This is a genomic window from Flexivirga meconopsidis, from assembly GCF_026162425.1.
In the GTDB taxonomy this organism is placed as follows: Bacteria; Actinomycetota; Actinomycetes; order Actinomycetales; family Dermatophilaceae; genus Flexivirga; species Flexivirga meconopsidis.
The window spans coordinates 1-111516 of record NZ_JAOBQJ010000004.1 but is presented as its reverse complement, the minus strand read 5'-3'; the positions used below and the strand labels follow the sequence as shown (position 1 = coordinate 111516).

The window sequence follows — 111516 nt, the reverse complement described above, 5'->3', positions numbered from 1 at the left end:
TCCCGCCGATGGAAGGCCTGCCCCTCGTTGATGATCTTCTGCATCGCCTTCTCGAGGGCCTTGAGGTCCTCGGGGGTAAACGGCGTCTCGACGTCGAAGTCGTAGTAGAAACCATCGGTGATCGGCGGGCCGATCCCGAGCTTGGCGTCCGGGTTGACCTGCTGCACGGCTTGGGCGAGCACGTGCGCGGTCGAGTGGCGCAACACATTGAGGCCGTCCGGGGAGTCGACCGGCACCGGCTCGACGCTGGCGCCGGCGGGCACCTCGCGGAAGAGATCCTGCAGCTCACCGTCGACCTTCATCGCCACGATCCGACGATCGTCGCCGAACAGCTCGGTGCCGGTCGTCGGCGCGTCGACCCGCGCAGGTGTGGCGGTGGTCGAGTCGTGCTCGGCGGGCAAGGGCGTTCTCCTTCGACGGGTGCGGGCAGTATTGCGGGCAGTATTGCGGCCAGGTCAGGCTAGTCGGTCTCCCCCGATTAAGGTTGCCCGGCATGGGGGCACGCATGCAGGCGCGATCACGCGACGCGGGGCAGCTGCGGATGGTGCTGCTGATCGCCGCGCTGTGGTTGGCCAGCCGATGCGCGATGCTGCTCATTCACCGGCGCGAAACCGACATCGACGGGGACATCGGCTATTTCAGCGACGTGCTGCAGCAGCACGACATCGGCTCGATGCTCACCGAATACCCCACCCCGGTGGTCGGGCTGATGTGGCCGATGCACCTGATCGCGGGCGACGACGGCGACCGCTTCCGGCAGCTGTTCGTGGGCACGATGCTGGTCCTCGACCTGCTCTTCACCGCCTACCTGGTGCGCATCGGTGCCCGGTCGCGCGACTACCTCGGCGCCTTCGCCTGGATCGGCTTCGGCCTGTGCCTCGGGCCGTTGGTGATCTTCCGCTTCGACCTGCTGCCCGGCATCTTCGCCGCACTCGCGATCGGGTTGTCGGCCCGCGCACCGGTGCGGGCCGGGATCTGCGCCGCACTCGGGTTCGCCTTCAAACTGTGGCCGATCGTGCTGGTGCCCTTGCTCGCCACCCGCGGCCGCCAACTGCGCCGGTCGTGCGCCGCCGCGGCGCTCACCGTCGTCGTGCTCGTGGACCTCTCACTGGTGATCGCCGGCGCCCAACGCACCCTGTCGCCGCTGACCTGGCAACGCGACCGCGGCCTGCAGGTCGAATCCCTGGTCGCCACCCCGCTGATGCTCGACCGACTCCTGCGCCCGGACCGGTGGCGCATCGACTACGCCCACAACGCGTGGGAGATCAACGGTCCATGGACATCCGCTGCCCAGACGGCGGCCGGCGGCATGATCGGCCTGTCGGTGTGCGTGGTCGCCTTTCTCTGGTGGCGCTGCTTCCGGGTCCGGCACGACCGCCCCGAGCTGACCGCCTGGCTCTGCCTGGCGGTGATCTGCCTGATCATCGTGTCGGACAAGACGTTCAGCCCGCAGTACCTGCTGTGGATCGCGCCGCCGGCAGCGCTGGTGCTGGCCACCTGGCCGCGGGTGCTCGCGCCGCGGGTGTTGATGGGCGCGGTGCTGGTGATCGGGCTGACCACCCAGCAGCTCTACCCGGTGCACTACAACGCGATGATCGCGACACCGCCCTCGGCACTGTCGGTCTGGCTGCTGATCGCCCGCAACGTGATGCTGCTCGCGGTGACCGTCGGTCTGTGCACCTATGTATGGCGGCAGAGCCTGCTGCCGACGCGGTCAGCGCAGGACGAGGGCGACGAGCACAACGATGAAGACCACGACGCCGAGCGCTCCGAAGAGCAGCCAGCGCGCCGGCGTGGGTGAGGGCGCCGCCGCGGGCGTGGGTGTCGGTCCGGCCGGTTGCGGCATCCGCACCGCACGCGGCGGAGCGGTCGAGGACTTCGGCGGCTCCGCCGGCCGAGGCGTCGGTCGCGCGGCCGGAGTAGTGCGGGGCGGGACCATCGCTGCCTTCGCGGCGGCCAGCAACTCACCCGCGGTCGCCGGACGGTCGGCCGGACGCTTCGCCATACCTGAGGCGAGGACGCGGTCCAGTGCGGGCGGCAGGTCGGCGCGGTACCGCCGCAGCGACGGCGGCGGGGTGCGCAGGTGGGCCGCGATGACCGCGGCGGTGTCGGAAGCGGGGAACGGTTTGCTGCCGGTCAGCGCCTGGTAGAGCACGCACGCCAGCGAGTAGACGTCACTGCGGGCGTCGGCACGCGGCAGCTCGCCGAATCGCTCGGGCGCCATGTACGCCGCGCTGCCCACGACTTCGCCCTCCGCGGTCATGTCGCCGTCGCCCGGGGTGGCGGCGATGCCGAAGTCGACCAGGTAGGTGAATCCGCGCGGGTCCACCAGGATGTTCGACGGCTTGACGTCCCGGTGCACCAGGCCCGCGCGATGCGCGGAGTCGAGCGCGTCGGCGATCTGGCTCAGGATGTCGAGCGCTCGGGAGACCTCGAGCTGACCCATCGCGAGCAGTTGGGCAAGGTTGCGACCCTTTACCAACCGCATGTCCAGATAGAGCCGGCCGTCGATCTCGCCGTACCCGTGGATCGGGATGACGTGCGGGTCGGTCAGCCGGGCAACGATCTCCGCCTCGCGCTGGAACCGGGCGCGGTACTCCGCATGGCTGGCGACGTCGAGGTTCATCACCTTCAGCGCGACGTCCCGGCCGAGGCGGGTGTCGGTCGCCCGTGCCACCTGTCCCATGCCGCCACGGCCGATGACCTCACGCAGCTCGTAGTGCCCGAATCGGGCACCGGCCTGCGGCTCGGCGTCCTGCGGACTCACCGGGTCGCACCGCCGAGCGCACACAACTGGAGCTTGAACACGACGCAAAGATTAACCGGAGCGCATCGGCGCCCGCGCGTGCCGTGCACGATGCATCGGTCCCGGTCGGTTACCTTTAAGGGTGAACCGTGTTCGTCGGATCGGGGCCGCGAACGTCATACCGGTGGTGTTGGATGCCGCCGCCGACCATCTCACGAGCCTTCGACCCCGCAGACTGCGCCGCCTCGTTGAGCCAGGAGAGCCACCCATGAACGCCACCGCCACGATCCGTCGATGGGTCGGTCAGCGGCTGTTGTCGACCGCCGCCGGACGCTCGTCAGGCATCTCCGGCCTCGGCGTGCTTCCCAAGAAGCTCACCATGCCGTTGCGCCGTGACGGCCTTGACCCGCTGCCGGCGCTGGCCGACATGCGCGCCAAGGAGCCGGTCCACCGGATGCGCCGGGTGCTCGGCATCAACGTCTGGGTGGTGAGCGGGTATGACGAGGCCAAGTCGGTGCTTGCCGACACCACCAGCTACAGCACCGACATCCGCCCGATGCTCGGCATGGGCACCGATGTCACGATCGGTGGCCTCGGTTTCACCGACCCGCCGGAGCACACCCGGCTGCGCAAGATCCTCACCCCTGAGTTCACCCTGCGGCGACTGCAGCACCTGCGGCCGGTCATCGACCGCATCGTGCAGGAGCGCCTGGACGCGATGGAGGAAGCGGGCGAAGTCGTCGACCTGGTGCAGGAGTTCGCCTTCCCGATCCCGTTCCTGGTGATCTGTGAACTGCTCGGGCTGCCGGTGGAGGATCGCGAGCGGTTCCGCGCACTCGGGCACGCCCGCTTCGACATCGCCGAGGGCGGCGCCGGGGTGTTCGGCGCGATGTCCGAGTCGCGCAAGTTCCTGGAGGAAGCCGTACGACGCCAGCGCGCCGAACCCGGCGACGGCCTGATCGGCCAGATCATCCGCGACCTCGGCGACGAGGTCAGCGACGAGGAGCTCGGCGGCCTCGCCGACGGCGTCTTCACCGGCGGCTACGAGACATCGGCGAGCATGCTGTCGCTGGGCACGCTGGCCCTGCTGCGCGATCCGGCGAACTACGCGCTCGCCGGCCAGGCCGACCGGGTCGACGACGTGGTGGCCGAGCTGCTGCGTTACCTGTCGGTGGTGCAGATCTCGTTCCCCCGTTTCGCCAAGGCAGACCTGGAGCTCTACGGCAAGAAGATCGCCAAGGGAGACGTGGTGATCGTCTCCTTGTCCGGAGCCAACCGGGACCCTGCCCTCGGCGCACACACCGACTCCGTCGACCCGTCCCTTGACCGGCCGTCGCACCTCGGCTTCGGGCACGGCTTCCACCGCTGCGTCGGCGCCGAACTCGCCCGCATGGAGCTGCGGGCGGCGTTCCTCGGCCTGGTCGACCGCTTCCCGCAGCTGCAGCTCGCGGTGCCCGCCGAGAGCCTGCAGTTTCGTGATCTGTCGATCGTCTACGGCGTGGAGTCGCTGCCGGTGCGGCTGCACCCGCGCGACGCCGCGGCAGTCGCAGTATGAGGATCGTCCACGTCGCCGACTCCTTCCCCCCGGATGTCGGGGGCATCGAGCGCCAGGTCGAGATGCTCGCCAAGGCCCAGCGCGCCGACGGGCACGACGTCTCGGTGATCACCGCGGTCAACAAACCGCCCAACGGTGACGTCGACGGGCTCGACGTGCACCGCGGGCTCCGGGTGCGCTGGCTCACCATCGGGCTGCCGTTCCTCAACGCACGGATGGTCGCCAAGGTGCTCGACCGCGAGCCGGTCGACGTGGTGCACGCGCACTTCACCGTCGCCTCCCCCATCGCTGTGTATGTCGCGCGGGCCGCGCACCGGCGCGGCATACCCGTGGCAGTCACCGTGCACTCGGTGTGGTGGAAGGTCGCCGTCGCGCACCGCTTCGTCACCTGGGTGTTCTTCGGACCCGCTCATCTGCGACCGGTCTACTCCGGTGTGAGCAGCATGATCGCCGGGCACATCAAACGCACCTACCCGCGCGAGCGAACCGTCTCGGTGGTGCCCAACCTGGTCGACACCGAGTGGTGGAAGCCGCTCGAGGCACCGCAGCACCAGACTGGTGTGCCGGACTTCCGGATCGTGCTCGTCGGGCGGCTGAAGAAGCGCAAGCAGATCGACGAGTTCATCGAGATCATGTCGCGAGTCAAGGCGAAAGTCGCTGCGGGCACACCGGTTTCGGTGTCGATCGTCGGCGCCGGCCCCAGGCGGGACGAGTTGCAGAAGCAGATCGACGAGCTCGACCTGGGCGACTGGATCACGCTGCTCGGGCACCGCACGCCCGAACAGATCCGCAACCTTCTCCACGAATCAGATCTGTTCATCGCGCCCTCCCGTAAGGAGGCGTTCGGGATCGCCGCCCTGGAGGCACGCAGCGCCGGTGTCCCGGTGCTCGGCTATCGGCACACCGGGCTGGCCGACTTCATCCGCAGCGACGTCGAAGGTTTGCTGGTCACCGACCAGCACGACATGGTCGACACCCTCGCCAAGGTGCTGGTCGACCGGGAGCGGTTGGACCACCTCAAGACCTCGACCCGGGGCCTCGCTCCGTCGGTGACCTTCGCCGATGCGATGGAGGCGACCTACGCGTTCTACCGCCGCGCCCGACAGCAGCTCGGGCGCGGCTGACGATCTAGCGCGAGCCCAGCTTCTTGTACTGCTTGGCGACCAGATCCTGGTAGCGCGCACCGAGCACCTTCGCCACCGTGTGCAGCAGGTGCGCGTCGCCGCCGACCAGCACGCGGGCCTTGCCCGCACGCATCCCGTCGAAGATGACCTCGGCCGCCTTCTCAGGGGTGGTCCGGGCGAGCTTCTTGTCGAACATCCGCGCGGTGCGCTCGCCGTCCTCACCCTCCGCATACCGCGCGTTGCGCGCAATCGCGGTCTTGATGCCGCCGGGGTGCACGACCGTGACACCCACCGGCGCCTTGGCGATCAGCAGCTCCTCGCGCAGCGACTCGCTGAAGCCGCGCACGGCGTATTTCGCTGCGTTGTATGCCGATTGCCCCGGCATACTCAGCAAACCGAAGAGGCTGGAGATGTTGATCAGGTGGCCGTCCCCGGACGCGACCAGATGTGGCAGGAACTCCTTGCTGCCGTGCACCACGCCCCAGAAGTTGATGCCCATGATCCAGTCGAGGTCTTCGTAGGGCAGCTTGTCGAAGGTGCCGGTCAGCGAGACACCGGCGTTGTTGACCACCACGTTGACGGTGCCGAAGTGCTCGGCGACCTGCTTGGCGTAGCCGGCCATTGCCGCCCGGTCGGCGACGTCGACCTTGTCGGTCAGCACCTCCTTCGCGCCGGCGGCCTCGGCGAGGCGGGCGGTTTCGGCCAGCCCTTCGCCGTCGACGTCGCTGATCGCGAGGCGCGCACCCTCGCGGGCTGCTTGCAGCGCGAGTGCCCGACCGATGCCGGACCCGGCACCGGTGATGACGACGACCTTGTCCTTCAACGACTTCATGCCGAAACCAACTCTCGTTCAGACGTTTTCGCAGTAGAGCGGGTGAGGAAACGCACGCCGTCGGTCAGCGAACCGTGGCGCAGCTTCATCAGGTCATAGGGGTAGTTCTGCCGCAGCTTCCACGGCCATCCTTCACCCTGCAGCGGCAACAGGTGCACGCTGCGGGTGACGTAACCGGACTGCAGGTCGATCAGCGGCTCGGACTTCCAGCCCGCGGCGTCGGCCGGCACCTGCGGGACGAACGCGGCGTAGCCGTGCTTGTCGAGGTGGCGAAGCAGCCGGCTCACATACTCCGCGACCAGGTCGGCCTTCAGTGTCCACGAGGCGTTCGTGTAGCCGATCGTCATCACGAAGTTCGGGACGCCGCTGAGTGCCATTCCCTTGTAGACGTAGTGCATCGGCGCCTCGACCTCCTTGCCGTCAACGCTGAGGCCGGCGCCGCCGAGCAGCTGCAGGTTGAGCCCGGTCGCGGTGACGATCACGTCTGCGGGCAGGTGCTTCCCGGACTTCAGCACGATGCCGGTCTCGTCGAAGCGGTCGATGTGGTCGGTGACGACATCGGCCTTGCCGCGCTTGATCGCCTTGAAGAGGTCGCCACCGGGCACCGCGCACAACCGCTGGTCCCACGGGTCATAACTGGGCCGGAAGTGCGTGCGGTAGTCGAACTCGCTGTTCTTGAAGAAGCGAGCGACTCCCTGGTCGAGCAGCGCTCGCATCCGCTGCGGCTGGCGCCGGCTGAACTCGTAGATGCCGACGCCGCGGGCAACGTTCTTCCAGCGCAGGATCGGGTAGGCGATGCGCGTGGGAACATTGCGCCGCTGCAGCCGGTCGCCAATCGAGTCGACCGATGGGACCGCCGCGACATACGTCGGCGACCGCTGCAGCATGGTGACCAGCTCGGCGTCCTTGGTCAGTTGCGGCACCAGCGTGACCGCGGTGGCTCCGCTGCCGATGACCACGACCTTCTTGCCGCTGACGTCGAGGTCCTCCGGCCAATGCTGCGGGTGCACGATGCGGCCACCGAAGTCATCGCGGCCCGCGAACTGCGGGGTGTAGCCCTCGTCGTAGTTGTAGTAACCGGTGCACATGTAGAGCAGGCCGCAGGTGACGGTCTGTTCGCCGTCCGGCGTCCGCAGCCGCAGCGTCCATTGCTGATCACCCGAGGACCAGTCGGCCGAGAGCAGTTGCTGCTCGTAGCGGATCAGCTGGTCGACGCCGTACTCACGCGCAGTGTCGACGATGTACTGCCGAATGGAGGGGCCGTCGGCGAGTGACTTGGTGTCGGTCCACGGCCGGAAGCGGTAACCGAGGGTGTACATGTCGGAGTCGGATCGCACCCCGGGATAACGGAACAGGTCCCACGTGCCACCCATCCGCTCGCGGCGCTCCAGGATCAGCAGGGACTTGTCGGGGTGGTCGCGCCGCAGCGTGCTCGCGGCGCCGATGCCGGACAAGCCGGCACCGACGATCACAACGTCGAAGTGCTCCGGGTTCGTCATACCATCACGCTATCGACACTGTGTTGAGTCAGTCAACAGTGTGTCGATAACTGCTATGTTCAACGTATGGCGAAACGGTCCTCCGGCACCCCGGCCACGGCGGCGCGCGGTCGGCGCTCTCCACGGATGAGCGGCGACGAGCGCGAGGCGGCGATCCTCGCAACCACCGAAAAACTCCTGGAGTCAGTGCCGTTCACCGATATCTCGATCGATGACCTGGCAAGCGGCGCCGGCATCTCGCGCCCGACGTTCTACTTCTACTTCGGGTCCAAGGACGACGTGCTGCTCGCGCTGCTGGATCGGCTGGTGCAGCGCAGCGAAGAAGCCATTGCCGGGCTGGAGCCGTCGGAGGATGCGGTCCGGCAAGGCTGGCAGGATGTGCTCGGGGTCTACCTCGACACCTTCACCGCGCAACGCGGTGTCGCGCTGGCGTGCGCGGACGCCAGGTTCCGCAACGACCGGGTGCGTGAGGGCTGGGATCGTGCGGCCACTCTCTGGGTCGACAACACCACCGCCGGCATCGAGGCGGAGCGGGCGCGCGGAGCTGCCCCAGCGGGGCGGCCGGCCCGCGAGATCGCGATCGCGCTCAACGCGATGAACGAGCGGGCGATCTACGGCACACTCACCGGCGCCGAGCCGTCGCTCCCCCGCGACGCGGTGCTCGACGTGCTCGTCGACATCTGGATGGCAGCGATCTACACCACGCCGCCGAAGCTGTGAGCCTTCCGCTGGTCGGCGAGTGCGCTGAGATCGACGTGCTGGTCGGCGATCTCACCGAGCTCGGCGTCGTTGCTGGTCATCAGCACGATGTCGCCGCCGCGCGCCCGTGCACGCAATAGGTCGATCATCCGGGTGCGGTTGACCTTGTCGAGCGCGCTGGTCGGTTCGTCGGCGAGCACGAGGCGGCCGGGCACTGCGAGGGCGCGGGCTATCGCCACCCGCTGCTGCTGCCCGCCGGACAGTTCGTCGATCAGATGGTCGGTCAGATCGCCGAGCCCGACGGCCTCGAGCTGGGCGGTCGCGGCCGCCTCAGCGTCGCCACCTGAGAGGCCATGGGCGAGCGCGGGCACGATGACGTTCTCCCGGGCGGTCATCGACGCCGCGAGTCCGAATCCCTGTGTGATCACCGGGGTTTCGCGACCTCGCGTGGTTGAGTCGACCGGTTCGTCATCGAGCACGACGCGTCCGGTGTCCGGTTTGACCCGGCCGGCGGCCAGCTGGATCAGCAGCGTCTTGCCACTACCGGACTCGCCGGTCACCACGGCCAGCTGCCCTTGGTCGAGCGCGAGCCCGAAGCCGTCCAGCACGCGTTCCCCGTCGGCCGAGGTGAAGCCGACATTCTCAAACCGCAGCATCAGCCTTAGTCCCCTTCCTGCCACAGAACCACGGTCCACCCGGCCGCCGGGTCGGCCTCGTCGACCGGGTCGACCCGCACGAGAGTGCCGGGCGGCAGTTGCTCCAGCACGTGCGGAGGCAACGGCAACGAGCCGTCCGGACCGATGACGGCGAGCTCGACCCCGCCGCGCCCCTCCGAGCCGACGCGACCGTCGCGAATCGTGAGGGTGCGCCCCATCCGCGACGCGAGCGCCTCGTCGTGCGTCACGACGACGACCGTCGTCCCGAGGTTGTCGTTGACCCGGTGCAGTGCGTCGACCACGAGCTCGGTGTCATGGGAGGGCAGGGCACTGGTCGGCTCGTCGGCGAGCACCAGCCCTGGTGCCGGTGCGATTGCCGCGGCGAGCGCCACCAATTGGCGGGTCGCTGCACTGACCCGGTCCACCGGTCGCTGCATGTCGTCTGCGTCGACACCGACCAGCTCGAGCACCTCCGTCGGGTCCGGCAGATCGGTCCGACCGGACCTTCGTGCGGCGAGTTGGGCATACTCGACGTTCTGGCGAACATTCAAGAACGGCAACAGGTTTCGTGATGCACCCTGCATTACGAGTCCCACTTGCTGGCCGCGCAACGCGTCGACCTCGCCGTCGCTCAGGCGAGTCAGGTCGTCCGCACCGACGAAGACGTGCCCGGCGCTCGGACGGACCAGCCCCGCCAGGATCGACAACAGGGTGGACTTGCCGGCACCGGATGGCCCGAGCAGCGCGAGCATGCCGCCGGACGGCACGGTGAGGTCGACACCGGACAGCGCTGCGACATCGTGACCGTCGGCCCGGTAGATGTGCACCAGACCGGTGACCCGGACCGGGAGCCCGCGCTCGGCTGCCACGCCTGCGGCAAGGGATGCCTCGTCATACATGGTCATGCGCCGGCTGCTCCCTCACGGCGGGACACCAACAGACCGGCAATCAGTCCGGCCAGCCCGAGTGCCACGAGCAACGCGACCACGACACCGACCGACACCGCCCAGTCGACACTGGTCTGGGTCACCGGGAAGTCGGGCGGCTCAGCGAACCACGGGATCAGCGGCCCGGCGATGTGCGTGCCGATGATCCCTGCAATCGCACCGAGTGCGACGCCGCTCACGGTGAGCACCACCTGCTCCAGGATCGTCGCACCACGCAGGGTCTTCTGCGGCACGCCCGCCTCACGCAGGGCGCGCAGGTCGGCCCGCCGCTCGCGCGACGAAGCGGCGAGAACCGCGACCAGAGCGAGCACCCCGATCAGCGTCGAAATGAGCGCCACGAAGAGCCCGAGCTGCAAACCCCACCCCGACGCGGACTGGTCGTAGATGCGCCGCTGTTGGGCCGCGGTCCGCACGTCGATCTGGTCGTAACCGACCGCCTTGAGTGCCTGGGTCATTCGGCCAAGCTGCGCCGGGTCATCGGTGGTCGCCAGCACCGAAGTGGTCACGTTGTCGGTCCGGTCGCCACCCTGCATGAGTCGAGTGAGGTCGGTGACGAAGCCATGTTGCTGTGCCTCAGGCAGGAACGGCACGGTGGCGACCGTGCGATAGGTGCCGTCGGTAAATCCGAGACTCGGAGCGGTGAATTCGTTGCTGTTGCTCGGTGTCGACCACCCGGCGACGATCGCCGGCGCGGCCGCGCCGGCCTGAGATTTCAGCTTGTCCCAGGGCACCGGGTCTTGCCCGCCAGTGGCGGCAATGCGCGCCATGTCGTCCGGAATGACGCCCATCGTGAGCGGCCCGTCCGGCGACGGGGAGCGCACCTCGACGACCGGGGTGAAGGTGCGGTGCGAAGGGTCGACCTCGCTCACCGCCTTCAGCACGGAGGCGGTTGGCGGCAGGATCGACGTGCTGTTTGCATCGATCCGCGAGACCGCACCGGTCTCGACCGCCGCCCGGTCACCGTGGTTGGCCGAGGACCGAGCCACGACGTCGGCGGTGAAGACAGTCATGGCGCAGGCCACCACCAACGCGACCAGCACGAGTCGGGTCGCGGGCCGACGCCCGAGTTGAGCCGCGGTAAGCGCGCTGCGGGTGCCGCCGCGACGCAGACTGCGATTGATCCACCGACTCGCCAGCACCGGCAGCACTGCGGCGATGACGACCGCGAAGACGATCGCCACGAACAACGGGGACAGTAGCGCGACCACCCCGCTGAGGCTTTTTGTCGCGACCAGGACCGCGAGCACCAGTGCCAGCAGTGCAGCGACCAGCTCGAACGGGCGCAACCGCAGCCCGGAGACCCGCGCGGGAACCGCGCGCATCAGCTCGGTGACCGGAGACCGCAGCGCCGGACGGAGCGACAGCAATACCTCGACCGCGACGAGGAGCAGTCCGGCGCCGGCCGCCGCGAACGCCCAGCCCGACCAGCCGCCGGGCGTGCCCGACGGCAGCCACAGCGCGCGCACCAGCCAGTCCGCGGCATACGCCAGCACCACGCCGGCTACCGCACCGACAATCACCGGCAGCGCGAGCTCTGCGATGACGCCCCGGCGCGCGCCGTCCACCTGCTGGCCGCGAATCCGGGCCAGCGCCAGCTCAGGACGACGCCGGTCGACATACGACCGCAGCACCAACCACAGCATGATCGCCAACAGGATCAGCAACTGCACCATCATCAGCGGGACGATCACGCCGACCTGGTCCAGGTCGTGATGCACCTGCGAGTTGACCTGGGTGATCGGCTCGAACACGGTGGCGTTCAGCTTCCCACTGCCCGCCAACGCGTTGAGCTGGGCGATGCCGGTGACCGCCTGTCGCAGCGACGTCGGGGTCATCTTGCTCGGGTCGAGCATGACCGCGAGCCGACTCTCGGAGGTGGCCGGCGAGTTCACGTCTCGCGGGAAGGTCGCACCCGCGGTGAACGCATACACCGTCGGCACCGGCACACCGTCTCGCCCGGAGATCCGCTGCACCGAGTGCACGTTCTGCCCCGCCCAGTAACCGCCGGTGTCCGGCTGCTGGAAGAGGCCGACCAGCGTGACGTCGGCGCCGTTCGGACCTGGTGCCGCGACCCGGGCACCGACCCGAGTGTTGAGGTATCGGGCCGCCTCCGGCGACAGGATCACCTCGCCAGCTTTGCTGGGGCAACGGCCCTGGGTGAGTCGCAGATGCTGGCACGATCCGACCATCGCCGAGAGGATCACGTTGGTGCCGTTCCTGGCGCTGGTTTCGACGCGTTCCTCCTGCACCGGGGCCGGACCAAGGCGTTGCAAAGCGGCGGGAAGCGCGTCCTGCAGTTGCTGCGGTGTCGGGCGCCCAGCTGCGGGCAGGAGCCCGCTGCTCAACTGGATCTGCCGGCCGGCGGGTGGCAAGGCCGAGACCCGTGCAGTCACCATCGCCCGCTCGAGCGACCGCACGAGCAATGGGGTCACCGCGCAACTGGTGACCAACAGCATCACCACGAAGCCGACCACGATGTTCTGCGTCCGCCGCGAACGCCGCGCCAGACTCCCGAACCGCAACTACCCCACCCCTTCGCTTCAGGTTGGCGGCACCACCACCCCCCCGGGACACCGCTTTGCGACGCTATCGATCCTCTGGTAGAGGTCGGCGCATTGCTCCGGCACCGTGACCGAATCGTTGCCGGGGTATGACGAAGGCCGCACCGAAACGGTGCGGCCTTCGTAGTCCGGTGGATGTGAAGGGACTCGAACCCCTGGCCTCTCGCGTGTGAAGCGAACGCTCTAACCAACTGAGCTACACATCCGTGCTGCGGGAGCCAACCTTAGCCGACCGCAGGGATGGGCACCTAATCGAGTCCGGGCAGGTAGGCGAGCAGGTCCTTCACCTGCTGCGGGAAGAAGCCGGGGACACCGCTGACCAGGAAAACCAACCAGAAACAGGCCGCGACGAGCAGCGCGATGCCGAGCCCGACCAGCCCGCGGACCAACCAGTTCTGCCGTCCCATCCACTGGGTCCACAGCTGCACCTTCTCCTTGGCGAAGCGCAACAGCGAACGGGCCCAGTCGAATTCGGTCGCCCACACGCCAATGCCGACGAAGATGATGACCCAGCCCGGGCCGGGCAACGGAAGCAGGACGATGCCGACCACCACGATGATCAGACCGAGCACGCCGACGCCGACGCGGTAGATCAGGTGCGTGGTGGGGTTGGCCCGGATGCGGGCCCGCCACGCGAAACGGTCCTCGACCGTGTCTTTTTCGCGCTCCTCGGTATGGTCTGGCACTGCCTCGAAAGCCTCTCCGGTCTCTACGCGTCAGTCGCGTCCCTCGGCGGACGCCTTCGCGAAGGCCGCCGCTGCCTTGACCGTCAACGGACCGGGTGCGTCGAGAGTTCGATCGCCCACGGCGTGCACCGCCTGGATGTCGCGGGTGGACGAGGTGATGAAGACCTCGTCGGCGGTATCGAGCACCGAGAGCGGCAGCGTCTCCTCCCGGATCGGCAGCCCGGCATCGGCGGACCACTCGAGCACAAGCGCCCGGGTGATGCCGGCCAGAGCACCGGACTCCAGTGGGGGCGTGAGGATTTCGCCGTCTACGACGACGAAGATGTTTGAGCCGGTGCCCTCGCACAGCTCGTCGCGGTTGTTGCCGAAAATCGCCTCGGTGCCGCCCTCCGACTTCGCCTTCGCCAGCGCGACGACGTTCTCGGCGTACGACGTGGTCTTCAGCCCGGCAACTGCGCTGCGCTCGTTGCGGGTCCACGGAACGACGACGATCTTGGTCGTCGCGGCGGCGCGAGGGACGGGCATCGCCGAGACGACATATGTCATCGGGACGTCGTTGCGATCCGAGCCGAGCGGCCCGATGCCGCCGGTGACGGTGTAGCGCAGCCGGCCGAAATCGAGCGGTTCGGCAAGCACGGCGTCGATCCCCTCGGCAAGCCGGTCACGATCGGCGGACGGGAGGCCCAGCCCGTGCAACGAGCGGTCGAGCCGGTCATGGTGCCGACCCAGCGCGAACACTTGACCGTCCACGACCTTGCAGGTCTCGAACACGCCGTCGCCGACCGTGACCCCATGATCGAGCGCGCTCACACTCGGCTTGGCGTCGACGCGCTCTCCGTCGACCCACACTCGGACGTCCATCTCACCCTCCACACTCACACTCCGCAGGAAACCTCATCCTCGCATTTCGACCGCCCGTGCATCGATGGCCTGCTCGGCGAGCCGCAACAGTCGCCCGGCCTTCAGTTGGGTCTCGGCCCACTCCCCCTGCGGGTCGGAGGCCCAGGTAATGCCCGCGCCCGTGCCGAGGTGCAACCGCCGCCGCCCCGCCCCGCCATCAGCCCAGAACGTGCGTATGCCGACCGCGAGCCGCGCCGTGCGCGAGGCGTTGTCGACATACCCGATGGCACCGCAATAGGGCCCGCGTGGGATTGGTTCGAGATCCCGAATGGCCTGCAGCGCAGTCGATTTCGGCGCACCGGACACCGATCCGGGCGGGAAGCCGATCTCGAGGATCCGCGGCCAGGTCGTGCCGGGCCGAAGTCGACCGGCAACGTTCGACACCAGGTGCACGCTGCCCGGGTAGTGCTCCGGGTGACACAGTTGCAGCACCGTCACGGTGCCGGGCAGACACACTGTCGACAGGTCGTTGCGCACCAGATCGGTGATCATCACGTTCTCGGTGAAGTCCTTCGGCAACATCGCGTCCAGGGACGTCGCCGTGCCCTTGATCGGCCCGGAGCGTATGACGTCGCCGGCACGCTCCAGGTAGAGCTCCGGCGACGCGCACGCGATGTCCAGGCCGGCGCTCGGCAGGCTGATCCGTGCGGAGAAGCGGGTGCGATGGTGCCGACTGAGCAGGTCGGCCAACCGGTCGAGCGAGGCGTCGTCACCGATCGGACGGGACAGCACGCGGCAGAGATTGACCTGGTACACCTCACCGGCGGCGATGCGGTCTCTGATTGCTACCACGCCGGCCTGGTAGGCGACCTCGTCGAGCGAGCTTTCCCAGCCCGGCTCCTCGACGCTGACGGTCTTTGCGACCGTTGACGGCGCGATCTCACCGTCAGCGGTCGGAAGGAGCGTCAGGGTCGTGGGCGCAATGCGCTCCATCCGCACGAACGTCGGCGTACCGGCGAACGGGATGACGACAACCCAGAATCCCGGTTCGTCGAGGCACTCCGCGTCGTGCCGGACCTCGAGCACGCCCTGCGCCGACAACTCTGCGAATCGGGCGGTTTCGAGCACCGCACCACTTTACGGCGGATCAGCCGGTGAGCCGCGCGAGCACTTGGCGCATCGCGTCGACCACGCGCTTTGGTGGGTAGGTCTTCGGATCCCCCAGCACCCGTCGCGCACCGTCGAGCATCAACGAGACCAAGGACTGGGCGATGAGTTCATGGTCGATGTCCTTGCCCGGGATCCCTTTGCGCAGAACGGCACTCAGCGTCACCGCCATCTCGGCGTTCCATGCTTCGAGTCGCTCCTCGGCAGGGCCTGGGTTGCCGCCCGGGGGCAGCAGGAAGGCCTTCCAGCGGATCGGCTCGGCCGCCATCTCCTCGAAGAGTCGTTGCGTGGCATCCAGCCACACCTGCGGATCGGTCGAGTCGAGCGGGACGATCTGCGCGATCCGGCCGCGGGCGTACTCCTCCTCACGATCCAGCAACTCCCAAAGGATGTCGTCGGCATCGTCGAAGATCCGGTAGATCACGCTGCGCGAGATATCCGCCACCTTGGACACTGCGTCGATCGTCACGCCGCCAATGCCCCGCTCGGCGATGATCTGCAAGGTCACGTCGAGTAATTGGGTGCGGCGCTCGTCGATCGGCATGCGCGCCGCGTAGGGACGGCGCACCCGCCCCTTCTTGCCGGACGCGCCGCGATCCGACTGCTCGACTGTCGCCATGGCCAGACCCTAACCGGCCAACCGGGTCTTGATTAAGACACTTGTGTCTTTTAGGGTTTGTTTTAGACAACAGTGTCTTAAACGATGAGGCGGACCATGATCGATGACCGCAGTGACCGGGTATGCGTGATCGGTGCCGGCTACGCCGGCAACGGGCTGGCGGCCGCGCTGAAGCGCGCCGGTGTGGCCTACGACCAGGTGGAGGCAACCGGCCGCATCGGCGGCAACTGGTCGCATGGCGTCTACGACTCGACGCATCTGATCAGTTCCAAGCGCTCCACCCAATATCCCGAGTGGCCGATGCCGCGCGACTATCCGACGTTCCCGAGTGCGGCGCAGATGCTGGCGTATCTCGAGTCATACGTGGACCACTTCGGACTGCGAGAGCACCTCGAGCTGAACGCCGAGGTCATCGATGTGCGACCGGTCGACGCGCGCGGACTGGACGGCTGGCATGTCGAATTCGCCGACGGCTCGGTCCGGCACTACCGCGCGGTGGCAGTCGCCAACGGGCACTACTTCGAACGTAATCTGCCGCAGTATCCGGGCGAGTTCACCGGGAAGCAGCTGCACTCCAAGGACTACAAGCGGCCGGCCGACTACGGAGACGGTGGACGGGTGCTCGTGGTCGGTGGCGGCAACTCGGCCAGTGATCTCGCCGTCGAGGCATCGGCGACCTTCGGCAGCTGCGACATCTCGCTGCGTCGCGGCTACTGGTTCATCCCCAAGACGTTCTTCGGGATCCCGGCGTCGGAGTTCGACCAGGTCTGGGTTCCGTTGTCGGTCAATCGGATTGCGGCCAAGTGGTTGCTGCGCACGTCGTATGGCGACTACCGCCGCTACGGGTTGCAGCAGCCGGACCACAAACTCTTCACCAAGGACGTCACCGTCAACTCCTCGCTAATGTATGCGCTGCAACACGGCAAGGTGAAACCACGCCCGGAAGTGGACCGATTCGATGGCAACACAGTGCATTTCGTCGACGGATCCAGCAGCGACTACGACACCGTTGTGTGGGCTACCGGGTTCCGCACCCGGTTTCCGCTGCTCAACGAGGACATCTTCGTGTGGGAGGACGGTCAGCCACTGCTGATCGAGCATGTCCTGGTCCCCCGCTACGCCAACCTCTACGTGTGGGGTTTGGTCGCCCCCAGATCGGGCGCTGGCAAGATCATCTCTCACGGCGCCGCGTGCATCACCGAAGCGATTCAGGCGCAGCCTCGCTACACCGAGCCGTTGTCCGACCTCGCCGCGCGCTACCTCGGCGCTCGATCCAGCATCCTCGCCGGCTCAGCCGAGATTCTCGGTCGGATTCGCTTGCTACGCACGGGACTTCGAGCCCTTCCGCTGATCGCTGGAGAGTCAAGACGGCCACGCCGGAAGGTTGCCGCATCCGGCATACCGGGCCCGTCGCCGGCGGCACGGGCCGTTGTCACCGGCGCGTCATCGGGCATCGGCGAGGCATTGGCGACATCACTGGCCAAGCGAGGACACTCGCTCGTGCTCATCGCCCGGCGCGAGGATCGACTCCGCACCCTGGCAGACCACCTGGCCACTCGACACGGCGTCACCGTTGAAGTGATGGCCGCCGACCTGGCCGACGCCGAGGACCGCGGCAAGGTGATCGACAACCTCCGGTCGGTCGACATCAGCGTGCTGTGTCTGAACGCCGGATTCGCCACGTACGGCTCGCTTTCCGACCTGGACGCGGATCGCGAGCGCGAGCAGGTGCAGGTCAATGTGGTTGCGGTTCACGATCTGGTGGTGGCCCTCCTGCCGCAGCTGGTGGAGCGGGGCGCGGGCGCCGTGCTGATCACCGGATCGACAGCCGGCAACCAGCCGAGCCCGTGCAACACGACCTACGCGGCGACCAAGGCGTTCGCCAACACGCTCGCCGAGTCCTTGCACGGCGAGCTCGCCGGCACCGGCGTCACCTCGACCCTGCTGGCCCCCGGACCGGTGCGCACCGAGTTCGCTGAGGTGTCCGGGCTGGGGCGCATCGAGAAGCTGCTGCCGTCATTCGCCTGGGTGGACGCAGAGCAGGCGGCCGAGGCGGCAGTCGAGGGTATGGCGCAGCGCCGACGGCGAGTCGTACCCGGTGTCATGGCGAAGGTGCAGGACGTGAGCGGCTCGCACGCACCGCGGTCGGTGCTCAACCCGATGCTGCGCCGTGTCTACGGGAGCATGCGATGAGCGCGGTCACCACCACTCGGGAGCGAGTGCGCGCTCTGCTCAGGATCGCTCCGCTGCGCGGGAAGCTCTACCGCGACGCGCACTATCTCGCCGCGACCGTCAAGGTCGACCCGGTGAAGATGCAGCCCTGGCTGCCACCTGGCATCAGACTCGCGGAGCCGGCGCGCGCGGACCTGTTCTGCGCCTGGTTCCCGGAGTGCACCTATGGGTCGGTTTATCACGAGGCGGGCCTGTTCGTGCACATCAAAACATTGCGCGGCACCGGGATTCACTGCCCGTGGATGATCCTCGACGACGACGTCCCCCTCATCCTCGGCCGCGAACTCCTGGGCTATCCCAAGAAGCTGGGTGAGATTGACTGGTCGATCGAGGGGGACCGCATCGAGTCCCATGCGCGACGCCGCGGCGCGCCGTTGCTGGACCTGGTCGGAACCCTCGGCGAGGAAATCGCCGACGCTCCTCCGTTCCTCGGTCGGCCGCACCGCAACGTCTCCGGACTGATAGGCGCGGCGCTGCCCCGTGTGCTCGCCTTCACCCCTGGTGAACACCCGATTTCCACCCGGCGAGTCGACCTCGATCTGAAAGTTCAAGGTTCCGACCGTGATCCGCTGCACCTGATGGGCCTCGGCGATTTGGTCGACGCACGGTTGCACCGCGTCGACCTGACTGCCGGCAGCCCGCCGATCCCTGTCCGACCGCTCAGTCCGCTGTTTCCCGCCCTTCACCTGACCCCGAGAGTGCTCTGAAATGACCGATCTCGCCATTACCCAGCCACTGACCCTCCCCTGCGGTGCGCAACTGCCCAACCGCATCGCCAAGGCGGCGATGAGCGAGCAGCTCGCCGCTCGCGACGGCGGCCCCACCGACAAGCTGCGCCGGTTGTACGGCGTGTGGGGCCACAGCGGCGCCGGCCTCCTGCTCAGCGGCAACATGATGATCGATCGCCGCGCCCTGACCGAGCCGGGCAACGTAATCCTCGACGACGACCGCCACCTCGACGACGTGCGTGCCTGGACGGGTGCTGCCACCGCGTGCGGCGCGCACTTCTGGGCACAGATCAACCACCCCGGCAAAGTCGCGGTCGCACCATTCGACAAGCGTCCCGTCGCACCGAGTGCGCTGCGCAGCACGGTCCCCGGATACAACCTGCGACAGCCACGGGCGTTGAGCGGCACCGAGATTCAGGAGGTCATCGAGCGTTTCCGCCGGACCGCTAGGCTCGCGATCGACGGCGGCTTCACCGGTGTGCAGGTGCACGCCGCACACGGCTACCTGCTGTCGCAGTTCTTGTCGCCGCAGGCCAACAAGCGCGACGACGAGTGGGGCGGCGACGCGCAGCGGCGCCGCCGGCTGCTGCTCGAGGTCGTGGATGCCGTGCGTGCCGAAGTCGGGCGCGCCATACCGGTAGGGGTCAAGCTCAACTCGACCGACTTCGTACGCGGTGGATTCAGCAGCGACGAGGCGGCCGATGTCGCTGTGGCTCTCGGAGAGGTCGGGGTCGACCTGCTGGAAATCAGCGGCGGCGGTTACGAGCAGCCGGCAATGACCGGTGTCGCCAGGGCGGTGAAGCGGCGGGAGGGCTACTTCCACGAGTTCGCCGCGCAGGTCCGCGCCGCGAGTGACGTGCCGTTGATGCTGACCGGCGGAATGCGCTCTCCCGACTACATGAACGAAGTGATCGAGGACGGCACGGTCGACGTCATCGGAGTGGGGCGTCCGCTCGCTTTCGCACCCGACTTCCCCCGGCGTGTCCTGGCCGGCGAGTCGGTGCGGCTGCCCGCGAGTCCTCGGCGACTGGGTTTCAGCCCGCTCGACGGCTACAACGAACTCGCCTGGCACAACGTGCAACTGCATCGGATCGCTGCCGGCAAAACGCCGCAGGCACGCCCCGGCATCCACACACTTGCCCGCGCCGTGGGACGAATCACCGTCGCCGGTGCCAGACAAGTTACGGTGCCGTCATGAGAGCTGCGTCACAGCGCCCGTCCATCGCGATCATCGGCGCCGGCTTCGGCGGGATCGGTATGGCGATCCGGCTGAAGCAGTCCGGTTATGACGACGTCCAGGTCTTCGAGAAGGGTGACGACGTCGGCGGCGTATGGCGGGAGAACAGCTACCCGGGCGCAGCCTGCGACGTGCCGTCACATCTGTATTCCTTTTCGTTCGAACCCAATCCACGCTGGACGCGGCGGTTCGCCGAACAGGATGAGATCCACGCCTACTTGCGGCATTGTGTCGACAAGTATGCCGTCCGCGACCAGATCCGCTTGCGGACCGAGGTCCTTTCGGCGACTTACGACGAGGGCGCGGCGCAGTGGGATTTGGAACTGTCCGACGGCAGCACGCACCGCGCAGACGTGCTGATCCCGGCGTGCGGTCAGTTGAGCGCGCCGTCGGTGCCGGCGATCGCCGGGCTGGACGACTTCACCGGCGAGCTGTTCCACTCGGCTCACTGGCCCGAGGAGGTGGCGCTCGACGGTAAGCACGTCGCGGTGATCGGCACCGGTGCGTCGTCGATCCAGATCGTGCCGTCTATCGCTGAGCGCGTGGGCCGGCTGCGGCTGTTCCAACGCGAAGCGGCCCACGTCATACGCAAACCGGACTACGCCTACTCCGAGACGGCAAAGCGCGTCTTCGAGCGAATTCCCGCTCTGCTCAAGGCATCTCGCTGGTTGACCTATCTGCAACTGGAGTCGCGTGCGCTGCCGTTCACCCGGGTGCCGCAGCTGCTGAAGGTCGTCGATGTGCGCTTCCGGATGCATCTCTACGGGAGCGTGAAGGACAAGGAGTTGCGACGCGCGCTGATCCCGAAGACGACGATCGGCTGCAAACGGATCCTGATCTCCAACGATTTCTACCCGGCGCTCACCCGGCCCAACGTCGACCTGATCACCGCCCCGATCGAACGGCTGACACCGCGCGGCATCATCACCGCGGACGGCGAGCATCACCCGGCGGACGTGGTGGTGCTCGCTACCGGTTTCCGGGCCACCGACTTCCTGACCCCGATGCAGGTGACCGGGGTCGGAGGCCGGCGGCTGGACGAGGCGTGGGCCGACGGCGCGGAGGCGCACCTCGGGATCACGGTGGCCGGATTTCCGAACCTCTGCTTGCTCTACGGCCCGAACACCAACCTCGGACACAGCTCGATCGTGTTCATGCTCGAGGCCCAATTCCGTTACGTGCTGGACCTACTCGCCGGAATGCAGCGCGACGGGGCTCGATCGTTCGATGTCCGGGCAGAGGCGCTGCGGGCATCGTCGGAGCAGATGCAGCGGTTGTCCCGTCATACGGTGTGGGACCGGGGGTGCACGAGTTGGTATCGCACCGCGAGCGGCCGCCATACCAACAACTGGCCGGGTATGACGGTGGACTACTGGCGGCGTACCCGCAAGGTCGCCTGGACCGACTTCGACCTGGAGCCGGCGACCCGCAAGTCAGACGTCCTCGCTTGACTGCACCGAGTCGCGCTGCGTGCCGCGTGAAGTCTTGCTCGGGTCGACCGGACCGTCGCTCGCGTGCTTCTCGACGTAGTCCTCCGGGTCCTTGTCCTTCGGGGTGATCCCGCCCGACGCGTGCAGCGCCTCGAACCGCAGGAACTGCACGGCGATGTCGTGGCGCAGTTGCAGGCTCGCCTGCTGCCGGAAGTCGGCGAGGTCCTGGCGCTCCTCCTCGCCCATGTGGCGGCTGTTGTAGACGTTGCAGTCAGTGACCGCCTGCCACCACTCGTCCGACCCGACCGTGGCCTCGTCGGCGGCGCGGATCGCCTTGCGGATGTTGTTGTGGTCGCCGATCGCGTCGTCGGTCTCCTCCTCGGCGTCGGGCGCGTCGGCGGCCCCCGTGCCCAGCTTGAGCAGCTCGGGGAAGAAGTAGCGCTCCTCCGCCTCTGCGTGGTTCTCCAGCAGGATCGCGAGCCTGCGCCATACGGCCTCGAGACCTTCGACGTCGTCACGCGGCCACTCCTCCAGGGCCGCGAAGCTGCGCCGCTGCTCGTCGTGCTGCGCCAGGATGATGTCGGTGATATCCATTGGTACGCCTCGCTTTTCGTCGTTTGGGACGGTAGAGCAGTTTTGTATCAGACCGGTGTCGTCAGGTGATCGCCGACACGAGGGTGGCTACCGTGACGGTGTTGAAGATGAACGCGATGATCGCGTTGAACGACACGGTCTTGCGCATATCGGCCGACTGCACATTGACGTCGGTGGTGCCGAACGTGGTCATCACCGATATCGCGAAATACATGTAGTCCGACCAGGTCTTGTGCGTCTCGTCGGGGAAGTCCAGGGCCTTTGAGTCCTCGACGATGTTGTCGGCATGGAAGGTCACCGCGAAGGAGACCAGCACGCAGAACCAGGCGACCGCGACGAGCAGCACCGCCAACAGCACGCGGGTCTGACCCTGTAGCGCCGGCGGCGCGTGCTCGGGCAGCCAGAGCACCGCCACGACCAATGCGATGCTCGCGATGAACAGTGATGCACCGGGCCCGGGGGCAGTGCCGAGCAGATAACGCTGCAGCAGCGTGCCGCGGCTGTCCCGGTGGGCCCAGCCATGGATCTGCTCGTCGGTCGCCGTGCCGAACGCCCACACGGTGGCACCGAGGTAGCCCAGCAGGTACACCAACAACGCGAACACCGCGACGTCAGCGTCCGCCATGAGCTCGTGCTGCTGGTTGACGACATACAGCACGGCGCCGACCACCACGGCGCCGATCAGCGCGGATGCTGATCTACGCCGTTCGGACAGCCACTGCTCGGCCTTGGGCACGGCGGCTCTACTTCCTCTTGGGTGCGGGTACGACGCCGACGATATGGCAGTGGGCGAGACATCGCCGTGGCCCAGGTGCGTGGTCCTGTGCGCTACGGGAATGAAGAGCCCCGGCCGCATACGCGAACCGGGGTTGCTTCGAGCTGGTGGACGATACTGGGATCGAACCACTCAACTTCGGATTTCTGCTGCACGTGCAATTACCGGGTAAAATGCTTCTGACCTGCGGCGATGCAGAACTCTGACGTGGACAGGTGGTGACGAATGTTGCCTCTGTTGTCCACCGAAGTAGTGCACAAGTAGTGCAAAATCCACTCAGGAGGGACCATGCCACGGACTGCCAGGAAGGCTCGCAAGCGCGCGTTCGGCCGTATCAACCAGGAGCGTTCCGGCCGCTACACCGCGTGGTACAACGACCCTGATGGCCGTACAAAGATTTCTGCCTCCGGCACGGTCACGCCAGTCCGGCACCGTGCCAATCACACCTTCGAGACAACCCTCGACGCCGAGGCCTGGCTAGCAGCAGAACGCAGACTGATCAGCACCAGCACCTGGACCAGCCCGGCGCAGCGAAGACAGGAGGAGATGGCAGCAGATTTGAACCACTCCCCTACCTTCGGGGAGTACGCGTCCGCATGGATTGACTCGCGAAAGAACAAGTCGGGCAAGTCGTTGGCACCTCGGACCCGAGACCACTACCACCAGTTGCTGGCCGACTACCTGGAGCCTACGTTCGGTTACCTCCTGCTGGACGAGATCACCCCGGCACAAGTGAACATTTGGTATGACGCCTTCACCCCTCTGCGTAAGAAGCTCAATGGAGTTACCGGAGAGACCACGAAAGCGCACGCGTACTCTCTGGCGCGTGCTGTGCTGAACACCGCTACATCGGCTCATGGCCCATTGGTCGGGAGAGTCAATCCATTCGCCGTGCGTGGAGGCGGCACCTCACCAGTGCGGAAGCGAACCCAAGTGGCCACCAGCGCGCAATTCAAAGTGATGCTGATGACTATTCGCCCCGAGTGGGAGCTGATTCTGCTGCTTGGTTGCTGGGCCGGCCTTCGCTACAGCGAGATAACGGAGTTACGGCGCGGCGACATCAACCTCGTCGCGGAGGTGATTCAGGTCAGTCGCTCGGTGACGCGCAGCAAGGTCGAGGGCGTCGGCGTCAAATCTCCCAAGTCCGACGCGGGTATCCGCGACCAGATCATCCCGCCGAACGTTCTGCCGGCGCTCAAAAAGCACATGAGAGCATCCGTCACCGGGCAGAACGGACTCCTATTTCCAGGGAAGAACGGAGGACACCTTGCCCCGGTAACGTTCTACGGCAACGTTCCCCCAAAGCCCGCCGAGACACCCGAGCAAGCCGCCAAGCAGCGAGCGCGGAACGGCTGGTATGCAGCTAGGTCGGCCGCGGGGTGCCCAACCCTGCGCTTCCATGATCTGCGGGCAACAGGCGCCACATTGCTGGCACAGCAAGGCGGGACCGTGGCAGATGTCCAGTTGTTCCTTGGCGACTCCACAGCGCAGGCAGCATTGCGGTACGTGCGGTCCGCAGAGGGACGTCAGAAGCTCTTGGCCGACAAATTGGCCGCACTGGACGGCTCCGTGTGGTGATCTCGCAGTGGCCGGATCGGTGGAAGCCATGGGCCGGTCAGGATCTATAGCGCAACTCGCACCCACGCGCAGGCCAATCTCTCAAGGCACCAAGGCCGTCCACGTGGACCATGAGATGGGAGCCAGCTCAACATGTTCGCGACCCCGTTTCATCCCATCAGATGCCAGTTCTTGCCGTTTTCCTTCAGATGGCGGCTCGTCATCGGCAGTGATGTTCCTTGGAAGCGCCGCGCTCCTCACGGGGATGTAGCGCAGGACACCAGGGTCTTCAGTGGCGAGGGGGTCGTACGACTTCCCCGGGTTCCATCGATCGATGTGCGGAGGGAGTTGCTTCGCGGTGGTTTTGTGCCAGATTAGTCGAGGTGTCAGTTGCCTCGCGGGGCGGACATGATGAGCGCTACGCCGATGAGGCAGACGAGAGCACCTGTAACGTTCCACCGATCGGGTCGGTAGCCGTCGGCGATTATTCCCCAGGCCAGTGATCCCGCGACGAAGATGCCGCCGTATGCGGCGAGGATGCGTCCGAAGTTGGAATCGGGTTGGAGGGTGGCAACAAAGCCGTAGGCACCGAGGGCTGCGATGCCAGCGCCGATCCAGATCCAGCCGCGGTGCTCACGTACTCCTTGCCAGACCAGCCACGCTCCGCCGATCTCGGCGATGGCGGCCAGCACGAACAGGGCCAGGGAACGAACGACGGTCATAGGGGCATCTTCTCAACCGAGGTCAGGATGCGCCTGTCCGCCCAGTCGAGCATTCGACCTCCACGGACTGCATGCGGGAGACCGACGCGCATGGCGTGCTGGCACCAGCGCGTTGCCTGTAGGTGATGAGCAGAGACGCGACCGTGATGCCGACGACCAGTGCGAACACGATGCCGGCGAAGGTGACCGAGGCCACCGTCGCGGCGGCTCCGGCGCCGAGCAGGTGACGGTTTCGCAGGGTCGGGCTATCGCGCGCCATCGGCTGGTGCGGGCGCGGTGATGTCCACGAAAGGGATCGGACAGTAGTCAGTGCGTGCGCACGTTGTTAGGTCGTCGCATCCGGCGCTGACCGCGCCGGTGAGGTTGGCCCGGATCGCCTGAAGGTCGTTGATGCGGGCAGCGATCTCGGTGAGTTTGGCCGTCGCCCTGGCCTGTAGACCGGGGTCTGGTCGGTGACCGTGCCGGTGACGGCTTACGTCGATCAGGTCGGCGATCTCCTCCAAGCGGAACCCGAGCCGTTGCGCTGCCTTGATGATGCGCAGGGTCGTGACGGCCTCGTCGGTGTATACGCGGTGTCCGCCGGGGCTACGGTCGGGCCCGGCGAGCAGACCACGGCGCTCGTAATACCGCAGCGTCTCCCTGTTGACGCCCGCCTGGCGTGCAACCTGCCCGGCGCGAAGGTGGGCGCCTGCCCCGGCCAGGCCTAAGCCCGTCCTGGGGTGGCTCGGGCGCGGGCACGATCGACCAACCCGGAAAGCACATCGGCCCGTTCCGCAGGCACCTCAACGTCGAGCACGACACGTGTCATGTGCGCGCCAGGGGCGTTGTCGACGTGGCGGTGAAGTTGAAGAACGCGCAGCAGGACGCCTCGCGGGCGATCAGGTCCCGCATCTGCGCGGGTAGGTCCCGGTCGCCTTCCAGGAAGAGCCGGGCCAGCGTTGGGCGGAGCTGCTCGACGTCGCGCAGCGATCTCGCGAACAGGTCGTCAAACTCCGCGACCCGCAGTGGTCGCTGCGCGGTCGGCAACGTGCACGCATCGGCAGGTGCCCACACCGGGTCCACCGGTAACTGTCCTGCTGCGTTCATTCTCCGACGATAAACCTGTACTCAGGTACTGGATACAAGCGACGAGAAAGGCTGCCGTGCCGGGGTCGTGTAGACGTCCGCACAAGGGTTGCGTGGCGGCCGTTCAGGAATGGGCTGCTCGTTGGAGCGCTCGGCATAGTTCGGTGAGGTCAGGCGCTGTTCGTAGCCCGGTGGGGGTGCTGTAGAGCCGACAAGCCAGCGCGATGCGCGCGTCGGCCTCGGCGAAAGGATCAGCACCGTTGAGCAGGATGGTCGGCGAACCGGTGAAACCGCGCTCGTTCGCTTCCTCGTCGTTGGTGATGATTGTGCGGGCGATGTTCGCTGACACGCCCGTGCTCCTCACCGCGGCCTGGATCAGTTCCGTGGCGGCGGCCTCGTTCGGGCAATCCGGCACGACGAGCAGCTCGATCTGCACGGTCACGTTAGCGATCCTTCCTGATCGGTCCTCGTGGCAATGTATCCGGGCAGCCCGAGCGTCCATGTGCACGTCCGGCCCGCCGGTGGGCGGTCAAGCGCCACCCATGATCGTCGTTCTCAAGAGGCGGCTGAGGACGAATTCGGCTGCCCGGTCCGGCATGCCGTTGTGGAAGTACGCCACGTGTCCCTCGACATCTGACCCCGGCGCGTTTTGCGCCGAGATGTCTCCTCGGGCGCAGTAGTCACGGATTGTGTCCGCGTGTCCTGCAAGCATGCCGGGTTGGCGGGGGATGACTCCACTGACGCCGGGGGTGGGATTGCCTGCGTTGTGGGGTTCGCCTGCCGTGAAGGTCGGGTTGCCGAACAACGCAATTGCGGCGATCTGGTCGACGGCTGTGGGGTCGAGGTCGGGTGCGTCGGTCCCGGCGTACCGCGCCGCATGCGGCACGAGTGCGTCGGTGATCACTTGGGCGCCTTGGGACCAGCCGAGCAGCACGATGCGTCGCTGCGATCGGGAGGTCGCTTCGTCGTTGAGCAGCGACACCAGGTTGCGCACGCCGATCGTCGGGCTCTGTCCGAGGTCGATGCGTGCCGGGTAGGTCGCGGTGAAGCTTTCGAACGTCGCCGGGTAAGGCAGGCTGTGGATTTGCACCTCCCCGGCGTACCGGTGGCTGATCGCGCGGGCAATGGGTGTCAGCAGGCGTGACCCGCTGGCGGGCTCGGTACTGCCCCGGACGGTGATGACGAGGATCGGTGGCTTGCGGTCGATGGCGTTCATAACTCCCCGGCGATCGAGTCGCGTCAGGACTTGCTGTCGTCGGTGCGGAGTCGAGTGAGGAGGCCACGGACTCGGTTGGTGATGTCGTCGCGGATCAGGTCCATCCGTTCGTCTCCCTCGATCCCGTCATGGGAGGGCTCGATCGTGTCCCAACGTTCCATTGGTGCCTTCGGTGGCTGGTCGAGTGTGGCCTCGGCGCCGATTAGGACGACCCGGTCTACGGTGCCGAGCAAGGCCGGATCAACAGGTTTTGGGTGTTCGCCGTTCATGGTGGCGCCGATGCGTTCGACGCTTGCCCGAGATGCCTCGTTCACTGCGGTTCCTGGTCGGGTGCCCGCAGAGAACACCGCGACCTCAGGTGCCAGGTGGCGGGTGATGGCGGCGGCCATCTGTGACTTCCCGGCGTTCTTGACGCACACCAACAGCACTGCGGGGCGGGGCTTTTCAGGCATGGATTGTCTCCGGCGGTGTGTGGGTGAATCTGTTGCGTAGGGCGAGGGAGACGTAGACCAGCCCGACCAGGACGGGGACCTCGATGAGGGGGCCGACGACACCGGCGAGGGCTTGTCCGGAGGTGACTCCGAAGGTGGCGATCGCGACAGCGATGGCCAATTCGAAGTTGTTGCCTGCGGCGGTGAACGCCAACGTGGTGGTGCGTTCGTAGCCGAGGCCTACAGCCCGCCCGAGGGCGTACCCGCCGCCCCACATGAGGGCGAAGTACACCAGCAACGGCACCGCGATCCGGATCACATCGAGCGGGTGGCCGGTGATCTGGTGGCCCTGCAACGCGAAGAGGATGACGATGGTGAACAACAGGCCGTACAGGGCCCAGGGTCCGATCCGGGGCAGGAACTTCTCCTCGTACCAAGCGCGACCCTTGGCCTTCTCCCCGAGGCGGCGGGACAGGTACCCGGCCAGCAACGGGATGCCGAGGAACACCAGGACGGACCCGGCGATCTTCCACGCGGACACGTTGAGATGTTCTTGGTGCAGGCCGAGCCAGCCGGGCAGCACCGACAGGTAGAACCAGCCCAGGACGGCGAACATGATGACTTGGAAGACGGAGTTGATCGCGACCAGCACGGCGGCGGCTTCGCGGTCGCCGCAGGCCAGGTCGTTCCAGATGATCACCATGGCGATGCACCGGGCGAGGCCGACGATGATCAGCCCGGTGCGGTAGGTAGGCAGGTCGGGCAGGAACACCCAGGCGAGGGTGAACATCAGCAGCGGCCCGATCACCCAGTTCAGCACCAGCGAGGTGACCAGCAGCCGCCGGTCGCCGGTGACGGAGTCCAATTTGTCGTATCGGACCTTGGCCAGGACCGGGTACATCATGATCAGCAGCCCGAGCGCGATCGGCAATGAAACGCCTTGAATGTCAACGGCGCTCAGCGCGTTGTCCAGGCCGGGGATGGCGCGCCCGAGCAGTATCCCGGCGACCATGGCGGCGCCGATCCAGACCGGCAGGAACCGGTCCAGGGTGGACAGATTTCCCACCACCGCATCATGGGCCGGAGCCTGTTGGGTTGTGGTCATCAGGACAGACCACCCAGACCACCCGCGGTGGACAGGCCGCCGAGGCTGACCGGTTGCGGACCGACCGGGCCGCAGCAACCGCCGCCGGAGCCTTCCTCGGAGTCGAACAGACCCGCCCCGCCACACACCCCTGTGTCGGGCAGCGTGAGTTCCACCTCGTTGGCGGCGTCCAGGTCACCGGCCAACGCAGCGGCGATGGAACGGACCTGCTCGTACCCGGTCATCGCCAGGAACGACGGCGCACGCCCGTAGGACTTCATCCCGGCCAGGAACAAACCCTCTTCGGGCTGGGCCAGGACGTCATACCCGTGGGGTTGCACCGACCCGCAGGAGTGCCAGTTCGGGTCGATTTCCGGGGCGAGCTTGGCCGGTGCCTGCAACCGCTGATCCAAGTCCAGGCGCACCTCGGACAGGAACGACAGGTCGGGACGGAACCCGGTCACGCACACCACCTGATCCAAGCCCTCCATGCGGCGACCATCAGAGGAGACCAAGACAACCCGGCCATCAGCATCGTTGTCACTGTCACTGTCACTGTCACTGTCACTGTCGCTGCCGTTGTTGTTGTAGTGGGTGGTGTCGGCGTCTTCGACGGCGATGGCGCGGAACCCGGTGACGACCTCTATCCGGCCATCGGTGACGGCTTCACGGACCCGGGCGCCCAGGGCACCACGGGCGGGGAGTTCGTCGGCGTCGCCGCCGCCGTAGGAGTTACCGACCGTCCCGCGGCGCAGCACCCACACGACCCGTGACCCGGGGGTGTGGACCTCGTCGCTGGTGAGCGCGATCAGCGACGTCAGCGCTGACGCGCCGGAGCCGACGACCGCGACAGCCTTACCCGCGCACGGGTTGCCATCCGCTGTGGCGTCCGGCATGCCGTACAGAATCCGGTCGGCGTGCGCGGTCTCACCGGAGACCGGGTATCCCTCCGAACCCAGCGGATTCGGCACACTCAACGTGCCGGTCGCGTCGATCACGGCCCGAACGAACACCCGCTCGATCGACCCATCAGAGGACTGCACGTGCAGCACGAACGGTTGCTCGTCGCGGCCGGACTCCACCAGCAGGTCCCGATCCAGTCGCGACACACCGACCACGGTGGCACCGACGCGGACCCGGTCGCCCAACACTGCCGCCAACGGGGCCAGGTAGTCCGTGATCCACGCGGTGCCGGTCGGGTACCGCTTCCCGTTCGGTGCCGCCCACCCAGTCGGTGCCAGCAGCCTTTCCGCAGCAGGAGAGGTCAGTTCGGACCACGGGGAGAACAACCGCACATGCCCCCAGGACCGCACCCCGGCCGCCGGTTCGTCGCCTTGCTCGAACACCACGACCTCCTGGTCGCGGCCGACCAACTCCGCAGCGGCGGCCAGACCGATCGGTCCGGCACCGATCACAGCGACCGGAAGCTCTTGGGGGACAACGGAAACCATCAGCGACCACACCTTCTGACTAGACGACTGATTAGATGAATGTCGATATGGTCAGCGTTGCGCATTGCATCGATGGTTGTCAATATGGTGTGGTGACCGCAACCAAGACGACCCGCACACCATCCGCCGCGACGCCGGCGTGCGACACCGCATGCGTGCCAGGGGACGGCCTCGACGCCGTAACCGCCGAGCGCGCCGCGGCCGTCTTCAAAGCCCTCTCAGACCCGGTCCGGCTCCGGCTGTACACCCGGATCGCGTCCTGCGCGGGCGAGACATGCGTGTGCGACATCCAGGACGTCGGCGTCTCCCAACCCACCGTGTCCCACCACCTGCGCAAACTGCGCGAGGCCGGACTCATCGACTGCGAACGCCGCGGCACCTGGGTCTACTACTGGCCCATCGCCGAAGGACTCGACCCACTGAACGCCGTGGGCGCACGTCCCCGGTAGTCGGGTTCGGGTGCGTCCCCAAATCAGGGGCGATCAACTGACCCGCACGACATTGCGCCCACAGGTCCCGCCGGGTGAGTCCTGCCAGGCCCGCCACCGGGGCACCCAGCATGTCGAACTGGCGACTTCGATCCTAAAGCTTTAGTATGTGCGTATGCACGCAGATACGCATCCACCAGTGTGGGCTGACGACGTGGTGAACCTCGCGGTCGAGGTTCTGCGGGTCTTGGCCGATCCGACCCGTTTGCAGCTGGCCGGGCTCCTGCTCGATGACGAGGAATCCGTCTCCGACCTGGCCGCCACGCTCGGCAAGCCCGGTCCGGCGGTTTCTCAGCACCTGGCGAAGATGCGGATGGCCCGATTGGTCACCACTCGCAAGCAGGGCACCTCGGTGCTGTACCGGGTGGAGAACGGGCACGTCCGGCAGCTGGTGATCGACACCATCGGTCACGTCGAGCACCTGCTGGACGACATCCCGGCCCACCACCGCATCGGCGGCGGCGCGTCATGACCCACCCCCACGACCACGAACGCCACCATGACCATGCCCACGATGATGGGCACGACCACAGCCACTCGGGTGGCCGGTGGGCTCGCTTCCGGCATACTGTCTCCGACCTGACCGGCGGGCACTCACACGACACCGCCGACCAGGTCGACGAGGCCCTGGAAGCCGACGCCCGCGGCCGACGGGCATTGTGGATCAGCCTGGTCGCGTTGGCGGCCACCGCCATCCTGCAAGCCGTCGTGGTGGTCTTCACCGGATCCATCGCCTTGCTCGGCGACACCCTGCACAACGTGGCCGACGCCGCGACCGCGATCCCGCTGCTGATCGCGTTCTGGTTGGCCAAACGCCCCGCGAACGACCGCTACACCTACGGGTACGGGCGCGCCGAAGACCTCGCCGGGCTGTTCGTCGTCGCGATGATCACCCTGTCTAGTGTGCTGGCCGGCTGGGAAGCCATCAGCCGGCTGCTGAATCCGCACGACGTGTCCCACCTGTGGGCCGTCGCGGCCGCCGGTGTCATCGGCTTCGCAGGCAATGAATTGGTCGCCCGGTACCGCATCCGCGTCGGCCGCCAGATCGGATCCGCGGCCCTGGTCGCCGACGGGCTGCACGCTCGCACCGACGGGTTCACCTCCCTGGCAGTCGTCGTCGGCGCGGTCGGCGTCGCGGCCGGGCTGCCCTGGGCCGACCCGGTCATCGGACTGCTCATCGCGATCGCGATCCTCGGCGTCCTGCGGTCGGCCGTCAAGCAGGTCGGCGCCCGCCTGATGGACGCCGTCGACCCCGACCTGGTCGCCCAAGCCCGCACCGTCATCCTCGACACCCCGGGCGTTCTCGGCGTCCGGGCAATCCGGTTGCGGTGGATCGGTCACACCCTGCACGCCGAAGCTGACGTCACCATCGCCGACGACATCTTCGTCGAAACCGCACACGACACCGCGCACCGCACCGAACGACGGCTCACCACCCAGATCCCCCGGCTCACCACCGCGCTGATCCACGCCAGCCCGCTGCGAGCACACGCAACGGTGAACTGAACCAAACCGCAACAGGCGCTATCATCGGGCAATGGCGATGATTACGAAGGCATCCGCGGCCACCCCCGCAGCTGGTGACGAGGTCGAGGCATTGACAGCCGCGGCGTGCATGTTCAAAAGCTTGGGTGACCCGACTCGATTGGCGATCGTGCAGCACTTGGCACTTGGAGAGCACCGAGTGGTGGATATGACCGCGCACCTGGGGTTGGCGCAGTCGACGGTCTCGGCGCACCTTGCCTGCCTGAAGGACTGTGATCTCGTCGCGTCCCGGCCCGTGGGCCGAGCCTCGATGTTCTCCTTGAAACATCCTGAGTTACTGGACCTGCTCCGACAGGCCGAGGTGCTGCTGGGAGTGACCCGGGACGCGGTGACGCTGTGCCCGACCTTCGGCGCGGCCGCAGCGGAGCCGCGGTGACGGTGTCAGCCGCGGTGGCTCCCGAGTCAGACCGGGCGCGGCTCGGTCGGCGGGCTCAACAGCTGGCGGCGGCCACCGTCGGATACAACCTGGTCGAAGCGGTGGTGGCTGTGTCCGCAGGCCGGGTCGCCGGATCGTCGGCCCTGGTCGGGTTCGGACTGGACTCGGTGGTCGAGGTGTCCTCAGGGCTGATCATCTTGTGGCAGTTCCGCCACCACCTCCCCGAGTCCCGGGAAGCGCAAGCGCTGCGACTGATGGCCTTCGCGTTCTTCGCCCTGGCGGCCTACGTCACCGTCGACGCAGTCCGCACACTCGCCGGATCCGGTGCCCCGCACACCTCCACGGTCGGTGTGGTCCTGGCTGCCCTCTCCCTGATCGTGATGCCGTTCCTGTCCTGGGCGCAGCGAAGGACCGGGCGGGCACTGGGCTCAGGGTCGGTAGTCGCGGATTCCAAGCAAACCTTGCTGTGCACCTACCTGTCGACGGTGCTGCTGGCGGGGCTGCTGCTGAACGCCGGGCTGGGCTGGTGGTGGGCCGACCCTGTCGTGGGGTTGATCATCGCCGCCGCCGCCGTCCGCGAGGGCGTGCAGGCCTGGCGCGGCGAGTCCTGCGGTTGTGTGGCGCCAACCGAGCAGACTGACAACGCCGACGCTACCGCGTGCGAGTGCGCGCCCGGGTGCGCCGATTCGTGCTGCCAGCCCAAGATTGCTGTCACGGACGTGTCTGTCGGGAGACGGACCGCGTGAGTACACCACCTGCGGACAAAGGAAGGTGCGCCGGCGTCCCGTCCGACGACACGGCTGGGCACGCCGCATCAGCGGTCACCGGACCGCCCGGACACGGCCACGACGGGGGGCACGGTGACGGTCACGCACACGGGGTCGCCGCGAACGCTGACCGTCGGTACCTGCGTGGCGCGCTCATCCTGCTGGCCCTGTTCATGGTCGGCGAGGTCATCGTCGCATTCGCGTCCGGGTCGCTGGCGCTGTTGTCCGATGCCGGGCACATGCTGTCCGACGTCGGTGCCATCGCCGCCGCGCTGTGGGCGATGCGACTGGCCGCCCGCCCCGCACGCGGGGCGTGGACGTTCGGGTGGAAACGCGCCGAGATCCTGTCCGCGGCCGGCAACGGGATCACCTTGCTGGTGGTCTCCGGTGTGGTCGGCATCGAGGCGATCCGCCGCCTGATCAACCCGCCCACTGTGCAGGGTGGACCGGTCCTGGTCGTCGCCCTGGTCGGTGTCGCGGTCAACATCGGCGCCGCGTGGTTACTGGCCCGGGCGAACCGGACCAGCCTGAACGTCGAGGGCGCCTACCAGCACATCCTGACCGACCTGTACGGGTTCATCGGCACCGTGATCGCCGGGATCGTCATCCTGGTCACCGGATGGACCCGCGCCGACGCCGTCGCGTCGCTGATCGTAGTCGCGCTGATGTTGCACGCCGCCTGGGGGCTGCTGCGCGACTCGGGGAGGGTGCTGCTGGAAGCCGCCCCGGAAGGGATCGACCTGGACGACATCCGCACCCACCTGCTCGGAGTCGAACACGTCGTCGACGTGCACGACCTGCACGTGTGGACCGTCACCACCGACCTGCCCGCCCTGTCCGCGCACCTGCTTGCCGAGGACTCCTGCTTCACCGACGGACACACCCCGCAACTACTGGACCAGGTCCAAGCCTGCCTCGGTGGCCACTTCGACCTTGAGCACTCCACCTTCCAGCTCGAACCGGCCACCCATGCCACGCACGAGCACGGCCTCCACTGATCAAACAACAGCACGAACGGAAAGCATGATCATTGACGACCCCGGCAGCTCGATAGGCACACCGCTGCACCCGGTGCCCGCGCGAACGGGCGCGGAGACGCAGTCAGGCACGACCTCGGTTCGTTGGCGGGCGCTGCTTCTGGGATGCGTCACGGCAGCTGTTCTGTCAGCTCTGTTGGCAGGCGTCATAGGTTATCGCCTCGGCCACGCCGTGCCCGACGACAACAGCGCCGAGGCAGGCTTTGCCCGCGACATGCAGGTCCATCACTCCCAGGCCGCCCAGATGGCCTTCATCATCCGGGACAAGAGCAAGAATCCAACGATCAGGACGATCGCCTACGACATCATCAGCACCCAGCAACAACAGGCCGGCCAAATGTTCGGATGGCTCGAGCTATGGCGGTTACCTCAGGCGGCAACACAGCCACCGATGTCCTGGATGCCGACGACTCACGTCCGTCAGACAACGACACATCTGGGTGCAAGGATGCGGGGGATGGCGTCGGAGTCGCAGTCAGCCAGTTGCGGTCTTTCGTCGGCGCGCCCGCGGACCGACGCTTCCTGACACTCATGATCGCCCACCACCGTGGCGGAGTCACGATGACCGAGGCCATTCAGCCCCTTACCCATAACGCCGCCGTAGACTCTCTCGCTGCCGCGATCGAGACGTCGCAACGGGCCGAGATTGCTCAGATGTCCCGTCTGCGCGCGACGCTGTGACGAGGCCAGTGCTCGACTGAGGGACACTGCCAGGCCAGCGCGACGGGCCGCAAGTCAATGCGCGAGCCGTCCTCGTGCCCAACCGGTCCGAGGGGTCACTTCACCGGCGACCCGGTGCCGCCGGTGCAGGGAGCGCCAGGCTCGGGGGTCTGAGGGCCCTGCTTGTATTTGGACACGAACGCCTGCAGCCGCTTATCGGTCGCGTTCGGCAGCCGCAGCTGAACACCCCACGCAGACGCGACCACTGGTGCGGGTAGGCCTGGGTACGGCGAAAGTGTCAGGTACGTCTGCCCACCGACCAGTTCCCGCAACGCCTTGACCTGGGCGGCGGGCAGCGACGGTTGATAAGTGATCCAAACGGCTCCGTGCTCAAGATCGTGGACGGCGTTCTCGTTTCGCACCGGCGCAGAGTAGATGCCGCAGTTCAACCAAGTGGGGTCGTGGTCGCCTCCGACCGGGGGCGTCTGCGGGTACCGCACTGTGGTGGTGACATGGCCGGGTCGGGACACCGGGTAGGTCTTGACTGCCCCCAGTGATACCTGCGCGGGCCTGTTGGCGAGCACGGCCCACGAAGCCCCGCCGCCCACGACGACGAGCGCGGCGACGACCGCTCCTACCCACATCATTGTGCGTCGGCGGGACTGGCTGCTCTGTTGCCGCCGCAGCTGGTCCAGGCGAACCTGTCGGGCACTCAGGTCCGGTTTTGATTTCCGTGGTGTCATCGCGTCGGGTCTCTCGTGTGGTCGGTTGGTGCGGTGGGCGGCAGTTGGGTGCGGAGCCGATCACAACTGCGGGTTCGTGGCGCTTGGTTCGCAGTCAGCCACCAGTGTGGGACGCCGACTTGGCCGTTCCCGACCACGACTTCCCCTGATCCTTGCTGGCGTAGATCACCGCGCGCTGGTCCCGCAGGACTCCAGCAAGCACCGTGCCGCCGGGGCCGAAGGTGACGGCGGAGGTTCCCGCTGGAACGCTGAGCGGTTGCCAGGTGGCGCCGCCGTTGCGGCTGGCAGCGGCACCTGTCATGCCGACGACGACGAGTTGGCGGGTGTCAGCGGGGTTCCAGGCGGCCGCCAGCGCGCCGACAGGGCCGCCAGCGGGATACCAGGTGCGGCCGCCGTCGACGGTGCGCATCAGCCCGGTTGCCATGTCGGGGGCGAGGGCGCGGGAGGGGTTCTTCGGGTCGACCAGGATGGTGCCCATGAAGTCCTGCCCTTGGCGTGCCGTGCGCAGATCCCAGGTGCGGCCGCCGTCTTCGGAGGCGAGCAGGCCGGCTTGTGGGGACCCCAGGTAGAGCATTGTTCCGGCGCCGCCGAGGGCGTGCACGTCGGAGACTGGCGCCGTGACCTTGGTGAACGTGGTTCCTTGATCCACCGAGCGGAACAGACCCGGGTGGCCCCCGACGAGCAGGCTGCTCCCTGAGGCGGCCCAGCCCATCGCATCAGCGCCGGTCAGCGACGTAATCGGTCGCAGGTGCTGGCCACTGTCGGTGGAGGTGACCACGGCGTCATGACCTCCCACGTACAGCGTGCCGGCGTTGAAGAAGACCGTGTGCAGGTCTCCGCCGATCTGTGCGCCCGCCTGGCTGTCAGTCGCCGACCGAGACCTCGGCGCTGCGAAAGTCAGGGCTGCCACGCCGGTGACAATCACGAGTACTACACCGATCGCCAGCCACATCCAGCTGCGGGTCCGGCCGCCGGTCGTGGCCGCGTAGGTCGTCGGGATAGTTCGCTTGAGATGAGGCACGCGCACACTCTACTAGTTTGCTTAGGAAGTTCTCGGCGGGTCGGCACTCTTCCCTAAGCCGCTTAGGATGTGCGCACGCAAGTCTACGACTGGAGAAGGAGTCCTGCAGATGCCGCGCTTTGGCGACCTGGAGGCCGCGATCATGGACCAGGTGTGGGCGCTTGGCGACCCGGTCCGAGTCCGGGATGTGCTGGAGGAACTCCAGCGCAGCCCGGTGCCGGCATACACGACGGTGCAGACGGTGATGGACATCCTTTTTCGCAAGGGATGGTTGACCCGACGCAAGCGCGGGCGGGTCAACCTGTACGCCGCCGCAGCCAGCAGGGAGGACTATGTCGCACAGCTGATGGGTGAGGCCCTCGCTGAGGCCAAGGACCGCTCGGCCGTACTGGTGCGGCTGGTGGAAGAAATGGACCCCGCCGAGTCCGCTGAACTTCGCACGCTGCTCGAGGCCGCCCGCTCCGACCGCTCAGATCCCGATTCCGAGGGCGCACAGTGACCACGGCAGTAGTTCTGTTGAGTTACGCCGCCATGGTCGCGCTGGTAGGCCCTTGGATGCTCTTGGCCGGCGGCTGGAGCGACCGGGCGCCGCGACTGGCAATTGTTGCGTGGCAATGCCTGACAGTGTCCGTCGTGGCAGCGGTCGCCCTCGCTGGCGTCGCCCTGCTGATCCCCACCGCCAGTGTCAGCGGAGGCCTCGCAGAATTACTGCGCGCATGCGCGATGGCGTTGAGCGCCCAGTACTCGTCGCCCGGCGGAGCGGCAGCTGCCGCCACGGGGGCGATCCTGATGACGACCTTCCTGGGACGGCTAGCTTGGTGCCTCACCGTCGTGCTGGCGGATGCGCGCCGCCGCAGGTCCCGTCATCGAACCGCCCTGGACCTGGTCGGCACGACGGTTCCCGGCCTGGGTGCCGTTGTGCTGAGCGCCGACCGGCCAGCGGTGTACTGCCTGCCCGGGCGCCATCGGCGGATCGTCGTCACCTCGGGCGCGTTGCAGCTCCTGACCGAGGAACAACTCACGCTGGTGCTTCGCCATGAGCAAGCCCACGCCCGGCAGCGGCACGATTTGGTTCTCGCTTGGTCACAGACAACCGCAAAGGCGTTCCCCCGGGTGCCACTGTTTGCGACCGCCCGTGCCGAGAGCGCGCGGCTGGTTGAACTGCTGGCCGACGACGTGGCCATCGGTCAGGACGGGAACCGTCTCGCCCTCGCTGACGCCCTGCTGACACTGAGCAGCGCATCCGCGCCAGTGGCGGCACTGGCTGCGGGCGGCTCGACCGCCGGGGCGAGGGTCCGTCGCCTCATCAACCCGCGCAGACCGCTAGGCCGCGTCGGCGCGGCTCTGGTCGCATCGGCGGCCATCGGAATGCTGCTGTTACCGGTAGCGGTGGCGGTAGGTCCGGCAGCGTCGGCGACCCGGATGGACTACTGCCCAACTGCCGCTCCCGCAGCTGCCGCCTCGGTGCCCAGCTCGGCCGACTGAGGGCGTCGCGCCGTTGACTGGGGGCGTTGCGTCGAAACTGCTACTAATCTCCTTAGTTGATTCGTGTATGGTGTTTGCGTAAACGACTCGTGGAGAGGCTCAGGCGATGAATTGGTTGTACGCCCTACCAGTCCTGGCATGTCCCGTTGGGATGGGGCTGATGATGTGGCTGATGATGCGCCCGGGGCGGTCCCAGAGCCCCAGTGCCGACCCAGTGTCAGGCAAGGAGATCGAACAGCTGCGCGCCGAGGTCAGCCGGTTACAGCAATCCCAATTCGGCGGTTACCCACCGCATGGAGACGGTGTCCTGCTGGACAAGCGATAGACGCCCTCCAACAACCTGGTCCGCAGCCCGAGCCGAGCAAACACGTGGATCCACAGCGCGCCCCGGCTTCCGCGCGCCCGGTGCCCTCGGTGATATCAGCACACACACACCCAGACTGGAGCGATCCCGGAATGCCCGACACCCCACCTGCCCCGCTGTCCATGCCTGCCCGCTGGCGACGGCACCGACGGCTCGTGCGGATCGGCCAGGCGCTGATGCTCATCGGCCTGGTCATCGCGGCGGTGCATGCGGTGATGCACATGGGCGGCAACCCCTCCGGTTGGACCGACCTGACCGTCGGCTACCCCACCGCCGCCGTCGTTGCGTTCGCAGGGGCCATCCTGGCCGGCCGGGCGGAGCCGAAGGCATGAACCGATGAGCGCGCCATCCCTCAACCCGGCGCTGGGCATCGGCTACCGGCCCGTGCCGGGAGTTTTGGGGATCTCCCCGCACGGACTTCTCGCGGCGGTGGGCATCTTCGTCGGGTACTGGGTCCTGCGGCGGCTGACGCGCCGGAACGACCTGCCGTGGGCTGTTCTCGAGCGGGCGATCCTGTGGGCGATACCCGCGGGAATCGTGGGAGCCCGGGCCGACTTCGTGCTGTCTCACCCCGGCCAGTTCGACTCCGTCGGCAGCGTGCTACAGATCTGGAACGGCGGCTTGGCCCTGTTTGGCGGGCTGATCGTCGCGATCACGGTGGCCCTCTTGGTGCTGCACCACAACCACCTGCCGCTACGTCTCGTGCTGGATCTTGCCGCCCCGGCAATCGCGCTGGCCATCGGCATCGGTCGCGTTGGCGACCTGCTGCTCACCGATCACCTGGGCAAACCAACCACCTCGGCGTTCGCGCTGGCATACCGGGTGCCGTTCGGCGCCGACCTGGCACCCGGGTTCGGCCCCAGCCCCGCGCGCCCCCCAGGCGTTGGGGAATCCTGCGCCGACGTCGGACGGTTTTTCGCCGGGTGCAGCTACCACCTGACACCGGCATATGACCTTGTCGGTGCCCTGATCCTCGCCGCCTTCCTCTGGTGGCTGTTGGTGCGGCGCCCGCACCCGGAAGGCGCCGTGTTCGCCCTGTTCGTCATCGGGTACGCCACCCAACGGCTCATGACCGACGCCACCCGCGCCGTCGACGAGCGGCCACTGTGGGGTATGACCGGCACGCAACTGGCCGCGTTCGTGCTCGCGTTGGCCGGCGTGGCCTGCATCGGCTGGCTGTACACCCGGGACCGGTCGTTGCGCTGCGCACCCCGGCGCCTGACGTGAATCGGCCCGCTGTGCGCCGGCGCCACATGCTGCTGGCCGTGCTGGGCCTTGCCGGAACCGGTGCGCTGGCCGGCTGCGGCACCACCAACCCGGACTCGGTCGCCGCGCAAGCGCAGGGCGGCGACCAGAAGGGGTACGTCGCCGGCGACGGAACCGTCGCCCAGATCGCACAGGCTGACCGAGGCAAGCCGCTCCAGCTGTCCGGGGCGACCATCGACGGGGCCACCTGGTCGCTGGCCGGCCGCACCGGAGGCGTCGTGGTCAACGTGTGGGGCTCCTGGTGCCCACCGTGCATCCAGGAGACGCCGGACTTGAAGAAGGCCTACACCCGTCTGCGGGCCGCCCGACCGGGAGTCGCGTTCGTCGGCGTGGATATCAAGGAATCGGCGGCGTCGGCGCAGTCCTTCGTCGTGAAGAACCGTATCCCCTACCCGTCACTTGCCTACGAGGGCGGCAAGTCACTGCTGGCATTGCACGGGATGGCCCCGGCGACCCCGACCACCCTGGTGCTGGACCAGCAAGGGCGGATCGCCGCCCGGGTGCTGGGCCCGGTTGACGCGACGACCTTGGTCGGGCTCGTGCAGGACGTCATCCCCAGCACACCGGCCGCAGGTACCCGGTGATCCAGCAGCTGGCCGCGGGACCATTCCTGCTGGCGCTGGCGGTGGCGGTGCTGGCCGGGCTGGTCTCGTTCGCCTCTCCGTGCGTGCTGCCACTTGTGCCCGGGTTCCTCGGCTACATCACCGGGCTGTCCGACGTCGCGCTGGAACACCGCCGCCGATCCCCGATGCTCCTGGGCGCGGTGTTGTTCGTGGCCGGCTTCTCCGCGGTGTACTTGTTGACCGCTGTGGCGATCTCCGCGCTAAGCCTGCGACTGCAGGCCCACCAGCCGCTGCTGCTGCGGATCGGCGGCGCACTGGTCCTGCTGATGGCCGTCCTGTTCCTGGGGGTCGGTAACCGGTTCGCCCGGGCACCGTCCTGGCGACCGGCCGCCGGGCTGGCCGGGGCACCACTACTGGGGGCGGTCTTCGGACTCGGCTGGAGCCCGTGCCAGGGACCGGCGCTGGCCGCGATCCTCGCGATGGCCGCGCCGCTATCGGCGCAGGCCCACACCGTGACCCGCGGCGCCGCCCTTGCCGCCGCGTACTGCGCCGGCCTCGGGGTCCCCTTCATCGTGATGGCCGGCGCCTACCAGCGCGCCGGACGCGTGAGCGGCTGGCTACGCGTGCACCATCGGCCGATCCAGGTCACCGGCGGCCTGGCCCTGGCCCTGGTCGGGACCCTGATGGTGACCGGCGTCTGGGAAGTCGCGATCACCTGGCTCCAGTCCCGCCTGGTGTCCCAATTCCAGACGGTGCTGTAGATCATGGCCACCGCACCCGCCCGCGCGAAGCCACGCGCCGGTGACGTACGCCAGCCCCGACTCGGACCGCTCGGGTGGGGCAGGTGGGTATGGCGCAACCTCACCAGCATGCGCACCGCGCTGTTCCTCCTGCTGCTGCTGGCCGTCGCAGCGGTCCCCGGATCGGTGTTTCCACAGCGCAACATCGACGCCGGGAAAGTCACCCGGTACCTGGCCGCGCACCGAGGCAGCGGGCCATGGATGGACCGGCTCGGCTTCTTCGACGTGTACGCCTCCCCGTGGTTCTCCGCGATCTACCTGCTGCTGTTCATCTCACTGATCGGCTGCATCCTGCCCCGCACCCGAGTCCACCTGCGCGCGCTGACGTCCCGGCCACCGAAGCCACCGCGCCGACTGGACCGCCTTCCCGCACACACCCACATCGTCACCGCCGTGTCAGCAGAGCAGGCGTTGGGGGCGGCCCGCCAGGCGTTGCGCGGCCGGCCCGGCCGACTCGGGAAGAGCCGCGGCAGGTTCCGCGTTCACGGCCACGACCCGGCAACACTGTCCGCCGAGAGCGGCTACCTGCGCGAGACCGGCAATCTGGCGTTCCACATCGGCCTGTGCCTGGTCATCGTCGGGGTGGCCATCGGTCACCTGTGGAGCTGGCGCGCCGATGTCATCGTTCCCGAAGGCAGCGGCTTCTCCACCGCACTGGGCTCCCTGGACACGTTCAGCGCCGGGCCACTGGTCAACCCGGCGGACCTGCCCTCGTTCAACCTGAACGTCACCAAGATGAACGTCACCTTCGAAGACAAGGTCGGCGGCAGCCAATTCGGCAAGCCGCGCAAGTTTCTGGCCGACACCACCGTGGACACCGGCACCGGCCGACCACACCCGGCGCAGATCGCGGTCAACAGCCCATTGCGGATCGGCGACGCGGAAGTGTTCCTGTTGGGCAATGGGTACGCACCGGTCCTGACCGTCCGCGACGCCAAGGGCGCGGTCGTCTACCAGGACGCCACCCCGTTCCTGCCGCAGGACGGTAACTACCTGTCCACCGGCGTCGTCAAAGTCACCACCGCCGCACCCCAGGAGCTGGGGCTGGACGGGTTGTTCCTGCCCACCGCCGACCAGAACTTCACTCGTGGACCCACCTCCCTGTTCCCCGGGTTGCGCAACCCGGTCCTGGTGGCATCGGTGTGGACCGGGAACCTGTTCCCCGGCAACGCACCACAGTCCGTGTACACGCTGGACACCAGCCAGATGAAACGGCTGACCAAACCTGGTGGGGCTCCACTGCTGATTCGCCTGGCACCCGGGCAGACCGTCCAGCTGCCCGACGGGCGCGGCTCGATCAGCTTCGACCGGACGGTTCGCTGGGCCGGCCTGTCGGTGCGGCACACCCCCGGCAAGACCCTCACGCTGCTGGCCGCACTGGCCGCGGCCGCCGGACTGATCACCTCCCTGCTGGTCAAGCGGCGCCGCGTCTTCATCCGCGTCACACCCGACCCGAGCGCCGGGGACAAGCCAGGCGCCGTGGTGACCATCGGGGCATTGGCCAAAGGCACCGACCCCACCCTCACCGCCGTGGTGCACGAGCTCGCCGACCACATCGCACGCCTGACCAGTCAGGCGCCCCCCGACAGGAGACCCCGATGATCCATCCCGCGCTTGCCCCGTACGCCAACCTGGCCGTCTACACCGCCATGGGCCTGTTCACCGTCACCCTGATCTGCTTCGCGCTCTACCTGGCCGCCCGCACCCGGCCCCTGGGAGCCGCGATCGTGGCTGAGGCCCGCACGCCGGTCAGTGTGTCCGGAAGCCATCACCTGGCTGCCGCCGACAGTCACGTTGAGACCCCCGAGCAGTCGCCGCCGGCAGCCGCAGCATGCGACCCCCGCGACTCCAGGCACGCCCGGCAAATCGCGGCCGTCGCGGTCAACCTCACGTACCTGGGCGCCGCCTGCCTCCTGGCAGCGGTCGTGCTCCGCGGCATCACCGTGATGCGACCGCCCAACGGCAACATGTACGAATTCACCATCGCCGCCAGCGCGGCAGCCGCCACCGTCTACGCCGCCCTGGCCAGACGCCGACACTGGGAATGGCTCGGGGCATTCGTCACCGGATTGATCCTGGCCGCCCTGATGGCCGCCGTGCTGCTGTTCTACACCGGCGCCGCCCAACTCTTGCCGGCGCTGCAAAGCTACTGGCTCGGCATTCACGTCACCATCGCCATCTGCGCCGTCGGATTCTTCACCATCGCGTTCCCGCTCAGCCTGCTACAACTGGCCCAGCGCCGCCGCCAAACCCACCCCACCATGGCCGGACACCGGCTGCTCGCCGTCGTACCGGACGCTGAGACTCTGGAGCGCGCCGCCTACGGCATGAACATCGTTGGCTTCATCCTGTGGACCTTCACCCTCATCACCGGAGCCATCTGGGCGCAGGAAGCCTGGGGCGCCTACTGGCAGTGGGACCCCAAAGAGGTCTGGACCTTCATCGTCTGGATCGTGTTCGCCGCACACCTGCACGGCCGCGCCACCGCCGGCTGGCAATCCAGGCGCGCCACCTACATCGCTCTAGCTGGATACCTGGCCGTCGTGGCCAACTTCACCCTGGTAAATCTGTCGTCCACCTTCGCCGGTATGCACAACTACTCCGGCATGTAACGAAAAGCCCAATGACCTACCGAACACACCTGGCCTCGAAATTGATCAACCTGTCGTACGCCGCACCCTGGCGGGTCAGTGCCGCTGCATCAGTAGACTCGCGCGCCCCTGCTGCCGGAACTCCAGGACGACCATCGCGGCGATCGCGGCGGCGTAGGCGACACGTCGACGTCTCGGGGTCCAGGCGCAACGAACTGCGATCCAGCGGTGTGTCGCCAGACCGACCAGGAACCGCGCCAGAGCCAACGCCGCCGTTACCGTGGCCAGGATCCCTAGCGGGTTATACCGCCACGCCGCCTGCAGATGACCTTGAGCTGTCAATCGCGCTGCCCGGGTCCCGCCGCACAGCGGATCCATAATGCCCGCGTAGTGGAACGGACTGTGAATGTCGACCGGCGGCAGGCCGAAGATGGCCATCGTCATTGCGACGACCAGGCCAGCGACGCCCGTGATGCTGAGTAACAGCATCTGGTCGGACCGGTCGATCCTCATCGAGACGGCGGGCACCCCCTCAGGAGCAACAGATTTGAGCACCACGCCTCCCAACGGTCAAGCATCCGACTCGGTTTCTTCGTAGCCGATGCTACCGATCATCACGATCACGTGGCAGCAGCCGTGATAGCCCGTAGAACTGTCCCGATGTCGTCAAGAATGGCTGGGCCGACGCGGTCACACACGCCGACTCTCGCATCCGGTTGAGCGCCAAGGCGCTGCAGTGCGGCCAGTCAATGCTCGGTACCCTGTCCCATGCGGCTACGCAGCCCACGTCCATCAGCTGAGGTAGAAATCGTTGAAAAGCTACGCAGGGCGACACCGCGCGCACTCCCCGGTGGGTCGTCACCGCGCACGCACCACGCTCGCTCGTCACAAGGTCGCCATACCGGTGGTTGCCGCGGCCACCGCGTCCGCGGTCGCCGCCGGGGTCGCGGCCAGCGCGGCGCCGCTGGGCCTGATTGGTCAGAGCGGGGGTCGCCCGGCAGCAGTCGCGACTCAACGACAGTCGGTCGATTCCGCAGCAACGCGAGAGGGCATGTCGGCAGCTGATCGGCGCGCGTCGACGACGGCCCCGATGACAGCGGCGGCACGAGACCGGGCCGCGTCCCGGGACCAGACTCGGACCACGCCCAGCAGCACGAACGCGCCGCGTCCTTCCGCCGCCAGGCCAACGCCCGCTCCTGAGACCGCAACCAAGCAACCCGCAGAACACCCCACGACAAGCCGCAGCACCGGCCGCCCTCACCCCGAATGGGTGTGCGCGATCGCCGGATGCGGCGGAACATTCACCTCCGGGTTCGGCTCCCGGGTCTCACCCGGTGGTATCGGTTCGACGTATCACCAAGGTGACGACTTCGCCGCACCCATCGGTACGCCGGTGCGAGCACTCCACGACGGCGTGGTGGCTGCCGCCGGATGGAACGGCGGGGAGGGCCTGCGGGTGGCGATCGATGTGGGTAACGGCACTAGTGCCATCTACGCACACTTGTCCCGGCAACTGGTCGCGCCCGGTGCCCGGGTGTCCGCAGGCCAAATCGTTGCCTACTCGGGCAACACTGGGAACTCCACCGGACCGCACCTTCATCTGGAGATCCACATCGGCGGCGGGGCGATTGATCCGTTGCCCTGGCTGCGTACGCGCGGCATCTTCTAGCAAGGAGCTGACCCGGCGCACAGTCCCGCTCGATGAGTCCGCGCGGGGACGAACCACGGTCACCGGTGGACGCATCCGGTGGTGACCACAGACATGGTCAGCGTTGCAGGGCCGTGACTCGGTGCGCGACAGCGGCACGAAAGTGCGGACACGTCCCGATGTCCTCGTGGTCGCAATCCAGCGCGCACTCGATCAGGGCGAGGCAGGTTTGGGCTGCCGCGATGCGGTTTCGCAGTTCAGTACGATGCTCTTGGAGGACGGCGGTCCGCTGCTGTGCCGATCCGGTAGTCATCGCTAGGATCTCCCTGAGCCCCAGCCCGGCCTCCTTGGCCAGCAATATCGTTGCCACGCGATACACATCATCGGGCCGATAGCGGCGGTGGCCAGCGGTGGACTGCTGTGGCGACAGCAGATCCTCGGACTCCCAATGACGTAGAACATGCGTAGCGACACCGGACCGGGCCGCCAGCTCGCCTAGGGTCCAACCGGCAGCCGTTGACTTCATGTCGACATTCAGAACGATCCTGATCGTCATGTCAACGAGACCATCACCAACGGCAGCAGCCGAGCGACACGAGACAACGTCGATGATCCGCATGCTCGACCTTGCGGACGAGATGCCCGAAGCCATCCGCATCCGACACCTCACCTACGAACTCCTAGCCCTCGATCACCGCACCCGAGCCATCGACGTGGGCTGCGGCATCGGCCTGGCGGCGGCCGAGATGTCCCGCACAGCTTCCCAAACCATTGCGCTGGACCCCGACAACTTGATGGTGCAGACCGCTTCATCGCGATGGCCGGAGTTGGACGTACGGCGAGGAGTAGCGGAGCATCTACCGTTATCCGAGGGCTCGGTGACGGCGTACCGCGCCGACAAGGTTTTCCACATGCTGGCCGACCCTGGACGAGCGGTGGCCGAGGCGCATCGCGTCCTTGCTCCTGGAGGCAGAATCGTATTGGTCGGTCAGGACTGGGATGGCGTCATGATCGATGCGGCCGATGCCGGCCTGTCACGAGCGGTCGTCCAGGCGCGAGCGGACTCCATTCCGAGCCCTCGCGCGGCCCGCCAATACCGGAGTCTGTTGCTTGATGGCGGTTTCGATGAGGTGGCTATCCAGGGCTTCCTCGGCGCATTGATCCACCCCTCAATGGTCGACATAGCCATCGGTTTCGCCCAAGCCGCCGCATCGACGGGAGCTGTAACGGCCAGCGAAGCGCAGAACTTCATTCGCGATCAACAGCAGCGAGCTGCGCAGGACCGGTTCTCGATGGGCCTGCCTGTATGGGTCGCTGCGGCGACGCGATGAGGTGACCTCGGGCAACCCCAGTCACCTGCGATCAGGCGGACGCGTGTACGTGAGGGACGAGATCAATGGCGGAGCAGACGAGGCATGGTGAAGGTGAAACGTGCGCCCGTGCCGGGACCGTCGCTGTCGGCGGTGAGCGTTCCATGGTGGGCTCGGGCAATGGCGCGAGAGATGGTGAGTCCGATGCCGCTGCCGGTGCTGTCACGGTCCCGTGCGAGGCTCCCGCGGTAGAAGCGTTCGAAGATGTGCGGCAACTGGTCAGCGGGGATGCCGTCGCCGGTGTCGATCACGGCAATTCGTATTGACACCGTGTCGATGGTGGTCTGGAGGGTCACGTCGCCACCGGGTGGAGTATGGCGCAAGGCGTTGATCAGCACATTGGTCAGTGCCTGGGCGAACCGCTGGAAGTCGACGAGAACCTCGGCGTCAGGGCGGTCACTGATGGCGCTGTGCAACTGCACGCCCTTGCCGGCGTACCGAGGGCGCAGGCTTTCGACTGCCGCCTGGACGACCACCTGAACGGGCGTGCGCTTGAGGACCAGACCGAGTTCTCCTTCTTCGGCACGGGATACGTCGTTGAGATCTTCGGCAAGTCGGTGCAGCCGGGTGATCTGGTCTCGAAAGACCCGTGCCGGCTCCGGGCCCCACCCGGTGACGCCGTCGTCGAGACCGTCGAGGTAGGCCTCCAGCGTCGCGATCGGGGTGCGCAACTCGTGGGCGAGATCGGCCAGGAGTCGGTACCTGGTGGCCTCGGTGTGTTGCAGGCGCTCGGCGACCTGGTTGAACGCCCCTGTCAGGGATGCCAGCTCCGGACCCGCGGTCGCCGGCGTCGCTCGGGCGGTGTAGTCCCCGTCGGAAATGCGTTCGGCCACGGCGGCCAGTTGCACCACCGGGCGAGTCAGCCGACGGGACAGATACCAGGTGACGGCGATAGCGGCGATCAGCGCGATCAGGACGGCCATGCCGAGCGCAATCGTATTGGCGCTGGTGTAAGCGCGCTCGATATGCCTCAACTCGGGGGTGTTCGGCTTCTCCCCCGCCATCAGCAGATGATGATGGAACAACGGTGGCCCCACGATCGCGGCGACACCGGCGGCGGTGATCGCGCCGCAGGTGACGACCAGGCCCTGTGCGAGCAGGAGCCGAGTCGCGATGCCCGGACCACTACCGCGCGTAGCTGGCCGCTTCATGAGGTGACCATCCGATATCCGACACCGCGCACAGTGTCGATGTACCGGGGCTCGGCGGGATCGTCGGCCAGCTTGTTGCGCAGGTGCGCGATGTGGACATCGACCACGTGCTCGTCGCCAACCCAGGCGGGGTCCCACACCTCGTCGATGATCCGGCGACGGGCGAACGCCACCGCAGGTGAGGCGGTCAGTAGCGCCAGGATGTCGAACTCGGTGCGGGTCAGCCCGACGGGCTGGCCGGCCAGGGTGACGCGTCGGCCGACCGCATCGACGGTCAAGGATCCGAAGGTTCGCGGCTGCGCAATTGACGGGGCCTGGTCCCGGGGCCGGCGTAGGAGGGTTTGAACGCGTGCGACCAGTTCTCGGGGGCGGAACGGTTTGGTGAGGTAGTCATCGGCGCCGACGGACAGTCCGACGATCGTGTCGACTTCTTCGGCGCGGGCGGTGAGCATCAGGATGTAGCAGTCGGTGAAGGTTCGCAGCCGCCGGCACACCTCGACGCCGTCCAGACCGGGCAACCCCAGGTCCAGCACGATGACGTCCGGCTGCACGGCATGAGCGGTGTCGATCGCATCGGGGCCGGTGTGCACCAACGGTGCGACGTACCCGGCGCGTTCCAGGTAGGAACCGACCATGGTCGCCAAGTCCTTTTCGTCCTCGACCACCAACACCGTTCGAGCAGCATCGACCATGCCTCCATCATCACCGCAGACACCGCACACGCTGCCGCCGGACGTCAGCTGCTGGCGGCTTCTTGATCGTTTCTTCAGGGTTCAGCCGGTCTGATCACAACATCGCAGGCGCACCCTGGACGACATGATGGGGTTGCGCAACACCGGCATGTCCGGCTGGACGTGGGCGTTACTGCTGGTCTGCGTTCTGACGCTCTGGGCGTTGGTGGCCTCCGCAGCCGCTCTCCTCGTACGAGGCACGCACGGTCCCCGCGGCACGACCCGGCGTCTGCTGGATCGGCGCAGGACAGCGGCGGGCGACAGTGCGACACAGGAGTACGCCAAGCACCCGGAGACTGGATCATCCGCTGAACCACCATCTCCCACGGAAAGACCGGAATGAGAGTCGTTCGCGTGTCCCCTCATGAGCAAAATGCCAGACGCCCCCTCGACCGAAACGGCCGCTGTGCCAGTCGGTTCCACCTGGTTAACACAAGCAAGAAGAGATTCCTTGAAGGAGAAATTCGTTGTTCCCTACCCGCCGTGCTCGTGTCCTGCTGACCCTTGCCGCTGCCGCCAGTCTGACGGTGGTGGCTGGCTGCTCCTCGAACTCGTCGTCCCCCGCTGCCTCTGGGGGTCATCACGCTTCCAGTACCGCGATGGACGGGATGCCGATGGGCTCATCCTCCATGCCGACCAGCGCGTCCTCGATGGCGATGGACCACGGTGACGGCGGTCCCGTCCCGGCGGGGATGAAGCCGGCGTCCGACCCCAAGTACCCGGTCGGTAGCAAAGTGATCCTGACCGCTGACCACATGGAAGGCATGGACGGTGCGCGCGCGTCCGTCGTTGGCGCCTACGCCACCTTCACCTACGCAGTGAACTACACCCCGACCACCGGCGGGGCGATGGTCAAAGACCACAAGTGGGTGGTCCAGCAAGAACTCCAGGACGCCGGCAGCAAACGTCTCGCCAACGGTACGAAGGTGGTCCTCACCACCGACCACATGTCCGGGATGAAGGGCGCGCACGGAACCATCGCCAGCTCCACCGATCAGACCGTTTACGTCGTGGACTACACCGCCGGCGGCATGACCATGAAGAACCACAAGTGGGTCGTCGAGGACGAGATGAAGCCGGCCAAGTGAGCGCAGAACCAGCCGCGTCACGAACCACAACAGGCAGGTCACGGCACCCGGGCTGCCCCACGAATGGGTCTCGCAGCTACTGCCACCAGAACGGCCCTGCGGAGCGCTGGCAACCCCATGCCAATACCCCCCATGGGTATATGTAGGATCGGGTTATGAGCGCCTTATCGAAATCTTCCCGGTTGTCCCGCCGCGGCCTGTTCGGCGTCAGCGTGGCGGCCGGCGCCAGCGTTCTGGCCGGATGCACCTCCTCCGGGTCGCGGGATGCCAGACGCGGCCCGACTGCCTCGACCTCGTCGGGCGTGCGGGTCTCACCCACCGACGGGGCCGTGCAGCGCGCCGAGGACGCCCGGCCTGGAGGCGGCCGCACCGTGCGAGCCTCGCTGACCTCGGCCCCGATGCGTGCGAGCATCGGCGGGCAGCAGGTCAGCACCTGGGGTTACGGTGACCGGTTGCCCGGCCCGGTGCTGCGGTCCCGCGTCGGAGACACCCTCGCGGTCGCCCAGCGCAACCGGTTGGACCAAGCCACGACGACGCACTTTCACGGACTCGCGCTGCGCAATAACGCAGACGGCGTACCCGGGCTGACCCAGCCGGCGATCAAGCCGGGCGGATCATTCACAGCCACCTTCAAGACCGCGCACCCGGGCACGTACTGGTATCACTCGCATGTGGAACTGCAGCGAGATCGGGGCCTGTACGGCGCACTGATCATCGACGACCCCCACGAGCCGCTGTCCTACGACCAGGAGTGGATCCTGGTCGTGGATGACTGGCTGGACGGCATCAAGGGACGCACCCCGGCCAAGCAGGCCGCGCAGCTGGCCAAGGGAATGCCCATGGGCCACGACATGTCAGGCATGTCCGGGATGCCGATGCCCAGCATGTCGGGTATGTCCGGGATGGGCGGTGGTGACGGCACGACCAGTCCCTTCCTCGGCGGCGACGCCGGCGACGTCACCTACCCGGTGCATCTGATCAACGGGCGCGACCCGATGCGCCCGGACACGTTGAAGGCCAAGCCCGGGCAGCGCATCCGGTTGCGGGTGATCAACGCCGGCGGCGACACCGCCTACCGGGTCGGCCTGCCCGGGGTGCCGATGACACTGACGCACACCGACGGTTTCCCGGTCAAGCATCAGCGCGTGGATGCGATCGTGCTGGGGATGGGCGAACGGGTCGACGCGCTGATCACGGTGCCCGACCACCCGGTACCGTTCGTGGCGCTGGCCGAAGGCAAGGCTGGCCGCACCTTCGCGGTGCTCGCGTCCGGGAACGGGGCTCGCCCGACAATGTCGAGCGTGCCGAAGACGTTGACCGGCAAGGTCATCCAGTCCGGCTCGGCGACTGCTGACCCGTCCGTGCAGCTTGCCGACCGCCCGGTCGACCAGGTCCACACGCTCGCGTTGACCGGCGGGATGGCCAAGTACGGCTGGGGCATCAACGGCCGGCAATTCGATGAGGCCAACCCGTTTGCCACCGCCTACGACATCCGAGCGGGGCAACGGGTGCGGATCGACTACGCGAACCACACGATGATGTGGCATCCGATGCACCTGCACGGGCACACCTTCCAGGTCGGGGCGACGGGTCCGCGCAAGGACACGGTCATCGTCAAGCCGATGCAGACGGTGTCGGTGTTCTTCGACGCGGACAACCCCGGTCAGTGGCTGACCCACTGCCACAACGCGTACCACGCGAACCGCGGGATGATGGCGGTGCTCAGTTACGTGAAGTAGCCCGGTCGAGGGGCGGTCATACTGGAACTCGTGCAGCCGATATGCCGCGGCCCCACGATCGCCACCGCGACCGTTGTTGCACTCCTGCTCGCCGCCTGTACAGCCAGCGGCTCGGCCGACACGCCCTCGGCGCACGACCCCTCCCGATCCGAGTCGAACGGTGCATGCACGGACACGACAGTTCGAAAGCTGGTAATCGGGTTCGTGCGGGCATTCAACGCCGGTGACCAACCGACCTTGCAGCGGATCTGGGCGCGGCAGGGAAACGGCTTCGACTGGTACAGCACCGACGGTCCGGGACAACGGATCGGCTCCGTCGCTCAGGACAGGGCCGGACTCGAGCGATATTTCGCTGGCCGCCACGAGGCCGGGGAACGGCTCCGGCTGACTTCGTTCCAGTTCAACGGCAACACCGCCGGCTACGGCAACTTCCAATACACGCTGATTCGCCGAGCCGACGACCTAGCGCCGACCAAATACACGGGCAAGGGCGCCGCGATCTGCACATCGACGAGATCGATGCTGGGCGTCTGGTCGATGGCCAAGACACCGACACCGAGAGCCAAAGCCGAGACCCACGCGGCCGCCGCCCTTTCCTGGCAGCGGCCGCGGTCCAGCCGTCAGGCGGCGGGGTTCGTGTGCGCCTCTCATTGGCCCCGGCCGGCCAGCGGCGCGAACCGCGGCATGATGGCCGTGGTCAGCTACGTGAAGTAGCCCGCCGAGAGCGCAGATGCGCCGGATTGCCGGCGAGCCTGGGTCCTCACCACTTGATAGCGGCCGATCCGATGTCCAGCACGCCGTCGGCCACGATGCCGATCAGCAGGGCCAGGCATCCGGTGGTGACCGCCGCGGCGATCACGCACCGCGCGGGCCAGGCCAGCGCCTCCCGCGGACTACCCGGCACCGACGGGCCGGCGGCCGGTCCGGTGGCTGGGTCGGGGCGGGCGAACGCGGGAGCGATCCAACGCAGGTAGTAGTAGAGGCTCGCGACAGTGTTGACGGCGGCGATGACCACGAGCCATGCCCAGCCGCCGTCCCAGGTGGCGGCGAAGACGGTGAGCTTACCGGTGAACACGCCAGTGGGTGGGGTACCGACCAGGGCCAACAGGCTGACCACGAGGACGCCGGCCAGGGCTGGGCTCTGGCGAGCGAGCCCGCGGTAGTCCGTCAGTGTGGAGGGCCCGGGGCGTGCGGCGATGACGGCGAACGCGCCGAGGTTGGCTGCTGCGTATGCCGCCAGATAAAGGATTAGCGCGGCCAGCGGTGCGGAGCCGGCGACCGGATCGGCGACCACGACGACCATGAGCAGGTAGCCGACCTGGCTGATGGTGGAGTAGGCCAGCAGTCGGGCCGGATCGTCCTGCCGGAAGGCGGCGAGGTTACCCAGGGTCATGCTGGCCGCGGCCAGCAGTGCCAGCAGCAGTCGCCAGTTGATGGCGTCGTCGGGTAGGACGAGCACGAACCGGTACAGGGCGAGCAGCGCCCCGATTTTGGGGACAGTGGTCAGGAAGGCCCCGGCACCGGTGGTGGCACCTTGTACGGCGTCCGGCACCCAGAAGTGCACCGGGACCGCGCCGGCTTTGAAGAGCAGTCCGGCAAACACGGCCACCGCTCCCAGGGCGAGGGCCGCGGGTGGGGCGCCGGGCAGGCGCTGGGCCAGGTCGGCATACGAGGTGGATCCGGCCAGCCCGAACAGCACCGCGATCCCGAGGAACATGACGATGCCCAGCAGTACACCGAACAGGTAGGTCTTCAGCGCCCCTTCGGCGCCAGCGGGGTCACGGGCCCAGCCGGCGAGGGCGTAGAGCGGGATGGACGCCAGCAGATAGGCCACCGCGAGCAACAGCAGGTCGGTGCTGCCGGCCAGCAGGATGGTACCGAGACTGGCCAGCAGCACCAGGACTGCGAACTCGCTCTCCCGGGCGCTGCCGCGCACCCGCCCGGCAGACAGGCCCAACACGAGCAGCGCCGCGGCGGGCACGATGAGCCGGGCGGCGAACGTGGCGGCGTCGATCGCGTAACTGCCGGCATACAGCGTCTGCCCCGAAGCGCCCGCCGTGGCGCCGGCCACCAGCGACCCGGCCAGCGCGACGGCGGCTACCAGCTGCGCGCTCCACTGCCGCTCCTGGCGGACGAACGAGCCGGTCAGCAGCGCGACCACGGCACCGACGAGCAGGATGAGCTCGGGTGCGAACGCGGCCGGGTCCTCGTGGGCGGTCACCGGCCGACCAGCGCGATCAGGTGATCCGCGGCGGGCGTCACAACGCCGAGCAGGGACTGCGGGAAGACGCCGATGAGCACGGACAGGGCCAGCAGCGGCCCGATGGCCCACAGTTCGCGAGCGGACAGGTCCGCGAACGCGACCTGTCCGGTTCGTGGTGTGCCGAGGAAGAGCCGGTGGATAGCCCACAGGAAGAGGCCGGCTGTGAGGACGATGCCCAGCGCGGCGACCGCGGCTGCCGGTGTGGCCGGGCCGAGGCTGCCAGCGAGGATCTGGAACTCGGCGATGAAGCCGCTGAAGCCAGGCAGCCCCAGGCTCGCGAATGCCGCGACGGTCGTCAGTGCGGCGAACCGTGGCGCAGGCCCGGCCAGGGCGCCATACCGGGTCAGGTCGTAGCTGCCACCGCGGTCCAGCAGCACACCGGCCAGCAGGAACAAGGCCGCGGTGATCAGCCCGTGACTGACCATCTGCACCAGGGCACCGGTGACGGCCACCGACCGGGCGTGGGCGTCACCGGCCAGGCCGGCGGCGCCGAGACCGAGCAGGATGTAACCCATGTGGTTGACACTGGTGAACGCGATCAGCCGTTTGAAGTTGTCCTGGGCCAGCGCCACCAGCGCCCCGTAGAGGACCGAGGCCACGCCCACCCCGACGAACACCCAGGCATAGGTGCGCCACTGCTCGGGCAGCAGCGGCATCGCGATCCGCACGAAACCGAAGGTGCCCATTTTCAGCAGGATCCCGGCCAGCACCGCCGACCCAGCCGCCGGCGCGTCGGTGTGCGCCGGCGGTAGCCAGGAGTGGAACGGGACCGTCGGGGTCTTGATCGCCAGGCCGAGTGCGATGGCCGCCAGCACCAACGGCCCGGCCGCACCTGACCCGGTCAACGGCGGGTGCGCGGCGAGCTCGGCGATGTCGAAGGTGTGCGGATCGGAGGCGACATACAGGCCGATGAACCCCAGCAACAGGGCAAGTGAGCCGGTGAAGGTGTAGAGGAAGAACAGCAGCGCCGACCGGCGCCGCGCCGGGCCGTGCCCCCAGCCGGCGATGACGAAGTACATCCCGACGATCGACAGGTCGAAGAACACGAAGAACACGATGAGGTCCAGCGCCGAGAACACCCCCAGACTGGTGGTCTGCAGCGCCAGGAACAACGCCGCGTACGAACGGGGCTGCTGCCGTTCGCGCAGCGAGTAGACCGCCGTCGCGGTGAAAATGACCGCGGTCAGCGCCAGCAGCGGCAGGCTCAACCCGTCGACCCCGACGTGATAGCTGGAGCCGATACCCGGCATCCACGGCACCTGCTCGGCGAACCCGAACTGCCCCGGCCCGTGGCCGTGCAGGTATGCCGCCCACATGCCGACACTGAGCCCGACCGTCACCAGACCGGTCACCAACCAGGCCCACAGGGCGACCCGGTCGGGCACGCGGGCCAGCAGCAGCACCGCGGCGACCGCGGCGGGCAGAAATATCAACAGGGACAACAACGGGTTTACCTCGCCAACCAGACGATGAGGACGGCCACGGCCAAACCGACCGAGGCCTGCGCGTAGTACTGGTGCAGTTGCCCGGTCTGCGGGCGCAGCACCAGGCCCGCACCCCGGCGGGCCGCAGCCACGACGCCGCGCAGTGCGCCACCGACCCCGACGGCGTCGATCGCCGCGGCGTGGTCGGCCAGCCGACGGCCCGCGTGGCCGGTGCCGGTCACCGCTGCCTCGAGTGCGGCGTCACCCCGGGCCAGCAGGGCGGCCAGGCGCAGGGTCGGGCGCAGCACCCCGGCATGGGCAACCTGCTCCAGGCGCAGCCAGCTGCCGGCCCACCGCGGCGCCGGCAGGCGCTGCGGCCAGCGCAGCGCCACGCCGGTCACGACGACGGCCAGGACCACAGAGACGGCCACTTCCCCGGCGGAGGCGGAGGTCGGCGTCGGCGCGCCCGGGTCCACCTTGGCCCATACGGCCGGGACGACCAGCACCCCGAGGCCGGCCGCACCGACTGCTAGGGGTAGCAACGGGATTCGCTCGATCCAGCCGACCTGCCGGGTGCCGGCCTCCTCGGTGTCGTAGCCGGTCGGGTGGTCCGGCAGGCGGCGCCAGATCAGCGCGAGGGCCTTGCCGGCATACGCGCTGGAGGCCACCGCGGCCGCGAGCCCGACCGCGTACAGCGCACCCGACTGCTCGCGGGCGGCCGCGAGGACGGACTCCTTGGTGGCCCACAGAGTCAGCGGCGGCACCCCGGCCAGAGCCAGTGCCGCGACGGTGAAGGGCACGCCGACCCACGGATAGGCCCGCCCGGCGCCGCGCAGCGCCGGCAGGGACTTGGTGCCCAGAGCGGCCAGCCAGGCCCCGGCGGCCAGGAACAGCAGCGCCTTGGTGGACGCGTGGCCGACCAGGTGTGCCAGGCCGGCGCCGACCGCACCCGGCCCGGTGGTGCCCGCCGCGAGCACCACGAAGCCGAGCTGGGCGCTGGTGGACGCCGCGAGCAGCTGTTTCAGGTCGTCCTGGGCGATGGCGACCGCACCCAGCAGTAGGGCGGTCAGCGCCCCGACCCAGGCCGCGGTGGTCGCCGCCCACCCGGCGGCGAGCAGCAGCGGGTGCAGACGCAGCAGCAGGTAGCCGCCCATGGCCACCATGGCGGCCGAGTGCAGCAGCGCCGAGACCGGGCTCGGCCCGTCCATCGCCCGGGACAACCAGAACGAGAACGGCAACTGGGCAGCCTTACCGAACGCCGCTGCCAGCATTCCCGCGGCCGCGATGTGCAGCCACGGGGACGGCAACAACGCCAGGCGATCCAGCGAGAGACCCGGCGTGCCGCCGGAGGCCACGGCCAGGGCGGCTCCGGCGGCGAGGTAGAGCCCGACGTCACCGGCTCTGGTGACCACGAATGCGGTGGTACCTGAGGCGACCGCGGTATCGCGTCGCCAGTCGAATGCGATCAGCGCGTAGCTGGTGGCGCCCATCACCTCCCAGGCCATGAGCAGCCCGAGCAGCGTGGTGGCGGTGGCGGTGACCAGCACGGCGGCGACGAAGACCAGCATGAGCCCGACGAAGCGGGCCCGGTGGTGCCGGATCGCGCCGGCCGAGAAGACCAGCACCAGCAGGCTGACTGCGGCCACGGTGACGACGACGACGGCGGACAGCCCGTCAACCGCCAAGGTGAATGGGTCACCGGCCAGGAAGGGGGCGGACGTGGTCGGCCGAACGGACGCGGCGGCAGCACTCAGAGCGAGTACTCCGGTCGCAACCGAAATCCCGACCGTGGGTGTCGCCCGCTCGACCGCCCGGCGCACCGGCGACGGGCCGAGCGGCGCGGCCAGCAGGCCTACCCCCGCCAGGGCGGGCAGCAGGACCAGCGCCCACAGCAGCGCGCTCACCGTTTCAGCTCCGCAGCCATGTCGGTCATGTCCACGTCGCTGGCCCGGAACAGCAGGGTGGCCACGGCGAAACCCATGGCCATCTCGACCGTCATCGCCGAGATGACGACCAGCAGCAGCACCTGCCCGTCCGGCGCCGCCGGTGCGAGGAAGTACCAGAACGCGGCGGCTGCGACGATGACGGCATTGACCATCAACTCCAGCCCCATCATCACCATGACAACCGACTGCTGGCTGAGCGCGCCGAACACGCCGATGGCGAACAAGGCGGCCGCCAGCAGCAGGAACAGTTGAAGCGTCACCTGTCTGTCTCCCCGCTGTCGTGGGCGGGTTGGTCGTACCGGCCGTGTGGGACAGCAAGCACGAGCGCGGACACGATGGTGGCGAACAGCAGCGCCGAGATGCCGACCATGACCGGCATCTGGGGACCCATGATCGCTTCGCCGATAGCCCGGGTGGGATCGGCCGGGACGGTTCCCCGCCGCGCCGGCCACGGCACTAGCACCGCGGCGGCGCCCAGCAGCAGGAACGTGCCGGCCGCAATGGTCAGCGCCCCGCGCGTGTTGTGCAGCATCGACATGGGCATCAACCCGGCCGGGTTCATCATGAACATGACCATGAAGACGACCATGATCGCCATCTCCATCACCATCATCAAAATGGTGACCACGCCCAAGTAGTCGAGGGTGAGCAGGATCAGCTCCCCACCGACGGCCACGAACGATGCGGCCAGCGCGAAGGTCGCCCTCGCCATGGAATCGACCACGAAGACCGCGACGCCGGAGGCGATCGCAATTACGGCCAGCACGATGAACACCGCGAGTGTCACGATCCACCTCCAGCCGCCGCCAGCACCGACACAACAAGTAGCTGCGCGAGTACCAGCGGCAACACCACCAGCCACGCCAGGCGCATCAACCGGTCCGGGCGCCATACCGGCATTCGGTGGCGCATCGCCAGCAACACGGCGAGCACCGCGGCGCTCTTGAGCAACGTCCACAACCAGGGCGGCAGCAGTGGGCCTGCCCCGCCGCCCAGGAACAGCGCCACGGTCATCGCCGATCCGACGACCAGCAGGGCGTATTGGCCCCACCGCAGCAGCAGCCGGGCCGGCCCGGACTGCTCGACCAGCAGTCCACCGGCGATGTCCTGGCCGACCGGGTGCGCAAAGGGCCCCCACGCGGCAAAGGCGGCCACCGCTGCGGCGAACACCACCGCGGCCAACGGCATCTGCACGATGAACCAGCGGCCCTGCTGGGCCGCCACGATCTGCGGCACCGACAGGCTGCTGGCGGCGACCGCAGGCGCGGTCAGGGCGAACATCAGCGGCAACTCGTACGCCAGCGCCTGGGCAAGAAACCGGTAGCCACCAATCAGCGAATACACGCTGTTCGGGCCCCACCCGGCCAGCCACCATCCCGCCCACAGCAGCACGTCCATGGCGTTGAACCACACCAATCCGACACCCAGGTCGCTCACCACGGCGAAGCCGAGTGGGACGACCTGTGCCATCAGCACCGCGACCAGCAACGGGGTGACGACCCCCACGGCCCACAGCAATCGGTCCGGAGCCGTCGTCGACCGCCGCTGAACCAGCAGCGACCGCGATGCCTCATACACCGGGCGCAGCAGCCGCGCCCTCAGCGGCAGCTCGCCTCGTGGGTCGAGCACCGCGTCCAGCGACCCTGCCAGCACCGCCGCGCACAGCACTAGCGGCACCGCGACCAGCACCGACCAGGCCGGCGCCTGCTGGACGAGGCTTGTCATGCGACGTGCCCGTCGTGCTGGTGGTTGGTGCCCCCGGGCATGCCGTGGGGGCCCTCGTCATGATGGCCGTTTTCGCCGTGACCTGAATGCGGATCCCGGTCGCCGGCGACCCCGGTGGAGTGCAGGTCGTCGGGGTCGGGATCCAGGCTCGCCACGACCAGCCGTGCGTCACCCAGGTCCAGCCCGGGCATCAAGTGCGCGGCGGCCGCGACCAGGGCGTCCGAGCCGCGGCCAGGCCTCCCGCGTGGGCCCTCGGCCGGTGCCACCGGGCCGCTGCTGAGGGCCAGGTCGGCCTCCACCAGCCAGGTCTGCAGCCTTGCCCACACGTCGCCACCGCGCTCGGCCGCTCGCGCGGCCGGACCCGACAGGCCGAGTCGGCTGACGTCACCATGGCCAAGACGACCCAGCCCGGCCAGTGATCGGCGCAGACCCCACGAGCGCTCCACCCGGCGGCGCAGGCGGCGTAACTCCTCTCGCGCCTCGCCCACCGGCTCGCCAGTTTCGGTGAGCAGCACGTCGCGCTGCCCGCGGGCCCGATCGGCCGCGCCGGACCACCCGGCGACCTCCAGCAGACGGCCCACAGAGTCCAGATGCGCCGCCGCCCGGCGGCGCCCGGCCGCCACCCCGGTGCCGTCGGCCCAGAATCGCATCGCGTCTCCGGCCCCGGCCAGCACCCGTACCTCCGCGCCCTGCACCACGTCCCCCTGCAGTTCGACGTCGATGACGAGACCGGACGGCCACGCCGGCAGCACGGGGCCCAGCGCGACATGCAGTACATCCAATTTCAGCCCGTCCCGGTCCGGTGCCCGGTCGGCCATCATCAGCCCCCCGGGCATCTGCATGCCGCCGTGGTCATGCCCCCCGTGCTCGTGACCGCCCTGCTCAGCATCCGTGTGCCCACCGTGACCATGCCCACCATCACCGCCGTGCTCGTGTCCCATCTCGGCTTCCTGTTGGTGGACGTGCTCGCCCATGGGTTCGACCTGCTCAGTCGACTCGGCACCCGCGTCGGGTGTGCTCGCCAGCCGATGTATCCCGGCCGACAGCAACGCTGCCGCACGCGCGGAATCGAGCACGTCGACGCGAACTTTCGGGGCCGGGATCTGACTCCACAGCACCCCAACCGCGTCGGCCAGCTCACCGTCAGGCGAGCCAGCCACGACCAGCACGTCCGCGTCAGCAGGCTCACCGGTGAGCACACCGCCGAGCGCGCGGGCCTGTGCCTCGACCGCCAGCCGCGCGGCAGTTCCGCCGGGCGCTGTCACCAGCAGTACATGTGGCCGGCGCGCAGCCCACCCCGCGAGTAGTCGCTGGGCCGAGGTCCTCAAACCCATCGCAGAGCACCCTCCCGCCACGCGTAGACGACCCCCGCCATCAGCAACCCGAGGAAGACGAACATCTCGACCACCGCGCCCGCGCCCATCTCTGCGACCACCAGCGCCCAGGCGTACATGAAAAGCATCTCCACATCGAAAGCCAGGAAGAGCAACGTCAGGGTGTACCAGCGCACGTGGTAGCGAGACAACGCATGCTCCGTCGGCCGGGCACCAGACAGGTAGGGCGCCACCGGTTCACTGGTCGTGCCCACCGTGAGCAGGCGGTGGGCGACCAGGACCACGACCGCGGCGAGCAGCACGAGCCCCAACGCGGCCAGGATGCTGACGAAGTCGCCCATCACCTGCTCCCTTCGTGTCCACTGATCGTCCCAGTCACAGCAACAGCTCGCGGTTCTCGCGGCCGCCGAACTCTTCGGCGGGTCGAAAGTGAGCTGCGACCCAAGGCTCTCGGTCACCAACCCGATTGCGACGCCGACGTCACATTGCGTCGGTGAGAGCGTAACTCGTTTATACCTTAGGGGGGTAATGTATGATCAGCATTCAGGAATACCCCAAGGGGGTATGATGTTGAGACTGTTATCCCACCTCCGAAGGGGCCGACGATGACCAAGACCGATACGACCGCCGACGCCCCACCACAGGCCGGCACCTCCCAGCACAGCTATATCGCGAACCAGACCAAAGACACCTATCTGAAGCGGCTGCGACGCATCGAAGGGCAGGCCCGCGGCCTGCAGCGGATGGTCGAGGAAGAGCAGTACTGCATCGACATCCTCACCCAGGTCTCTGCCATGACCAAGGCCCTGCAGGGGCTGGCGCTCGGGCTGCTGGATGAGCACATGGCGCACTGCGTCGTCAACGCGGCACGCCAGGGCGGTCCGGAGGCGGACGAGAAACTCAAGGAAGCCTCCGACGCCATCTCCCGACTGGTCCGCAGCTGAACCGAAACACGCCACATCCCACAGGCGACACCCGGACCACCTTCGCGAGCGGTCCAGCTACCCAACCTGAAGACGTACCACCAAGAAATTCAACGAGAGGAACACCCATCACCATGTGCACTTCCTGCAACTGCGGCACCGAGGCAACCGACACCACCGACACCGCCCAACCGGTCGCGATCGGTACGGCGCCTGCGTCCTACACCGTCACGGGTATGACGTGCGGTCACTGCGTGGCATCGGTGACCGAAGAGGTCACCGCGATCGAGGGCGTCCGCGACGTGGTGGTCGACCTGTCCACCGGCAAGCTGACCTTCGAATCCGACAAGCCCGTCCCCCACGACACGGTCGAAGCTGCCGTCCGCGAGGCCGGTTACGCCCTCGCCTGAGCTCCGCCCGGCCAGGCGGAGCTATCCGCACACGGCGGGCCCAGACACCCAACGCAATCGAGGACAAAGGAGGAGCCGATGAGCACAACCACTGACTCGCCGGCAACCACCGCTACTGAAGCGACGGTCCCTGACCAAATCTCCCAAGCTACCGATGTCGAGCTGCTCCTGACCGGGATGACCTGTGCCTCGTGTGCCAACCGCATCGAGCGCAAGCTCAACAAGCTCGACGGCGTGACCGCCACGGTCAACTACGCCACCGAGAAGGCCAAGGTCACGTATGGCGACGGCCTCACCACCGACGACCTGGTCGCCACCGTCGAGTCCGCGGGGTATGGCGCCAGGCTCCCCGCACCACCGAAGTCCGACGCCCAGGACGACGATGCGAACACCGATGGTTCCGAGGCGAATTCGGCGTTGCGCGACCTGCGCGACCGGCTGATCGTCTCCGCCATACTCTCGATCCCGGTGGTCGCGATGGCGATGATCCCGGCGCTGCAGTTCGACAACTGGCAGTGGCTCTCGCTGACGCTGGCCGCGCCCGTGGTGGTCTGGGGCGCGCTGCCCTTCCACCGGGCGACCTGGACCAACCTCAAGCACGGTGCCGCCACGATGGACACGCTGGTGTCGATGGGCACGCTCGCCGCCTTCGCGTGGTCGGTCTACGCGCTCTTCTGGGGCGACGCGGGTATGCCGGGCATGCGCCACCCCTTCGAGCTGACCATCGAGCGCAGCGACGGCACCTCGAACATCTACTTCGAAGCTGCCGCGGGCGTCATCACCTTCATCCTGCTCGGCCGCTACCTGGAGCACCGGTCCAAACGCAACGCCGGCGCGGCACTGCGGGCGTTACTCAACCTGGGCGCTCGTGATGTCGCCGTACTTCGCGATGGTGTCGAGCAGCGAATCCCGGTGTCACAGTTGGCCGTCGGCGATCGATTTGTCGTCCGGCCGGGTGAGAAGATCGCCACCGACGGGATCGTGGAGGAAGGTCGCTCGGCGGTGGACGCCTCCATGCTGACCGGAGAATCGCTCCCGGTCGAGGTTGCGGCCGGCGACGCGGTCGTCGGGGCAACCGTCAACACGTCCGGCCGGCTCGTGGTCGCCGCGACGCGGGTTGGATCCGACACCCAGCTGGCGCAGATGGCCCGGCTGGTCGAGGACGCCCAGACCGGCAAGGCCGCCGTCCAGCGGCTCGCCGACCGCATCTCGGGCATCTTCGTGCCCGTCGTGATCGCCATCGCCGTCGGCACGTTCGCAGCATGGCTGATCACGGGTGCCGGTGCCGCCGGCGCACTGACCGCGGCAGTTGCGGTGCTGATCGTCGCCTGCCCGTGCGCCCTCGGCCTGGCCACCCCGACCGCGCTGATGGTCGGCACCGGCCGAGGCGCCCAGCTCGGCATACTCATCAAAGGCCCGGAGGTGCTGGAGCAGACCCGCACCGTCGACACCATCGTGCTGGACAAGACCGGCACCGTCACAACCGGTGAGATGACCCTCGCTGACACGCACGTAGCCGCCGGTGAGGACCCGGCATTCGTATTGCGTATGGCGGGCGCACTGGAGGACGCCTCCGAGCACCCGATCGCGCGCGCCATCGCCGACGCGGCACGCGAAGCCGGGGCACTCGGCCAGGTCGAGGACTTCGCCAACATCGAAGGCCTCGGCGTGCAGGGCATCGTCGACGGCCACGCGGTGCTGGTCGGTCGCCCGCAGCTGCTGGACCAGTGGTCGCAGTATCTCGATGAGAGGTTGCAAGCCGCGTTCGACGAAGCGACCGGCCGTGGGCAGACCGCGGTGGCGGTCGGTTGGGACGGGCAGGCTCGTGCGGTGCTGGTTGTGGCCGACCGGGTGAAGGACACTTCCGCGGAGGCGATCCGCCGGATGCGCGATCTCGGGCTGCGGCCGATCCTGCTGACCGGCGACAACGAACGCGTCGCGCACACTGTCGCAGGCCAGGTCGGCATCGACGCGGCGGACGTCTACGCAGAGGTGCTGCCGGCCGACAAGGTCGACGTGGTCACGCGACTGCAGGCAGACGGACGCGTTGTCGCGATGGTCGGCGACGGAGTCAACGACGCCGCGGCACTCGCGCAGGCCGACCTCGGCCTGGCGATGGGCACCGGCACCGACGTCGCCATCGAGGCCAGCGACATCACCCTCGTACGCGGTGACCTGCGGGTGGCCGGTGACGCCATACGCCTGTCCCGGCGCACCCTCGGCGTCATCAAGAGCAACCTCTTCTGGGCATTCGGCTACAACGTGATCGCGATCCCGATCGCCGCAGTCGGGCTACTCAACCCCATGCTCGCCGGAGCCGCCATGGCGTTCTCCTCCGTCTCCGTGGTCTCAAACAGCCTCCGGCTCAAAGGGTTCCGGTCGTCGTTATGAGAATCACACGTTCGCCTGCTGGCCTTTCGCACCGCCAGACTGCGGCGCGAGGGGCCAGCGCCGTGGCTTGGTGGGCAGCGGCCTGTCTCGCGCGCTGCGCCATCCGCACCCTCACGGACCGCCGTCAAGACTGACGACCCAACTTCGCCGATGCGCACCATCGTCGCAAAGCGAGGGCGCGCAGTTCGCCGTCCCGCTCGCACCGGTAGCAGTCCGGTTCGATTCCAATCGCACTCCCCGCCATACCAATCAACGCGGCTCGGGGTGTCCTCACCACAAAGACGCGGCCACGGCCACTCGAAGGAGTGACCGTGGCCGCGTGGGTGGACCGGAGTCGCGCCGGTGCGTCAGCGCAACGTGCCGTAGTTCGTGGGCGTCGTCCACATGTTTTCCTTCTTGACCACGGTGCCGGGGTGGTCGGCGGAGATCATCAGGTTGCCACCGGCGTAGATGGCCGAGTGGGTCGCCGGTGAGCCGAAGAAGACCAGGTCACCCGGTTGCGGGCTGGTGGTTCTCTTCATGTACGCCTGCTGCTGGCTGGCCGTCCGGGGGATGTAGAGGCCGGCCTGCTTGTAGACGTATGACGTGAGCCCTGAGCAGTCGAAGCCCTGCGACGGCGTGGAGCCGCCCCAGACGTACGGAATACCCAGGTACTTCTGGGCGATCGAAACGACTGCTGAGAGGCCTTCACCGGTCGACGGCGGGGGTGGCGGAGTCGGCGTCGGGTCGGTGCCGCATGGGAAGCCGCCCAGCGCGTTCCACGTCATCGGACCGATGATGCCGTCCGCGACGAGGCCCTTGCTGCGCTGGAACGACTTCACCCGCGACAGCGTGCCGGCGCCGAAGATGCCGTCGACCGCGATCCCGCCCAACTTGCCCTGGGCGCTGGAGACGTACGAGCCGGTGGCGCCATACCGAAGCACGGAGACCTTGCACGACGGTGGCGGTGTGGGTGGCGTCGGCATCGGCGTTGGCGTGGAGCCCGGGAAGCCACCGAGGGCCGTCCAGGTCAACGGTCCGACGATGCCGTCAGCAACGAGGCGATGCGCGCTTTGGAAGGTTTTGACCTTCGCCAGCGTGCGTGTCCCGAAGATGCCGTCGACCGCCAGTCCGCCCAGCCGTTGCTGCACAGTTTTGACGTAGCTGCCTGTTGATCCGTAGCGCACGGTAACCACGGTGGTCGGCGCGGCGGTGCGCACACCGCTCGTCGATGCGCTGCTGCGCTGCCCTGACGCACCGCTCGTGCCGCTGCCGGGATCGGCATACGACGGAGCGGCCTGCACGAGGCTGGCAGCGGTGGCCGGGACGCTGAGCAGCGTTCCAGTCACCACCAACCCCTTGCGGGAGGTGATCGCCGGGGCGACCTTGGCTGACAGGCCAGGCCGTGGTTTGCGATGTCTCGGAGTAGTGATCGTGGTCATGTGACCCTCTCGGTGCTCATTCAGTCCAGAAACGCGCAAAGGGGATGTCACGCGTGCCGTGGCATCCCCCGATGTCGCCTTACTCCTTCCCCGAAGCAGGCGCTGCACGAGCACTGACTATGCCGGTGCCACTACGTCTGTGAAAGACGCGATTCCTGGGTACGGATGGGCCCAGGTGGCGGTTGTGACTGGTGTGATTCAAGTGAATTGGCGGGGGCTGGCGGAGCGGAAGTGGCCCAGTGTTGCAATTTCAACGAAAGGGGCGGTCGTGACCGGCTTGTAACATCCACGACGCGAAAATTGTTCGAACAACACGCCGAACTCGAACACGTCTCAGTAAATCTCAGCATATGAGATGGCTGTACATGCAAAGTCGCGGTGCCGATTGCCGCGCGCGTTACGGCGGCGAGAAGCCCCGCCGACCTCCGGGGCCGATGGGGCTTCTCGTCCTTGTGTGGCGCCTAGGCGCCGAGCTCAGATGCGGGCGAAGTAGTGGCTGCCCCACAGGTTCTGCACGCTGACCACGGTGCCGGGGGTACGGGCGGCGATCATCTTGCCGTTCCCGAGGTAGATCCCGTTGTGGTACGCCGGCGAGCCCCAGAAGATGAGGTCGCCGGGGCGCGGGTTGGACACGCGCGTCGCGGCGGCCGCCTGCGCCGACGCGGTCCGCGGGATGCTCTTGCCCGCCTGGCGATAGACGTACTGGGTGAAGCCCGAGCAGTCGAAACCGGCCGGGGTGGTACCGCCCCAACGGTACGGCGTGCCGCGCAGGCCCATCGCGATCGACACGATCGAGGAGTTGGACTTCGGTGCCGGCTTCGGTTTGGTCGTCGGCGCACCGCCGTAGCCGCCCAGAGCAGTCCAGGTGTGGCGGCCGACGATGCCGTCGACGACAAGCCGGTGCGAGCGCTGGAACGACTTGACCTTGGCCTTCGTGCGCGGGCCGAAGATGCCGTCGACCGCGAGGCCGCCGACCTTGCGCTGGACGGTCTTCACAGCGGCGCCGCGGGAGCCGTACTGCACAGTCGGACCGACGCGGACGGAAGTGGCGAGGTGACCCGCTGCGGCTTGGACGTGACCGGCGGCCTGCACGTGACCTGCCTGCGCCAGACCGGCGCTCGGAGCGGCAGAGGCGCTCTCCATGCCGGCCAGCGGTACGACGACGGCGCCCGCGGCGACGACGGCCACGCTGCGGCGACCGACCTTGTTCAGAACTTTCGGCTCACGCTTGAGGTGGCGCGGGGAGTACGAACCCATGAGGCAAAGGACCTTCCGGTGGACTGCAATAGATGACGATGCGGGCTCGGGCGCCGTTGCCCTGGGGCCGAGTGCCCCACCCAGTTCACGCAGCCGACTCCCCGAAGCGCCAGCGGCACGGTCACCGACTATGGCGCATGCGACGCCGTTTCCCAAGCTGTTCCCAGGTATCCGTGCATAGGCCGTCGGCAGCCCCCGGCGGCTCTCGCGATCAACGCTTACCGCGAGGCCGTGACCATTCCGTAATAATTCCGCGGCGTTCCGCCGGTTGGCGAAGATCCGCACCAACAACGCGGAAATCGAAAGAGCCCGCACAACCCGGCCGGATATGAGACACCACCTGTCTCATATTTCAAGACGGCGTGCACGCGCAGCGCTCCACGCGCGGACCGCGTCCGCACCTACATGGAGGGGCCTCACCCGTTCCCGACCGCCGGTCCCGGACACGACGTGCCCTGCCGTGTGCCAAGTGCACCTGTATCGGACTGCCCCAACCAGCAGCCTGCCAAACCCCTTGCCGCGTCAGGCACTCGACGAGGCCGGCCTGGCCTCGGTGCCGTTCGACCTCCGCGTGGTCTCCAACCAAGGCGACGCCGACCGGTACGGATTCACCGGCTCCCCCACCATCCAGATCAACGGTATCGACCCGTTCGCCGAGCCCGGCCAACCGCTGGCCGTCGCATGCCAGGGTCTACCCCGGCGGACCCGACGCCCTCGAATTGCGGCGCTCTTCAACAAGCTACAGCTGGCGTGTCTGGCTAACAGCACAAACCGGACGCCCGTTCGTGCACCCCAGCACCACCGGCACAGCGGAAACAGCCTGCGATTGGCCCGACCAGCATCCGCTCGTCGGAGTAAGCCGCCCATCCTGCGTACCTACCGCACGACTGCTCACCATGTGCTGGCGCGACGATCCCGCAACAGGACCAATCGCGAAATACGTTGAGCAATCGGCGACTCACGTCGCACCTGCCGGTCATGGATACCTCGTACAGCACCGCACGGGCGGATGTCGTCGGTGCCTGTCACCGACTTGCGGTCGGTGGCCGCCCAGGTGCTGGGATGCGCACTGGGTCCCTTTCTTCCGATCTGCACTGCGGGCGTCCTGGTGCCGGGGCGGACTCCCGCCGGGACACGTCTGCCAGAGCTCCCGCCACTGCCATGGTGGCCTCGCTGACGTCGATGAGCTGCTCGGCATCGGCGACCAGAGCCTGCCGGATGAGGTCGGGGAGTTTGACGGCCCGATTGGCGTAGACATCGCCGGGCGAGATGAGTGCGATCTCGTCGTCTATGCCCGCTTCACGGCTCCATGCCGCGATGGTCCGGGCGGATCCGGTCAGGTCCGGTTCCCGTTCGGCAATATCTCGGTGCACGCAGGCGAGTTCAGCGCCGGCGATCATCGCCTGCTGGACGGTGGCGGCTGCCTCGGCCAGATCGATGCGGCCGGCCATCACGTCCGGCGTGGCCCATCGTGTGTGATCGAAGGCGATCTCGTGCACTGCTGCGCGGACTTCATTGGCCGCGTGCACGAGTGCCGGATCGGCGCGTTCTCCCCTGCTGCTGAGCGTGCCCCAGCGGTTGGCTGCCTTGGCCCACGACTGCTGGTTGGCAGCGAGCGCTGGTGCGAGCCGGTGTTGGTAGTCCTCGCCGTTGACGCGACCTGCGGTGGCTGCGGCGTCGAGAATCGCTGTGCTGGCCGTCGCGATCATGGCCTGGGTGCCGGCGGCCAGGTGCAGGTTCGGTGCGCTCGGAGTCACGGCCAGGGTTCGGTGCGCCTGGATGTCCCAACTGACCAGGGCCTGGTGCAGCCGTCCGGTGCCGGTCGGTGGCGTGTAGTGCTCTCCGGCCATGACGTGGCTGAATCTGTTGCCCACGAAGCCGCCGGCGAGTTGTTCGAAAGCTGCTAGCCGGGTGGCGGCGTCCTGCCCTCGAGGGATGTCACGGGTTTCCCGGTCGGATGCGTGCCGACTCACGGTTGCCCGGACCTCATTGACGTGCTGGTGCACTGCGACCCCGACGGCGTGCGCGCCGACGTACAGGGTGTGCATCACCCGCATCCGGGCCGCGTCGAGGTCGTCGTACGCGGCAGGGGACCGCGGCGTGACGCGACGCCCTGGGCCGGCGGCCAGCTCGGCGGCCCGCTGAAGGTTTTCGGCCATGCCCAGCAGTCGCTCATCGGGTGGTCCGTCGCCTGGCCAGTCTCGGGCCAGCTGTGCCCTGTGCTGGGCTTGGCTCATCGTCTCCAGGCGTTGCATCGTGGCCCCGTCCAGCGGGCTGACGTACGGCGTGGACGGCAGGGAGGACCACAGGTCACCTGCTGCCTGCACGACTTCGCCCCACGTCCGCAGCATCGCGGCGGCATCGGCGCCGTCGACATCGAGCAGCAACTTCCGGGCCTGGTAGTCGGCATCCAGCAGCAGCTCGCCGATCGATCGTTGATCCACCGTGGTCGACGTGCTCACGAGCCGGCCTCGCGCAATAGATCCGTGAGGCTAACGACGACCTGGGAGAAACCGGCCGTCTCGTCGTTGACGGGCACGGCCCGGGCAAGCCGTTCGGCAATCCGCAGCAGCTCCAGCGGGTCGGCCTGGGTCGGCTGCGGCCAGTACGGGTCCAGATCCGCCGGCACCAGCAACGCGGCCTCCGCCGCCGCGACGTGCATGCCCAGGCCGAGGACGTGCAGCTCTGAGCGCGAGCCTTCGGTGGCCGCCTGGCAGGCGGTCCGGTCGGCCGCATGATGCAGCAGCCTCGCGATAGCAGCGATCGTCTCCTGGGTGTCGTGCGGCAACAGGGGCGGGGTCGTCACGGGATGCGTCTCCTTCGGTTCGTTCGGTCTCCAGTAATCCAGCCAGGTAGTCGCCTTCTCCCGCTCCACGCGGTGGTCGCCTGTGGATAACTTCCGCGCCGTGTCCGGGGTGCACGCGAGACTTGGTTCTGCAAGCCCTAAGGAGCGCAGCTTGCTCTGGCGGCAACCAGCCACCAGATCAAGGCACCTGCACTAGTGCTTGAAGAAAGGAAGTGGTGACGATGAGGAGTCGACGGAAGGTGTGCCGGGCCGTATCCGACGGTGCCGGCATGGTGGTGAGCACCCTCGTCACGTGCGTCGTGGGCGCACTCGCACACCCTGTGGCGGGTGCCGCGTTGTTCGTCGTGGGCCTGGCGACGTTCGGTGCTCTGCTCTCCGGGTGTGGCGAGAGCCTGTCCGTCCAGTGGCTGGCACGGGCGCGCAAACCGCGTGACTACGAGCTGGCCGCGTTGCGTCCGGTGGTCGCCGTGCTCAAGGAACTCAACCTGGTGTCGACTCCGGTGCAACTGCTGGTGCGTGACCGGCCGGCCGGCGTCCGCGTCGGTGCCGCAGGACGGCGGACCGTGGTCATCTCGCAGGGTCTGGTCGAGGCGATCGCCAGTGGCCGGATCCGACCCGATGAAGCCGCGGCACTTCTCGCGCATGCGATCGGCCGGATCCGGCTGGCCCAGTGCCGTTACGACGTGGCACTGGAGTTCTGGATGCTGCCCTGGCGGCTGCTTCAGGTTGTCAGCCGCGGCCTCGACCGGGTGTTCGGCAGGTTCCCGCTGGCTGCCTTCGCCTGGCGTGTGCGATTCGTCACCGGTGCCGTCGCCCTGGTGCAAGGGTTCACCGATGGCCAGGCCGTGTTCGGGCTGATCGGCGCCGCCGTGGTGGCGTTGTCGTACACCGTGCCGTGGGCAGAGCAGCAGGTGGCACTGGCGGGCGAGGACGAGGCCGACCAGTTCGTGGCCGCTGCGGGCCTCGGAGACGCGCTGTGCCGGTTCCTGGAGCGAGGGCGGCGATCGCCGCGGGTTCTGCACCGGGTGCACCGGCTGCGGTCGGTGCCGGCGACGGTGGTGCCCGACCGGGCGGTGCTTGCGTCATGACGATGGAGGACGAACTACTGATCGTGGCCGAATGCGATGTGCGCTCGGCGATCGAGGCGGTCACGGTGTTGTCGAACCTGGTGGCGCCAATCGGCGAGCATGAGGCTGTGGTTGCTGCGCACTGGTTGCGCTTCGGCCACTCGCAGCCTCCTTACACGGTCGCCCAGTTTCAGGGAACGGGCTGATGGGGATTTCGCGAGGCGCGTGGTCGCGTCCTGCCTCACGAACGAGATTGACTTCCGCCTCCGCGCCGCGGACCGTAGCTCGACGACGGGTCGTCGTACGCCCAGGCGGCGGCCCGCTCGTGCTCGGCGCCACTGCGCCCGCTGGCCCTGGCCTCTCCCTCGGCAACCCGGTGGCGACCCTGGGCATCCTCGGCGGCGCCAATGACGGCCGAGCGACGTTCGGACTGTATCTCTGGGCCATGGTCTCGCGCCTCTCCCTCGGCAGCTTCGTTGCTCATCGCGTTCCTCTCGTTGGGTGTGACCTCCCGAAGGCGCACCGACGGGGCCTGGCGGTCACATCCTGACCGGTGACCAGTCGGCCGACGCTGCGTGATGCGGCGGTCAACCCAGGTCAGACAGCGTCCGCCGCCGAGTTATCGCTGGACCGATCACGGGGGCGAGGGACTGCTGGTCTCGTGCCCGCAGTACGCCACACTGGGAGTGCATGAGCTCGGCAACGTTTCCAGCACATCGCGGTGCTCCTCCGCAGGCGGGCCTGTGCCCGTGCACCGATGATCAGCTGATCCATCGTCAGTTCGCCCTGGTAACCCTCGGGGTGTCGGCCGGTGGACAGCATGGTCGGGACATGCTGGAAGGCGTTGGTGATGTCACTACTGCTGCCTTCGTCGTGGACGTCGTCGATGACGGAGCCGGCAAGGCTCCAGACCAGGTGTTTCCAGGCGCGGTCCTGCGCGGTGAGGTTGGTATCGAAGCCACCGAAGACACCGGCGGCCGCGAGGCCGTCGCGCATGAGTCGAACCGACCGCGAGGTGCCCCCTCGCGTGACGAGGGTGATAACGTGCGCCGCTTCGTGCCGGCAGATCCGCTGCCACACCTGTGGGGAGTAGTTGGCGCGGTCCGATGACTCATGGAAGGCGCCGGCGACTCGGGCTGGCGCGGGCATCGATACCGATCGGGCCACTCGCTCGTAATCGAGCGTGTTCGTTACCCGAAAGGCCCGGCGAACGGTAGCCCTCGTCATGAGCGCGGCGAGCACGAGGATTGCGAGAGCCCAATGTGCTTCCAGGTTCATGTTCTGCCACCAGGCGATGATCCTGGGGCGATCCGCGGGAGCGTGACGATCCAGAGGGCCATCACACAGACCGTGAGTGCCAGTCGCAGCATGGCGCGTTCCACGGCTGTTCCCTTCAGCGGGTGGGCGGTCGGTATCGCCCGACACAGTCCCGAAGGACGACGCGGGCTTTCTGTCGGCCATTTCCTACATACAGACATTTGTTCGATAATGCGCCAGTGGGGCAGCCCCGGAACGAGCGAACCTGGTCAGCGCCTTCTCGCACCCGCCATGCGTGGTTGCGGGAGGGCAGTCACCCGCACGACATGCCCCGGCAGGTGTACGTGCTTTCCTGGCGACGCCACTCCTACCGCTGGTTCGCGCGCTGATTATCGAGGCGATCGACATCGAGCAATCACCCGATCCAGTAGTCGTTCAGCGCTGGGTTCCGGGCTCGATGCTGCGACCAGTCCGCACCGATCTGAACGGGCTCTACGGGCAGCGGTGATCTAGAACGATGGTGCGTCTCCGGGCTGCAGCGCGGTGATGGGGTCGGCAGTCACGACGTGCTGCCGTTCTGCGGCGGCGCCCTTCCCGTGAGACACCGCGCGAGCCTCGGCGACCTCGAGACTGTTCCTGGGTTCGGCCCCCGGCCGCTGCCAGGAGGTGCTTCCCGTCGATGGGTTCGACGCCGACGCCGGCACGTAGCTCGTTGACCGCGGTTCGGACTTCGCCCAGTGCGCGATCGCGACTTCGAGCTGGTTGAACCGGTGTTGGCCGGAGGGGATCATGTCGTCCTCATAGTCGTAGACGTCCTCCCCCCCCCGTGGCCGATACCCGAGCTGATCGCGCACTCCTTCGACGACGCGCGGATCTTGGACTGCTTGAGCCATGTCGCCGCCGTGCGCGGCCAGAGCTTGCACAATGCGTTCGGCGCTAACCAGTCGGGCTTGGTTGGCTTCCCGGTTCTTGGCCGTCGACGCCCAGCAGCAGCGGTTCCCAGGGCGGCATGTGCAGCACGTCGGGGTAGTGCATTGCCGGTTGACCGATCTCGGTCACCGAGCCCACCTCCAGGGGCTTGTCACACTGAGATTCTTTGCACCCCTAAGGCAGGCCGGGTGCCCCCAGCGGCCAACTGCGCGTGGACGTTCAGCTGTTGGGGCCGTCTTCGGTCGGGAAGATGAGGTCGACCACGTAGCCGGTGACCGTGGTCTGATCGGTCGCCGGTTCGGGGTGAGACCTGTTCTCGTCGCCGTCGTCGAGGAGCGTGCACAAGTGTGCTTCGGCGGTGCACTGTTTCTGGTTCTGCATGGTTGCTCCTTGCTCAGCGTCTCAGGTTGTTCCTGACAGGATGGTGGTCGCTGCCGGCGACCGGGCTGTCCCGGCGCGGATCGGTCGCGACGGGCGTGACTCGTTCGCTGGCAGGCGATTCGAGATCGTCGACGTGGCGTTTGAAATAGCTCCCACCCAGATAGTCGACCTGGGCGGTCTCCAGCGGCTTACCTGCCGTTCCGTCCGGAAGGCTCGCCTGCCATTCTGCGGCCCGCTCCCGGCTCGTGTAGACCCTGCCCCCGTGCTCTTGGTGCCGGCCCGGGTCGACGGTTACGCCCCAATGGCTGCCGAGGACGGTCACCCACGGACTATCGACCTCGTGCCCATCGGTGGAGATCAGCGCCCAGTAGGTCTCGCCGGGTGTCGCCCGCCGACTCATCGTGGCGGCCCTTTCCGATCAGGACCCTCCCGAGAGGGCGGTTCGCGCCGCGAGTCGTGTCGCTCGGCCGGTCCTCCTGGCCTTTCTTGACCGTCTAGAGGTTCGATTACTGGTGGCGTCCAGCCCGCCGGATCGACGCCGCGATCGATTGCCGTATCGAGCAGGCTGGCCAGGCTGTTCGTCGGGTCGGTGACGCGCTCCAGGGCGAGCCGTGCGCCCATCCCGTCCCCGTGCAGCCACGCGCCGAATGCCGCCAGGTTGGCCACCGGGGTGCGGGCATCTTCCGGGGATCGGGTCAGCAGGTCTTTCCAGAGTGCCGCGTGGGCGCCGGACTCCTGGTGGGTCATCAGCCCCAGCGCGTGATCGCGCCGAGGCACATTCTGTACGTCGCCGATTAAGCGCGCCGCGTCGTCCGCGCTCAACGGCGCCGGTCGCGCCACGAACCCCTCGATCGTGTGCGTCATCCACCGCTGCTCGAAGGCTGCGGCTGGAGCCCAGACACCAACAAGGTCCATTTGTTCCGCGGAAGCCGTCACCGCCGCAGACAGGTCCTCTTCGACAGGGTCGAACGACGCCCGCAGCTGGCTCAGAGAATCGTAAGGTTGCCGGTGGCCCCTGCCGATGAAGGCCACGGCGACGCGATCGCGGTCTGCTTGGGTGATCGATCCCTGGTTGACCGCTTCGGGCCTGGTGTCGCCGAGCCGCAGCCACGAGTCGCCCTGCGCCGCGATCCGATCGACGACTGACGTTGCAGGTTCGAGCGCGGCGGCGACGGCGTCGCAGACCGAGGTGGCACGCTCCAGTTGGTCCGTGAAGGCGAGGACGAGGACCTGTCCGCCGGCGAACCGATCGAAGGACTTCGCCAACCCCTGCGCCACGTCGCCGTACTTCTCGCTCGTCGCCGGAATGTCAGCACGCGCCACCGGCCGCTGCGGGTCGATGGGGAACACGACGACCGAGCCGTCCGGGCGTGCTCCGATAACGTGGGGCATGACGGCAACGACATCGCCTGGCCCGGCGAGTAGCAGTGGCAGGTCATCCATCAGAGTTCCTCTCTATGACGTTCCTGTAGGCCATAAGGCGCGACCGCGGTCGCTGGCGGTCAGACGTTCGTAGGTTCAGGCACCTGCACTAGTGCAAGTGCACGAACTACACCGTGCTCGTCCGCATCTGCGGCGCCTGCTGATCTACGCCTTCCTCGGGCTCGGCATCGGGTCCTCGTGATGTCCGACCCACGCGAATTCGGCTGTGCCGTCAACGTTTTCCCACCACAGCAGTGTGCTGTCATGCGGAGCGTGATCCGTCACAACAGCCCGGTAAGCGCAGGCGTTGTCGGGTGTGGTCAGTTGGGAACCGCCGCGGTGCTCCGACTGTGGATGGACCCGGAGGGAACGCAGACACTCACCCGTGTCATCAACATCGCAGCCAGCGCCAGAGCGGTCCTTTTGAGTCAGCGTGTGGCCACCGCCTTCGCCATCACCACCAAGTTGTCTAAGTGGGCGTAGCCGCCTTGCTTCGGGACTCGTCCGATGCTGCCGGTGCAGGTGACCAGGGCGAGCTGGTGCGCTCCCCCGGTCGCCCATACCGTCGCCGGTAGCTTGCCCTTCGGGTAGGTGGCCGCCGACTGCACTCGCCACGCCTGGACCGTCCCGGTGTGCGTCGTGGTGTAGACGACGGCGCCGGCCTTGATCTGCGGGAGCTTGTAGAACGCGCCGGGGATGTTGTTGTACGTCACATGTCCCGCGATGACGGTCGTCCCGGCCCGGCCGGTCAACGAGGGCGTCCAGTTCAGCCAGCCGACCCGCGTCTTTCCGACCGGGATGGATGCCAGGCCACCGGATTGCCCTTCTGAGCGCAAGGTGACCGAGACACCCAACGACGGGATCCAGACGCTGTCTGGGCTCATCGTCGGTGTCTTCCTCGCCGGCGGCGACGGTGCCCTGTGAGACGTGCTCGGCGGCTGCCCGCCCGGTGTCGACCGCGCGGGCTTCGTCCGGGAGCTGGTGTCCTTCGCCGGCGTCGTCGCTCGAGGCGATCGCGTCGATGCCGCACGGTGCGCGGCCTGCGACGACGACCCGGCCGCGTGCTGGTTCCGTCTCGTCGTCGCACGACTACTACGAGGACCCGCGGCCGCCGGTGTGTCCGAATGTGACACCGGCGGCGCCGCGCTGAGGTCCTTGGTCTGGAAGGTGTGTGCCGGGGTTCCGGCCGCCGCGGCGGGCGGTGATCTCAACCAACTGGTAGCGATCATGCCGACGCCACCCACCACCGCGGCTAACACCCCGGCCAGGATCAACGCCACGGGGCCGCTCACTCGCCGCGCGTAGCCCTGGACGACCTCCTTGACCGTGTCGAGACGTGCCACGTCAGTGCCGGTTGTTGCGGCCGCGCATCGCGCGCCGTGCCAGCACACCGGCTGTGGTGCCTCCGACGCCGAGGAAGCCGGCGCCGACGAGCAGCCCGGCCATGTCCGGGCCACCGAACGAGACCAGGCCATCGGTCGGGATCACCGGCTGGGAGCTCGGCGGTGTTGGCTTCGTCGAGGGCGGTGTTGGCTTCGTCGAGGGCGGTGTCGGCTTCGTCGAGGGCGGTGTCGGCGTGGGTGTCGGTTTGGGTGCCGCGACGGTCAGCGAGCCCCACTCGTTGACCTCACCGAACTGGGTGGCCACCAGTCGTTTCTGTGTTCCCGCCTGCCACACGTTCTCGTTGATCGATCCGCACCATTCGCCGGCCGTGACATCGCTGGGCAGCTTGCTGGTCAGGTGCAGCGGGATCTGCACGTCCGTGTTGGCCACCACCCCAGTGACTTTCGCGGTCGAGATCGTGGAGACCTTGCTTGAGTGGAAGGCCTTCTCCCACTGCTCGACGCCGACGTTCTCGCATGAGGCCACCCCGTCTGGGCGGCGCATGACGGCTGCGGCTGCGGTGATGTCGACCTTCTGCGATTCCAGACCTGATGTGATCACCGTGTCGGTGATGGTCTTGCCGGGGACCCACTGCTGCGTGGACACCCGGGTGATCGCCTTCGGGGCCGCGACCTTGATCGTCACCGGTGTGCCAGTGCCCGCTCCTGTTCCCGCGGGCGCCGCGCCGATGACCCGCTGCTCCCCCACGTGCGGGGCCGCGTATTCGTAGTAGGTGGACGCGGGGATGCCCGTGAAGGACCCGGTCAGGGTGACCTTGTCGCCGTTCTTGGCTGTCGGCGTCGCCGTCCAGGGCAGCTTTGTCGCGGCGGTGGAGGTTGTGCCGTTCGTGGTTGTGCTGCTGCTCTTGCCTGTCTTCAGGGTGCGGATTCCGCTGGTGAAGGTGGCGCCCGTTGCGGTGGCGCGGAAGGCCACCCCGGGCACGAACTTCCCTGTGGCTGAGGTGATTCCGACCGTCGCTGTCCCTGTCCGGACCGTGCCGGCGGTGGAGGGTGTGCCCGCCGCGTTGGTCACCACCGGCTTGTATCCGCCGGCGTAGTCGGCTGCTTCGGTGTTCAGCTGGGCGACGCGAGCCTTGATCGCCGTCTGGTCTGTCGTGCTGAGGGTGCCGAACGCCTTCTGCTCGAAGGACCAGCCCGGGTCCAGCAGCTGGCGCGAGATGTAGGACAGTGCCCCGATCGTGGGCTTGTCGGAGCTGTTCGCGTACCGGCTGAGCAGGTAGGACAGCTTCACTTGCTGGGTGCGGGTGACGGGTTTGGAGGGTGCCTGCGACGGTGCCAGGTTCTCACCGTCGATGCAGTACACCAGCAGCCCGGCATAGTTCATGCGGCCGAACCAGATCGAGTGTGATCCGCCTTTCGGCGACGTCACCGGTTTCGTCTGGTAGCCCGCGTAGGTCGGGGCGACGCGAGGGCTGGCCGCCAGCTTCGCCTGGCCGGCCGCCCTGTTGGGCGACACTCCCTGGTTGGTGACCGACGATCCACCGGTGTCGGCGTGTGCCGGTGTGAATGCCGTGCCGGCAACGGTGAGCGTGAACATCCCCGCAGCTGCCAGCACTCGTACGCTGGTGTTCGATTTCAAGGCTTCCTCCTGGTCGACGAGCAGTGCACTTTCGTGCTGCTATCTCCCAGAAGGCGGCTGGCCGGTCCCTGGCGGTCACCGGCCACGTCGTGATTACCGATCGGGTTGTAAGAATTTCGCCGGCTCTTTCCGTGAGCTGCCGCCGGGAAGCGACGGCGGTCACCCTCGACTGCGGCTTCTGCTGGGGCCCATCTCCTCGGATTCGCCGCCGGCCTCGGCTTGTTCTCGGCCCGGCTCGGTGGCTGGCGCGGCCAGCGCCTTCGTGTAGGGCTTGTGCTGGCAGCAGCACGATCGTTGCGCGTCGGCGGGGCGGCGGGCGTCCTCGCAATCGGCCGGCTGGTGTGGCTCGCGGCACCCGGTGCAGATCATGGTTCGTCCTTCCTATCGGCCCGGTTCCGCGCGACGACGTCTCGCAGCGCTTCATCCCAGGCCGCTCTCTGGTGCACGCACAGGCTGGCCCGCCACTGGGTGTACCGGTCCGCGTCACGGCCGGTCGCCGGCTGCCCGTTGTCGTCGAGCACGATCCACGGCCTGCGTGGGCGCAGTTCCAGCATGACCACGCCCGCCACCACAACGGCGACAGCTGGGGCCATCCACCACAGGCCGACCGCGGTGAGTGCTCGCATCAAGATCCCCGCTGACGCCAGTTGGAGGACGACCAAGATGATCCTGGTTGCTCTGCGGTTCATAGGTTTTCGCCCTCTTCGGCTCAGGCTGCGACGTGGGCCGCGTCGTACGCGTCGCGCACCGTGTTCGGGATCTTGCCGTAGTCCGGGCACTCGATGCCCTGGCCCTTGGCCCACTTGCGTACCTCTGGTGCTGGCGCGCCCAGCGGCGGCGCCGTCTTGGTGCTTCGGGTCTTCGACCGCAGCTTCTTCAGCTCCGCTTCCAGTTCCTCGATCCGCTTGAGCCTCTTGGCGTTCGCGGTCTTCTCGGCCGCTTGGGCGGCTTGCTCACGCTCTTCTGTCTCGAGGCGCTGGCTAAGGTCACCGAGCAGGCCAGCGACTTTCACCCCGAGTGCTCGGGTGCGCGCTTTCGGTGAGTTGGCGGCCGCGACGATGAGCTCGTTCGCGGAGGGTTTGACCTCGCGTGCGGTCGAGGTGACCAGTTGCGGGTCGGATGGACGCGGGTCGGACGGACGCACAGGGTCGTGACGTCGCGCCGGCACGACGGCTCTGATGGTCGGACCTGGTGTCGCGGTCGCTGCCGCGGGTTCGTTGATCCGCTTCTCGAGCGCGTCGCGGGACCACTGCATCTTGTCCAGCTCGGGGTAGCCGTGGGTGACCTTGATGTCCTGGACTGGGTGATCGCGAGGCCCGTCGCCTCGGCGATGAAGGTGTCCGTGCGGCCGTTGATGAGGTGCTTGACGACGGTCAGAGTGGTCTCGGTGGTGACTTGCTTGGTGGACATGACATGTATCTCCTCTTCAGGACTGTTTGAGTGTGCGTGCGAGTTTGCGGCGGCGCCGTTCTGGGACGCCGCCCCAGATGCCGAAGCGTTCGTCATTGGCCAGGGCTTGATCGAGGCATTCGGCCGCGACAGGGCAGCTGTGGCAGATGCGTTTGGCGTCCTTGGTGGATCCGCCTTTCTCCGGGAAGAAGATCTCCGGGTCGGTCTGCCGGCAGAGCGCGTCGGCCTGCCAATCCAGGGACTGCTGCGGCTCCGCGGCTTCCGGGACGACGGCTTCGATCGCCTGTGAGGCTGCCGGTTTCCGGGAACGGTCAATGCCGTGCCGGACGGCGTAGTAATGAACCATCGAGGTGCTCACGCCGACAGCGTCGGCGATCTCCTGGCTGGGCAGCCCGTCGCGGATCAGGCCGAGCATCAGCTCGCGCTGCTCCGTGCTCAACCGCTTGCCGCTCATGCCGCCGGCTCTTTCCAACCGGACGGGATGCCAGCCGCCTTGCGGATCCGTTGCACGGTGCGGCCACTGACCCTGATGCGGGCTCCGATCTCGTTGTTGCACAGCCCTGCCGCGGCCAGCCTCCCTACCGCTTCGGCGCGCTCGGTTGCGGTGAGTTCGACACGGTCGCCGGCCACTGCACGCATGACGGCGACTTCGTCGACCAGGTCGTGTGCGTCGTCATCGATCGATGGCTGCGCACGAGAATCGTCGATCGATTCGTCGTTCCACGCCAGTGGTGCCGCGAAGCCGGATCGTCGTGCGGCGGCGAGGGTTTGATGCGATGTGCCGGGCTTGTCCCAGAGTTGGTTGTACGCGCGCACAACTCGCTCGTGATTGGTGCGGGAGATCCACTCGCCGGGGTGGGACCTGATCTTCCGCACCGCAGCCGCGGTGGCCCCGTCCGCCATTGCCATGGCGATCGCCGTCGAGGAGTGCCCGACAGCCTGGAGCGCCTCAACCCGGCGGCGCGCCCCGACCGCTGGCACGAAGTCGTCGGCGCCGCTGCGAGCCAGAACCGCGGCCGGGGTGACTGCCTGGATGCGGACGGCGTATGGCCGCCGTACGTGCGCCTGCCCGCCGGCGATCTTGCTCACCTGGCTGATGGAGACACCCGCCTTGTCGGCGATCGCTCGCATGGACGCGCCGGCCGCGCGCAGCTGCTCGATGTGCGCCCGGATCGGCACGGCGTCGACGTACCTGGAGACCCCGCGGTGTTGGTCGAGGCGGAAGTGTTTGGCCCAGCGCGGGTCCTTGGTGGGCATCACGAGCTCCTGGTCGACGCGCATCGTTCGCAGACGGCGACCGGCGTCATACCGTCGCAGCTGCACACCGTGGTGGCGTCCCGATCGCCGCACTGGGCGCACAGGATCCGTAGGTAGGTGGCCGCGGCCGGCTCACCGTGGTGGTGCTCCCGGTTGTGTGTCCGGGCGAGCCACTCTGCCTCACCGAGACTGGCGCTCTCGATGATCAAGACCCCGCATGCCAAACAGCCGGCCGACCAGAGTTCGGCCGAACACGTGGGTTTGAGCACGCCGCTGACGAGCGAGTGCATCTTGCCCAGCATCATCGCAACGGCGCCATCGCTAGTGGCAACCTCGAATCGGTGACCGATTAGCAGGATGTCGACGACCCAGGAGCCCGATCGCGGGTCCTGGTGGCCACGGGCAACGGAGAAGGCGCTCTCACCGGTACCCAGCCGCAGCTCGAGGTATGTCTCGCTGTGCCGGATCAGGTTGACCGGGACCGCGGGCCCGATCGGCGGGGTCAGGATCCACGAGGTGACTTTCGGTCGGTCCGTCACCTGGGGAACCGTGTGGGCGTTCGTGAGCGTGGTCATGTTGAATACTCCTCTGTTTCTTGGGCTTTCACTGCTGTCGTCACATGCGACCGAGAAGTTGACGACGTGGCCCGTAGACGCGGACGGTGTCGCCGTCACTCGGGCTGTAGTCGATCTGGCGGCCTTCACGGCGGACTGCCGCGGCCGCGGCGTCAAGTTGCCGATGAACCGCGAACAATGCCTGGTGTCGCCGGTCGCGGCGCTGGTCGTCGGCTGAGGTGACGCACTCCCCCGGCTGGCGACTCTCACGCTCAGCTCGCCAGGTCGCATACGCCTGGCGGTAGGCGGCGTTCGCGCGGAGGAAGTCGGCCGCCGCGCTCTCCAACGCCGTGGCGGCCGGCGAGGTCGAGGGCGTGGCCACTCGATGGGCGAAACCCACTCGGATCCGTGGCGCTGTCTCTGTTTTTCGAGTCTGGATGATGCTCACGTCATATCCCTAGTCGAGTAGAAAGAGTAGATGTTTCGAGTGTGCTCCTTCGGTGCTGCGGTTCGCTGGGTTGCGCGCCGCCCCTGTGGACAAGCCGCCCGCTGCTCGGGGCGTCTTACTTCCCGAAGGCGTTCGCGGGCCTCGTGGCGGTCATCTGCGGCGACGACAGATGTTGTCGCTCTGTCCCTCTAGCGTGAGAGCACGACACTGACTCGGAGGGGAGGCATGCTGGTGGCCAGGGAGGTCAAGAGCGGGCTGGTGCTGCTGATGGCGGTGTTGGCGTATGTCGTCGGATATGGCTGGGGGGTGATGCTGTCCGTGCAGATCCTCCTCCACGGATATGGCTCGCCCGAAGGTCGGGTTCAGGCTCGGGCTCGTCCAGCGACGGGGTCCTCATCGCCGGCAAGGCTGCACTCCTCGTCGTCGCGCTCTTGCTGGCCGGTGGCGCTGCCTGGTCACTGGGGCGGCCCGTACTGCTCGAGTGGTTGATTGGCCGCCGACACCGGTTGCCGGGCTGTGGCCTGCTCGTGGCCGGCGTCCTTCTGCTCCTGGACCTCGCAGGGTTTTGGTTGTTGGTCTGGATCAATCCATCGCAACCGGCGCAGGATCCGGCGACGCATGCTCTCTGGTACGACATCGCGCGTGGCATCTGGCTCGGCGCGATCGGCGAGGAGTTCGTCGTCCTGGCGCTGCCGATCGTGGTCCTTCGGCAGCTCGCTCCGCAGCTGCTTCAGCGAGCCCGGCCGGCGGCAGTGTTCGGACCGCGCTGGTGATCCTCGGCCTGGTCATGATGGCCCGCGGCCGCCGGCGACCAGCGACCTCCGCAAGGCCCGCCGGCGCTGAGCTCACACCGATGAGCTGAGCACTACCCCGTCACTGAGGCCTCCACGACAGTCCCGCAGTCACGACATTCTCGGCCGAGTTCGCCAGCCTGGGTGTGCAAGTGCCAGCAGTCGTTCTCACGCCACCGAGCGATGATGCTCACCTCGGCGATGCGATTGCGGCCGTGCGCATCGGTGAATGTCACCAACAGGCCGCTCTCGCCGTGGATCGCACCGGCCGGGTCGAAGGCGGGGTGCATGTCGGCGCTGGCACCGATTCCGTCGACGTGAGCATCGGAGCCATCGATGATGTGCATCAGATCAGGGCCGACGTCGCCCAGAGTGAGATCAGAGACGCTCATCGGTGTCGATGTCGGGCCGTGCGCTTCCGCAGTGTTGTTCATGGTCGAAATTCTTCCAACGAATGGCTTTCGATTGAAACTACCCTTTCTACTCGACCGCCGATCGTTGTCCACAGACGGACCGCTCCGCCCAGGTCGGGTGCGTCTTGATCAGCCTCGCCATGAGTCGAGCCTTCGCCGGCGGACTCGCCAGCCAAGCCGGCGCTCTGTTGGCGGCCGCGAACGCGTCGGCCGCACGCTCCTGGGGTAGCACCACCCGGCGGGCCAGCACGGCCAGGGTGAGTACGAACGCGATCGGCAACATCACGATCGACCACCGCCAGAATGCCGCGCCGATGATCGCCGCCAGCTCGACCGCGCCACCGACAGCCAGGTAAGGCGCGGCGGCACGGAGCTGCTGACGGCGGCCCCGGGCGTGCCCCAGCACGACGTGCCCAACCTCATGCGCGACGTGGAAGCGCATGGTGGCGACGTCGACGAGGATTTCGGGAGCGAGCGTCAGCTCAGCACCGGCGTCCGTCATCCGCGCCGCTCCACCGGCGCCAGCGGCCCATGTGATCCCGGCCAGCTCAACTCCGTGCGAGGCCGCCAGCCGGGTGGCCCACCGTTCGGCGTCGGCCGGCGCCGGCATAGTTCAGGCCCGACTGCGCGGCCGGTTCGGCAACCGGTCCGGCGCCGGCGGCAAACCACGCCGCCCGCGCCTGGAGCGCGTTTCGCCGATCGCCGCCACGACCGCCTCGCGGGCGAACTGAGAGCGGCTGATCATCCGGCCGGCCTTGACTCGGTCGTCGACGATCGCCCGCTCGACCTGGTCCAGCAGCTCCTCGGGCACGACGTGCGTCTTGGTGAACCCATCGAGGGGCGCCCCCGCGTCTTTGAGTTCCTTCTGGCTACCGCTCGGGTTCCGGTCCGGCGGTGGCACCTCGAGTGCCGCCCGCGACCGGGCGCTGCGTCGCACATGCCGCTTGAGGGCGTACTGAAACCACCCGATCCATGAGTCCGGGCTCTTCGGCAGGTCGTCTAGGTCGGCCATGTATGCCGATCGCGACAGATCCCAGGTCGCCCGGTCCCAGTACACCGCGAACGCCGCCGATCCGGCGGGCAGGCTTGGTGTGCGCTTAGGCGCCATCCAGCTACCTCCCTCGTCTGCTCTGTCTACTTCGCCCCAAAGGGTAACTGCGGCCGAACAGGCCGGCGTCGTCGTCGACCGCCTGCGCCAGGCCCTGAGGCCTAACACCCTCCCGGTATTCGACCGGAGGGTTCACGCCCTGCCAGCGCCGGCCAGGTCGAGAGTAGGCCCGCGCCGAGTCGCTCGTCGCCGCTGGCAGCGGCGATTCCCACAGGGTCAGTGACCACGCCGCGTTGTCCACAGCCGCCCGAGAGCCAGCCCGGGCCGTATGCGCGCGCGGGCAGGATAGCACTAGCACTTTTTCTATTCCACTCAGGAGGAATCATGAGCACAGCCCCCACTGAAGAAGTCGCCACCGAGACCGTGGTCGCTATTGACCCGCGCCAGGTCCAGATCGGCGCGAACGTGCGCCTGGACGCAAACGTCGACAAGGAATTCGTCGCGAACGTGCGCGAGGAAGGCGTCATTGTTCCGGTCGTCGGCTACTTCGATGGCGATGCCCATTACGTCGTCGTGGACGGTCAACGCCGCACCTTGGCCGCGATTGAGGCCAAGCAGGCGACCATCCCGGCATTCGCCACCCGCCGCCGTGAGGACGCCGACAGGATCGTTGCTCAGATGTCGGCCAACCATCACCGTGTGGCCATCACGGCGGCCGAGCGGGCGAAGGGCTTCGAGCAGCTGGCCGGGTTCGGTATGTCCGCCGCGCAGATCGCCAAGAAGACCGGTTACAAGCGGCCCGAGGTCGATGCCGGTCTGAAAGTGGCCGGGTCGGATCTAGCGAGCAAGGCGACCGAACGCTGGGGATTCCTCACCTTGGAGCAGGCTGCCGCCCTCGCCGAGTTCGACCAGGATGCCGACGCGCTCCAGGCCCTCACCGTTGCCGCCGAGCGGGGCAGCGGGTTCGACCACGAGTTGCAGCGGCAGCGCGACAAGCGTGACGACCGCGAGGCAATCAAGGCGTTCGCGGAGCAACTGACCGCAGACGGCGTCACTGTGATCGAGCGGCCCCCGCACGACCACAAGACGATCCTGCGCCTGAACCAGCTGGACGACGCCGAGGGCAACCGGATCACCCCCGAGACGCACGCCGACTGCCCCGGACACGCCGCCTACGTGACCCGCGAATGGCGCTGGATCGAGACCGACGCCAAGGACGACGAAGACGCCGCCGACGAGCAGGAGCAGGTGACGGTCGCGACCTACGTCTGCACCGACGCCAAGGCGCACGGCCACGTCGATCGCTGGGCGGGCGGCTACGGAGGCAGCACCAAGAAGAAGGCCGCCGACATGAGTGAGGCCGAGCGAGAAGCCGCCCGCGCCGAGCGTCGTGACGTGATCGAGTCCAACAAGGCGTGGAAATCCGCCGAGACGGTTCGCGCCGCCTTCGTGGTCAAGTTCCTGACGCGCAAGAGCGCGCCGAAGGGTAGCGCCGCGTTCGTCGTCGCGACCATTGCCGAAGAGGGCCACTGGCTCAGCGACCACCGCACCCCCACCAAGGCAGACGAGCTGCTGAACGGCGGCAAGGCGCGGATGCGGGCCGACCGCGCCAAGGCCGCCGAGAACGTCACGGAGGGCCGCGCGCTGATGCTCGCGGTCGGCCAGTGCTGCGCCGCCTATGAGGCGCAGATGGGCACGCACACCTGGCGCAATGTGACCCCCGGCCCCGCGCGCTATCTGGCGTTCCTGGCAGCCAACGGTTACGAGCTGGCCGACGTCGAGAAGCGCGCCGCCGGACTCGACAAGCCCGCGCCCAAGCCGCGTGCGAAGAAGGCCCGCAAGGCAACCACTCCCCCACCGGAGACCAAGGCACCCGAGGGCAACACCGCTGCCAGCAGCGACGAGCACCCCGCCGCCTGACTTCTCCCCCACTTGATGGCCGGTGGCGTGCACGCGCAGTGCACGCCACCGGCCCTCCCGAAAGGACACCCATCCATGAGCACCACTACGCCCGACACCGCCGCCGACACCCGTGACGAGGTGTGCGCCTTCCTCAAAGTCCGGTTCGCCGGGGAGCGACGATTCGTGTTCGTCACCCCGTCATACGGCACCACACGTTTGAAGTTCCACGCGGCGATGATCCCGACCCGCGCACGCGCCATTGCCGCCGCCGAGGCTCAGCTGGAGCACGCGTCGGAGTACGGCATCGAGGCCGTCGCGGTCATGCAAGGAGGGCGGCGCGTGTTTCACCGGCTGGCCGCGACCGCGAAGGAGGCAACACGATGAGCGTGCGCTACGAATGGATGCGCGCCCGCACGGCCAGCACCGAGGTTGTGACTGCCGGGTGCGAACTCGGCACGGAGGTCGTCGACGCACCCCTCGCGCTGCTGCTCGCGTGCGATGAGGTGACCGTCATCGAGGGCAGCGGCGAGGAGCTCCAGGAGCTGCTGAACCGCGCACTGGACCAGGTCCGCGCGGCGACCGGTGACCCCTCATGAGCGCGGCCCCCGCAACCCCGTCCGACACGCCTTCCGCGTTCACCTATGCCCGGTGGCGGCACGGCGGCTGGTACGTCCTCGAAGTGCGCTACCCCAACGGCGCGATTGGCTGCGTCAGTCGCAACTACCCGGACCGCAAATGGCGCATCGTCTGCGACCGGCGACCGGGCGACATCACCTACCGGTCCCGCGACGCGGCCGCGCGCGCCGAGTACCAGCTAGCCCGCGCACAGCATGCCGACACATCGACCGCGAATTCGTCTGCCCCTGTGGACAACTCAACTCAGTAGAGTAGAAAAACTAGAATTGAGTTTGTCAGGACAGAGAACCACCCGAGAGGAACCACTCATGGCTCACCAGATCGAAACCCACGGCGACCAGGCCGCTGCGGTCTTCGCGCGCAAGGACGCGTGGCACCGGCTCGGCACCGTCGTGCGCGACCGCGCGTTCACCGCCGAAGAAGCGATGACGCTCGGCCACCTGGGCAATTGGAACGTCCGCAAGGTGCCGCTCACCGCGACCGAGATCACCGAGGACGGCGTCACGACGATGGCCGCGCCAGGGTTCGCGACCGTGCGCACCAACCCGTTCACCGAAGAGGCCGAGGCACTTGGCGTCGTCGGCTCCGGATATACGCCCTTGCAGAACGAGGAGCACGCCGCGTTCCTCAACACGTTGTCGCACGAATCCGGCGCAGTCTTCGAGACCGCAGGCTCGCTGCGCGGAGGCCGCCAGGTGTTCGTCACCATGCGGCTACCGGAGTCGCTGAAGGTGGGCGGATCTGATCGCGTCGACCTCAACATTGCCGCCTTGAACAGTCACGACGGGTCGTCGGCGTTCCGCATCGTGATCACGCCCGTGCGCGTGGTGTGCGCGAACACCCAAGCCGCCGCGCTGCGCGACCACGTGTCCAGTTTCAGCATTCGGCACACGGCCAACGCCAAGAGCGCCGTGCAGGAGGCCCGCGACGCCCTGGGGCTGACTCTCGCCTACTGCGAAGAGTTCGAGGCCGAGGCCGAGAAGCTGATCCAGACCACGATGACCGACGCCGAGTTCGACTCGCTGGTGCGTCGCTGCTTCCCCGAACCGTCGTCCGCGTCGGTGCGCACGCGCAACGCGCACCGAGAGCGCAACGCGAAGCTGTCGCACCTGTGGCACGACGCCGAGACGCAGGCCGGCATCCGGGGCACCGCGTGGGCCGGCTACCAGGCGGTCGTGGAGTACATCGACCACTTCTCCCCCGTGCGGGCCGGCAACCGCGACCAGGCGTCCGCTCGCGCGACCCGGTTGCTCACCAGCGACGACCTGACGCGGGTCAAGCGCACCGCGTGGGACGAGCTCGTCCCGGCCTGATCCACCCGAGCAACGGTGACGCCGCGCCGATCCACGCGACGCGGCGTCACCGTCCACCACCACCGCAACCGATCAGCAAGGAGTCACCCTCATGACCACAACCCGACGCGACGGCGTCACCGCCCACCCGGACGGCATCCAGCTGGTGCTGGGCGAGTCCGTCGTTTTCCACGACGGCGACGGCAACGTGTTGACCGCCGCCGTACGCCGTGACGACGACGGCCCGGCGACCGTCGTCGTCGCGGTCGAGGGCGATGTCCTCACCGTCACCCCGCGCACCGCTCGCGCCCTGGCAGCCGCGTTGACCGGCATCGCCAACACCGCCGAGATTGTCGAGTGCCTGCCCGTGTAGTTCCTGCCCTGACAAGACAAGGCGACCGGCTCACCCGAGCCGGTCGCCTTGTCGCGTCTCACCACAGCGCGAGCTGCTCCCCGAACAGCGCCCGCAGCCGCTCCAAGTCGTCGGCGACCTCACGCGGATCCCGACGCGCCATATCGCGTAATTCGCGTGCGCGGCGTCGTGCCCCGCGCGGGTCGCCCAGCGGGGAACCGGTCAACGCGCGACGGGCAACCCACTCGCGCCGGTTCTCGGCCGCCGACGACGCGACGACATGCCCCGGCGCGACTCGCTGACACAGCGGGTTGTCGCACTTGTGACCCAGCACGCGCACCGCGTCGAGTGCGTCGGCGCCGTGGACCAGGCCGAACGCGAACCGATGGGCAACGACCACGCGGTCGTGACCGAACCAGAACCGACCGTGCCCGCGCCCGCTGATCGCACCGGTCCACCAGGCGCACTCAGTGCCCGGAACCTGCACCACCTTGGCCGCATAGCGCGCGACGACTTCAGGGTCCGCCAGTGCCTCAGCCAGCGCGGCCACGCCGCCCGGCCCGAGCCGCCGCGCGCTCACCGGCTCACGACGCCGCCGAGGTGGGCGCGTCCGCGCCGGTGTCCGCGCCAGCGCCGTCGTCCTCCTGTGCGGCCTGGTCGGCGGCATCCGCCGCCACGCGCCGTAGTCGTGCGACTTCGCGCGTGCTCACCTCATCGCCGCACCACTGCACGGCCTCGCGCGCCGAGAGCCGCTCGGTCTCGATCATCTCCGTCAGCGCCTCACCCGCGCGCCGGTCGGCCGCCTCGCGTTCGCGGATCGCGACCAGCACCTTGATCGCGAGGGCCTCCACCCGGCGCTCTCGCTCCGCGCGTTCCTCGCGCCTCTTGGATTGCGCATCCAGCGCCGCTCGCCGAGCTTCCTGCCTGATCGTCTGCTTGCCCATCGATGTGCACCTTTCTCGTGTCGAACCATCGCACCCCCCTAAGACATCCCGACCTCCGTCAGCGGCCACCGCCGACCACCTGAGTTCCCGTCCAGCCAGCCAGCCACGACCCCTCGCCCGTTCCCCCTCCTGAACCTTGGAAGTCGAAGCCCTACACAGCTCTTGCATTCCCGGTTTTTGTTGATTTTTCAATTTGTGACCGCCAGGGCGGATCCCGCCCCTTCGGGAGGTGTGACGATGAGCATTCACAAGCTGACAGCAGGCTCCGGATACGACTATCTGACCCGCCAGGTGGCGGCCATGGACGCCACCGACAAGGGCCACACCGGCCTCGCGTCGTACTACAGCGAAAAGGGCGAGGCCCCCGGCGTCTGGGTGGGGTCCGGGATGGCCGGGATCGACGGCCTGTCCGCCGGAGACGTCGTCACCGCGGAGCAGATGCAGGCTCTGTTCGGTTCCGGGCACCATCCCCTTGCCCATGAACGGCGGGAAGCTCTCCAGGGCCCAGACCTGACGAACGCGGATTACCGAGCGGCGACCCGGCTCGGGGTGCCGTTCAAGGTGTACGAGAACGACGTCTCCACCTACCGGATCGAGGTGGCGAAGCGGCTGGCCGACCTCAACGAGGAGCAGGGACTTCCCAGGGATTGGCCGGTTCCTGCCGAGGACCGAGCCCGGATCCGCACCGAGGTCGGTCGGGAGTTCTTCCGGGCCGAACACGGCCGTGATCCCCAGGACGCTCGCGAGTTGTCCGGCACCATCGCCCAGCACTCACGCCCGAAAACGAAGGCGGTCGCGGGGTTCGACCTGACCTTCAAGCCGGTGAAGAGCGTGGCGGTGCTGTGGGCGTTGGCCGATCCGGCGATCGCCGCTCGGGTCGAGCGCGCGCACCAGTCAGCCATGAAGGACGCTCTCGATTTCATCGAGGAGAACGCGCTGTACTCCAGAGAGGGAACCAACGGAGTCCGCCAGGTCGACGTCAAGGGCTTGGTTGCCACAGCCTTCACGCACCGCGATTCGCGCGCCGGCGAGCCGCTGCTGCACACACATGTGGCCGTCGCGAACAAGGTGCAGACGCTCGGCGGCAAGTGGCTGGCGATCGACGGCAGGGTCTTGTTCAAGGCGACCGTGGCAGCCTCGGAGGTCTACAACAGCTCGTTGGAGCGGCACCTGGCCACCGACCTGGGGGTCGAGTTCGAGGAACGCCCGGACGGCGACCCGCGCAAGCGCCCGGTCCGGGAGTTGGTGGGCGTCGATCCGCGCCTGCGGGAACGGTGGTCGTCTCGTCGTGTGGCGATCGAGGTCCGCCGTGACGAACTCGCCACCGACTTTCAGCGCGCGCACGGCCGGCCGCCGACACCCATCGAAGCGGTTCAGCTATCCCAGCAGGCCACCCTGGAAACTCGCGACCCGAAGCACGAGCCACGCACCCTCGCCGAGCAGCGCGCAACCTGGCGGGAGCAGGCGCGCGAGATCCTCGGCGGCGACAAGGGCATCGCCTCGATGCTCTCGGAAACGTTGGGATCACGCTTCCCAAAAGGCTAAGCCGGTACGCCCGGGTCGACGTCACCAAGACGGCCCGGACGGTCATCACACAGATGGAAAACCGGCGGTCCAACTGGCAGGTCTGGCACGTGCGTGCCGAGGCCGAACGACAGATCCGCGGCGCGGGAGCATCACCCAAGCGCATGCCGGAACTCGTCGACCAGGTGGTCGCCCGTGCCCTGAAGATCTCGGTGTCGATGGCCCGCCCTGAGCGCGACATCATCGAGCCGGAGCCCCAGCGGCGCCGGGACGGGTCCTCGGTCTACACGGTGGCCGGCGCCGACCTGTTTACATCGACCAAGGTGATCGCGGCCGAGAAGCGGCTGGTGGAGGCTGCCAGCCGCACCGATGGGCTCGCCGTCGATGAATCAGCGGTCGATATGGCCCTCATGGAGAGCATTGCCAACGGGGTCACACTCAATGCCGGCCAGACATCGCTGGTGCGTGAGATGGCCACCTCCGGGGCACGCCTCCAGCTGGCGATCGCGCCCGCCGGGTCCGGCAAGACGACCGCCATGCGGGCCTTGTCCGGCGCGTGGATCGAAGGCGGTGGCCAGGTGCTGGGGCTCGCCCCGTCCGCGGCCGCAGCGGCGGCACTGCGGTCCCAGATCGACACCAGTACCGACACCCTGGCCAAGCTCGTGCACGAGCTCACCAGCCGCGACCCGAACGCCCGCACCTGGCTTGACGTCCCGATCAGCGAGAAGAACGAGGCAAAGGCCGCGGGGGCCCGTTGGGATCCGCAGGCCCGCTCCTGGTACGCCCCCGCCGGCGCGAAACAGGTTGCCGAGGGGGCGCCGCTGGCGCCCTGGCGGGTGTCGGCCACCGATATCGGGCCTAAGACGCTGGTCGTGCTCGACGAGGCCGGCATGGCCGACACAATCTCCCTCGATCTGGCAGTCCAGTTCGTCCTCGACCGAGGCGGCAGCGTGCGCTTGATCGGCGACGACCAGCAGTTGGCCGCCATCGGCGCCGGCGGTGTCCTGCGGGACATCCAAACCACCCACGGCGCCTGCCGACTGACCGAACTCGTCCGGTTCGTCGACCCCGCCGAGGGTGCCGCATCCCTCGCGCTGCGCGAAGGTCGGCCCGAGTCGCTCGGGTTCTATCTGGATCGGGACCGGGTCCACGTCGGTGACCTGGCGACCATGACCGAGGACGTGTTCGGGGCGTGGCAAGCCGACCGCGGCAAGGGTCTGGACTCCATCATGCTCGCGCCGACCCGCGAGCTGGTCAGCGAACTCAACCAACGCGCCCGCGCGCACCGACTCGAGGGCGCCGGTGACGACGCCGTCGACGACCCCGGCGAACAGGGGCCGACGGTGCGCCTGGCGGACGGCAACCTGGCCAGCGTCGGCGAACTGATCATCACCCGCTCCAACGATCGCCGGCTGCGGTCATCCTCGACCGATTGGGTGAAGAACGGCGACCGCTGGAGCGTGCTCGAGATCGACGACGGCCAGCTGCGGGTGCAGCACACCCAGAGCGGCCGGCTGGTGACCCTGCCGGCGGACTACGTCAGCAAGAACACCGAGCTGGGCTACGCAACGACGGTGCACACGGCTCAGGGCGTGTCGGTGGACACCATGCACGGGCTCGCCAGCGGTGACGAATCACGGCAGCAGCTGTACACGATGTTGACCCGCGGAAAGCAGTCCAACCACGTGTACCTGGAGGTCGTCGGCGACGGTGACCCGCACAGCGTTATCCGCCCGGAGATGACCCACCCGCTGACCCCGACCGACCTACTCGAGCAGATCCTGGCGCGCGACGACGCACCCCGGTCGGCAACCACCATGCTGCGCGAGCAGAGCGAGCCGGCGACGCTGCTCGGTCAGGCAACGCAGCGTTACCTCGATGCCCTGTACACCGCGGCCGAGCATCAGTTGGGCACGGAGAAGGTCGCCGCTTTGGAAGCGGATGTCGAGCGTGTGGTCCCCGACGTCACCGAGCAGCCCGCCTGGCCGGCGTTGCGCGCCCACCTGATCCTCACCAGCGCTCACGGCGTCGACCCGATCGTGCAGCTGCGCGCGGCCGCCGAGTCTCGTGAGCTCGACACAGCCGGCGACACCGCTGCGGTGCTGGACTGGCGGCTGGACGACACCGGCCTGCGTGGCGGCGGCCGAGGACCGCTGCCGTGGATCCCCGGCGTGCCTTCGTCCCTGTCCGAGAACACGGTGTGGGGCTCCTACCTGGTCCAGCGGGCCGCGAAGGTCACCGACCTGGCAGCCACTGTTCGTGAGGAATCAGCCACCGGTACGACGCCGAGCTGGGCATCCGCCGGTGCCGGCCGGCCCGCCGATGCGGTGCTGGGCGACGTGGCGGTATGGCGGGCCGCGATGCTCGTCGACGACGCCGACCGGCGTCCCACCGGTCGGGCGCAGATGCAGAAGGCGGCCGCGATCTGGCAGCGCAAGCTGAATGAGCGGCTCGTCGGCGACCGTGCGCCCGCGATGGAGGAATGGGGCCCGCAGATCGCCGCTGCCTCCCGTGCCACCGGCAGCGACCCGTTCGCGCCGATCCTGGCCGAACGGCTCGCTGCGATGGCCCGCTCCGGGGTCGACGCCGCCGGCATGCTGCGGCGTGCTGCCGCGACGGGCGCCCTGCCCGACGATCACTCCGCTGCCGCGTTGTGGTGGCGCATCAGTCGTCACCTGTCCCCGGCGGTCGCCGAACAGGTCGACAAGGACCGCCACGTTGAGGCCGGCTGGACGCCGCGCCTGCCGGAGCTGCTGGGTCAGGACCGCGCAGGCGAAGTGCAGGCCAGCCCGTGGTGGCCCACCCTGGTCACCACCGTGGACCGCGCGCTTCAGCGCGGGTGGTCGGTCGAAGACTTGTTCCGCAGTGAAGCAGCACAGCCGCTGGAGCCTGGCGACGATCCCTGCCAGGCCTTGATCTGGCGGTTGTCCGTTGCGATGGACCCCGTCCCCGACGAGCATTACGACGCCTACCCCGACGAGGACGAGGACCTGTGGGAACACGTCCCGTTGCCCGACGATGCCGTCGTGATGTTGCCCCCCGACGTCACCGTCGATCAGCACCCGCCGCTCGAGGACGAACCACCGCCGGACCTGGTGGACGAGATCGACGAGGACGACCTGGAGCGGCAGCTGCTCCTGGCCGAGCTGCGCCGTGATGCCCTCGGACCGCTGGAGATCTCCGACGAACAGATGGACCGGTCCGCCGACCGTGCGATGCGGTTCGCGAGCAGCCCGGTCAGCAACGACCGGATCGCGCACATCAACACGCTCACCCTCGCGTATTACCGCCAGCAGCTGCCCGGGTCGTGGGCCGCACAGCACCTGGTCGACCGGTTCGGCGACGATCTCGCCGCGGATGAACGATTCCGGCCCGGCTTCGCCCCGCCGGGGTGGGAGCGCCTGGTCAAGCACCTGCGCACCTTGGGCGTCAGCGACGAGGAAATGGTCGCGGCCGGTGTCGCGAAACGGAACGAGTCGACCGGGCGGATCCGCGACCACTTCGTCAATCGCCTGGTCTTGCCGATCGTCCACCGTCGCGACGGCTGGGAGAACTTCGAGCCCGTGCCCTTCGCCGGCGGCGATGTCGTCCTGGGCTTCGTAGGACGCCGGCACCCCGACCTCACGGACAAGGACAAGAGCGGCCCGAAATACCTCAACAGTCCGACCACCTCACTGTTCGCCATGGGTGCGCAGTTGTATGTCGCGGGCAACGATCTCTACGAGAACGGCGCGCGGCCCGTGCTCGTCGAGGGTCCGATGGACGCCATCGCGATCACCCTCGCCTCGGCGGGGCAGCTGGTCGGGGTCGCCCCGCTGGGCACCTCCCTCACCGAGGAACAGTCCCAGCAGCTCGCTGCGATCCGGGAACACTTTGGCGCGGGCACCGCCTCCGATCTTGACTCCTCCGCGACAGAGTTCGACCCGTGGCTGATCGTCGCCACGGACAACGACGAGAACCTGTCCGGACAGGTAGCCGCCGAGCGCGACTACTGGCTCCTGGCCCCCCACGACCTGGACTCCGGCCACGCCACATTCCCGTCCGGTCTCGACCCGGCCGACATGTACACGCTGCGCGGGCCGGCCGCGCTGCGTGAGGCGCTCAAGCAGCCGAACGCGCTGGCCAATTCGCTGCTGGAAGAGCGGCTGACCAACCTGCCTCCGGGCCAGGCCCGCACGGCCGGGGCACAGATCATCGCTGCCCGCCCGGCCCGGCACTGGCAGGACGGGACGACACGTATCTCCGACCGGCTGCACATCAGCACCGCTATGGCACAGCGCGACTTGATCCCGGCCGCCGACTCCTGGGTGGGCGATCGCCGCCAGGCGGCGCGCACCCAGCTCGACCAGGTTGCGGAGGTGCGAGATCGCATGAAGCAGGCCGCGCAGCTGCCACCGCACGAACGGTGGGCCGGTCTCGCCGGCGAACTCGACCCTCGACTCCCCCGGCAGGCCGACTGGCCGGCGTTGGCGCAGATGCTCGACCAGGCAGCCGCCGAAGGGCACGACGTGCCGGCAGTCGCGCGCCAGCTGGTCGCTGAACGTCCGTTGGCCGAGCAGCCAGCCCAGGACCTGCGCTACCGCCTGGTCGCGACGCTCGACGTCCAGGTCGACACCGGCGGACCAGTTTCCGGCACACCTCAGTCGGGTGCTGCGCAGGAGCGGCGCGCACCGACCACGGCACCGACCGATCGCCCGGTCGGTCCTCGCCGATGACCAGCCCTGCCGTCGTCGAGCAGGTTGCGGCGCTGCGGGCCCGGCTGCTCGAGCCAGGCAACGTCCAGCAACTGCGCATCACGGCACTTCGCGACGACCTGATCGTGATCGCCTTGCTACAAGTTCCGAAGCCGTTGCGCCGTAACGGCATTGGGACTCAGACTCTTTGCGAACTGACGGCGGCCGCCGATCGTCACGGCTGGATTCTCGCGGGCACCCCGGACACCTCATTCGGTTCGTCCCGTGCCGGCCTCGACCGGCTGTATCGGAGGTTTGGGTTCACGTCCAACCATGGCCGGCACGCCGACTTCACGATCTCCGAGAGCCTCGTACGCACACCCCAGCGGATGTCTACGACCTCCACCAGCAGCGACCGCGGCCCGTCGACTGACCTGGATCGCGCCGAGGCCCAGCAGGTCAGCAGGCGTCGAGATCCGTCCCGGCCGGATCCGGCACCGAACATGACCGTTCGCCTGCGCGCACCCCGGCGCTGAGGAACTACACGTAGCGCGCCGGAGGCTGTGGATGACGCAACGGCGCGAGCTGCCAATTCCCGTACCGTCAGCGCCATGGACACCGCAGGTTTCACCGTGGCCGCGGCACTGGTCGGCGCACTCACCGGGGTCCTGAGCGTCCGCAACCTACGCACCCTGCGGTACCGCTACGACCACGAAGCTGTTCTCCCGCAGCCGTCCTCGGCGGCATGGGTGCTGCCGACTGCCGTGATAGCTGCCACGGCCCTGGGCCTGCGGTTGTCACCCGACCGGCCGTGGGCGTTGCTGTTACTGGCGCCATTGGCCGTCACCGGGCCGTGGCTCGCCGCGGTCGACCTGGACGTGCACCGGCTGCCGGATCGCGTGCTCGGACCGGTTGCAGTCGCCTCCCTAATCGCGGTCGTCGTTGTCTCGGCCACGACGCACCGGCTCCAGGTGCCGGTCCTGGGTGGAGTCGGCCTCGTCCTGGCCGGCGGCTGCTACCTCACGTTGCACCTGGTCGGCGGTGGCGCGGTCGGACTCGGCGACGTCAAGCTCGCGGCCGTCCTGGGTCTCGCCCTCGGGGCTGTCGGCCTTGGTGTGCTGTGGTGGGCGATGTTGCTGTCCTCGTTGTTGTGCCTGGCGTGGGTCGCGGTCACACGGCGCGGCAAACCCAGCAGCACTCGGATCGCGTTCGGACCGTGGATGCTGCTGGGCTCACTCATCGCCGTGGCGGTCTTCGCGCCCTGATCTTCGACTACTCCGGTTGAGGACCCTCGGGTAAATCGCCCAGCTCGCCGGTGTCCAGGTTGACCGACGCCAGCCGGGGGCGGCTCTCCTCCGCGACCTTGTGCTCGATCCTGCGGCCGAGTGCGGTCGTGCGAACGTCGGCGGCGTAGGTCTCCTGCCGCTCGTGCACCGACTGGTCGCTTGTGAACCGGGCATACCGGCCGCGGCCCGGCCAGCCTTGGTGCCCGTCCTCGCAGTGATCTTTGAGCCGGTTGCGCATCCGGTCGGCGAACGCCGGCAGCGCGTAGCGGTGCCATTCCTCCATCGCGTTGCTGTCGAAGGCAAGGCCCGCGCGGCGACGTTGGTCCGCCAGCACCGCGATCTCGTGCACCAGATGAGGGTGTTGAGGCCAACAGGGAGGGATCGCCCCGGTCACGTCCCAGGTGTACTCCCGATTGAGCCAGCTGACGACTTCCTCCAGCCACTCCCACAGCTGTTCGCGCAATTCGGGTCGCCGACACGTCGGCGGATCCCACGGCCGAGGCAGCATGTGCAACGGTCCGAGAGCCTTGACCTGGTCCTTGTCGCCGTTGGCGGCGATGCTGAGCTCCCGGTAGGCCAGCCGCACCATGCTGCCGCCTTCCGGGAAGGGTCGCACCATCGAGGCGACCTGGGGTTCGCGCGCGGCGTCGGTATTCACTGCTGACTCCTGTCAACGGTCAGGCCCCGGCGCTTGGCTTCCACCAGGGCTGCGGTTGTGCGGGCTTCGGGTGTGATGGCCTTGCTGCGGACGGCCGCCAAAGAGACCCGCAGCTTGTCCTGTTCGGCCAGCAGTTGCTTACCTGCGGCTCCGTCGATGGACCGATGCAAGCGGGCGATGATCGGCTTGCCGTTCTCGGCGATCACCAGGGCATGCCGCTCCTCCAACTGCCGGATCTCCTCCGGCCGCAGGATCGCGATGTCCTCCCCCGAGGTGGTGCGCCCGCCCATCTGCCCGGTCTGCCAGCTGGTGCGTGAGACCCGGACCATGCCGACCAGGTCGGAGATCTCTTGGTTGAACGCCACGTCCTTGGAGCCGCCGAACATGATCAGCGTGTTGGTCAACCCGAACAACGCTCGGGCATCGTTCTCACCGAAGATCGAGGACAGCTGTCGCCAGGTCTGCGCCGCGTAGATGAACGACAACCCCAGGGCTCGTTCGTTGGCCATTCGGGTCCGCAGTGTCGGCAGCGGCGCTGTTGACGGCAGCTCGTCCAGGCAGGCCAGGAATGGTGGGCACAACCTGCCCCACGGTGTGTTGTTGGCCGCCAGTAGCGACATATCGAGGACATGCTCGGCGACCGCGGTCATCAGCGGCGATGCGCTGGCGTACGGGTCTTCGCGGCCGAGCAGGTAGATCGTCCCGCCCTGCTGGATGACCTTGGCGATGTCGGTTGCCGGCCGGCCTTCTCCGGGCACGCACCGGCGGCGGATGTCCTGCTGGAAGAACAGGCTCATCGCTTGCTGCACCGTGGTGATGGTGTTGCCGGCGGTGCGATCGTCGCCGTTCAACGCCCCGTGCAGTAGTCCGTGCCAGAACGGCGCTGCGTGTGGGTGCTCGCGCAAGATCTCGGTCGGGTCGGTGGTGCTCTGCGGATTCGCCACCCACCGCAGCACGTCTTCCAGGGTCCTGCCACTCAGTGCGGCAGCGTGGAAATAGGCCTGGAGGACCTTGGCCGCCTCGGCGGCGTAGAACCGGGCGGCGTCATCGCCCTGTCCTCCCTGGATGGCTCCTTTGACGGTGCCGGCGGTGAACGCTTTGGCTCGGCGTTCAGCGATCATCGAGTCGACGCAGCCGGCGATCGGGTCGAAGATCAGCTCGTCCAGTCCGCTGGCCAGCCCGAAGGGGTCGAGCACCACGCACGGTCGCCCGTCCCGCCGCCGGGCGGTCAGGCTCAGTAGGAGGTCGTCGAGCTTGGTCAGTGTGACCAACGCCCCACCGGGTGCGCCGAGTAGCGCTGGGATCAGCAGATCGAGGGTTTTACCGGAGCCCTGGGGTCCGATCACGCCGGCGGTACGGTCCCATGGCTGCCACAGCTCGCCACCGCGTGGCTCGTGCGCCGTGCCGATCTTCCAGCCGACCTCGGCCGGGTCTACCCGTAACGCCCTCATCGGCTGCTCCTCTTGCCGTACAGGTCCGGTCGGATCACCGGCGCGACCTCCCGCAGCCGCGACCGGCCCAGTAGTTGCTCGGCCTCGCCACGGCTGGCCATTCCGCGTAGTCGGTTCGGTCCCAAGCGGTCCATCCCAGCTTTCACGCCCCAGCCTGCGGCCACGATCAGGCCCAGTTCGACGACGATCACGCACGCCCACAACAGATGCACGCCGGCGCCGTGGCCTGCGCCAGTGAGGCCGCTATCGGCGTGGCCGCCCAGGACACCGGGCAAGCTACTGAACAGCTCGGCTCTGGGTGCCCACGTCCAACCGTCCCCCGACAACAGGTTCGCGATCGCTCGACCCAGCTGCACGCCGAGCGATAACACGACCAAGATGGCCACCGTGATCGCGAACGGGATCTCCCACGTCCACGGGACGGGGTCGCGGCGACGAGCTTTCTGCATGACTCCTCCTAGATCGGTTCACCAACCCGAAGGACGTTCAAGGGCCTCCGGCGGTCACCGGGATCGCATGAAGTCGGCGTCAGGCAGCGCTTGAATCACTGTCGTCTGGCCCGTGTCGCCTTGCTGGCGCAGGACTTCGAGCAGAACCGGCGCCGCCGAGCACTCGTGAGCGGGCAAAACTGAGCACCGCACCACCGGCAGACGACTACGGTGCCGAGCCGGGCACGGCCCGGGCGGGCGCGGCTGGCCGCGAGTCCCGCAGGCGACATGCCGGCACCGGCGCCCAGCCGTGCTGCCGTCGCGGCGGCGGGATCGCGCGCGTCAACGAAGCGGCCGTTGGTGCCGTAGTTCCGGCGGCCGTTGGCTCGGATCGTTGCGAGGGTGTCGCTGGCGACGAGACCTCTGCTGCGCGCGAGGCCGTGCGCCTGGCGGTACTCGGCGGCGGTGATGCCGTGACTCTTCCAGGCGTGCAGGCCGAGGTGGGTGAGCCGCCGACCGCATTCATGGCAGAGCAGCCCGTCCGCGTCCTCGTCGAGGATGCCGAACTGACCATGCCCGTCCGGGTCGCCGAGCGCGCCGCTCATGCACGTCATCGTGCCAGCTGGCACCAGCACCGATACGGCGCTTGGAATGACGCGCAGAGCCGCCCGATGGCCTGTCTGCCTGACGAGCTCCGCGTGTGGTTCGCCGCTACGATCGGGTCCAGGATGAACCTCAATTCCTTCCTTCCGTTCGGGGCTTGCCCCGAACAGACCCGCAGGTGCTCCAACACACCTGCGGGGCAGCCCAGGAGTAGATCAGTTCCCGGCGGCGAGGTATTTGTCAATCACCTGCTGGGCGATGCGGCCACGAGGTGAGACCTCGATCTTGTGGGCCTTCGCCCACGCACGCACTGCGGCGTTGTCGACGCCCGTCGGCACTGCCCGTGTCGGTCGAGCGGTCTTGCGCCCCGTCTGCGAGCGGCGGGCAACCTGGATGAACGGTGCCAGGTTGTCGCGCAGTTCGGCGGCGTGCGCAGCGCTCAAGTCGATCTCGTACTGCCTTCCGTCGAGCCCGACCTGCACGGTTTCGTCGGCCGGCGATCCGTCGATGTCGTCCTCAAGGATGATCTGCACCCGCTGCATCGGGAAGGCCTCTCTACTGATCGGTGATGGTCGATCTCACGGTAGGTCACAACCCGGCCGGTGCTGCGGAACTGAACGGCCACGCTGCCGCCGATCAGTGCGGCGGCTCCACCGGCCGACGTGTCGTCGGCCCGCCCACTACTAACTAACTACAACTATTTACATTGTGTGTTTGCCGCTATCCGCGATGTCACCTACCCGCCACACCTGGAAGATGTGCTTGTTCTTCATGTCATGCGAGTAGTCGGTCATCGCGACTCCGATTTTCGGGTTCTGCGCACCTATCGCTTGGTGTGTGGCGGGGTTAAAGACCATTTCGACGTGGCCGATGGCGTTGGGGCCGAGGTAGCTGTCGAAGAAGATCAGGTCGCCGGGCTTGGCATCGCTGGGTGACACCCGGAATCCGTTCCCGGACGCCAGCCACTTCTGCTGCACTTGGGCGGTCCTGGGCATGGTGATACCTATCTGTCGGTATGCCGCCGAGGCGAAGCTGGAGCAGTCCCAGGTGTGTGGTCCGTTGGCCCCCATCACGTAGTTGTCACCTAGGTGGTTCTTGGCCCAGGTGAGCAGTTTCTTCACTCGTTTGCTCTTCAGCGGCGGCAGGTCTGGGTTCCCGTTGCCCTTCCCGGTACCGCACTCGGTGGGGTCCCCTTGCACGGTGCCGCCACCGTATTTGGCGGCGTAGTACAGCACGTCGTTGACGTACCACTGGGCGTGGTTGTATCCGAAGATTGCCCTTTTGACGCCTGCTGCTCCGCCGGTGGTCACTCCGAGCTTTGTCAGATAGTTCGCCGCCGTCATGATGGAATCGGCGTTGTTGTCGATGTCGGCTTTGCCGTCGCCGTCGCCGTCGACCCCGTATGTCGCCCAGGTCGAGGGCATGAACTGCATCAGCCCCTGGGCCCCGGCTGAGCTCACCCCCAGATTGAATCCGTGCGAGGTCTCTTCCATGCCGATTCCGGCCAGCAGGGTCCACGGCAATTTGTAGTGCTTGGCGGCCTTCACGTAGAACGCCTTGATCGCGCTGGGGATGACGATGGGCGGGTTGTGCAGCGACGCCTTCCGTGGCTTCCCGGGCGGCGGCAGCGGGAAACCGATCCCGCCTTCGCCGCCGGGGTCGCCCGGAGGAGTCTTCTTCGGCGGGGGCGGTGCGACGCGCTGCCCGTTCAGGGGTGCGCCGTGCTGGCTCATGAACGGCACGGGGTTGATGTACTTGCCGTTCTCTGTGACGCCGAAGTGCAGGTGGTTGCCGGTCGAGTTTCCTGTCGACCCTTCCAGCCCAAGGCGCTGCCCGATGGTGACCTTCGATCCGACCTTGATCTTCGCGTCGAGCTTGGCCATGTGGCCGTAGGTCGTCGAGACCCCGGAGCCGTTGTCGAGTACGACGGCGTTCCCCAATCCGCTGTAGGGGCCCGCGACTTTGACTGTGCCGGCCGCGGCGGCGAGCACCGACCCCGGCTTGGGGAGCATCGCGATGTCGACGCCTTCGTGGTAGGTGGAACCAATACCGCCACCTGGTGACGTCCGGTGGCCAAACCCAGAGGTGATGACGTACTTCTGCGCCGTCGGCGCACGCCATGGGCCGGTCGCGACCGTCGAACCCGACTGGCATTCCTGCGCTTTGAGCTCTTCCCCGGCGGCTGGGGAAGACACCACGACGATCATCACGGCTGCCGCGAGGGGTGCGGCCACCATGAGGGCCAAGACCATCGCGAGACCGATGACGACCTTCTTCATGGGCTCAGGCCGCCGACTCGATCGCCTCGTTGGTGAAGGTCAACTCCCGCTCGAGCGGGTGCAGCACCGTCTGCACTTTGTACATCTGCTCGCCGACCACCCACAGGCCTCGACCCTTGCCTTGCATGCCCCAGCCGGTGATCAGGGAGCGGGCGATGGGTCCAAGGCCGAGGAGCTGTTCGAGTTCGTCGCCGATCGCGTTGTCTTGGCCCATCAGGATTTTGATGTCTGCCAGGTGCATGAGGTCTTTGGCGATCGCGACGGCTTGCGATCCCTGGTCGCCCGCCGACATCGGGTCTGACGGCTTGTGGGCGTTGGCCCACTGGATGTCGCCGTCAGTGCGGGAGAGCCGTAGATCCGCGTCATACGCCTTGACGGCCTCAGGGCCGAGGCGGAATTGCTTCCAGATCTCGTCGCGGACCACAACTCGCAGGTCTCCGGGGTCGGCCATTTCGCGCATGCCGCGCCCCCACGATCCGATGCAGGTCAGCGCGATGCCCATCGCGTCATCGCCGAGCGGTTCGAGCCGACGCAGGCTCAGGCTCTGGATCGGTGCTTTCCAGTCGACGTCGATCGTGGTGTGGGCATCGAACATTCCGGCCAATGCACCGGAGACCAGCTGACCGAGGGCGTTGCGCAGCAACCGTGTCTCGTCGAGGAAGTGACGCTCCGAGCTGTAGCGGCATTCAGCGATCAGTTCTTCGGTCGGGTTGTGCAGCAGGTACCACAGTTCCGGGATGGTGGTTTCCCGCAGCCGCGATGCGCCGGCGCTGTATCCAGTGAGCACGCGCAATGCGTTCTCGACGACGTTGCCTTCGTCCGGGCCGAAGGGCACGCGGTCTTCGCCGATGCGTTGGGAGCCGACGAGCCCGCGGACCAGGGTGAGCCATCGCCCGAAGATGATCGGGGCACGTCGCTGGGCTTCCTCGGCGGACAGCTTCTCCCACCCCTGGCCCAGCGGACCGAATGCCAGCGGATTGATTCGTGCGGGCATTCCGGGGCCGATCGCAAACGGCTCCACGCCCAGGGCCTGGCAGAGCTTCTCGTATTCGTCTTTCGGGTCGCCCAGGATCAGCGTGCGGTAGCCGAAGTCCATCATCCGCAGGCAGAAGGCCTTGGTGTTGCCGGACTTTCCACGGCCTGGTTTGCCGAACTGCATGATGTTGGGGTTGGTGACCGGGACCTCGTCGTCCAGGACCCATCCGAGTGGGTCGGCGAAGAACGAGCCGCCGCTGAGCTGGTCGATACCCATCTGCGCGCCGGTGGGCGGCAGACCCGGGGTTGCCACGAAGGGCCACAGGACCGGCGCCTGGTCCGATGTCATCCGCCAAGCGGTCACGGGTGCCTTGGCTGGCGCCCAGCCTCGGCCGCGACGTTTGGCTCCGCCACGTGAGGCGTAGTGGAACAGCCGCGGGTCTTTCGGGGTCGGCACCGGTGCGGGGACCCGTGGCAGTTCGTGCCCGAAGTCGTGGAGCAGGCGGGCCATATCGCGGCCGTCTTTGCGGCGTGGTTTCATCATCGCTTCTGCTCCTGAATCGATTGCGCGAGAACGGTTTTGAGGGTTGCTCCCTTGCCGTGTTTGATTCGGCCGCAGCGGCGTTGATCGTGCAGCTCGTGTCGTCGAGTCGGGCCGCTGCGCGTGTTCGGTGCAGGCCTCATGCGTCCCCCTGCCGGGAGAGGCTGATGCCGAGCGGGACGGTCGAGGCGGCGAAGGCCGCGTCCTGGGCGACGTCGAGACGCAGCGGGGCGAACCCTGCTCGGCGGACCGAGGCGTCCAGCCGACGCCCGTACTCGCTGATCCGTGCGGTCTTGGGTGCCGTCACGGTGCACACGGCGTACGGGCGGATCAGCGCGTTGCCGCGGGCGAGTTTGGTGTCCAAGCCGCGAACCTTGGCAGCTTCGTTGCGCTGTCGGGCGCGCGCTTTCACCTTGGCTTTGCTCCGCAGCGCGTCGGCAACGTCGGCCTTCCACTCGGAGTTTCCTTGTTGCCGATCTGCCTTGGCCTGCCGCACGATCGGGTAGCAGACCATGAAGCTGCGCCGCTCCCCTGGTTCGCCGGGCGTCAACACCGGCGCTAGGGCTCCCATCACGGCGCCCTTGGTCGGCAGCTTGATGGTGCTCGACACGGAGTTCCACGCGTCGTGGCTGTAGTGCCGCATCGCGGCGTCGGCGCCAGAGGGCCCCGCCATCGCCCAGGGGACGTCGGTGTTCACGTCGGTGTTGCGTTCTCGAGCTGCCAGGGCGTCGACGACGCTTGCCCGATCACCCGGGGCGAACCCGGTGCGGCATGCCAGCGCCAGTTCCGGGGATGTCAGCCAGGCCACGTTGGTCATCGCCATGCCGCCGCGCAGCTGGGCCTCGATTTCGGCCATCAGGCTGTACAGGACGCGGCATCGCCCGTCCAGCCCGCCGCCGGTCTCCTTGGCTTCACCCTTCAGCCGCGACTCCGCGACGACGATGGTGCAGAACGCCTCGGTGCGCACGCCCGCTGCGGACAGGCCGGCCTGGAGCTCGTCATTGACCTGTCGCGCCAACGTTGGCCCGTTGCGGCGGTGCCGTTCGACGTACAGGTCTCGCTCGGCACCATCGTCGGGCACCGTGCGAATGAGGAAGATGATCTCTTCGACGAGTTCGGTCCGCATCGCGGTGTCCAGCAGGTCACTGAGCCCCGTCCCCTGCTGGAGCCGTGCGGCCGCCTCTTTCAGGCCGATCCCGGGATGCACGACCGAAGCGGTGACTGCCCATGTCTTGGTGGCGTGGTCCTGGATCACGGCGATCCGAGCCAGCGATGGACCCGAAGGCGGGCCGTCGTGGATCTGCACGGCCTGGATGACTCCGGGCAAGTCGGCGTCGTCGAGGTTGTCGATCTCTCCGGTGACCGCCTTGCTCCGGAACCGTGTCCAGCCCAAGAGCCCGCCGACCGCCGACCGCGTCAGCGCCCCGAACCATCCGACTGCCGAGCGGCCGCGCACCGGCGTCACGGTGACGACGAACAGCACCACCCACAGCAGCGTGAACAGGCCGAGCGAGGCCCACGCGCCCTTGGACAGGGCCCAGCACGGTGGCAGCACCGCGACGGCGAGAGTCCCGGCCTGCCATCCGGACAGCCCGAAGAACCAGCCGATCCGATCGCGTGAGTAGTCGTTGTAGATCGATGCCATTTCAGTTCGCTCCTTCTTCGCTCACACCGCAACGACGGCCGCTTCGCTGGCGCCGCCTCCTGCTGCTCCACCGCCGGCGCCGCCGGATCCGCCAGGCGCGCCGCCCTTCGGACCACCGCCGCCTTGGCCGCCGCCCTTCGACCCGCCGCCTTGGCCGCCTTGTTGGCCGCCGCCTTCGCCGCCCGCCGGGGACGTATTGGGTGGCATGGGTGGTGTCGGCATCTCGGGTCCCTGCGTGGCCTGCCCGGGGTTGGTCGGGCCCTGTTCGCCGTCGGCGCCTTGCCCGGTGGTCGGGTCGTTCTGGGTCGAACTCGAGGGGTCGTTGGGACCCGCACCCTGCCCGTTGTCGCCGCCGCCGTCGCCGTCCTTGTGACGGTCCGGGTTCTCGTCCTTGCCGCCGTTGCTGTTGCCGCTGCCCTTTTGCTGCTTCCCGCCACTGAAGTCCGGGTAGTAGTTGTTGTGCCCGACACCCATTTGGTTCGTCAGATCGGCGCCGATCGCGGCGCCCCGGGTGCCGACGGTCTGCATCGCGCCAAGGCCCTTGGACGCTGCTCCGCCGATGGCTCCACCGACACTGCCGAGCATGCCGCCCGCGGACTGGAGCATGCCGCCCTCGGCCTTGTTGAAGCGGGACGAGGTCGCGTCTTCGCCGGATGCTTCTCCCTGGGAGGTGCCGTTCTCGTCCGAGCTCGACGCAGCACTGGACCCCGCATCCTCGGCTCCCCCGCCGCCGCTGAGGAGACCTTGCAGTCCGCCCTGGGCGTCGAGGCCGGCGCGGAGCGCGGCTCCCGAGGTGGTGCCCGGGTCGACGAACGCGAGCAGCTTGAAGAGAGCGAGCGGGCAAAACGCGGAGATGAGGATCAAGACCACCCCGGGCACGGCGGTGCCGATCGCTTTCTGGGTGGAGTCGGTAAACCCGGTAGCTACGCCGGTGGTCAACTGCACCCCAAGGCCCAGGACAAGCACCATGATGACGGGCGAGAAGGCAGCGGCGATGAACCACCGCAACGACTTCCAGAACCATGGCCGCCCGACGTCAGAGACCAGTCCGGCCGCCGAGATCGGCGTGGTCGTCGACAGGACGAGCAGCGCGCCGGCGCGGGTCAGCATCACCAGCAGGTGCCCGATCGCGGCCAGCCAGAGTAGGCAGCCCATACCGCCAAGGACGGTGGCGACCGTGCCGTCAGTGATGCTCTTGGTGCTGATGTCCTGAAAGGGGCTCCAGTCGGACCACGAGCTGACCTTCAGCAGTGCTGACATCAAGGCGCGTTCCAGCCCGCCAGCCGCAGCGAGCACCATGACGGCGCCGCCGACCCAGCAGGACCATACGAGCGAAAACTGGCCGGTTCCCATGAGGGCGGTGGCGATGCTCTTGCCATCGCGACGGATCGCGGCCACACCGAGCTGGATCATCAGCATCAGCACAACCAGTGATCCGGCGATCCAGAATGTGTACTGATAGACCTGCGATCCGGCTCCGTTCTCACTCAGGTCGGGGGTCAGGAACGCGTCCATGATGTTCAGGACAAGCCGCAGCATCCACAGTCCGGCGTTCCAGAGGCCGAGCATCGCCATCGTCCAGCCGCCCGTCACGACCTTGCCGGCTTCTCCGGCGAGCCAGCTGAACGGGTTGGGGACATGGGGCCAGCCGATTGCGGGGATCACTGGTCGGACCCCTCGTCTGCGCCAGACCAGGTCTTCCAGCCAGCCTTGTTGCTGACATCACTACCTGGCCAGGTCGACGGTGCCGGGTAAGGCGTGGCGCCGGGTGCGATCATCCAGCGGCCGTTATGCCACTGCATGCGTTCGCAGTAGCCGTACCCCATCTGGGCGTCCTGAGTGATGGTGGCGTGCACCTTCACCAGCACACACGCCAAGACCCAGTCCGGCCCGTCGCTGCCCTTGACTTGGGCACCGACAGGAGTGACCACCACCGTGCTCGTGGGGTCGAGAGTGCCGCCCATTTGAGCGTCGCCGAGGAACGTTTGAACGTCCTGTGTCAGTGGCCATTTGGCGACGCTCGGCGCACCGGGCATCGCCCAACTGGCGTGGATGCTGTCGACCTGCGGGATGCTCATGCTTTGCAGTACGACTTGCTCAATGGCGGCCAACTGGCCGACCGCACCCTCCGGAGAGTGCGGAAACCCCGATGGCACTCCCGCCGGCCCCTGTATGGCGCTCTGCGGGATGTTGACCGTCTTTGCTGCCACGGCGGCCGGCGGCGCTGGTTGCGCTGCGTCCTCGTCGACCGTCAGCATCGGCTCGGCCGCGATCGCGTCGCGGTGAGCCTTGCCGGTGGCGTGCGTGCTGGTATGCGACTGTTTCCCGGCCGACCCGGAGTCGCCTTGCCCGCCCGACATCGCGGTGGAGATCGCGAAGTAGATCGCAAATCCCAGACCGAGGATCAGAGCAACCCCGGCTGCGACAACGACCCCGAGCACGAACACCAGGCGACGACGGTCCCAGCCAACGGTTCCATCGAGCTGTGCACTCATGTCACACGCAGCCCTTACCGATGACCGCGTTCAGCATTCCGGGCAGCACCAGGTAGGCGATCGCCGCGCCGAACACGACACAGATGCCGATGATCGACATCTTGCTCGCGTGCGGCATCGAGAAGACGCGACCGGCGACGATGCCGCCGACGCCGACGAGCATCCCCAAGCCCATGAGAGCGATGACGCCCCACATCACGTAGCCGGTGATGTCGTTCATCGCCGTACTGGCGCCTTTCGGCGCCTTCGGGCAGACCTTGGCCGCCAGAGCGACCGCGCGCACACTCGTCTGACTCATCATTGCGGTGTTCCTTTCGTGGAGTCGTCCAGCAGGCGCTGGGCGAGTTGGTCAGCTGCCGACAGCAGCGGCTTGGGAAGCGGGCCCCCGGTGAGCCCGTCGACCGCCAAGGCGGCCTCTTCGGGGATCTCGAACAGCAGCCCCTGCCGTTCCAGGTCACGGGTCACGCGCCCGGCCGTGTGCTCGACGCTCTTGGGCCACTTCTTGCGCCGCGGTCCGAGGACCGCGGCGCACGAGTGGTCGTTGCCGAGCAGGTCGAGTGCCCCCTCGAGGCGGCGTATGCCGGGCACAGTGGCGGTGGTGGTCAACACCACGTGCTTGGCATCACGGACGAAGTCGCCGATCCAGCCCGGAGTGGTCAGGACCTGGCCGAGCTCCCACCCGATGTCCAGCACGGTGAGCGTCACGGGCCGGTCGGGGGTCGACGGGTGCGGGATCTCTTCGGCGGTCGTCAGGACGTCGATGACCCGTTCGAGCAGCACATGGTCACGGCTACCGCGACACCAGGCGCTTTCGTACGCGCCCAGTTCCGCGGTGCTGGCGGCAGCCAGACCGGAGGAGGTGACTGACGCGCACTCCACGACCCGGGAGCCGGCCCCGGCGGCGGTGGCGATCGCGACGGCCAGCGTGGTGGCCCCGGAGGATCCTCCGCACCCGAGGACCGGCAGGACGACCTCGGTGGGGTCGGGCTGCCACGGGCTGGTCGTGCGGGCCCGCTGCGGGTCGCCGGCGGGCTGCGGTGCGGGCCGTGTGGTGTTAGCCCGGAATTCTCCGGCCTGCACCGCCGACCATGCGCGTTTGAGCTCGTCGACGGAGACGGCGGGCCGTTCGGTGAGTACCTGTGTCATGCGGGCTCACCACCGAGGGCTGCCCGGCGAAACTCCAGTGCCGCCCGCAGTTCCGGCGCCGACAGGGTCTTGAGCGCGGCCTTGGCGTGCTGCACCTCGTGCAGGCGTGCCATGCAGCCGTCGAGCTGGCGGATGGCTTCTTCTTCGCGGCCGGCCACATCGAACAAGGCCGCGATGTCTGCGGTGCTGCGTCCAGCCTCGTGCTGGGGTTCTTCTGCCGGGGTTTCCGTCGTCTCGGTCACTGTGATCACCTCGACCGACCTAAGGTGCCGATGGTGGTGCTGGCGGTCACTCATGCCGTCGCCTTCCCGTGTCCGCATGCATCGGTCAGGGCGTCGATGCTGCGGCGGGTGCGGCGGCGCAGTGTCCGCACCGAGATCCCCAGCTGGGTGGCAACCTCTTGGTTCAGGCCGTTGGCCATCAGCCCGGCGCCGCTGCGGCCGGTGCGGTTGATCGCAGTGCGGTCGGCCGCCTCGACCAGGCACAGCAGCAGCGACCGGTCAGCGGGGGTGATGACGTCGTGGTCGCATGCCCACTCCAAAAGTTGGAGGAGTTCCTCGGCGGCCGCGTCGTTCGGCTCGGCCGGTCCCTCCATCCAGAACCAATGGGACGGGTCGACCGGGCTGGTGCGCGACCATGTCGGGTCGCTCCGTTCGAGCTGGGAGTGGGCGCCGCATTCGCGAAGTACCCCGGCGCGGGTGTTCAGCAGGATGTTGGCGGAGACCTTGGTCAGCCGGCGCCACGGGAAGGTGCGCACTTCCAGCCACAGCTGTCCGGCGACGACTTGATCGATCTCCGGGGCGAGCGTGCCCAGCCTGTTCGCCAGTGAGCACACCCCAGGCATCAGCGCCCAGGCGAGGGCGGCGGCCGCCGCGACGTCGTTGCCGCCGTCGGTGGCGGCCAGTTCCGCCAGGCACAGGAGTAGCTGGTCACACTCTTCGGTCGTGTGCTGCCGCAGCCAGGACCGCATGGTCGTGGTGTCGGTGGCGGCACTCAGCCTGGGATGTTGTTCGCACCATGTCGGCCACGCCTGGTCTGCCTGCGCCAGCAGCTCGCTGTTCGAGGAGAGACCGAGGCAGTCTTCAACGCTCATCGCCTGAGTTCCTGTCTGTCGAATCGGACAGACAGAAGGTCCCCAGCGGACGTATCCGGTTACGTGCCTCCAAGAGGGCCGAGCGAGGGGGAACGCCGGAGGAACGTTGCCCGCTACAGCACGTTGACCTGCACAAACACCGCGTTCCCCCTCTTCTCAGAACTTCTTTCCGGACAGGGGTTGCGCCAGAGGTTGGACGCGCACCGGCGGGCGCTGTCGCCCGACCCCGCACCCTTCGCCAGCGATCCCGCGGCGGGGATCTACCCCTTCATCCGGCGGAGCGCACGGAAGGAATCCGATGACATTGGGTGCCGTCCCGGGATTACTGGCGGTCGTCAAACAAGGCGCCCGCCAGGCGCGCCTGCACCGCTCGCGACCCGGTGTCAGGTCGTCGCGACACAATCCACGGCATGAGCTCCTGCGCCGTGAGGCTGACCTATTCCTTCGCACCCGACGTTGCTGGGGCGGTGCCCAGTAGCGAGGAACTGGAGCATCTCGTCACCACGGCACGGGATCTGCGGCGCATGACCGGCTCCGGCAGGCTCTACGAAGACGTGCAGCTGATCGACAGCATGGTGCGCTTCAGCATCCGTCTGGACCCCGCGCCGGGGTACGGCGCTGCGAACATCGCACGCGGTCTGGCCAGCCGCGCGTTCTCTGACGCCAGGACACCGGGAGAGCTTCGCGAGGAGGACTGCGTCTCGGACTGATCCACTCTCGAGCTCCCCCATCTGGGGTTACCCGGTCCGATCAGGACAACGGCTCAGGCGATCATGGCTGCCGCGACCCTAAGGACACCATCGCGATGGGCTTCCCTCCGATGGTTCTCGTCAACTGGACCTGAGGACGCTCACGCTTACGTCGTCCGCGGCGGCAACTGGTCCGGCAGTGGGCAGTCGCCTCGCGGGCCGGACAGCACTCGATACTGCCGCGTCACGCGCAGCAAGTCCGGCGTCCATCGCTCCCCCAGTTGCCGGCAATCGGCGAGGGGCACGTACTCGCCCCGAACGCTCGACCACGTGACCGGTTCCTCAAGCTCCTGGTCGTCGACGACCTGGATCCGCAGATCCTGGGTCCAGGCTGCAAATGCCATCATCCGTTGTCTGTACTTGTCGCGTCGCGTCGGTGACATACGCGACAGGGCTCTGTGGTCGGGTCGAGGGTTGTGAGCGGCGAGTTATCTGGCATCGAGTGTGTCAGCGCCGCCTGAGATCGGGAGACACCGTGGCGACAAGCCAGAGGATATTGACTGGGGACAGCACGACGTGGACGGTGGTCGGTTCTGATCATTACTTGGTGAGGCCTGTTGAGCGATATCTGGAGTTCCTGCGCGCGACAGGGTGTTCACCGAACACGATCAAGGCGTATGCGCGTGGCCTGGCGTTGTGGTGGACGTTCCTCGAAGACCGTGCACAGAGCTGGGAGACCGTTGGCGTGGCCGATGTCGGTTCCTTCGCTCAAGAGGTCCGCCAAGGGCGCGGCCGTGCCCCGGTGGGCGAATCGACCGTCGCGCTGCGGGTGCGGTCAGTGCTGAGTTTCTACCGGTTTCACGCCCACGACGGCGTCACGGTCGCGGACGGCCTCTACGAGAACACCCGGACTCGTCAGCGCGGGTACCTGCCGTTCCTGGAACATATCGCGCGCCGTGATGGTCGCCGTCGAAGCATCGTTCGTGTCCGGGTGGCGAAGCGTGAGGTTCCCATCGTGACTCCCCTTCAGGGGGACTATCGCAATTTCGGTGTTTCTGGTCCGTGACACGCCCCATGGTTGGGGCGGGACCGGAGTAGTAACGCATGACACTGCAGGACGTGAACAACAGCAACGAGGAGCCGGCAGGGACGCGACCT

General features: G+C 67.8%; 119 protein-coding genes, 1 tRNA gene and 1 pseudogene (1 of these 121 only partly in view). 49 read left to right on the top strand and 72 right to left on the bottom strand.

Annotation, left to right across the window (positions count from 1 at the left end; translation table 11 throughout):
* Positions 1 to 401 carry the beginning of a threonine--tRNA ligase gene (thrS, locus tag N2M23_RS14000; protein WP_265446275.1) on the bottom strand. Its footprint begins 1579 nt before the window's first position, so 401 of the gene's 1980 nt are visible here — the first part of the coding sequence; its start codon is at positions 399 to 401; the stop codon falls past the left edge of the window.
* A gap of 92 nt (positions 402 to 493) precedes the next feature.
* Here thrS and N2M23_RS13995 point away from each other — a divergent pair, with 92 nt between their 5' ends.
* On the top strand, positions 494 to 1801 hold the full coding sequence (locus N2M23_RS13995; RefSeq protein WP_265446273.1) for a glycosyltransferase 87 family protein: 1308 nt from the start codon (positions 494 to 496) through the stop codon (positions 1799 to 1801).
* On the opposite strand, the gene N2M23_RS13990 is transcribed toward N2M23_RS13995, so the two are convergent.
* A complete protein-coding gene (locus N2M23_RS13990) occupies positions 1715 to 2767 on the bottom strand; it encodes a serine/threonine-protein kinase (RefSeq protein WP_265446271.1) in 1053 nt (350 codons plus the stop codon). The two genes, N2M23_RS13995 and N2M23_RS13990, sit on opposite strands and share 87 nt — an antisense overlap.
* Before the next feature lie 247 nt (positions 2768 to 3014).
* Between N2M23_RS13990 and N2M23_RS13985 the strand changes: the two genes are divergently transcribed.
* Together N2M23_RS13985 and N2M23_RS13980 are read left to right on the top strand one after the other, a co-directional pair.
* Entirely contained in the window at positions 3015 to 4301 is a 1287-nt protein-coding gene (locus tag N2M23_RS13985) for a cytochrome P450 (RefSeq protein WP_265446269.1), read from the top strand.
* A complete protein-coding gene (locus N2M23_RS13980; RefSeq protein WP_265446268.1) occupies positions 4298 to 5425 on the top strand; it encodes a glycosyltransferase family 4 protein in 1128 nt (375 codons plus the stop codon). The genes N2M23_RS13985 and N2M23_RS13980 overlap by 4 nt, the downstream gene beginning before the upstream one ends.
* 4 nt (positions 5426 to 5429) lie before the next feature.
* Here the strand turns inward: N2M23_RS13980 and N2M23_RS13975 are convergent, their stop codons facing one another.
* Positions 5430 to 6257, bottom strand: coding sequence for an SDR family NAD(P)-dependent oxidoreductase (locus tag N2M23_RS13975; protein ID WP_265446267.1), 828 nt, complete (start codon positions 6255 to 6257; stop codon positions 5430 to 5432).
* Positions 6254 to 7756 carry a flavin-containing monooxygenase gene (locus N2M23_RS13970; protein WP_265446265.1) on the bottom strand — a complete coding sequence of 501 codons (1503 nt, stop codon included), beginning with the start codon at positions 7754 to 7756 and terminating at the stop codon, positions 6254 to 6256. Before N2M23_RS13970 ends, N2M23_RS13975 begins: the two co-directional genes overlap by 4 nt.
* Before the next feature lie 66 nt (positions 7757 to 7822).
* On the opposite strand from N2M23_RS13970, the gene N2M23_RS13965 reads away from it, so the two are divergent.
* On the top strand, positions 7823 to 8476 hold the full coding sequence (locus N2M23_RS13965) for a TetR/AcrR family transcriptional regulator (RefSeq protein ID WP_265446264.1): 654 nt from the start codon (positions 7823 to 7825) through the stop codon (positions 8474 to 8476).
* Here N2M23_RS13965 and N2M23_RS13960 read toward each other — a convergent pair.
* From N2M23_RS13960 to N2M23_RS13925, 8 genes are all read right to left on the bottom strand, one after another.
* Positions 8452 to 9111: an ABC transporter ATP-binding protein gene (locus tag N2M23_RS13960; RefSeq protein WP_265446262.1), complete on the bottom strand. Its 660-nt coding sequence runs from the start codon at positions 9109 to 9111 to the stop codon at positions 8452 to 8454. The two genes, N2M23_RS13965 and N2M23_RS13960, sit on opposite strands and share 25 nt — an antisense overlap.
* A gap of 5 nt (positions 9112 to 9116) precedes the next feature.
* Entirely contained in the window at positions 9117 to 10016 is a 900-nt protein-coding gene (locus N2M23_RS13955; protein WP_265446261.1) for an ABC transporter ATP-binding protein, read from the bottom strand.
* Positions 10013 to 12580 carry an FtsX-like permease family protein gene (locus N2M23_RS13950; RefSeq protein ID WP_265446260.1) on the bottom strand — a complete coding sequence of 856 codons (2568 nt, stop codon included), beginning with the start codon at positions 12578 to 12580 and terminating at the stop codon, positions 10013 to 10015. Before N2M23_RS13950 ends, N2M23_RS13955 begins: the two co-directional genes overlap by 4 nt.
* A 171-nt stretch (positions 12581 to 12751) precedes the next feature.
* Positions 12752 to 12825: transfer RNA gene (locus N2M23_RS13945), tRNA-Val, on the bottom strand.
* Between the two features lie 42 nt (positions 12826 to 12867).
* Complete coding sequence (locus tag N2M23_RS13940) at positions 12868 to 13305, bottom strand: TIGR02611 family protein (RefSeq protein WP_265446258.1); 438 nt, start codon at positions 13303 to 13305, stop codon at positions 12868 to 12870.
* Positions 13306 to 13335: 30 nt separating this feature from the next.
* Positions 13336 to 14166, bottom strand: a complete 831-nt coding sequence (locus N2M23_RS13935; RefSeq protein WP_265446257.1) for an aminotransferase class IV — start codon at positions 14164 to 14166, stop codon at positions 13336 to 13338.
* 33 nt (positions 14167 to 14199) lie between these two features.
* Entirely contained in the window at positions 14200 to 15273 is a 1074-nt protein-coding gene (locus N2M23_RS13930; protein ID WP_265446256.1) for a chorismate-binding protein, read from the bottom strand.
* A 19-nt stretch (positions 15274 to 15292) separates the two neighbouring features.
* A complete protein-coding gene (locus N2M23_RS13925; protein ID WP_265446255.1) occupies positions 15293 to 15931 on the bottom strand; it encodes a TetR/AcrR family transcriptional regulator in 639 nt (212 codons plus the stop codon).
* A 96-nt stretch (positions 15932 to 16027) separates the two neighbouring features.
* On the opposite strand from N2M23_RS13925, the gene N2M23_RS20770 reads away from it, so the two are divergent.
* Genes N2M23_RS20770 through N2M23_RS13900 form a run of 4 tightly spaced genes read left to right on the top strand, consistent with a single transcriptional unit; the run spans position 16028 to position 21579 of the window.
* Positions 16028 to 18124 carry an SDR family NAD(P)-dependent oxidoreductase gene (locus N2M23_RS20770; protein WP_279672265.1) on the top strand — a complete coding sequence of 699 codons (2097 nt, stop codon included), beginning with the start codon at positions 16028 to 16030 and terminating at the stop codon, positions 18122 to 18124.
* On the top strand, positions 18121 to 18870 hold the full coding sequence (locus N2M23_RS13910; protein ID WP_265446254.1) for an acetoacetate decarboxylase family protein: 750 nt from the start codon (positions 18121 to 18123) through the stop codon (positions 18868 to 18870). Before N2M23_RS20770 ends, N2M23_RS13910 begins: the two co-directional genes overlap by 4 nt.
* A 1-nt stretch (position 18871) precedes the next feature.
* Positions 18872 to 20089 carry an NADH:flavin oxidoreductase/NADH oxidase family protein gene (locus N2M23_RS13905; RefSeq protein WP_265446253.1) on the top strand — a complete coding sequence of 406 codons (1218 nt, stop codon included), beginning with the start codon at positions 18872 to 18874 and terminating at the stop codon, positions 20087 to 20089.
* A complete protein-coding gene (locus tag N2M23_RS13900; RefSeq protein ID WP_265446251.1) occupies positions 20086 to 21579 on the top strand; it encodes a flavin-containing monooxygenase in 1494 nt (497 codons plus the stop codon). Before N2M23_RS13905 ends, N2M23_RS13900 begins: the two co-directional genes overlap by 4 nt.
* Here N2M23_RS13900 and N2M23_RS13895 read toward each other — a convergent pair.
* Positions 21562 to 22152, bottom strand: a complete 591-nt coding sequence (locus N2M23_RS13895; protein ID WP_265446249.1) for a hemerythrin domain-containing protein — start codon at positions 22150 to 22152, stop codon at positions 21562 to 21564. The two genes, N2M23_RS13900 and N2M23_RS13895, sit on opposite strands and share 18 nt — an antisense overlap.
* Positions 22153 to 22213: 61 nt before the next feature.
* Positions 22214 to 22888 carry a DUF1345 domain-containing protein gene (locus N2M23_RS13890; RefSeq protein WP_265446247.1) on the bottom strand — a complete coding sequence of 225 codons (675 nt, stop codon included), beginning with the start codon at positions 22886 to 22888 and terminating at the stop codon, positions 22214 to 22216.
* Positions 22889 to 23215: 327 nt separating this feature from the next.
* On the opposite strand from N2M23_RS13890, the gene N2M23_RS13885 reads away from it, so the two are divergent.
* Positions 23216 to 24505: a tyrosine-type recombinase/integrase gene (locus N2M23_RS13885; RefSeq protein ID WP_171157499.1), complete on the top strand. Its 1290-nt coding sequence runs from the start codon at positions 23216 to 23218 to the stop codon at positions 24503 to 24505.
* A 365-nt stretch (positions 24506 to 24870) separates the two neighbouring features.
* On the opposite strand, the gene N2M23_RS13880 is transcribed toward N2M23_RS13885, so the two are convergent.
* From N2M23_RS13880 to N2M23_RS13845, 8 genes are all read right to left on the bottom strand, one after another.
* On the bottom strand, positions 24871 to 25206 hold the full coding sequence (locus N2M23_RS13880; protein ID WP_171157497.1) for a YnfA family protein: 336 nt from the start codon (positions 25204 to 25206) through the stop codon (positions 24871 to 24873).
* Positions 25207 to 25451: 245 nt separating this feature from the next.
* Positions 25452 to 25838 carry a MerR family DNA-binding protein gene (locus tag N2M23_RS21140; RefSeq protein WP_425270250.1) on the bottom strand — a complete coding sequence of 129 codons (387 nt, stop codon included), beginning with the start codon at positions 25836 to 25838 and terminating at the stop codon, positions 25452 to 25454.
* A gap of 172 nt (positions 25839 to 26010) precedes the next feature.
* On the bottom strand, positions 26011 to 26292 hold the full coding sequence (locus N2M23_RS13870) for a hypothetical protein (protein ID WP_212756100.1): 282 nt from the start codon (positions 26290 to 26292) through the stop codon (positions 26011 to 26013).
* A gap of 103 nt (positions 26293 to 26395) precedes the next feature.
* Positions 26396 to 26713 carry a thioredoxin domain-containing protein gene (locus tag N2M23_RS13865; RefSeq protein WP_265446243.1) on the bottom strand — a complete coding sequence of 106 codons (318 nt, stop codon included), beginning with the start codon at positions 26711 to 26713 and terminating at the stop codon, positions 26396 to 26398.
* An 87-nt stretch (positions 26714 to 26800) separates the two neighbouring features.
* Positions 26801 to 27487, bottom strand: coding sequence for a cutinase family protein (locus N2M23_RS13860; RefSeq protein WP_171157495.1), 687 nt, complete (start codon positions 27485 to 27487; stop codon positions 26801 to 26803).
* 23 nt (positions 27488 to 27510) lie between these two features.
* On the bottom strand, positions 27511 to 27939 hold the full coding sequence (locus N2M23_RS13855) for an arsenate-mycothiol transferase ArsC (RefSeq protein WP_171157493.1): 429 nt from the start codon (positions 27937 to 27939) through the stop codon (positions 27511 to 27513).
* A complete protein-coding gene (gene arsB, locus N2M23_RS13850) occupies positions 27932 to 29023 on the bottom strand; it encodes an ACR3 family arsenite efflux transporter (RefSeq protein WP_171157491.1) in 1092 nt (363 codons plus the stop codon). Before arsB ends, N2M23_RS13855 begins: the two co-directional genes overlap by 8 nt.
* A complete protein-coding gene (locus N2M23_RS13845; RefSeq protein ID WP_265446240.1) occupies positions 29023 to 30453 on the bottom strand; it encodes an FAD-dependent oxidoreductase in 1431 nt (476 codons plus the stop codon). The genes arsB and N2M23_RS13845 overlap by 1 nt, the downstream gene beginning before the upstream one ends.
* Positions 30454 to 30545: 92 nt before the next feature.
* Here N2M23_RS13845 and N2M23_RS13840 point away from each other — a divergent pair, with 92 nt between their 5' ends.
* The 7 genes and pseudogenes from N2M23_RS13840 to N2M23_RS13810 all read left to right on the top strand — a co-directional run bounded on the left by N2M23_RS13840 (position 30546) and on the right by N2M23_RS13810 (position 35347).
* Positions 30546 to 30902, top strand: a complete 357-nt coding sequence (locus tag N2M23_RS13840) for an ArsR/SmtB family transcription factor (RefSeq protein ID WP_341870601.1) — start codon at positions 30546 to 30548, stop codon at positions 30900 to 30902.
* A 154-nt stretch (positions 30903 to 31056) separates the two neighbouring features.
* The gene (locus N2M23_RS13835) at positions 31057 to 31413 is read left to right on the top strand and encodes an ArsR/SmtB family transcription factor (protein ID WP_171157487.1); all 357 of its coding nucleotides are present in this window, start codon (positions 31057 to 31059) and stop codon (positions 31411 to 31413) included.
* Positions 31410 to 32447 carry a cation diffusion facilitator family transporter gene (locus N2M23_RS13830; RefSeq protein WP_171157485.1) on the top strand — a complete coding sequence of 346 codons (1038 nt, stop codon included), beginning with the start codon at positions 31410 to 31412 and terminating at the stop codon, positions 32445 to 32447. The genes N2M23_RS13835 and N2M23_RS13830 overlap by 4 nt, the downstream gene beginning before the upstream one ends.
* A 31-nt stretch (positions 32448 to 32478) precedes the next feature.
* Positions 32479 to 32862, top strand: a complete 384-nt coding sequence (locus tag N2M23_RS13825) for an ArsR/SmtB family transcription factor (RefSeq protein WP_171157481.1) — start codon at positions 32479 to 32481, stop codon at positions 32860 to 32862.
* Positions 32859 to 33608, top strand: a complete 750-nt coding sequence (locus N2M23_RS13820) for a cation efflux transmembrane domain-containing protein (RefSeq protein WP_171157479.1) — start codon at positions 32859 to 32861, stop codon at positions 33606 to 33608. The genes N2M23_RS13825 and N2M23_RS13820 overlap by 4 nt, the downstream gene beginning before the upstream one ends.
* Positions 33605 to 34627 carry a cation diffusion facilitator family transporter gene (locus N2M23_RS13815; protein ID WP_171157476.1) on the top strand — a complete coding sequence of 341 codons (1023 nt, stop codon included), beginning with the start codon at positions 33605 to 33607 and terminating at the stop codon, positions 34625 to 34627. Before N2M23_RS13820 ends, N2M23_RS13815 begins: the two co-directional genes overlap by 4 nt.
* Positions 34599 to 35347: pseudogene (locus N2M23_RS13810) on the top strand (DUF305 domain-containing protein). Before N2M23_RS13815 ends, N2M23_RS13810 begins: the two are co-directional and overlap by 29 nt.
* A gap of 95 nt (positions 35348 to 35442) precedes the next feature.
* Here N2M23_RS13810 and N2M23_RS13805 read toward each other — a convergent pair.
* Together N2M23_RS13805 and N2M23_RS13800 are read right to left on the bottom strand one after the other, a co-directional pair.
* Complete coding sequence (locus tag N2M23_RS13805) at positions 35443 to 35970, bottom strand: DUF3105 domain-containing protein (RefSeq protein WP_246242782.1); 528 nt, start codon at positions 35968 to 35970, stop codon at positions 35443 to 35445.
* Between the two features lie 193 nt (positions 35971 to 36163).
* The gene (locus N2M23_RS13800) at positions 36164 to 37090 is read right to left on the bottom strand and encodes a beta propeller repeat protein (RefSeq protein WP_171157467.1); all 927 of its coding nucleotides are present in this window, start codon (positions 37088 to 37090) and stop codon (positions 36164 to 36166) included.
* A 109-nt stretch (positions 37091 to 37199) separates the two neighbouring features.
* Here N2M23_RS13800 and N2M23_RS13795 point away from each other — a divergent pair, with 109 nt between their 5' ends.
* The 8 genes from N2M23_RS13795 to ccsB all read left to right on the top strand — a co-directional run bounded on the left by N2M23_RS13795 (position 37200) and on the right by ccsB (position 44180).
* Positions 37200 to 37589 carry a BlaI/MecI/CopY family transcriptional regulator gene (locus N2M23_RS13795; protein WP_171157464.1) on the top strand — a complete coding sequence of 130 codons (390 nt, stop codon included), beginning with the start codon at positions 37200 to 37202 and terminating at the stop codon, positions 37587 to 37589.
* Between the two features lie 134 nt (positions 37590 to 37723).
* Positions 37724 to 38575 (top strand): M56 family metallopeptidase, encoded by an 852-nt coding sequence (locus N2M23_RS13790; protein ID WP_171157462.1) that lies wholly within the window; start codon positions 37724 to 37726, stop codon positions 38573 to 38575.
* 456 nt (positions 38576 to 39031) lie between these two features.
* Entirely contained in the window at positions 39032 to 39271 is a 240-nt protein-coding gene (locus N2M23_RS13785) for a hypothetical protein (protein ID WP_265446235.1), read from the top strand.
* Positions 39272 to 39275: 4 nt separating this feature from the next.
* Positions 39276 to 40166, top strand: coding sequence for a prolipoprotein diacylglyceryl transferase (locus N2M23_RS13780; protein ID WP_171157456.1), 891 nt, complete (start codon positions 39276 to 39278; stop codon positions 40164 to 40166).
* Positions 40163 to 40789 (top strand): TlpA family protein disulfide reductase, encoded by a 627-nt coding sequence (locus N2M23_RS13775; protein WP_265446234.1) that lies wholly within the window; start codon positions 40163 to 40165, stop codon positions 40787 to 40789. The genes N2M23_RS13780 and N2M23_RS13775 overlap by 4 nt, the downstream gene beginning before the upstream one ends.
* Entirely contained in the window at positions 40786 to 41529 is a 744-nt protein-coding gene (locus tag N2M23_RS13770; protein WP_171157454.1) for a cytochrome c biogenesis CcdA family protein, read from the top strand. The genes N2M23_RS13775 and N2M23_RS13770 overlap by 4 nt, the downstream gene beginning before the upstream one ends.
* Before the next feature lie 3 nt (positions 41530 to 41532).
* Complete coding sequence (gene resB, locus N2M23_RS13765) at positions 41533 to 43170, top strand: cytochrome c biogenesis protein ResB (protein WP_265446233.1); 1638 nt, start codon at positions 41533 to 41535, stop codon at positions 43168 to 43170.
* Positions 43167 to 44180 carry a c-type cytochrome biogenesis protein CcsB gene (gene ccsB / locus N2M23_RS13760; RefSeq protein ID WP_171157450.1) on the top strand — a complete coding sequence of 338 codons (1014 nt, stop codon included), beginning with the start codon at positions 43167 to 43169 and terminating at the stop codon, positions 44178 to 44180. The genes resB and ccsB overlap by 4 nt, the downstream gene beginning before the upstream one ends.
* Positions 44181 to 44255: 75 nt before the next feature.
* On the opposite strand, the gene N2M23_RS13755 is transcribed toward ccsB, so the two are convergent.
* Complete coding sequence (locus N2M23_RS13755; RefSeq protein WP_171157448.1) at positions 44256 to 44717, bottom strand: DUF2752 domain-containing protein; 462 nt, start codon at positions 44715 to 44717, stop codon at positions 44256 to 44258.
* Between the two features lie 712 nt (positions 44718 to 45429).
* Between N2M23_RS13755 and N2M23_RS13750 the strand changes: the two genes are divergently transcribed.
* The gene (locus N2M23_RS13750) at positions 45430 to 45828 is read left to right on the top strand and encodes a M23 family metallopeptidase (protein ID WP_171157447.1); all 399 of its coding nucleotides are present in this window, start codon (positions 45430 to 45432) and stop codon (positions 45826 to 45828) included.
* 97 nt (positions 45829 to 45925) lie between these two features.
* Here N2M23_RS13750 and N2M23_RS13745 read toward each other — a convergent pair whose 3' ends face one another.
* Positions 45926 to 46426 carry a helix-turn-helix domain-containing protein gene (locus tag N2M23_RS13745; protein ID WP_212756099.1) on the bottom strand — a complete coding sequence of 167 codons (501 nt, stop codon included), beginning with the start codon at positions 46424 to 46426 and terminating at the stop codon, positions 45926 to 45928.
* Between N2M23_RS13745 and N2M23_RS13740 the strand changes: the two genes are divergently transcribed.
* Positions 46416 to 47138 (top strand): methyltransferase domain-containing protein, encoded by a 723-nt coding sequence (locus N2M23_RS13740; protein ID WP_171157445.1) that lies wholly within the window; start codon positions 46416 to 46418, stop codon positions 47136 to 47138. The two genes, N2M23_RS13745 and N2M23_RS13740, sit on opposite strands and share 11 nt — an antisense overlap.
* A 62-nt stretch (positions 47139 to 47200) precedes the next feature.
* On the opposite strand, the gene N2M23_RS13735 is transcribed toward N2M23_RS13740, so the two are convergent.
* Entirely contained in the window at positions 47201 to 48328 is a 1128-nt protein-coding gene (locus tag N2M23_RS13735) for a sensor histidine kinase (RefSeq protein WP_171157443.1), read from the bottom strand.
* Positions 48325 to 49020 (bottom strand): response regulator transcription factor, encoded by a 696-nt coding sequence (locus N2M23_RS13730; RefSeq protein WP_171157441.1) that lies wholly within the window; start codon positions 49018 to 49020, stop codon positions 48325 to 48327. The genes N2M23_RS13735 and N2M23_RS13730 overlap by 4 nt, the downstream gene beginning before the upstream one ends.
* A gap of 506 nt (positions 49021 to 49526) precedes the next feature.
* Here N2M23_RS13730 and N2M23_RS13725 point away from each other — a divergent pair.
* The 3 genes from N2M23_RS13725 to N2M23_RS13715 all read left to right on the top strand — a co-directional run bounded on the left by N2M23_RS13725 (position 49527) and on the right by N2M23_RS13715 (position 52600).
* Entirely contained in the window at positions 49527 to 50147 is a 621-nt protein-coding gene (locus N2M23_RS13725; protein WP_425270241.1) for a YdhK family protein, read from the top strand.
* Between the two features lie 155 nt (positions 50148 to 50302).
* The gene (locus N2M23_RS13720; RefSeq protein ID WP_171157440.1) at positions 50303 to 51886 is read left to right on the top strand and encodes a multicopper oxidase family protein; all 1584 of its coding nucleotides are present in this window, start codon (positions 50303 to 50305) and stop codon (positions 51884 to 51886) included.
* A 204-nt stretch (positions 51887 to 52090) separates the two neighbouring features.
* Positions 52091 to 52600, top strand: a complete 510-nt coding sequence (locus N2M23_RS13715) for a hypothetical protein (RefSeq protein WP_265446230.1) — start codon at positions 52091 to 52093, stop codon at positions 52598 to 52600.
* 46 nt (positions 52601 to 52646) lie between these two features.
* On the opposite strand, the gene N2M23_RS13710 is transcribed toward N2M23_RS13715, so the two are convergent.
* The 8 genes from N2M23_RS13710 to N2M23_RS13675 are packed head-to-tail and all read right to left on the bottom strand — an operon-like array spanning position 52647 to position 60919.
* Positions 52647 to 54107, bottom strand: coding sequence for a proton-conducting transporter transmembrane domain-containing protein (locus N2M23_RS13710; RefSeq protein ID WP_183320236.1), 1461 nt, complete (start codon positions 54105 to 54107; stop codon positions 52647 to 52649).
* Positions 54104 to 55594 (bottom strand): complex I subunit 4 family protein, encoded by a 1491-nt coding sequence (locus N2M23_RS13705; RefSeq protein ID WP_171157434.1) that lies wholly within the window; start codon positions 55592 to 55594, stop codon positions 54104 to 54106. Before N2M23_RS13705 ends, N2M23_RS13710 begins: the two co-directional genes overlap by 4 nt.
* A gap of 5 nt (positions 55595 to 55599) precedes the next feature.
* On the bottom strand, positions 55600 to 57477 hold the full coding sequence (locus tag N2M23_RS13700) for a proton-conducting transporter transmembrane domain-containing protein (protein ID WP_265446228.1): 1878 nt from the start codon (positions 57475 to 57477) through the stop codon (positions 55600 to 55602).
* Positions 57474 to 57779 carry an NADH-quinone oxidoreductase subunit K gene (locus N2M23_RS13695; protein WP_171157424.1) on the bottom strand — a complete coding sequence of 102 codons (306 nt, stop codon included), beginning with the start codon at positions 57777 to 57779 and terminating at the stop codon, positions 57474 to 57476. The genes N2M23_RS13700 and N2M23_RS13695 overlap by 4 nt, the downstream gene beginning before the upstream one ends.
* Positions 57776 to 58294 (bottom strand): NADH-quinone oxidoreductase subunit J, encoded by a 519-nt coding sequence (locus N2M23_RS13690; RefSeq protein ID WP_265446226.1) that lies wholly within the window; start codon positions 58292 to 58294, stop codon positions 57776 to 57778. Before N2M23_RS13690 ends, N2M23_RS13695 begins: the two co-directional genes overlap by 4 nt.
* Before the next feature lie 8 nt (positions 58295 to 58302).
* Positions 58303 to 59244 carry a complex I subunit 1 family protein gene (locus tag N2M23_RS13685; RefSeq protein ID WP_171157422.1) on the bottom strand — a complete coding sequence of 314 codons (942 nt, stop codon included), beginning with the start codon at positions 59242 to 59244 and terminating at the stop codon, positions 58303 to 58305.
* Positions 59241 to 60509 (bottom strand): hypothetical protein, encoded by a 1269-nt coding sequence (locus N2M23_RS13680; RefSeq protein WP_265446225.1) that lies wholly within the window; start codon positions 60507 to 60509, stop codon positions 59241 to 59243. Before N2M23_RS13680 ends, N2M23_RS13685 begins: the two co-directional genes overlap by 4 nt.
* A gap of 59 nt (positions 60510 to 60568) precedes the next feature.
* A complete protein-coding gene (locus tag N2M23_RS13675; RefSeq protein WP_171157420.1) occupies positions 60569 to 60919 on the bottom strand; it encodes an NADH-quinone oxidoreductase subunit A in 351 nt (116 codons plus the stop codon).
* Between the two features lie 264 nt (positions 60920 to 61183).
* Here N2M23_RS13675 and N2M23_RS13670 point away from each other — a divergent pair, with 264 nt between their 5' ends.
* The 3 genes from N2M23_RS13670 to N2M23_RS13660 all read left to right on the top strand — a co-directional run bounded on the left by N2M23_RS13670 (position 61184) and on the right by N2M23_RS13660 (position 64302).
* Positions 61184 to 61522 (top strand): metal-sensitive transcriptional regulator, encoded by a 339-nt coding sequence (locus N2M23_RS13670; protein ID WP_171157418.1) that lies wholly within the window; start codon positions 61184 to 61186, stop codon positions 61520 to 61522.
* A gap of 113 nt (positions 61523 to 61635) precedes the next feature.
* A complete protein-coding gene (locus tag N2M23_RS13665; RefSeq protein ID WP_171157417.1) occupies positions 61636 to 61911 on the top strand; it encodes a heavy-metal-associated domain-containing protein in 276 nt (91 codons plus the stop codon).
* Positions 61912 to 61989: 78 nt separating this feature from the next.
* A complete protein-coding gene (locus N2M23_RS13660; RefSeq protein WP_171157415.1) occupies positions 61990 to 64302 on the top strand; it encodes a heavy metal translocating P-type ATPase in 2313 nt (770 codons plus the stop codon).
* 347 nt (positions 64303 to 64649) lie between these two features.
* Here N2M23_RS13660 and N2M23_RS13655 read toward each other — a convergent pair whose 3' ends face one another.
* The 4 genes from N2M23_RS13655 to N2M23_RS13640 form a co-directional block, all read right to left on the bottom strand.
* Positions 64650 to 65723: a C40 family peptidase gene (locus tag N2M23_RS13655; RefSeq protein WP_171157412.1), complete on the bottom strand. Its 1074-nt coding sequence runs from the start codon at positions 65721 to 65723 to the stop codon at positions 64650 to 64652.
* Positions 65724 to 66197: 474 nt separating this feature from the next.
* Positions 66198 to 66980 (bottom strand): C40 family peptidase, encoded by a 783-nt coding sequence (locus N2M23_RS13650; protein WP_171157410.1) that lies wholly within the window; start codon positions 66978 to 66980, stop codon positions 66198 to 66200.
* Positions 66981 to 68005: 1025 nt separating this feature from the next.
* Positions 68006 to 69442, bottom strand: coding sequence for a hypothetical protein (locus N2M23_RS13645; RefSeq protein WP_171157409.1), 1437 nt, complete (start codon positions 69440 to 69442; stop codon positions 68006 to 68008).
* The gene (locus N2M23_RS13640; RefSeq protein ID WP_171157406.1) at positions 69439 to 69786 is read right to left on the bottom strand and encodes a hypothetical protein; all 348 of its coding nucleotides are present in this window, start codon (positions 69784 to 69786) and stop codon (positions 69439 to 69441) included. Before N2M23_RS13640 ends, N2M23_RS13645 begins: the two co-directional genes overlap by 4 nt.
* 269 nt (positions 69787 to 70055) lie before the next feature.
* On the opposite strand from N2M23_RS13640, the gene N2M23_RS13635 reads away from it, so the two are divergent.
* Positions 70056 to 70874: a hypothetical protein gene (locus N2M23_RS13635; protein WP_171157404.1), complete on the top strand. Its 819-nt coding sequence runs from the start codon at positions 70056 to 70058 to the stop codon at positions 70872 to 70874.
* Entirely contained in the window at positions 70871 to 71059 is a 189-nt protein-coding gene (locus tag N2M23_RS13630; protein ID WP_171157402.1) for a hypothetical protein, read from the top strand. The genes N2M23_RS13635 and N2M23_RS13630 overlap by 4 nt, the downstream gene beginning before the upstream one ends.
* Before the next feature lie 391 nt (positions 71060 to 71450).
* On the opposite strand, the gene N2M23_RS13625 is transcribed toward N2M23_RS13630, so the two are convergent.
* The 5 genes from N2M23_RS13625 to N2M23_RS13605 form a co-directional block, all read right to left on the bottom strand.
* Positions 71451 to 72131 (bottom strand): hypothetical protein, encoded by a 681-nt coding sequence (locus tag N2M23_RS13625; RefSeq protein ID WP_171157400.1) that lies wholly within the window; start codon positions 72129 to 72131, stop codon positions 71451 to 71453.
* 1128 nt (positions 72132 to 73259) lie between these two features.
* A complete protein-coding gene (locus N2M23_RS13620; RefSeq protein ID WP_171157395.1) occupies positions 73260 to 73421 on the bottom strand; it encodes a hypothetical protein in 162 nt (53 codons plus the stop codon).
* Positions 73422 to 73434: 13 nt separating this feature from the next.
* Positions 73435 to 73743 (bottom strand): hypothetical protein, encoded by a 309-nt coding sequence (locus N2M23_RS13615; protein WP_171157393.1) that lies wholly within the window; start codon positions 73741 to 73743, stop codon positions 73435 to 73437.
* A 74-nt stretch (positions 73744 to 73817) separates the two neighbouring features.
* On the bottom strand, positions 73818 to 74864 hold the full coding sequence (locus N2M23_RS13610; protein WP_171157391.1) for a DUF4192 domain-containing protein: 1047 nt from the start codon (positions 74862 to 74864) through the stop codon (positions 73818 to 73820).
* 407 nt (positions 74865 to 75271) lie between these two features.
* Positions 75272 to 75652 carry a class F sortase gene (locus N2M23_RS13605; protein WP_246242773.1) on the bottom strand — a complete coding sequence of 127 codons (381 nt, stop codon included), beginning with the start codon at positions 75650 to 75652 and terminating at the stop codon, positions 75272 to 75274.
* On the opposite strand from N2M23_RS13605, the gene N2M23_RS13600 reads away from it, so the two are divergent.
* On the top strand, positions 75567 to 75767 hold the full coding sequence (locus tag N2M23_RS13600; protein WP_246242943.1) for a hypothetical protein: 201 nt from the start codon (positions 75567 to 75569) through the stop codon (positions 75765 to 75767). The two genes, N2M23_RS13605 and N2M23_RS13600, sit on opposite strands and share 86 nt — an antisense overlap.
* A gap of 3 nt (positions 75768 to 75770) precedes the next feature.
* A complete protein-coding gene (locus tag N2M23_RS13595) occupies positions 75771 to 76148 on the top strand; it encodes a hypothetical protein (protein WP_265446218.1) in 378 nt (125 codons plus the stop codon).
* Positions 76149 to 76187: 39 nt separating this feature from the next.
* On the opposite strand, the gene N2M23_RS13590 is transcribed toward N2M23_RS13595, so the two are convergent.
* From N2M23_RS13590 to N2M23_RS13560, 7 genes are all read right to left on the bottom strand, one after another.
* On the bottom strand, positions 76188 to 77825 hold the full coding sequence (locus N2M23_RS13590) for a hypothetical protein (RefSeq protein WP_171157388.1): 1638 nt from the start codon (positions 77823 to 77825) through the stop codon (positions 76188 to 76190).
* Positions 77826 to 78190: 365 nt separating this feature from the next.
* Positions 78191 to 78451, bottom strand: a complete 261-nt coding sequence (locus N2M23_RS13585) for a hypothetical protein (protein ID WP_171157386.1) — start codon at positions 78449 to 78451, stop codon at positions 78191 to 78193.
* A gap of 83 nt (positions 78452 to 78534) precedes the next feature.
* A complete protein-coding gene (locus N2M23_RS13580) occupies positions 78535 to 79080 on the bottom strand; it encodes an Lsr2 family DNA-binding protein (protein ID WP_171157384.1) in 546 nt (181 codons plus the stop codon).
* A gap of 171 nt (positions 79081 to 79251) precedes the next feature.
* Positions 79252 to 79581 (bottom strand): WhiB family transcriptional regulator, encoded by a 330-nt coding sequence (locus tag N2M23_RS13575; protein ID WP_171158498.1) that lies wholly within the window; start codon positions 79579 to 79581, stop codon positions 79252 to 79254.
* A 104-nt stretch (positions 79582 to 79685) separates the two neighbouring features.
* Positions 79686 to 80492 carry a helix-turn-helix domain-containing protein gene (locus N2M23_RS13570; RefSeq protein WP_265446217.1) on the bottom strand — a complete coding sequence of 269 codons (807 nt, stop codon included), beginning with the start codon at positions 80490 to 80492 and terminating at the stop codon, positions 79686 to 79688.
* Positions 80492 to 81067, bottom strand: a complete 576-nt coding sequence (locus tag N2M23_RS13565) for a hypothetical protein (protein WP_265446215.1) — start codon at positions 81065 to 81067, stop codon at positions 80492 to 80494. The genes N2M23_RS13570 and N2M23_RS13565 overlap by 1 nt, the downstream gene beginning before the upstream one ends.
* A gap of 40 nt (positions 81068 to 81107) precedes the next feature.
* Positions 81108 to 81494 (bottom strand): hypothetical protein, encoded by a 387-nt coding sequence (locus N2M23_RS13560; protein WP_171157378.1) that lies wholly within the window; start codon positions 81492 to 81494, stop codon positions 81108 to 81110.
* Between the two features lie 527 nt (positions 81495 to 82021).
* Between N2M23_RS13560 and N2M23_RS13555 the strand changes: the two genes are divergently transcribed.
* On the top strand, positions 82022 to 82267 hold the full coding sequence (locus N2M23_RS13555; RefSeq protein ID WP_265446213.1) for a hypothetical protein: 246 nt from the start codon (positions 82022 to 82024) through the stop codon (positions 82265 to 82267).
* Between the two features lie 92 nt (positions 82268 to 82359).
* On the opposite strand, the gene N2M23_RS13550 is transcribed toward N2M23_RS13555, so the two are convergent.
* The 3 genes from N2M23_RS13550 to N2M23_RS13540 all read right to left on the bottom strand — a co-directional run bounded on the left by N2M23_RS13550 (position 82360) and on the right by N2M23_RS13540 (position 83806).
* On the bottom strand, positions 82360 to 82719 hold the full coding sequence (locus N2M23_RS13550) for a hypothetical protein (protein WP_171157374.1): 360 nt from the start codon (positions 82717 to 82719) through the stop codon (positions 82360 to 82362).
* 46 nt (positions 82720 to 82765) lie between these two features.
* Positions 82766 to 83200, bottom strand: coding sequence for a M48 family metalloprotease (locus N2M23_RS13545; protein WP_171157372.1), 435 nt, complete (start codon positions 83198 to 83200; stop codon positions 82766 to 82768).
* A 111-nt stretch (positions 83201 to 83311) separates the two neighbouring features.
* A complete protein-coding gene (locus N2M23_RS13540; RefSeq protein ID WP_171157370.1) occupies positions 83312 to 83806 on the bottom strand; it encodes a ribbon-helix-helix domain-containing protein in 495 nt (164 codons plus the stop codon).
* A gap of 324 nt (positions 83807 to 84130) precedes the next feature.
* On the opposite strand from N2M23_RS13540, the gene N2M23_RS13535 reads away from it, so the two are divergent.
* The 6 genes from N2M23_RS13535 to N2M23_RS13510 all read left to right on the top strand — a co-directional run bounded on the left by N2M23_RS13535 (position 84131) and on the right by N2M23_RS13510 (position 87949).
* Complete coding sequence (locus N2M23_RS13535) at positions 84131 to 85666, top strand: ParB/RepB/Spo0J family partition protein (RefSeq protein ID WP_246242762.1); 1536 nt, start codon at positions 84131 to 84133, stop codon at positions 85664 to 85666.
* Between the two features lie 75 nt (positions 85667 to 85741).
* Positions 85742 to 86032 (top strand): hypothetical protein, encoded by a 291-nt coding sequence (locus N2M23_RS13530; RefSeq protein ID WP_171157366.1) that lies wholly within the window; start codon positions 85742 to 85744, stop codon positions 86030 to 86032.
* Entirely contained in the window at positions 86029 to 86244 is a 216-nt protein-coding gene (locus N2M23_RS13525; RefSeq protein ID WP_171157364.1) for a hypothetical protein, read from the top strand. The genes N2M23_RS13530 and N2M23_RS13525 overlap by 4 nt, the downstream gene beginning before the upstream one ends.
* Positions 86241 to 86534 (top strand): hypothetical protein, encoded by a 294-nt coding sequence (locus tag N2M23_RS13520; protein ID WP_171157362.1) that lies wholly within the window; start codon positions 86241 to 86243, stop codon positions 86532 to 86534. The genes N2M23_RS13525 and N2M23_RS13520 overlap by 4 nt, the downstream gene beginning before the upstream one ends.
* 58 nt (positions 86535 to 86592) lie before the next feature.
* Entirely contained in the window at positions 86593 to 87597 is a 1005-nt protein-coding gene (locus tag N2M23_RS13515; RefSeq protein WP_265446206.1) for a DUF932 domain-containing protein, read from the top strand.
* Positions 87598 to 87688: 91 nt separating this feature from the next.
* Positions 87689 to 87949 (top strand): hypothetical protein, encoded by a 261-nt coding sequence (locus tag N2M23_RS13510; protein ID WP_171157358.1) that lies wholly within the window; start codon positions 87689 to 87691, stop codon positions 87947 to 87949.
* A gap of 58 nt (positions 87950 to 88007) precedes the next feature.
* Here N2M23_RS13510 and N2M23_RS13505 read toward each other — a convergent pair whose 3' ends face one another.
* Both N2M23_RS13505 and N2M23_RS13500 read right to left on the bottom strand, forming a co-directional pair.
* Complete coding sequence (locus N2M23_RS13505) at positions 88008 to 88508, bottom strand: hypothetical protein (RefSeq protein WP_171157355.1); 501 nt, start codon at positions 88506 to 88508, stop codon at positions 88008 to 88010.
* Positions 88509 to 88512: 4 nt separating this feature from the next.
* The gene (locus tag N2M23_RS13500; protein ID WP_171157353.1) at positions 88513 to 88872 is read right to left on the bottom strand and encodes a hypothetical protein; all 360 of its coding nucleotides are present in this window, start codon (positions 88870 to 88872) and stop codon (positions 88513 to 88515) included.
* Positions 88873 to 89109: 237 nt separating this feature from the next.
* Between N2M23_RS13500 and mobF the strand changes: the two genes are divergently transcribed.
* From mobF to N2M23_RS13480, 4 genes are all read left to right on the top strand, one after another.
* Positions 89110 to 90417 (top strand): MobF family relaxase, encoded by a 1308-nt coding sequence (mobF, locus tag N2M23_RS13495; protein WP_212756095.1) that lies wholly within the window; start codon positions 89110 to 89112, stop codon positions 90415 to 90417.
* 53 nt (positions 90418 to 90470) lie between these two features.
* Positions 90471 to 95111 carry an AAA family ATPase gene (locus N2M23_RS13490; RefSeq protein WP_265446201.1) on the top strand — a complete coding sequence of 1547 codons (4641 nt, stop codon included), beginning with the start codon at positions 90471 to 90473 and terminating at the stop codon, positions 95109 to 95111.
* Complete coding sequence (locus N2M23_RS13485; RefSeq protein ID WP_171157351.1) at positions 95108 to 95605, top strand: hypothetical protein; 498 nt, start codon at positions 95108 to 95110, stop codon at positions 95603 to 95605. The genes N2M23_RS13490 and N2M23_RS13485 overlap by 4 nt, the downstream gene beginning before the upstream one ends.
* A 75-nt stretch (positions 95606 to 95680) precedes the next feature.
* A complete protein-coding gene (locus N2M23_RS13480) occupies positions 95681 to 96334 on the top strand; it encodes a prepilin peptidase (protein ID WP_171157349.1) in 654 nt (217 codons plus the stop codon).
* Between the two features lie 7 nt (positions 96335 to 96341).
* On the opposite strand, the gene N2M23_RS13475 is transcribed toward N2M23_RS13480, so the two are convergent.
* The 14 genes from N2M23_RS13475 to N2M23_RS13400 form a co-directional block, all read right to left on the bottom strand.
* A complete protein-coding gene (locus N2M23_RS13475) occupies positions 96342 to 97013 on the bottom strand; it encodes a hypothetical protein (protein WP_212756093.1) in 672 nt (223 codons plus the stop codon).
* Positions 97010 to 98464 carry a type IV secretory system conjugative DNA transfer family protein gene (locus N2M23_RS13470; RefSeq protein ID WP_171157347.1) on the bottom strand — a complete coding sequence of 485 codons (1455 nt, stop codon included), beginning with the start codon at positions 98462 to 98464 and terminating at the stop codon, positions 97010 to 97012. Before N2M23_RS13470 ends, N2M23_RS13475 begins: the two co-directional genes overlap by 4 nt.
* On the bottom strand, positions 98461 to 98913 hold the full coding sequence (locus N2M23_RS13465) for a hypothetical protein (protein ID WP_265446197.1): 453 nt from the start codon (positions 98911 to 98913) through the stop codon (positions 98461 to 98463). The genes N2M23_RS13470 and N2M23_RS13465 overlap by 4 nt, the downstream gene beginning before the upstream one ends.
* Positions 98914 to 99008: 95 nt before the next feature.
* Entirely contained in the window at positions 99009 to 99497 is a 489-nt protein-coding gene (locus N2M23_RS13460) for a MucR family transcriptional regulator (protein WP_171157342.1), read from the bottom strand.
* A 213-nt stretch (positions 99498 to 99710) separates the two neighbouring features.
* A complete protein-coding gene (locus N2M23_RS13455) occupies positions 99711 to 100037 on the bottom strand; it encodes a histone-like nucleoid-structuring protein Lsr2 (RefSeq protein WP_171157339.1) in 327 nt (108 codons plus the stop codon).
* Positions 100038 to 100196: 159 nt separating this feature from the next.
* Positions 100197 to 101774: a peptidoglycan DD-metalloendopeptidase family protein gene (locus N2M23_RS20765; RefSeq protein ID WP_171157337.1), complete on the bottom strand. Its 1578-nt coding sequence runs from the start codon at positions 101772 to 101774 to the stop codon at positions 100197 to 100199.
* 4 nt (positions 101775 to 101778) lie between these two features.
* Entirely contained in the window at positions 101779 to 103293 is a 1515-nt protein-coding gene (locus tag N2M23_RS13435) for an ATP-binding protein (protein ID WP_171157335.1), read from the bottom strand.
* Between the two features lie 136 nt (positions 103294 to 103429).
* Positions 103430 to 104935, bottom strand: coding sequence for an SCO6880 family protein (locus tag N2M23_RS13430; RefSeq protein ID WP_171157333.1), 1506 nt, complete (start codon positions 104933 to 104935; stop codon positions 103430 to 103432).
* 21 nt (positions 104936 to 104956) lie between these two features.
* Entirely contained in the window at positions 104957 to 106600 is a 1644-nt protein-coding gene (locus N2M23_RS13425) for a TrbL/VirB6 family protein (RefSeq protein WP_265446193.1), read from the bottom strand.
* Positions 106597 to 107430, bottom strand: coding sequence for a hypothetical protein (locus N2M23_RS13420; RefSeq protein ID WP_265446191.1), 834 nt, complete (start codon positions 107428 to 107430; stop codon positions 106597 to 106599). The genes N2M23_RS13425 and N2M23_RS13420 overlap by 4 nt, the downstream gene beginning before the upstream one ends.
* 1 nt (position 107431) lies before the next feature.
* Positions 107432 to 107728, bottom strand: a complete 297-nt coding sequence (locus tag N2M23_RS13415) for a hypothetical protein (RefSeq protein WP_171158494.1) — start codon at positions 107726 to 107728, stop codon at positions 107432 to 107434.
* Positions 107728 to 108576 (bottom strand): hypothetical protein, encoded by an 849-nt coding sequence (locus tag N2M23_RS13410; RefSeq protein ID WP_171157328.1) that lies wholly within the window; start codon positions 108574 to 108576, stop codon positions 107728 to 107730. The genes N2M23_RS13415 and N2M23_RS13410 overlap by 1 nt, the downstream gene beginning before the upstream one ends.
* Complete coding sequence (locus N2M23_RS13405; protein ID WP_171157325.1) at positions 108573 to 108872, bottom strand: hypothetical protein; 300 nt, start codon at positions 108870 to 108872, stop codon at positions 108573 to 108575. Before N2M23_RS13405 ends, N2M23_RS13410 begins: the two co-directional genes overlap by 4 nt.
* Positions 108869 to 109669 (bottom strand): hypothetical protein, encoded by an 801-nt coding sequence (locus tag N2M23_RS13400; RefSeq protein WP_171157324.1) that lies wholly within the window; start codon positions 109667 to 109669, stop codon positions 108869 to 108871. Before N2M23_RS13400 ends, N2M23_RS13405 begins: the two co-directional genes overlap by 4 nt.
* Before the next feature lie 410 nt (positions 109670 to 110079).
* On the opposite strand from N2M23_RS13400, the gene N2M23_RS13395 reads away from it, so the two are divergent.
* A complete protein-coding gene (locus N2M23_RS13395; protein ID WP_171157322.1) occupies positions 110080 to 110379 on the top strand; it encodes a hypothetical protein in 300 nt (99 codons plus the stop codon).
* Between the two features lie 146 nt (positions 110380 to 110525).
* Here the strand turns inward: N2M23_RS13395 and N2M23_RS13390 are convergent, their stop codons facing one another.
* Positions 110526 to 110765, bottom strand: coding sequence for a hypothetical protein (locus N2M23_RS13390; RefSeq protein ID WP_265446188.1), 240 nt, complete (start codon positions 110763 to 110765; stop codon positions 110526 to 110528).
* A gap of 128 nt (positions 110766 to 110893) precedes the next feature.
* Here N2M23_RS13390 and N2M23_RS13385 point away from each other — a divergent pair, with 128 nt between their 5' ends.
* Positions 110894 to 111424 carry a site-specific integrase gene (locus N2M23_RS13385; RefSeq protein WP_265446186.1) on the top strand — a complete coding sequence of 177 codons (531 nt, stop codon included), beginning with the start codon at positions 110894 to 110896 and terminating at the stop codon, positions 111422 to 111424.
* The last annotated feature ends 92 nt before the right edge of the window (positions 111425 to 111516 follow it).

What these genes read in the sequence shown, in the direction of transcription:
- N2M23_RS13655 (WP_171157412.1), bottom strand. Translation starts at nt 65,723, where the DNA reads ATGACCACGATCACTACTCCGAGACATCGCAAACCACGGCCTGGCCTG.
- N2M23_RS13665 (WP_171157417.1), top strand. Translation starts at nt 61,636, where the DNA reads ATGTGCACTTCCTGCAACTGCGGCACCGAGGCAACCGACACCACCGAC.
- N2M23_RS13825 (WP_171157481.1), top strand. Translation starts at nt 32,479, where the DNA reads ATGGCGATGATTACGAAGGCATCCGCGGCCACCCCCGCAGCTGGTGAC.
- N2M23_RS13480 (WP_171157349.1), top strand. Translation starts at nt 95,681, where the DNA reads ATGGACACCGCAGGTTTCACCGTGGCCGCGGCACTGGTCGGCGCACTC.
- N2M23_RS13600 (WP_246242943.1), top strand. Translation starts at nt 75,567, where the DNA reads ATGACGGTCGTCCCGGCCCGGCCGGTCAACGAGGGCGTCCAGTTCAGC.
- N2M23_RS13395 (WP_171157322.1), top strand. Translation starts at nt 110,080, where the DNA reads ATGAGCTCCTGCGCCGTGAGGCTGACCTATTCCTTCGCACCCGACGTT.
- N2M23_RS13405 (WP_171157325.1), bottom strand. Translation starts at nt 108,872, where the DNA reads ATGAGTGACCGCCAGCACCACCATCGGCACCTTAGGTCGGTCGAGGTG.
- N2M23_RS13435 (WP_171157335.1), bottom strand. Translation starts at nt 103,293, where the DNA reads ATGATGAAACCACGCCGCAAAGACGGCCGCGATATGGCCCGCCTGCTC.
- N2M23_RS13675 (WP_171157420.1), bottom strand. Translation starts at nt 60,919, where the DNA reads ATGGGCGACTTCGTCAGCATCCTGGCCGCGTTGGGGCTCGTGCTGCTC.
- N2M23_RS13730 (WP_171157441.1), bottom strand. Translation starts at nt 49,020, where the DNA reads ATGGTCGATGCTGCTCGAACGGTGTTGGTGGTCGAGGACGAAAAGGAC.
- N2M23_RS13465 (WP_265446197.1), bottom strand. Translation starts at nt 98,913, where the DNA reads ATGCAGAAAGCTCGTCGCCGCGACCCCGTCCCGTGGACGTGGGAGATC.
- N2M23_RS13545 (WP_171157372.1), bottom strand. Translation starts at nt 83,200, where the DNA reads ATGACGGACGCCGGTGCTGAGCTGACGCTCGCTCCCGAAATCCTCGTC.
- N2M23_RS13420 (WP_265446191.1), bottom strand. Translation starts at nt 107,430, where the DNA reads ATGAGTGCACAGCTCGATGGAACCGTTGGCTGGGACCGTCGTCGCCTG.
- N2M23_RS13575 (WP_171158498.1), bottom strand. Translation starts at nt 79,581, where the DNA reads ATGGTTCATTACTACGCCGTCCGGCACGGCATTGACCGTTCCCGGAAA.
- N2M23_RS13860 (WP_171157495.1), bottom strand. Translation starts at nt 27,487, where the DNA reads ATGAACGCCATCGACCGCAAGCCACCGATCCTCGTCATCACCGTCCGG.
- N2M23_RS13390 (WP_265446188.1), bottom strand. Translation starts at nt 110,765, where the DNA reads ATGATGGCATTTGCAGCCTGGACCCAGGATCTGCGGATCCAGGTCGTC.
- N2M23_RS13570 (WP_265446217.1), bottom strand. Translation starts at nt 80,492, where the DNA reads ATGCCCACCAAGGACCCGCGCTGGGCCAAACACTTCCGCCTCGACCAA.
- N2M23_RS13430 (WP_171157333.1), bottom strand. Translation starts at nt 104,935, where the DNA reads ATGGCATCGATCTACAACGACTACTCACGCGATCGGATCGGCTGGTTC.
- N2M23_RS13740 (WP_171157445.1), top strand. Translation starts at nt 46,416, where the DNA reads ATGATCCGCATGCTCGACCTTGCGGACGAGATGCCCGAAGCCATCCGC.
- N2M23_RS13780 (WP_171157456.1), top strand. Translation starts at nt 39,276, where the DNA reads ATGAGCGCGCCATCCCTCAACCCGGCGCTGGGCATCGGCTACCGGCCC.
- N2M23_RS13540 (WP_171157370.1), bottom strand. Translation starts at nt 83,806, where the DNA reads ATGGCGCCTAAGCGCACACCAAGCCTGCCCGCCGGATCGGCGGCGTTC.
- N2M23_RS20765 (WP_171157337.1), bottom strand. Translation starts at nt 101,774, where the DNA reads ATGAAGAAGGTCGTCATCGGTCTCGCGATGGTCTTGGCCCTCATGGTG.
- N2M23_RS13535 (WP_246242762.1), top strand. Translation starts at nt 84,131, where the DNA reads ATGAGCACAGCCCCCACTGAAGAAGTCGCCACCGAGACCGTGGTCGCT.
- N2M23_RS13955 (WP_265446261.1), bottom strand. Translation starts at nt 10,016, where the DNA reads ATGACCATGTATGACGAGGCATCCCTTGCCGCAGGCGTGGCAGCCGAG.
- N2M23_RS13580 (WP_171157384.1), bottom strand. Translation starts at nt 79,080, where the DNA reads ATGCAGTGGTCCCGCGACGCGCTCGAGAAGCGGATCAACGAACCCGCG.
- N2M23_RS13455 (WP_171157339.1), bottom strand. Translation starts at nt 100,037, where the DNA reads ATGCAGCGGGTGCAGATCATCCTTGAGGACGACATCGACGGATCGCCG.
- N2M23_RS13410 (WP_171157328.1), bottom strand. Translation starts at nt 108,576, where the DNA reads ATGACACAGGTACTCACCGAACGGCCCGCCGTCTCCGTCGACGAGCTC.
- N2M23_RS20770 (WP_279672265.1), top strand. Translation starts at nt 16,028, where the DNA reads ATGATCGATGACCGCAGTGACCGGGTATGCGTGATCGGTGCCGGCTAC.
- N2M23_RS13845 (WP_265446240.1), bottom strand. Translation starts at nt 30,453, where the DNA reads ATGGTTTCCGTTGTCCCCCAAGAGCTTCCGGTCGCTGTGATCGGTGCC.
- N2M23_RS13625 (WP_171157400.1), bottom strand. Translation starts at nt 72,131, where the DNA reads ATGAACCTGGAAGCACATTGGGCTCTCGCAATCCTCGTGCTCGCCGCG.
- N2M23_RS13965 (WP_265446264.1), top strand. Translation starts at nt 7,823, where the DNA reads ATGGCGAAACGGTCCTCCGGCACCCCGGCCACGGCGGCGCGCGGTCGG.
- N2M23_RS13805 (WP_246242782.1), bottom strand. Translation starts at nt 35,970, where the DNA reads ATGTGGGTAGGAGCGGTCGTCGCCGCGCTCGTCGTCGTGGGCGGCGGG.
- N2M23_RS13620 (WP_171157395.1), bottom strand. Translation starts at nt 73,421, where the DNA reads ATGCAGAACCAGAAACAGTGCACCGCCGAAGCACACTTGTGCACGCTC.
- N2M23_RS13885 (WP_171157499.1), top strand. Translation starts at nt 23,216, where the DNA reads ATGCCACGGACTGCCAGGAAGGCTCGCAAGCGCGCGTTCGGCCGTATC.
- N2M23_RS13935 (WP_265446257.1), bottom strand. Translation starts at nt 14,166, where the DNA reads ATGGACGTCCGAGTGTGGGTCGACGGAGAGCGCGTCGACGCCAAGCCG.
- N2M23_RS13985 (WP_265446269.1), top strand. Translation starts at nt 3,015, where the DNA reads ATGAACGCCACCGCCACGATCCGTCGATGGGTCGGTCAGCGGCTGTTG.
- N2M23_RS13650 (WP_171157410.1), bottom strand. Translation starts at nt 66,980, where the DNA reads ATGGGTTCGTACTCCCCGCGCCACCTCAAGCGTGAGCCGAAAGTTCTG.
- N2M23_RS13635 (WP_171157404.1), top strand. Translation starts at nt 70,056, where the DNA reads ATGGTGGTGAGCACCCTCGTCACGTGCGTCGTGGGCGCACTCGCACAC.
- N2M23_RS13670 (WP_171157418.1), top strand. Translation starts at nt 61,184, where the DNA reads ATGACCAAGACCGATACGACCGCCGACGCCCCACCACAGGCCGGCACC.
- N2M23_RS13855 (WP_171157493.1), bottom strand. Translation starts at nt 27,939, where the DNA reads ATGCCTGAAAAGCCCCGCCCCGCAGTGCTGTTGGTGTGCGTCAAGAAC.
- N2M23_RS13400 (WP_171157324.1), bottom strand. Translation starts at nt 109,669, where the DNA reads ATGAGCGTTGAAGACTGCCTCGGTCTCTCCTCGAACAGCGAGCTGCTG.
- N2M23_RS13880 (WP_171157497.1), bottom strand. Translation starts at nt 25,206, where the DNA reads ATGACCGTCGTTCGTTCCCTGGCCCTGTTCGTGCTGGCCGCCATCGCC.
- N2M23_RS13720 (WP_171157440.1), top strand. Translation starts at nt 50,303, where the DNA reads ATGAGCGCCTTATCGAAATCTTCCCGGTTGTCCCGCCGCGGCCTGTTC.
- N2M23_RS13895 (WP_265446249.1), bottom strand. Translation starts at nt 22,152, where the DNA reads ATGGATATCACCGACATCATCCTGGCGCAGCACGACGAGCAGCGGCGC.
- arsB (WP_171157491.1), bottom strand. Translation starts at nt 29,023, where the DNA reads ATGACCACAACCCAACAGGCTCCGGCCCATGATGCGGTGGTGGGAAAT.
- N2M23_RS13490 (WP_265446201.1), top strand. Translation starts at nt 90,471, where the DNA reads ATGGAAAACCGGCGGTCCAACTGGCAGGTCTGGCACGTGCGTGCCGAG.
- N2M23_RS13975 (WP_265446267.1), bottom strand. Translation starts at nt 6,257, where the DNA reads ATGAAGTCGTTGAAGGACAAGGTCGTCGTCATCACCGGTGCCGGGTCC.
- N2M23_RS13960 (WP_265446262.1), bottom strand. Translation starts at nt 9,111, where the DNA reads ATGCTGCGGTTTGAGAATGTCGGCTTCACCTCGGCCGACGGGGAACGC.
- N2M23_RS13835 (WP_171157487.1), top strand. Translation starts at nt 31,057, where the DNA reads ATGCACGCAGATACGCATCCACCAGTGTGGGCTGACGACGTGGTGAAC.
- N2M23_RS13900 (WP_265446251.1), top strand. Translation starts at nt 20,086, where the DNA reads ATGAGAGCTGCGTCACAGCGCCCGTCCATCGCGATCATCGGCGCCGGC.
- N2M23_RS13510 (WP_171157358.1), top strand. Translation starts at nt 87,689, where the DNA reads ATGACCACAACCCGACGCGACGGCGTCACCGCCCACCCGGACGGCATC.
- N2M23_RS13910 (WP_265446254.1), top strand. Translation starts at nt 18,121, where the DNA reads ATGAGCGCGGTCACCACCACTCGGGAGCGAGTGCGCGCTCTGCTCAGG.
- N2M23_RS13630 (WP_171157402.1), top strand. Translation starts at nt 70,871, where the DNA reads ATGACGATGGAGGACGAACTACTGATCGTGGCCGAATGCGATGTGCGC.
- N2M23_RS13585 (WP_171157386.1), bottom strand. Translation starts at nt 78,451, where the DNA reads ATGCGAGCACTCACCGCGGTCGGCCTGTGGTGGATGGCCCCAGCTGTC.
- N2M23_RS13785 (WP_265446235.1), top strand. Translation starts at nt 39,032, where the DNA reads ATGCCCGACACCCCACCTGCCCCGCTGTCCATGCCTGCCCGCTGGCGA.
- N2M23_RS13460 (WP_171157342.1), bottom strand. Translation starts at nt 99,497, where the DNA reads ATGAGCGGCGCGCTCGGCGACCCGGACGGGCATGGTCAGTTCGGCATC.
- N2M23_RS13980 (WP_265446268.1), top strand. Translation starts at nt 4,298, where the DNA reads ATGAGGATCGTCCACGTCGCCGACTCCTTCCCCCCGGATGTCGGGGGC.
- N2M23_RS13970 (WP_265446265.1), bottom strand. Translation starts at nt 7,756, where the DNA reads ATGACGAACCCGGAGCACTTCGACGTTGTGATCGTCGGTGCCGGCTTG.
- N2M23_RS13470 (WP_171157347.1), bottom strand. Translation starts at nt 98,464, where the DNA reads ATGAGGGCGTTACGGGTAGACCCGGCCGAGGTCGGCTGGAAGATCGGC.
- resB (WP_265446233.1), top strand. Translation starts at nt 41,533, where the DNA reads ATGGCCACCGCACCCGCCCGCGCGAAGCCACGCGCCGGTGACGTACGC.
- N2M23_RS13660 (WP_171157415.1), top strand. Translation starts at nt 61,990, where the DNA reads ATGAGCACAACCACTGACTCGCCGGCAACCACCGCTACTGAAGCGACG.
- N2M23_RS13610 (WP_171157391.1), bottom strand. Translation starts at nt 74,864, where the DNA reads ATGGATGACCTGCCACTGCTACTCGCCGGGCCAGGCGATGTCGTTGCC.
- mobF (WP_212756095.1), top strand. Translation starts at nt 89,110, where the DNA reads ATGAGCATTCACAAGCTGACAGCAGGCTCCGGATACGACTATCTGACC.
- N2M23_RS13870 (WP_212756100.1), bottom strand. Translation starts at nt 26,292, where the DNA reads ATGAACGCAGCAGGACAGTTACCGGTGGACCCGGTGTGGGCACCTGCC.
- N2M23_RS13735 (WP_171157443.1), bottom strand. Translation starts at nt 48,328, where the DNA reads ATGAAGCGGCCAGCTACGCGCGGTAGTGGTCCGGGCATCGCGACTCGG.
- N2M23_RS13995 (WP_265446273.1), top strand. Translation starts at nt 494, where the DNA reads ATGGGGGCACGCATGCAGGCGCGATCACGCGACGCGGGGCAGCTGCGG.
- N2M23_RS13905 (WP_265446253.1), top strand. Translation starts at nt 18,872, where the DNA reads ATGACCGATCTCGCCATTACCCAGCCACTGACCCTCCCCTGCGGTGCG.
- N2M23_RS13525 (WP_171157364.1), top strand. Translation starts at nt 86,029, where the DNA reads ATGAGCGTGCGCTACGAATGGATGCGCGCCCGCACGGCCAGCACCGAG.
- N2M23_RS13500 (WP_171157353.1), bottom strand. Translation starts at nt 88,872, where the DNA reads ATGGGCAAGCAGACGATCAGGCAGGAAGCTCGGCGAGCGGCGCTGGAT.
- N2M23_RS13925 (WP_265446255.1), bottom strand. Translation starts at nt 15,931, where the DNA reads ATGGCGACAGTCGAGCAGTCGGATCGCGGCGCGTCCGGCAAGAAGGGG.
- N2M23_RS13515 (WP_265446206.1), top strand. Translation starts at nt 86,593, where the DNA reads ATGGCTCACCAGATCGAAACCCACGGCGACCAGGCCGCTGCGGTCTTC.
- N2M23_RS13565 (WP_265446215.1), bottom strand. Translation starts at nt 81,067, where the DNA reads ATGACCACGCTCACGAACGCCCACACGGTTCCCCAGGTGACGGACCGA.
- ccsB (WP_171157450.1), top strand. Translation starts at nt 43,167, where the DNA reads ATGATCCATCCCGCGCTTGCCCCGTACGCCAACCTGGCCGTCTACACC.
- N2M23_RS13685 (WP_171157422.1), bottom strand. Translation starts at nt 59,244, where the DNA reads ATGACAAGCCTCGTCCAGCAGGCGCCGGCCTGGTCGGTGCTGGTCGCG.
- N2M23_RS13530 (WP_171157366.1), top strand. Translation starts at nt 85,742, where the DNA reads ATGAGCACCACTACGCCCGACACCGCCGCCGACACCCGTGACGAGGTG.
- N2M23_RS13415 (WP_171158494.1), bottom strand. Translation starts at nt 107,728, where the DNA reads ATGAGTCAGACGAGTGTGCGCGCGGTCGCTCTGGCGGCCAAGGTCTGC.
- N2M23_RS13485 (WP_171157351.1), top strand. Translation starts at nt 95,108, where the DNA reads ATGACCAGCCCTGCCGTCGTCGAGCAGGTTGCGGCGCTGCGGGCCCGG.
- N2M23_RS13745 (WP_212756099.1), bottom strand. Translation starts at nt 46,426, where the DNA reads ATGCGGATCATCGACGTTGTCTCGTGTCGCTCGGCTGCTGCCGTTGGT.
- N2M23_RS13830 (WP_171157485.1), top strand. Translation starts at nt 31,410, where the DNA reads ATGACCCACCCCCACGACCACGAACGCCACCATGACCATGCCCACGAT.
- N2M23_RS13550 (WP_171157374.1), bottom strand. Translation starts at nt 82,719, where the DNA reads ATGAACAACACTGCGGAAGCGCACGGCCCGACATCGACACCGATGAGC.
- N2M23_RS13520 (WP_171157362.1), top strand. Translation starts at nt 86,241, where the DNA reads ATGAGCGCGGCCCCCGCAACCCCGTCCGACACGCCTTCCGCGTTCACC.
- N2M23_RS13795 (WP_171157464.1), top strand. Translation starts at nt 37,200, where the DNA reads ATGCCGCGCTTTGGCGACCTGGAGGCCGCGATCATGGACCAGGTGTGG.